This is a genomic window from Tsuneonella troitsensis, assembly GCF_001441535.1.
Classification (GTDB): Bacteria; Pseudomonadota; Alphaproteobacteria; order Sphingomonadales; family Sphingomonadaceae; genus Tsuneonella; species Tsuneonella troitsensis.
Genome location: NZ_LMAU01000003.1, coordinates 281,196 through 396,538, shown reverse-complemented (window position 1 = coordinate 396,538; position 115,343 = coordinate 281,196). Strand labels below are relative to the sequence as shown.

Here is a 115,343-nt window from a genome sequence, read left to right as displayed (position 1 = left end):
CTTGCCGCCATGCTCGCGGCGCGCGGCGAACGGCACTGGCAGGCGACGCGCTTCTATCGCGACCTTGGCCGGATGCTGTTCGACGCCGCCGAGCCGGATGCACGGTACCGCATCTTCCAGCGCTTCTACCGCCTGCCCGAAGGGCTGATCGAGCGGTTCTATTCCGCCAGGACGACCTTTGCGGACAAGGCTCGCATCCTTTGCGGCAAGCCCCCCGTATCTATACCGCGCGCCTTGCTGGCCCTGGCCGGCAAGGGCAACCGACTGTCCCCGAAAGGCACCTGATGGCGACCTCAGCTTACGCAGCGACCGACACCGCCGCCTCAACTCCACGCATAGAAGGCCGCACCGCCTGCGTCATCGGCGCAGGCTTCGGCGGGCTCGCGCTCGCCATCAGGCTCCAGTCGGCGGGCGTCCAGACGACCCTCGTCGAAGCGCGCGACAAGCCCGGCGGGCGCGGATACTACTGGGAGCGCGACGGCTTCACGTTCGACGCGGGTCCGACCGTGATCACCGATCCCGACTGCCTGAAGGAACTGTGGGCCCTGTCCGGCCATGACATCGCCGAGGACGTCGAACTGATGCCGGTCATGCCGTTCTACCGGCTCAACTGGCCCGACGGCACGAACTTCGACTATTCGAACGACGACGCCTCGCTGCGCGCTGAGATTGAGCGCGTCGCACCGGGCGACCTGGCCGGATACGAGGATTTCCTGCGCTATTCGGCCGGGGTGTTCGAAGAAGGCTACGTCAAGCTCGGCAACAAGCCGTTCCTCGACTTTGCCAGCATGATCAGGGCGGCCCCCGCGCTCGCCAAGTACCAGGCGTGGCGCAGCGTCTATTCGATGGTCTCGAGCTACGTGAAGAGCGAGAAGCTGCGCGAGGCGCTGAGCTTCCACACGCTGCTCGTCGGCGGCAACCCGATGACCACCAGCGCGATCTATGCCCTGATCCACAAGCTGGAAAAGGACGGCGGCGTCTGGTGGGCGCGCGGCGGAACCAACCGGCTGGTCGCCGCGATGGTCCGCCATTTCGAACGGCTCGGCGGCACGGTACGGATGCACGATCCGGTAGTGCAGGTGCACACGATCGGCACCTTCGCAACCGAGGTCGAGACCCAGAGCGGCTGGCGCGAGCGGTTCCACGCCGTCGCCAGCAATGCCGACATCATGCACTCGTACCGCGACCTGCTGGGCCGGACCAAGCGCGGCGCCGACCAGGCGAAAAGCCTCGGCCGCAAGCGCTTCAGCCCGTCGCTGTTCGTCGTGCACTTCGGGCTCGAGGGGACATGGCCGGGCATCCCGCACCACGCGATCCTGTTTGGGCCGCGGTACAAGGGACTGCTCGACGATATCTACGAGCATGGCGTGCTGCCGCAGGACTTCTCGATCTATCTCCACCACCCGACGGTCACCGACCCGAGCATGGCTCCGCCGGGCAAGAGCACGTTCTACGCGCTGGTACCGGTCGCCCACATGGGCAAGCTGGCGGTGGACTGGGAGCAGATCGGCCCGATGCTGGAAAAGCGCATCCTCGACGAAGTCGGCCGCCGCCTGATCCCCGACATCCACGAACGGATCGTGACCAAGTTCCACTACGCCCCGCGCGACTTCGCGATGGACCTCAACGCCCACATGGGCAGCGCGTTTTCGCTCGAGCCGATCCTGACGCAAAGCGCCTGGTTCCGCGGCCACAACCGCGACGACGTGATCCGGAACTTCTACCTCGTCGGCGCGGGCACGCACCCGGGCGCGGGCATTCCCGGCGTGGTGGGCAGCGCCAAGGCGACAGCGGGGTTGATGCTGGAGGACCTGGCGAAGTGAGTTCGAGCCTGAATCGGCTGGCCGTCTATTGCGGCTCGGCCAGCCCGAGCGACCCGCGCTATATCGAACTGGCGCGCGACGTGGGGCGCGGGTTGGCGGAGCGCGGGATCGGCGTGGTCTATGGCGGCGGACGGCTTGGGCTGATGGGTGCCGTCGCCGCGGGCGCTCTGGAGGCTGGCGGCGAAGTGATCGGGGTCATTCCCGAAGCGCTTGCGGGCAGCGAGGTCGCCAACCGCGATTGCACCGAGCTGTTCACCGTGGGCGGAATGCACGAGCGCAAGCAGCGCTTCACCGACCTCAGCGACGGGTTCGTCACGATTCCGGGCGGCGTCGGCACGATGGACGAACTTTGGGAAGCCGTTAGCTGGTCGCAGCTCGGCTATCACACCAAGCCGGTCGGGTTGCTCAACGCGTTCGGGTTCTACGATCACCTGATCGCGTTCAACCGCCACATGGCCGAGGTCGGCTTCGTCCGCCCCGCGCACCAGGGCATCATCATCGCCGACAAGACACTCCCCGAACTGCTCGACAAAATGGCCGCCTATCAGCCGCACACGCCTATCTTCCAGATGAAGGCCAGCGATTTGTGAGGGCATGATGGCACGCCCCCGTCGAATTGTTCCGCGCATGCTCGCACCCAGCCGCATCCTGCGCGCCACGCCCACGCAGGCGGGCGGCGGGCGCGAGTGGGACGACCTGGTCGACTACGCCGAACAGGCGATCGCCAAGGGATCGAAGAGCTTCGCGCTCGCGAGCAAGCTGTTCGACCGAGACACGCGCGAGAAGGTCTGGCTGCTCTACGCTTGGTGTCGCCGGTGCGACGACCTGGCCGACAACCAGGACCATGGCGGCTCGCTCGGCGATCAGGAGGGTGCGGAGAAGCGCCTCGTCGCGATCCGCCTGCTGACCGAACGCGCGCTGGAGGGCCTGCCCACCGCCGATCCGGCATTCGACGCCTTCGGTCTCGTCGCACGGCAGTGCGGCCTGACGCGCGAGATGGCCGAGGACGTTATCATGGGGTTCGAGCTCGACGCGCGCGACTGGCGTCCACGCAGCGAGGCGGACCTCGCGCGCTATTGCTATCACGTCGCCGGTGCCGTGGGCGTGATGATGGCGGTCGTCATGGGCGTGGACCGCAACGACGGCTGGATGCTCGACCGGGCGGCGGACCTAGGGTTCGCGTTCCAGCTCGCCAACATCGCGCGCGACGTGGACGAGGACGACCGCGCCGACCGCCGCTACCTGCCCATCGAGTGGATGGTCGAGGAGGATATCGAGCCGGGCATGATGATGCATCCGCATCACCGGCAGGAACTGGCCGATATCGTCGCGCGGTTAATCCGGAGGATGGAGCGGCACGAGGCATGGGCACGAATGGGCGCCGCACGGCTGCCGTTCCGCAGCCGCTGGGCGGTGCTGTCCGCCGCACGCATCTATGGCGCGATCGGCAGACGCGTCGCCGAATTGGGCAAGGATGCGTGGAACCGCCGGGTCGTGATCGGCCGCGCGGAAAAGCTGCGCCATGTCTCCGCCGCCTTCTTCGAAGCGGTCCGCAACAAGCCGGAAGAGCCCGCGGAGCCGCCGCTGTGGAGCCGGGGCGAAGTGCTGATCGACATCCGCATGAGCCAGCCGATCCCCCCGCCCCCGATGGACCCGCTGCCCGACGAGTGACGTCGCTTGCAGGCCGCTGCGGGGCACACTAACCCCGGCGCATGATCACCAAGCTCCTCATCGCCAATCGCGGCGAGATCGCCTGCCGCATCATGCGCACCGCGCGCCGGATGGGGATCGCGACGGTCGCGGTCTATTCGGATGCCGATGCCAAGGCGCTGCACGTGCGTTCCGCCGACGAGGCGGTCCATATCGGCCCCTCGCCCGCGGCGGAAAGCTACCTCGTCGGGGCGAAGATCATCGCCGCGGCGAAAGAGACCGGGGCGGACGCGATCCATCCGGGATACGGGTTTCTCTCCGAGAACGCCGACTTCGCGCGCAGCGTGATCGCGGCGGGCCTGATCTGGGTCGGTCCGAAGCCCGAAAGCATCGAGGCGATGGGCCTCAAGGACGCGGCCAAGGAGCGGATGATCGCCGCCGGGGTGCCGGTGACGCCGGGCTATCTGGGCGAAGACCAGTCGGTCGAGCGGCTCGCCGCTGAAGCCGACAAGATCGGCTTTCCCGTCCTCATCAAGGCGGTCGCGGGCGGCGGCGGCAAGGGGATGCGCAAGGTCGACGATGCCGCCGAATTCGAGGCCGCGCTGCAATCCTGCCGGCGCGAGGCGACCGCCAGCTTCGGCAACGACCAGGTCTTGCTGGAAAAGTGGATCACCTCCCCCCGCCACATCGAGGTGCAGGTGTTCGGCGACAGCCACGGCAACGTCGTCCACCTGTTCGAACGCGACTGCTCATTGCAGCGCCGCCACCAGAAAGTGATCGAGGAAGCCCCCGCCCCCGGAATGGACGAGGCGACCCGCGAGGCGATCTGCGCCGCCGCCGTCCGCGCCGCCAAGGCTGTGAATTACGAAGGCGCGGGCACGATCGAATTCATCGCCGACGCCAGCGAAGGCCTGCGCGCCGACCGCATCTTCTTCATGGAGATGAACACCCGCCTGCAGGTCGAGCACCCGGTGACCGAGGAGATTACCGGGGTCGACCTCGTCGAGTGGCAGCTGCGCGTGGCGAGCGGCGAGCCGCTGCCGAAGCGTCAGGAGGAGCTCAGCATTAACGGCTGGGCGATGGAAGCGCGACTTTATGCAGAGGACCCGGCGAAGGGTTTTTTGCCGAGCACTGGGCGGTTGGAGCACTTCATGTCGCCGCTGACGTTCGACAAGACGTTGGGTCGAATGGATGCAGGAGTTGAGGAAGGCGATTCCATCTCGCCCTTCTACGACCCGATGGTGGCGAAGGTCATAGTGCACCGAACCAGCCGAGCCGAGGCCATCGATGCGCTTGCTAATCTGCTAGGTGGCTTGGAAGTCTGGCCGGTGCGAACCAATGCAGGCTTCCTATGGAACACGCTTGGAGAAGACGACTTCAGGGAAGCGAAACTCGACACGGGTTTCATAGGCGACAGGCTCGCCAATTTGGTTCCCGACGAGATGCCGGACGAGGAAATCTGGCAGGCCGCCGCCTGCTTCGCCAGTGACTATCCTACTCCCGATGATACGCTGCCAATCGGCTTTAGGTTGAACGCCCCTCCCGCTAGGTCCATCACCCTGTCGCGCGCCGGTGAGACAAGAACGCTTGTAGGGGAACGCCTACTTCCGCACGCCACCGGATATACCGATGAGGAGCACATTCTCGTTTTCGAGCACGGACAGGTGTTTGCGTTCAATCGAACATCGCGAGGCACCGGCCACCACTCCGCCCACGACGGCGACATCATCGCCCCCATGCCGGGCAAGGTTATCGCGGTCGATGTGACAGAAGGGCAGACCGTCACCGCCGGACAGCGGCTGATGGTGCTCGAGGCGATGAAGATGGAGCACGCGCTCACCGCGCCGTTCGACGGGACGGTGACTGGGCTGTCGGTCAGCGCCGGGAGCCAGGTGCAGGTCGAGGCGCTGCTGGTGCGGGTCGAGGCTGCCCAAGAGAACGCAGCTTGATCCTCCCCCATCGGGGGAGGGGGACCAGCGAAGCTGGTGGAGGGGCACGGGCCGATGGCGTGACATTGCCCGGGCTCGCCAACCCGTGGGTGCCCCTCCACCACCCTGCGGGTGGTCCCCCTCCCCGTGCCGGGGAGGATTCATGACCTGGGCGAAGGAACTCGAGGAACTGCGCCGCCGCGAGGCGCTGGCCGAGGAAATGGGCGGCGCTGACAAGGTCGCCCGCCAGCACGGGCGCGGCAAGATGGATGCCCGTGCGCGGCTCGCGGCGCTGGTCGATCCGGGCTCCTTCCGCGAGATCGGCAAGATCGCGGGCAAGGCCTCGTACGACGAGAACGGCGACCTCACCGGTGTCCTCCCCGCCCCGTTCCTGTTCGGCAAAGCGACCATCAACGGCCGCTCGGTCGTCGCCACGGCGGACGATTTCACCATTCGCGGCGGCGCGGCGGACGCCGGGATCGGGCGCAAGATGGTGCAGGCCGAAAAGATGGCCAACGAGCTACGACTGCCCCTGGTCCGCATGATCGACGGCACCGGCGGCGGCGGCTCGGTCAAGACGCTCGAACAGATCGGCGCGACCTACATCCCGGCGGTGACGCCTTGGGGCGCGGTGGTGAAGAACCTCGAGACCGTGCCCGTCGTGGCGCTGGCTCTGGGTCCGACCGCGGGTCTGGGCGCGGCCCGGATCGTCGCCAGCCACTATTCGGTGATGGTGCGCGGGCTCAGCCAGATATTCGCCGCCGGTCCCGCTGTGGTCGACGCGATGGGCGATGCGTGGAAAGACGGCACGGCCAATCACGAGGACGCCAAGGAAGCGCTCGGCGGCAGCGCGATCCATACCCGCAACGGCGTGGTGGACGACGAGGTCGCCAGCGAGGCCGAAGCCTTTGCCCGCGCGCGGCATTTCCTGTCTTTCATGCCCGAATACGCCGGGCAGGCGGCGCGACGCATCGAGACCGGTGACCCGGCTGATCGCCGCGAGGAGGCGCTGCTCAGCCTTGTCCCGCGCGGCGAGAAAGACGTCTATTCGATGCGCCGCGCGCTCGAAATGGTCTGCGACAAGGGCACCGTTTTCGAGATCGGTCGCAACTGGGGCCGCGCGTGCATCACCGCGCTGGCCCGGCTGGACGGGTGGCCGGTGATGGTGCTCGCCAGCGACCCCAGCTTCCTGGGCGGATCGTGGGACGCAAAGACCAGCGAGAAGGTCGAACGCTGGGTAAAGCTCGCCGACCTGTTCCGCCTCCCCATCGTCCACCTGGTCGACAATCCCGGCTTCATGATCGGGCGCGAGGCGGAGGTGGCGGGCACGATCCGCTACGGCGTTCAGGCGATGAACGCGGTCTACAAGGCCACCGTGCCGCTCGCCTCGGTCGTGATGCGCCGCGCCTATGGCATCGCGGGAAGCGCGATGTCGAACGCGGACCTCTACCAGTACCGCTATTGCTGGCCCTCGGGCGACTGGGGATCGCTGCCGATCGCGGGCGGGCTGGAAGTCGCCTACAAGTCCGAGATCGAGTCGGCAGAGGACCCCGCGGCCGAGCTCGATGCGATCCGGGCCCGCCTCGCCAAGGTGACCTCGCCCTTCCGCAGCGCTGAGCGCTTCAACGTCGAGGACATCATCGACCCGCGCGACACCCGCCCGCTGCTGTGCGAGTTCGCGGAGCTGGCATGGAGGAAGCTCAGCGCGGGATGACCGTCTCGCGGCGCGAGCCGGGCGGAAGCACGCGGCGGAACAGCTTGCCCCGCTCGCTGAACAGCACGAGTGCCAGGCACAGCAGGCTGCAGCCAAGCAGCGCAAAGGCCAGCGGACGCGCGCTGTCGTCGTAAAGCTGGCCGATCGCGATACCCATCACCGCGCCCAGAGACATCCGCACGAAGCTCTGCGCGCTCGATGCCGCGCCGGCCGACTTTTCGAACGGCTGCATCGCGATCGACCCGAAGTTCGCGCCCATGAAGCCGAGGAGGCACAGGTTGCCCGCCATCAGGGGCACGAACAGTTGCAGGCTGTCTCCCTTGAACAGCGCGGCCCAGACCTGCAGCGTGGCAATGGCGATGAAGGTAACGAGCGCGGTATGGCTGACCCGGCGCGCGCCGAAGCGTTCGACGATGCGGCTGTTCGCGAAGCTCGACACCGCCAGCGTGCTCGCGGTCGCGCCGAAGATGAACGGGAAGTCGTCGCCCGCGCCGAAGTGCTCTCCGACAAGCTGCTGCGCGCTGTTGATGTATCCGAACATCGCCCCGAACACGAGGCCGCTGCCGAGCACGTAGCCCACCGCCTCGCGCGTGCGGAATGTGGCGAGCAGATTATGCGCGACGCTGGCGAAATCGAGCGGCTGCCGATCCTCCTCGGCAAGCGTTTCGGGGAGCCGCGCCCAGGTCCACGCCCAGACGATCCCCGCGAGCGCCGCCATACCGACGAAAACCCACGGCCAATCGGCGAATTCGAGGATCGCCTGCCCAAACGTCGGCGCGAGAACGGGCACGACCATGAACACGATGAAGATCGTGCTCATAAGCCGCGCCATCGCGTCGCCTTCGAAGCGGTCGCGAATCACGGCTGCGGGCACCACGCCAAGCCCCGCCACGCCCACGCCCTGGATCCCGCGCAGGATGAGCAACGCCTCGTACGTCGGCGCGACCGCGCACAGCAGCGAGACAACGACATAGAACGCGAAGCTGACGAACAGGACGCGCCGCCGCCCGTACCGGTCGGCCAGGCTGCCCGGAACCAGCGCGCCAGCACCTGCAGCGAGCAAATAGACGCCCACAACCAGCTGTCGCCGGTTGGGATCGTCGACACCGAACGACTTCGCGATTTCGTCGAGCGCGGGGAGCATGCCGTCGATCGCCAAAGCGCCGAGGCTCATCACTGCCGCCATAAGCGCGACGAATTCGAACCGGCCCACTACGCGCTGCGTGCCGTCGCTGGCGGAGATGGGTCCGGTCATCACGCGGGCCATGCCTGTTGCGGCGCAGCATGGGAAGCCCTTAGCGCCGCGGCTGGAGGAATCGCCCGCATCGGCCTAGCGTCCGCCGATGGCCGATGACGATGACGACGGAGACGAATCGCAGGGCCTGCGCAAGATCATCCACGTCGACATGGATGCCTTTTTCGCCAGTTGCGAACAGCGCGACAATCCCGAGTTGCGCGGCAAGCCGGTCGCGGTCGGCGGATCGGGCGGACGCGGAGTCGTGGCCGCAGCAAGCTATGAAGCGCGCAAGTTCGGCGTCCGCAGCGCGATGCCGGGCGTCACCGCGCGCCGGCTGTGCCCCGACCTCATCTTCGTGCGCCACCGGTTCGAGGTGTACAAGGAAGTCAGCCAGCAGATCCGCGCGATATTCCGCGACTACACCCCCCACGTGGAGCCGCTGAGCCTCGACGAGGCCTATCTCGACGTGACCGACGACCTGAAAGGGATCGGCAGCGCCACCCTCATCGCCGAGGAAATCCGCCGCCGCATCCGCGAGGAGACTCGCCTGACCGCGAGCGCGGGGGTGAGCTACAACAAGTTCCTCGCCAAGCTGGCGAGCGACCAGAACAAGCCCGACGGCATCTGCGTGATCCGGCCGGGAGAAGGGGCGGCGTTCGTGCAGGGCCTGCCGATCCGCCGGTTCCACGGGGTCGGTCCCAAGGGCGCGGAGAAGATGGCACGGCTGGGGATCGAGACCGGCGCCGATCTCGCCGCGAAGGACCTTCCGTGGCTCCGCGCGCACTTCGGCAGCATGGCGGACTACCTTTTCCGCGCCGCGCGGGGCATCGACCTCAGGCCGGTGCGCGCCAACCGCATCCGCAAGTCGGTCGGCGGCGAACGCACGTTCTCCGAAGACATCTCCAGCGGCCCCGCGCTCCGAGACACGCTGGAGACCATCATCGACATCGTCTGGGAGTCGATCGAGCGGACGCAGGCCAGGGGCCGCACGGTCACGCTGAAAATGAAGTACACCGATTTCCAGATCACCACGCGTGCGAAGTCCCTGGCCGCACCGGTGCCGGACAAGGCCACGTTCGCCGGGATCGCGCGCACCCTGCTCGACGAATCATTGCCGTTGCCCCTGCCGATCCGGCTGATGGGCCTGACCCTGTCGAATCTCGACCGGGGCGACGTCGCGCAGGAAAAGCCCCGCAACGATCCGCAGCTTTCGCTGCTCTAGCTTCGCGACGCGCGCCAGTCGTCGATCCGCTGGCGGGTCAACCTGGTCAGGGGTTCGGGAAGCGAATGCAGCGGGAAGAACCGTGCATCGACCACCTCGCGACGATCGGGCCGAGGATGATCCTGCGTGCGACCGGTCACCAGATAAGCGGTGTGCGGGGAGCCGGAGATGGTCTCTTCGATGCTATCGAACACGTGCGCGCTCTCCAGCGCGCAGCCGACTTCCTCGGCGACTTCGCGCCGCGCTGCCAGAAGCGCGTCCTCGTCGCGCCCCACGCCGCCCCCGGGCAGCGCCCAGCCACCCGGGCCGTAGCTGTGGCGTACTAGCAGCAGTCGCCCCTCCATGTCGGTCACGAAAACCGAAACACCGGCCAGCGGCGTCTTCGCGAGCGTCCGCCAGCGATGGCGCATCCGGTGCGCAAAGCGCAGCGCGGTTCGATGGAACGATCGAGGGATCAGGTAAAGCATGTGACCGGCTGGCTTGCTGCGCCCAGAAGGCGCGCGACGGGCAGGTCGTGCTCGCCGCGCACCGCCGCTTCGAACACGGCGCGCTTCGCCTCGCCACGGATCACGAACATCAGCCGGTCGGACGCCAGCAGCGCAGGCAAGGTGAGGCTGATCCGATCGAATGGCGCTTCGGGCGGCAGCGGATCGGGCGTCAGGCGGCGGATGGACGAAGGATCGTCGGTCCGGGGATCGGTGTTGGGAAACAGCGAGGCCACGTGCCCGTCTTCCCCCATGCCGAGCCAGGCGATCGCGAAGCGGGGAACGGCCTCCATTTCCGTCAGCGTGACGACTTCCGCGCCGGCGGGTTCGAGGAGTGTCCGGATACGACCGGTGTTGGACGCCGGGTGATCCTCGGGCACCACGCGATCGTCGCCGGGCCATACGGTGACCCGGCTCCAGTCGAGCTGCATGGCGGCGAGGCGTTCCAGTATCGGAAAGGGGGTCGAGCCGCCCGGCACGGTGATGGCCACCGGCCCGCCGGTCGCCGAAAGCGCCGCGCCAAGCGCATCGCCGATCCATTCGGCGATCGCGGAATCGTCCGCCCCTTCGATGATCGTGAGGTTGTCCATCCGGCGCCGGTAGCACAAAGCCCGCGGCGCGGGCATCGCGCAGCGGGCCTTGGCCGGGGAATTCGTATTCTAGCGGAGGGACTGCCGCAGGAACCAGACGCGCTCTTCGGCGGCGTCCTGCCATTCGTCCACCAGTGCGCTGGTCGCGTTGTCGCCGGCCTCGTCGGCCACTTCCTTGAGCGCCTTCAAGCCGTCGACGAGAGCGGCGTTGTCGTCTCCAAGCGCTTTTATCATCGACTTCGCATCGATGTCGGTGCGGTCGTCGTCCTTGATCGTCGAATGTTCGGCAATCGCCCCGACGGAGGTCAGGGTGCCTGCATCGAGCTTGCGCACGCGTTCGGCAATCACGTCGGTGACACCGAAAATAGCGGTCGCCTGTTCGTCGAACAGCAGGTGAAGATCGCGAAACTGCGGCCCTTTCACATGCCAGTGATAGCTCTTGGTCTTGAAATAGAGCGCGAAGTGATCGGCCAGCGTCCGGTTGAGATGCTCGATCAGCGCCTTTCTGGAATTGTCGCCCTTGTCGGCCATGTCTGCCTCCTTGGTTCGGGTCTCATCAGCTCAACGATACAACAGTGATAGAGTTTCGTGATCAATTGCGCTTGCGATAATCGCCTTACCCGATCACTCCGCGAACCGACAACGCGACCCATATCGCGGTGACCGCCAGGAAAGCGGCGATCACCAGCCGGATCGCGCGCAGGGGCCACCCGGCCAATTCCCCGCCCATCGCGATGCCGAGTGCCAGCGCGGCGATCCCGCCGATCGCGCCGCCGGCCCCGGCGATCCACGCCGAACCGCCCGCGGCGAATGCGAACACGCAGAAGCGCGCCGCATCGCCCACCTGGCGTGCGAGCAGGACCACGAACGTGGCGAACAGCGAGGCGGTCGGCTCCTTCGGCAGGCGTCCGGCACGCGGCCAGGCCAGTTCCACCGCTGCAATCAACAGCGCCATCGCCACCAGCATGTCCGCCGCGGGCCCGGGAAGAACCAGGGTCATCGCGAGGCCCGCCGCGGCCATCAGCATCGCCGACGCGGTAGAGGCCAGCGCGCTGACCGCAAGGAGCCCGCCGCCCCTGCCCAGTCGCTCGGACAGCCGCGCGACGAGCAACTGGTCGCGCCCGCCGAGCGAGACCACGAAGACAGCGGTAAGCGCCAGTAGGAACGCGGCGGCCATTCAGGCCCGCCGTGTCAGATCCACGGCCCCGTGATCGCGAGCGTCTTGGTCGGGCTGTACAGGTTCACGAACAATGTGCGCCCATCGGGCGAGAAGCACGCGCCCGCCCACTCGCTCTGCACGCGCGAGCGTCCGAGCGGATAAGCCACTCCCGAAGGCGCGATGCCGCGCAGGTAGTTGTCGACCGTTTTGCCGTACTGGTCCTCGCACACGATCAGGTCGCCCCACGGCGCGATAGTCAGGTTGTCGCCGTAGTTGAACTGGTCGGGGCTGGTCGATTCGAAGAACAGGTCGAGCTGGTCGTCCGGGCCCGAAACGTCGAGGCGGTAGATCTGGCCCAGCTTGGCGGTGCCGCCGCTGGTGCAGCAGAAATACATCTCGCCCTCGCCCATCCAGATACCCTCGCCCCGCGCGAACAGCGCCGCGCCCTTGGCCGCGCCGCGGGTGCGCAGGTCGTCCTTGGGCGATTCCACGTCGTCGAGGTCGATCCAGCTGACCTTGCGCTTGCTGTAGGGCGCGAATGCCACCCCGCCCCAGTTGCGCGTGTCGCGAACCCCGTCGGTCAGCGCGAGAGCCTGCAACCGGCCGCCTTCGGCCAGTTTGCCCTTCACGTTCGGGATGAAACGATAGAGCAGCGAGTCGTCGCGATCCTCGGTCTGGTAGACGATGCCGGTGCGCGGATCGACGCAGGCTGCTTCGTGGTTGAAGCGGCCCATCGCCTTCAGCGGAACGGGGTCGATCAGCCCCGTCGCATCCGCAGGGACTTCGAAGGTCCAGCCGTGATCCTTGTTGATACGGCCGTCGGCGGAGACCACCGCTTCCTCGCAGGTCAGCCAGCTACCCCACGGCGTTTCGCCGCCCGCGCAGTTGCGGATGGTCCCGGCGAGCGAACGATACTGCTTCTCGACCGCGAGCGTCCGGGCGTCGAGGACGATCGTGGTCGTCCCGCCGGGCAGCGGCACCAGGCTGCGCGCCACGTAGTCGTAGGCCTTACCCACCACGCCGCCGCCGTCGTGGCGGCCGGGCATGCATTCGTGATTGCGGACCAACGCGATCTTGCCGCCGGGAAGCGCGAAGCAGCCCATGCCGTCCGCCGCGTCGGGCACGGTGAACCCGTCGCTCATCGTTTCGCCCAGTTGCGACAGCACGCGGTACGAAAAGCCTTCGGGCAGGTCGAGCAGGCCGTTCGGGTCCGAAACCAGCCCGCCGTAACCGATCTTGCCGTCCCGGCTCGGGCTACCGACGCCGATCGTGGAACAGCCGCTTGCGGCGAGCGCGGCGAACGCGCTGGCGGTCGCGGACAGGAAGCTGCGGCGGTGCATCTGGACGGTCATTGCAGGCGATCCCTCTTGGCGTGTGGCCTTGCGCATTTCGATAGCCCGAGAACGCGCCGATGACAGCCCTAATCTGTGGGCGTCATTCCAGCCCCAGAGCCTCCTTGATGGCGGCCCACGAGACGAACTTGAAATTCTGGGCGCGGGGCTCGTTCCTACCGTCCTGCGCTATGAAGAGACCGCCGGGGAACTGCGGGCCGAAGTCACCGGTATCGAGGGCAATGCCGTCGGTCTCCTCGACCGCGCCGAGCGCCCCCTGCCCGATCCGGAACCGGCCGACCGGCGTCATGTCGGGCAGGCGGAAAACGGCATAGGCATTGTCACCTTGGCTCGATGCGACAAGGTATCCGCCCGCTTCGCCCTCCGGCGCGATGGCGAGGCCTTCGACGTCGGCCACCAATTGGACGTTGTCGACCCGGGCAACCAGTTCTCCGGTCGCGGACCCGGCCGCGAAGCGCCAGATGCCGGCGTTCTCTTCTCCGACGTAGAGCGTCCCGTCACGCGGGTCGACGACGCAGCCTTCGGCCTGGGTCGCCACGCGCCGCGACAGCACGGGATCGACGGCTCCGGTGCGCTCGTTGCTCCTGAGCTGCTCGATGCGCCCATCCTTCAGGACTGCGTAAAGGTCGAGATTGAAGTCGATGTAGCTGAGGCACACGCCGTACGATTCGCCGGGTCCGACCGGAAGCGTACCCATCGGCGAAAGGGTGCCCGCGTCCTTGTTCAGGCGATGCGCCTGCAGCTTGGCCTGGAGCGGATCGTTGCGGTCGCTCGCGACGACGACGACTCCGGACGGGCCTAGGTCGACCAGGTCGACGTTGTTGAGCAGGCCGCCCCCGGCAAAGCTGCGTTCGCGTCCGTCGATGCCGTAAACGTGCAGGCCGGCCTTCTTGTCGGTCCCCACGATCAGGCTTTTGGACGGGTCGTCGGGGTTGCGCCAGATGGCGATGTCGTCGGCCGCGTCGGCCGCCGCGGTTCCCACCGGCGGCGTCTCGACGAGCGCGACGACGGTAACCGCCGGTCCACCGACGATGGGCGTGGTCGCACAACCGCCCAGCAGGGCGAGGACGGCGGTCGCGGCAAGAGGCGATGCCCGGCGCATCAGAACGCGTACCGCGCGACGAGCTGGAACACGGGTCCGGCGCGCTCGCTCTCGACCTCGTACTCGTCGAAATCGCGTGCGACCTGGTCGGCGACGGTCGTGAACTTGTTGAACGTCTCGTCCTTCGTCCCGTCGAGCAGGTTGGATCCGACCGCGCGGATCGTGAACGACTTGCCGAAGCGCTTTTCGACGAACACTTCCAGGTCTGCCCCGTACGACGTCACCACTTCCTCCCCGATCACGCGGTCGAATGCCCGACCCTGCTTGCGGTAGGTCGCGCCGAACGAGGCCCCGATCCCCCGCAGGTTCTGGATCGCCCCGAAGTTGTAGACGTATTTCGACTGCCCGTTGAAGCGGCGTTGGCCGAAGGCATCCTCGATATCGCTGTCCAAGAACGAGAAGTTGCCGAAAATCCCGGTGTCGGGCAAGCCGACGAAATCGAGGCTCGTCGATAGGTCGAACTCGATGCCGTAAACCTTGCCGTCGCCCGTGTTGCGCGGCTGGAAAACGAACGTACCCGCGCCTTCGGAACCCTCGACGCCGGTATTGGCCAGTTCCACCAGGTCGCTCACGTCGCGGTAGAACAAGTTCACGCCGACAATCCCGGTCCGGCCGAGCCGCTGTTCGAAGCCCAGATCGGCGCCCCAGGCGGTCTCAGGGGCGAGCAGCGGATTGCCGAGCAGGTCGTTGTCGCCCAGCTCCGCCTCGAGCAGCGCGGGCGAAATGTAGTCGAACTGTGGCCGGCGCAGCGTGCGTGCGACCGAGGCCGTGATGCGGCCGCCGCCGCCCACGGCCAGCTTCACCGAAGCCGACGGCAGGAAGGCGTCGTAATCGACCTGCGTCAGGCCGCTGCCCGCCGCTGCCGTCAGGTCGGTAATGTCGACCGAAGTGTTCTCCCAGCGGACGCCCACTTCGAAAGACAGCGGTCCGCTCTTGCCTTCGACGAGTGCGTAGAGATCGCGGCGGTCCTCCTCGATGGTGCTGAGCCCGCCTACCGATGGTTCGAGCGGGTCGAAGGTCGCCGGGGCGAATTCGCCGGGATCGCGGGCGAACTGGTCGTACCTGGTCCGGTCCGCGGCCGTCAGGTCGAACCGACTGCGGATTTCCGCGATGTCGGTGTCCCGATCCTTGTTCTGCGCGAAGCCGCCGATGGCAAGGTTGAAGTCGGTGCCCAGCGAAAACACGTGCTCGAGGTTGGCGAACAGTTCCTCGTCGCGGATGCTGCGCGCGGTCAGATCGCCGGTGAACCGCGGGCGGGTCCGGTCGAAATCGACTTCGTATTCGAACTCGTCCTGTCGGTCGTCGAAGCGCGAGAAGCCGACCCGCAGCTTCGTTTCGCCCAGGCCCCAGCGATGATCGAGCTTAGTGCCGAGCGACCAGCTCTCCTGCTCGATCGCGTTCACGTTGGCGTTGTCGGTCAGCAGGTTGCCGGGTGGGGTGTTGCGCACGGGGCCGGTGATCGCCGTGGGATCGTCGTACTCGAACGAGCGCTCGGTTTCGGTCCGCTCGGTCCGAACGAAGTTCGCGGCGATCTCGAAGTCGGTGCTGGCCCCCTCGATGCCCCACGCGAAGTTGCCGGCATAGTCGGTCCCGTCGCGGGTATCTGTCTGGTCTTCGCGGTTGTCGAAGCTGTTGGCGGCGAAATCGGGATCGTTCTCGGGCGAATCGCCATAGCGCAGACTGGACTTGAGCTTGGGGTTGTAGCGGCCCTGCACGTTGGCCCCGAACAACACGCGCCCCCCGGCGAGCGGCGCGCCGAGATAGACGCCGCCGTTCGGCTTGATCTCGCCGTCGTCGAAGTGGATCGCACCGGCGCGGACATAGCCCCCGTCGAGGCTGTAGCCGTCGCGCAGCACGATGTTGAGCGTGCCGGCGACCGCATCGCCGGTCCGGCGGGCGGACGAGGAGCGGACGATCTCCACCTGCTTGATGAGTTCGGCCGGGACCCGGTCGAGGAAGAACGACCGGTCGGCCTGGCTGCCGGGGACCTTCTCGCCGTTGATGAGGATCTGGGTGTAGCCGGGATCGAGGCCGCGCAGGCGGGCGCCGTCGCTTTCGATCACGTCCGACAGGAACGTGACCGAGGGCACGCGCTTGAGCGCATCGCCTGCGGTCAGCGGCTCGAAGCGCTGGAAGTATTCCTCGTCGTACACCAGCACCGGTTCCGAAGCCTCGCTACGGTTGCGATAGCCGATATCGGCCTGCACCACGATTTCCTGGCTGGTCTGGATGTCGTCCGGCTCTTCGCCGGCGACGGTGCCCTCCACCTGCGCCATCGCCGGAGTGGCGAGGCCGGCGGCGAGCGCGAAGAGGCACGGTTTGATCGGGATGCGGCGATTCGTCATTGTGGGTCTCCAGTCCGTCTGGAGTAGCCGCTAGTGCGCATCGGTGACTGTGCGACGACGCTTTTGTTGCGGGATCGGGTCGCTTTCGTGTCGGTTTTATGCGCAGGTCATGGCGAGCTGTCATTGAACTCGCCCTTTTGTCCCTTTGCGCGCCGCTGCTCGTCCTGCGATAGCAACGGGTAAGAGACCCACGACAGGGCCGGTTACTTGGCGGGAGAGTGCGATGAAGTTCGAAGCGGGGATGGCAGCGGTGGTGACCGGGGGCGCATCGGGTCTGGGCAAGGCTAGCGCCGAGGCACTGGCCGATGCCGGCTTCAGGGTCGCGATTTTCGACGTCAACGAAGAGGCGGGCGAAGCCCATGCCGCGGCGATCGGCGGCGTGTTCTGCCGGGTGGACATCACCAGCGAGGAATCGGTCGTCGCCGGCTTCGACAAGGCGCGCGCCGCGCACGGGCAGGAGCGAGTGACGGTCCACTGCGCGATGACCAGCCGGCGCGGCAAGACCGTGGGCTGGGACAAGGAAACCGGCGGCTACAAGCGCCTGTCGACCGAGGACTATGCCTTCGGGGCCGAGGGCGTGCTCGTGTCCAGCTACCGCGTCGCGTCGCTGTCGGCGCTCGGCATGGCGAACGCCGATCCCCTCAATGAAGATGGCGAGCGCGGCTGCATCGTCCTGACCGCATCGGTCGCCGCACAGGACGGCCAGATCGGCCAGGTCATCTATGGCAGTTGCAAGGCAGGCGTGAACGGCCTCGTCCTGCCGATGGCGCGCGACCTCATGGACCTTGGCATCCGGGTCAACTCGATCATGCCGGGCATCTTCGCGACGCCGCTGATGCTGGGGATGAAGGACCGCAACCCGGCAATGTGGGACCAACTCAACGCCAGCGTGCCCTTCCCCAAGCGGCTCGGCGAGCCCGAGGAATTCGCGTCGCTGGTGCTCGAGATCGCGCGCAACGGCTATCTCAACGCGCACCAGTTCCGGCTCGACGGCGGCATCCGGATGCCGCCCCGGTAAAGCTCAGGCGAGCTTCGGCAGCCCTTCGCGGATCGCCGCCACCAGTTCGAGCGGATGATCGACCAGGACGTGGTGATACGCGTCCTCGATCACGGTGGTGAAGCGCAGATCGGGGATCAACGCCTGAAGGTCTTCCAGCCGGCCGGGCGGGAACAGCGCGGACTTTTCGCCGATCACGATCCCCGTCGGCACCTTCGTGACTGCGGAGAAATCCCCGCGTTCGAACTTGGCCCAGAATTGCGGGTCGAAGCGCCAAGTCCACCCGCCGGGGGCATCGTCGGTTTCAGGCACCTCGTGCAGGGCGCATCGCGCCATCCAGTCGATGATTTCGGGCAGGCCCTCGTCCTGTTCGGGCAGGAACCGGAACCGCCGCAGCGCCGATTCGATCGAGGGATAGCGCGGATTGTGCGCACGCCCCTGCGCCAGGCGCGGCGGCGGCCCGCCTTCGGCGCGCGGTGGCGCGGAATCGACGAGGATCGCCCCCGAAATGGCCTCGGGATGGTGGCTGGCGAGGCGCAGTGTGGGAAAGCCGCCGAACGAGTGCGCGACCACGACCGGCAGCATGCCCGAAGCGGCCAGCCCCGCGACCTCGATCGCCGCGATCGCTTCCCTGGCAAAGATCGGGATGTTGTAGGCCGCCCGCCAGCCCGAACGCCCCATGCCGGACCACGATATCGCCGCGCAGCGATGGGTGTCGGCGAATTGCGGCGCAATGAAGCTCCACCAGTCCGCGTGGGCGGCATTGCCGTGCAGGAAAAGCAAGCCCGGCTTCCCCCGCTCGCCCCAGGTCAGCAGCTCGATAGCCGCGCCTTCCACCTCGAAGGTGGAACGCTCGGGTTCATGGGCGATCGCTTCGGCAAACCACGCGGCGCGCGGCGGCACCTCGCCGTCGAAGCGGCCAAGCAGCGTTCCGTCGTAATTCGGGTCCAGCGATGCGACGTCGTTCAAGTCCTGCCCCGATCAGGTTGCAAAGAGCCACCATTGCGGGCGCCAATGCGCTTGGCAAGCCGACGCGATGAAAAGGGCTGGAGCGGGTAGCGGGAATCGAACCCGCGCGTTCAGCATGGGAAGCTGACAGGCTACCATTACATCATACCCGCGCATCGGATCTCCAGCGGAGACCCGCCGACGCGGCGCGGGCCTTAGCGTGGGCAAGCAGCAAGGGTCAATCGACATCGCGCCGAGACGTCGACCGGATCGGAGCATGTGTCGATCAGCGAAATTTTCGGCTTGCGAAGACCGGACCCAGTCGCAAGGTTGGAAGTTGTTCCGGCATTGCATACCGAACTGGGAGATTGCCCGTGCGTCCTATCCTGCTTTCCGTCGTCCTGACCTTGGCCCTCGCCGGGTGCCAGCAAGCCGATAGCGAAATGACGACCGCCGATACGGAAGGAACCGTCGCGCCTTCGACCGTTCCTGCCGCCGACACCGCCTCCCCCGCCCCGACCGCGGCTCCGACGGGCGATGTCGCGACCGCCATTCCCGCAGCGCTGCACGGTCGATGGGGCATGGTGCCGGCCGACTGCACGAGCACGCGCGGCGACGCCAAGGGCCTACTGACGATCGCGCCCACCACGCTCACCTTCTACGAATCGGTCGGGCGCCTGGGCACCGTGCGGTCCAGCAGCGATATGGCCATCCGGGCAGACTATGCCTTTACTGGCGAAGGCATGAACTGGACGCGTGACGTTGAACTGTCCGTGTCCGGCGACACGATGACCCGCACCGACCGCGGCGGGGACGAGCCGGGCGGGCCGTTTACCTACACCCGCTGTAGCTGAGCCAGTCGCTCATCCAGCAGGGCCATGAGGGCCGTCACGTCGGGCACCACGTCGAGTTCGGCGGCGGTGACGAGCTCCTGAAGCCGGCCGCTGCGCTCGATCAGGATCGCGGGCAGCTCGACCCGGGCATCCGGCCAGGCGGCGGCAAAGTCGTCGCGGTGGTGGAACGTCACGGCAAAGGGCAACCGTTCGATGTACGCGCGCCATTCGCCCTTCATCCGCGTCGCGCCATAGGTGATCGCGCACAGCGAGCATGGATAGGTCGAGGGCGACAGCACCTTGTGCACCGCATCGCTGACCATCGCGAACAGGCCGCCGTCGGCGTTGTAGATCATCAGCAGGCGGGGTTGTTCGGCTGTCATCCGGCTCTCGATTCGTGCGACGAGGCGAAGCGGCTACGCCCCACTTCCAACACCCCGCGCAGTTGGCTAGGGGCAAAGCCATGACAGGGCAATTCCAGCTTACCGACGACCAGCTCGCCATCCAGGACATGGCGCGCAAGTTCACCGCCGACCGGATCACGCCGTTCGCCGCGCAATGGGACGAGGATCATCACTTCCCGCGCGACGTGGTGCAGGCCGCGGGCGAGCTCGGCTTCGGGTCGATCTATGTGTCCGAGGAAAGCGGCGGGATCGCACTAGGCCGGCTCGAGGCGGCGCTGATCATGGAGGCGATGGCCTATGGCTGTCCCGCGACCAGCGCCTATATCTCGATTCACAACATGGCCGCGTGGATGATCGACCGGTTCGGCGGCGAGGACGTCAAGGCGCGGTTCCTGCCGAGCCTCGTCAGCATGGAAAAGATCGCGAGCTACGCGCTCACCGAACCCGGCAGCGGGTCGGACGCGGCGGCGCTCAAGACCACCGCCCGCCTCGATGGCGATCATTACGTCATAAACGGCACCAAGCAGTTTATCAGCGGCAGCGGGTTCAACGACATCTACGTCGTGATGGTCCGCACCGGCGACGACAAATCCAGGGGCATCACCTGCCTCGTCGTCGAAAAGGACACGCCCGGCCTCAGCCACGGCGCGCCGGAGAAGAAGCTCGGCTGGAACGCATCGCCCACCGCGCAGCTCATCTTCGAGGATTGCCGCGTTCCGGTCGCCAACCGCGTCGGCGGCGAAGGCGAAGGCTTTCGCTTCGCGATGGCCGGGCTGGACGGCGGGCGGCTCAACATCGGCGCGTGCAGCCTGGGCGGAGCGCAGCGCTGCCTCGACGAGGCGGTGAAGTACACCAAGGAGCGCCAGCAGTTCGGCCAGCCGATCGCCGACTTCCAGAACACCCAGTTCATGCTCGCCGACATGGCGACCGACCTCGAAGCGGCGCGCGCGCTGCTTTACCTCGCCGCCGCCAAGGTGACCGACAATGCGCCTGACAAGACGCGCTTTTCCGCGATGGCCAAGCGGCTGGCGACCGACAGCGGCAGCAAGATCGTCAACGACGCGCTGCAGCTGTTCGGCGGTTACGGCTATCTCAAGGACTATCCGATCGAACGCTTCTGGCGAGACCTGCGCGTCCACTCGATCCTCGAAGGAACCAACCAGGTCATGCGTATGATCGTGGGCCGGGACATGCTGCGCCAATGACGGAAGTGGTCAACATCCACACTCACGGCCGCGCGGGGCATATCTCGCTGAACCGGCCCAAGGCGCTGCACGCGCTCACCCTCGACATGTGTCACGCGATGAGCGCGGCGCTGGCTGGATGGTCGAACGACGATGCGGTCGAGGTCGTGATCCTTGACCATGCCGAAGGGCGTGGTTTCTGCGCCGGGGGAGACATCAACCTGCTGCGGCACAGCGCGCTCACCGATAACGGCGTGTCGGGGCGCAGGTTCTTTCACGACGAGTACCAGCTCAACCACTGGATGTTCGGCTATGCCAAGCCGATCGTCGCCTTCATGGACGGGGTGACGATGGGCGGCGGTGTCGGCATCTCGCAGCCCGCCCGGTTCCGCGTCGCCACCGAACATACCCGCTTCGCCATGCCCGAGACCGGCATCGGCCTGTTCCCCGACGTTGGCGGCGGATGGTACCTTTCGCGCCTGTCGGGACGGCTCGGGCAGTTCCTGGCGTTGACCGGCGCGCGGCTCGACGGGGCGGAATGCCTCTGGGCGGGCCTCGCCACGCATTACCTTCCGGCCGACAAGCTGGCCGAGGCCAAGGCGCGCATCGCCGATCACCCGGATCGTATCGCCGGCATCCTCTCGGAACTTTCGATCACCCCGCCGCTCGCCCGGATCGAGGCCAATGCCGAGCGGATCGCGCACCATTTCCGCTCCGACCGGCTGGAAGACATCCTCGCCAGCCTGGAAGGCGACGACAGCGAGTGGGCGATGAAGGAGCTGGCGACGCTCCACACCAAGAGCCCGCAGACCTGCAAGGTCGCGCTGCGCCAGCTCGCCGAAGCCGCGCAGCTAACCGATTTCGCCGACGAGATGCGGATGGAATACCGCATCGCCAGCCGCGTCCTTACCCGCCCGGACTTTGCCGAAGGCGTCCGCGCGGTGATCGTCGACAAGACGAACGATCCCAAGTGGAACCCGGCGACGCCCGAGGGCGTGAGCGAGGACCTGATCGACTCGATTTTCGCTCCCCTGCCAGCCGAAGAAGAATGGAAGCCGCTTTGACCTACGAGACCGTTACCGTCGAATTGCGGGGACCAGTCACCCTCATCACGCTCAATCGCCCGCAGGCGCTGAATGCGCTGAATTCTACGGTGCTGGACGAGCTGATTTTCGTCTTTTCCGCCTACGAAGCCGACCCCGACCAACGCTGCGCGGTCCTTACCGGCAGCGGCGACAAGGCCTTTGCTGCGGGCGCGGACATCAAGGAAATGGCCGACAAACCGGCAGCCGATTTCTACCTCGACGACTTCTTCGCCCGCTGGACCAGCCACCTCGTCAAGGCGACCCGCAAGCCTTGGATCGCGGCGGTGAACGGCTTTGCGCTGGGCGGCGGTTGCGAGCTGGCCATGATGGCCGATTTCATCATCGCGTCGGACAAGGCCAAGTTCGGCCAGCCCGAAATCAAGCTCGGCGTCGCTCCAGGAATGGGCGGAAGTCAAAGACTTACGCGTGCCGTGGGCAAGGCCAAGGCGATGGAAATGTGCCTGACCGGCCGGATGATGGACGCCGCCGAAGCGGAGGCCAGCGGCCTCGTCGCGCGGGTGGTTCCGCATGCCGAACTGCTCGACGAAGCGCTCAAGACTGCTGCAACGATCGCCGGAATGCCGCCGATGGCCGCGATCGCGAACAAGGAAATGGTCAATGCCGCGTTCGAGACCACGCTCGATCAGGGCCTGATAGTCGAACGCCGCATCTTTCAGATCCTCGCCGCCAGCGAAGACAAGGCCGAGGGCATGGCGGCGTTCATCGAAAAGCGCGACGGCAAATGGAAAGGACGATAGAATGCGGCCGTTCTACCTGTTCCTCATGGTCCTGTGGGGCGCGCTGGCGTTCTACACCGGCAAGGTGATCCTCGATCACGGCTCGAACCTTTTCCCGATTTTCTTGGGCGACATCGCGCGCTGGGAGTGGCCGGGCCAATTCAATCTCGACTTCACGATGATGCTGTTCCTCGCGGCCGCTTGGACCGCGTGGCGCAATCGCTTTTCGGTGGCTGGCCTGGGGCTGGCGCTGGTGGCCTTCGTCGGTGGGGCTGGTTTCCTGTTGCCATACCTGACCTACCTCTCATGGAAGCATGACGGTGATACGGCAGGGGTTCTGCTTGGCGCCAACGCCAAGCCAATCACAGCTTGAACGGCCACTAGAGCCCAAGGCCGAAGCTTTATTCCGCCGATACGGGCGCTTCGGATTCCTCGTCCGTCGCCTTGCTCGCTGCCCGTTTCTCGGTGAAGTGCATCACGATCAGCGCGCCTTCGAACAGAAGGATCAGCGGAACGGCCAGCATCATCTGGCTGATCACGTCGGGCGGCGTGGCGACTGCCGCGATCACGAACGCGGCGACGATCATGTAGCGCCGCGCGCCGACCAGTTGCGCGCGGCTGACGATGCCCGCCGTATTGAGCAGCAGCAACAGGACCGGCATCAGGAACGACAATCCGAACGCCAGGATGAACTGCATAACGAGGCTGAGGTAATCCTCGCTGTTGGGCAGTGCCTCGATCTCCACCCCGCCCTGCGTCCCTTCGAAGCCGAGGAACCAGTGAAACGCGGTCGGCATGACGACGTAATAGGCAAGCGCACCGCCGCCTAGAAACAGGACCGGGGTCGCCAGCAGGAACGGCAGGAACGCCTTCTTTTCCTTGGCATACAGTCCCGGCGCAACGAACGCCCATAGTTGGTTGGCGATCACCGGGAAACTGACGAAGAACGCCGCCCACATCGCGACCTTCAGCTCGACGAAGAACTGCCCGTAGAGCTTCGTGAAGATCAGCTTCGACTGCCCGGCATCGAGCAGCGGCTGGAGCAGGAAACCCAGGATCGGCTTGGCGAAATAGAGGCAGACGAAGAACGTCACCAGCAGCGCGGCGAACGCGCGGAGCAGCCGGGTCCGCAGCTCAATCAGGTGATCGAGCAGCGGCGCTTGCGTATCGTCGATGTCGGAAAGCTTGAAGGCCATCGGCGAGTGCTCAGCGCAGCGGAAGCTGGGGTTCGTCGGGCGGCGAAGTCTCGGCGTCAGGCTTCGGCGGCGCGACCTCTTCCACTCTCGCTTCGGCGTTCGACCCGGGCAAGGGCCGCATTTCGTGATCCGACAGGTCGACCTGCGGCACCTGCGCCATGATCTGCGCGTTCTGCTCGGCCCACTTCTTTTCCATTTCCTCGAGCTCGGCTTCGCGGATCATCGCTTCGACCCCGGCGCGGAAATGGTTCGAGGTGCGCCGGACCTTGCCGATCCACTTGCCCGCCGTACGCATCGCGCGGGGCAGGTCCTTCGGACCGATTACCAGCACCGCGACGAACACGATGACCAGCAGTTCCTGCCAGTCTATTCCGAACATGGATCAGCCTTTCGCGCGAACGTCAGTCGCGGTGTTCGGCGCCGAGGTGGATGTCCTTCGCCGCCTCGCCCGCGGGCTTGGCCTCGTGGTGCGGCCCTTCGAGGGTATGGACCGGCTTCGCGGCAGCCGCCTTTGCGTTGGCATCGGACTCTTCGTCGGCGATGCCCTTCTTGAAGCTTTTGATGCCCTTGCCGAATTCGCCCATGATATCGCCCACCCGGCCCTTGCCGAACAGGACGAGGACGACCAGCAGCACGATCAGCCAGTGCCAGATGGAAAACGAACCCATGGGAAATCTCCTTGGGGCTAATCTAGGGGATCGGCGGCTTCATTGCCAGCCTCGACGTCGGATTCGTCGGCCCGGTCGGGCAACATCGACAGCGCCTCGAACGCGTCGTCCACCGGATCGAGCAGGCCGGCGGCCTTCAGTTCGTCGATACCGGGCAGGTCCTTGCGCGATTCCAGGCCGAAGTGCTGCAGGAATTCAGGCGTCGTAGCATAGATCACCGGCCGCCCCGGCACCTCGCGCCGACCGGCCACCCGCACCCAGCCCGCTTCCATCAGCACGTCGAGCGTTCCGCCGGAAGTCTGTACGCCGCGGATCGCCTCGATCTCGGCGCGGCTGACCGGCTCGTGATAGGCGACGATCGCCAGCACCTCGGTCGCCGCGCGGCTCAGCCGGCGTACGGCCTCGCGCTCGCGGCGGAGAATGTGGGCCAGATCGGGGGCGGTCTGGAAGTGCCAGCGGTCGGCACGCTCGACGAGGCGTATTCCGCGATCCCCGTAGTGCTCGGCAAGCCGCCGCAATGCCTCGCGCACGTCGCCAGCCGCTGCCTCGCCGAGATGCGCCGCCAGTGCGGCGATCGACATCGGCTCCTCGGCCGCGAACAGCGTCGCTTCCACCGCCCGGTCGAGTTCGTCGGTCACGCCGTTGCCCGCCGTAGCCGTAGCGGGCCGAACGGCTCGTCCTGCGCCAGTTCTGCCTTGCCTAGGCGCGCCAGTTCGAGCGCGGCGACGAAGCTGGACGCGAGAGCGGACCTCCTGAGGCGGGGCTCGGCGTGCGGGGGTAGGAACTGGCGGATTTCCATCCAGTCGAGCGTGACGCCAAGCATGGCCGAAACCCTGTCGAGCGCCGAATCGAGCGTCATTACGGGCCGGTCGCGGACCATGTGGACCACCGGGGCGGTGCGCGCGTTGACCTGCCCATACGCCTGGACCAGCGCGTACCAGTCGCACTGCCACAGCGTCTTGCGGTCGGTCCTGAGACCTTCGGGCGCACCGCGTGCGAACACGTCGCGCCCCAGCCTGTCGCGGCCCATGAGCCGCGCCGCAGCCTCGCGCATCGCCGCCAGCCGGGCGAGCCGCAATTGCAGCCGCAGCGCGAGGTCTTCGGGGCTCGGGTCTTCCTGTTCGTCACGCGGCAGCAGCAGCGCCGACTTGAGATAGGCGAGCCATGCGGCCATCACCAAGTAATCGGCCGCAAGTTCCAGCCTGAGCGCCTCGGCCCGCTCGATGTATGCGATGTACTGATCGACCAGCGACAGGATCGAGATCGCCTTGAGATCGACCTTCTGCCGCCGCGCAAGGTCGAGCAGGAGGTCGAGCGGCCCTTCCCAGCTGTCGAGTTCCAGATAGAGCGCGTCATCGTCGATCGGAGCGGCTGCGGGACCGTTCCAGTCCCCCGCCGGCTGGTCACCCAGATCGAGTACCAGCGCCTCCGCGGTCACGCGTTGGCACCTGCGATCGCCAGCAGAGTGTCCCGCCTGGCCAGCAATTCGGCCTTGTCGCCCTGCGGTGCGATGCCGGTCGCGGCAAGCGCACGATCCAAACGCTTGACTGTCTTTTCCGACATCTTGGGCAGCCGGTTCGCGATTCCGATCATGTCGTCCATCTTCGCCCAGCAATTCAGTGCGATGTCGCAGCCAGCCTTCGCAGCGATCTCGGCGCGTTCGGGCACGCTTCCCGACAACGCTTCCATGTCGAGGTCGTCTGTCAGCAGCAGGCCGTCGAAGCCGATCTTGCCGCGAATGATATCGCGGATCACCGTTGCCGACTGAGTGGCCGGGCAATCGGGGTCCCATGCGGTGAAGACGAGGTGCCCGGTCATGCCGATCGGGGTGTCCTTCAGCGCGCGGAAGGGCGCCAGGTCGGTCTCCAGTTCCGCCTCGCTCGCGGTGACGACGGGCATTTCCTTGTGCGTGTCGCACATGGAGCGACCGTGACCCGGCATGTGCTTGATGCAGCCCGCCACGCCCGCGAGTGCCAGTCCTTCGATCGTCGCGCGTCCGAGCGCCGCAACCCGCAGCGGCTCGCTTCCGAATGCGCGGTCGCCGATCACGTCGTGCGCGCCGGGTTGGCGGACATCGAGCGGCGGATGATAGTCGACGGTGATACCCGCTTCGGCCAATTCGATGCCCATCGCCTGGGCATTGGCACGCGCCGCGACGATCGCGGAACTTGGCGCGATCTCGTAAAGCGCGTCGAAGGCGGCACCCGCCGGGAACGGGCTGAAATGCGGCGGTCGCATCCGCGCGACCCGACCACCCTCCTGATCGATGCTGACCAGCAGTTTTTCGCGTCCGTGGATCGTTCGCAAATCGTCGATCAGCGCGCGGACCTGCGCCATCGTCTCGATGTTGCGGCCGAACAGGATATAGCCCGCAGGATCGCTCTCGCGGAAGAACGCCCGCTCATCGTCGGTCAGCGTCAGTCCGGACAGGCCGAATATTGCAGGAGTCATGCCGCCTGGACTCGCAGGAAGTGAACGCGCCCGCAAGCGCACCGGCTTCCAGTCATGTGCAAAACGGTTCGGTTTGGCGCCTGGTCAGCGTACGGTCAGCGCTTCACCTGGCAGGCCACCCCGTCGCCCTTGAGCGCGGCGCATAGCCTGCTGGCCGTAGCCACGTCGCCCGCGACCGCCTGCAGGCGATAGACCGTGCCGATATCGGCCTGGCCCTGGACTACGCGATGCGAAACGCCGTTGAGCTTGTCCGTCTGGCTTTGCAGAGCGCGCCACCCGGCTTCGGCATCGGCCTTGCTCGAATAGGCGCCGACCTGCACGCCCACTCCGCTTGGCACGGCTGCGGGGGCTTCGCCGTCGGCGTCCGAAGGTGTCTGCTTGGGCGCAGCGACGGCCGGCCGGGGAGCACCTTCTGCGATCCGCCCCTCTGTATCGCGACCTTCGCCGACGGCAGGTGCCACATTGCCGGTGCCTTCGAATTGCTTGCCGCCCGGGCTCTCGGGTCGTTCCTTGTACGGTCCCGGCGGCGCTTCGATCGTGCTGCCGTCGGCGACGACGGCGGCATCGGAATCGCGGTTCCCGAACCACCAGATGCCGCCCACGAATGCGAGGAGCGCGAGCAATGCAAGCATCGCGAAGCCCAGTATGCGCCCGCTGTCGGCACCCTCGGCGTCATCGTCTTCCTCGCCCGATTCAAGCCACGGCAAGCGCTCGTCGCTATCGGCCAGGATCAGTTGCTCGTCTGCGACGTAGTCGTCGTCCTCGCGCCCGCTCATGCTTACATCTCCTCGACGGCCTCAACCCCCAATAGTGCGAGGCCGTTGCGAATTACTTGCCCGATCTGAATCGCCAGGAAAAGCCTTGCCCCGGTCAGAGCAGGGTCCTGTGTCACGATGAACCGCTTGTCTGGCGCGTCGTTGCCCAGGTTCCAGTAGGCATGGAACGCCGCAGCCAAGTCGTAGAGATAAAAAGCGATCCGGTGAGGTTCGCGCGCTGCCGCTGCCGCCTCGACAGCACGCGGAAACTGCGCGGCGAGTTTCACTAGCGCAAGCTCTTCCTGACCCAGACGATCGATCGCGGCGGGATCGGGGTAAAGCCCCTCCGCCGCCGCCTTGCGCAGCGTAGAGTGGATGCGAGCGCTGGCGTATTGGACGTAAAAGACCGGGTTGTCCTTCGACGCCTCGACCACCTTTGCGAAATCGAATTCCATCTGCGCGTCGGGCTTGCGGGTCAGCATGGTGAAGCGGACGACGTCCTTGCCCACCTCCTCGACAACGTCGGCGAGCGTCACGAACGTGCCGCTGCGCTTGCTCATCTTCACCGGCTCGCCGCCGCGCAGCAACTGGACCATCTGGACGAGCTTCACGTCGAAGGGGATTGTCCGCCCCTCGCCCTCGCCCAGCGCGGCGACGGCTGCCTTGATCCGCTTGACCGTACCCGCGTGGTCTGCACCCCAGATATCGATCAGCTCATCCGCCTCGGCGGCCTTTTGCATGTGGTAGGCAAGGTCGGCGCCGAAGTAGGTCCAGTTGCCGTCCGACTTGCGGATGGGCCGATCCTGGTCGTCGCCGAACCTTGTCGCCCGGAACAGCGGCAGTTCGACCGGCTCCCAATCCTCGGGGGTCTTGCCCTTGGGCGCTTCGAGCACGCCGTCGTAGACGAGATCGTGCGCGCGCATCCACGCCTCGGCCTCGGCCGGCTTGCCGGCGGCCTGAAGCGCGGCTTCGGAAGCGAACACGTCGTGGCGGATGCCGAGAAGCGCGAGATCGTCGCGGATCATGTCCATCATCGCGGCGACGGTTTTCGCCTTGAATTCAAGCAGCCATTCGGATTCAGGCGCGTCGGCGAACCTGTCGCCGTATTCGGACGCAAGCTTCTGTCCGACCGGGACGAGGTAATCGCCCGGGTACAACCCCTCGGGGATTGCGCCGATGTCGTGGCCCAGGGCCTCACGATATCGCAGGTGCGCCGACCGGGCGAGCGTATCGACCTGGCTGCCTGCGTCGTTGACATAGTATTCGCGCGTGACGGTGTGGCCTACGAATGCCAGCAGGTTCGCGAGCGCATCGCCCACCACGGCACCGCGACAATGGCCCATGTGCATGGGGCCGGTCGGGTTGGCCGAGACATACTCGACATTGACGCGGCGTCCCTCGCCCACTGCGGACCGTCCGTAATCGCTACCCAGCGCTGCGATGGTGTTCAATTCGGCAAGCCATTCCGAATCGGCCAGGCGCAAGTTGATGAACCCGGGGCCGGCGATCTCTGCTTCGGTGATAACCGGATCGCGCCGCAAATGGTCGACGATCTTCTCGGCGAGCGCGCGGGGGTTGGTCGCCGCCTTCTTGGCCAGAACCATTGCGGCATTGGTCGCAAGGTCTCCGTGAGCGGGATCGCGAGGAGGCTCTACGGTGACAGGCGCTTCGGTCGACGATCCGGCGGGCAGCGCGCCCTCCAGTTCGAGAGCCTTGAGCACTGCGTCGATGCGCGCCGCAAAGGCAGCGTGAAGGGTCATGGTCCGAGACATGGCGGCGCGGTTAATCCATCCGGGCCAAAGCGCAAGGGCGGCGCGCGGTCCTCTCCCTTGCCAGCGGTCCCTAGCGAGTGGCGTTGTAGGCCAGTTGCGCCTCGGTCAGCTGAAAGCCGACGAGAAGTTCGAACGTCGCGCGGGCGATGGCGGCCTTTACTCCGGGATCGGTCAGCGGATCGATCGCAGCGTCCTCGTCACCGGCACGGCGGCGGCGCGTGATCTGGTCCCGGATGTCGGCGGGAAGAGTCGCTTCGGCACGGTCGACATAGGCACCGGCCTGCGCGCGGGCATGCGCGCGTTCCTGCCCATCTGCGAAATCGAGCGTTACCTGACCGACGCGCTTGGTCACCACAGTCGAACCGCCGCGCAGCACTACCGAATAGAACGGCAAGGTAACCTGGCGAGCGCCGCGGGTATCGGTCCGGCGCGCCAGGACATCGAACGTGGCATTGGAGTAAATGCGCGGAGACCCTTCGTCGCAAGTCGAGCGCACGTTGGTGATCGACGCGGTGACGTCGATGTTCGAAGCCGAAACGTCACCCGGAACGCGGAAGGTCGTGATGTCGCCGGTGTAGTCGGGCACGCCGACCGCGGGACAGGCGGTGCGGATCGCCGTGATACCCACGCCCTGATCGACCACCAGTTCCCCATCGGACTTGCAGCCTGCGATCGCGGCCCCCATCATGAGTACTGCGGCAAGGCGAAGGCGGGTGATCATGGCAGCTAAAGTCCCGTTTGTCTGTTGCAGCGCCGCCCTAGCCGCGCGCGTGGCGAAGCGCTAGGGGGCGGGCGATGAACGCGCCATTGCAACAGCCGATGTCCGGCAAACCACCGCTGACCCTCCTGATCGCCGCCCCGCGCGGCTTTTGCGCCGGGGTCGACCGCGCGATCGAAATCGTCGAGCGCGCCATCGAACGCTATGGCGCCCCGGTCTATGTCCGGCACGAGATCGTCCACAACCGCTACGTCGTCGATTCGCTGAAGGCGCAGGGTGCAATCTTTGTCGAAGAGCTCGACGAAGTGCCCGATGGCGCACCCGTCGTGTTTTCCGCTCACGGCGTGCCAAAGTCGGTCCCGGTCGAAGCCACCCGGCGCGAGATGGTGTGGGTCGATGCGACCTGCCCCCTCGTCAGCAAGGTCCACCGTCAGGCCGAGCGTCAGATCGAGGCGGGCCGGCACATCGTATTCGTCGGGCACGAAGGGCATCCCGAAGTGATCGGCACCATGGGGCAGGTACCTGAAGGCGCCATCACGCTCGTCGAGACGGTCGAGGACGTCGACGCGCTGGTTTTCTCGGACGGGGTTCCCCTCGCGTTTCTTACCCAGACCACGCTTTCGGTCGACGACACGCGCGAAATTGTCGCGGCTTTGCAGGCAAGGTTCCCCCGCATCGTCGGCCCCAAAGCCGAGGACATCTGCTACGCGACCTCCAACCGCCAGGCGGCGGTCAAGGCAATCGCACCGGGCAGCGACCTCGTGCTGGTGATCGGCGCGCCGAATTCGTCGAATTCGCTGCGTCTGGTCGAGGTTGCCCAGCGGATGGGCACCACCGCACGGCTGATCCAGCGGGCAAGCGAGATCGATCCCGCCTGGCTGGAAGGCGTTGGCACCCTGGGCCTGACGGCCGGCGCCTCGGCTCCCGAGAGCCTGGTACGCGAGGTGGTCGAGCAGCTTGCAGAATGGCGCGAGCTGGAAGAGCACACCCTGGTATCCGCCGAAGAGAAGATGGTCTTCAAGCTGCCCCGCCAGCTCGTCGACTAGTGGCGGTTTACACCCACCTCGCCGCCGAGGACCTCGCCGCACTGATCGCGGCCTACGATGTGGGCGAACTCGTCTCGGCCAAGGGTATCGCCGAGGGCGTGTCCAACTCAAACTGGCTGATCGAGACAAGCGGAGGGGATTCTCCCGGCCGCTTTATCCTGACGATGTACGAGCGGCGGATCGACCCATCCGACCTGCCCTTTTTCCTGGGATTGCTCGACCATCTATCAGCGCATGGTTGCGCCGTGCCGCGGACGATCCACGATCGTGAGGGTGCAACCTATCGCGAGGTCGACGGCAAGGCCGTCGCGCTGATCGAATTCCTGCCCGGAGTATCGATCGACCGCCCCCGCCCGCTTCAGGCGCACGCTGTCGGCGCGGCACTGGCGGAAATGCATATCGCCAGCCAGGACTTTCCGGCCACGCGCGCGAATGCGCTCGACATCGCGCACACAGTCGGCGCACTGCGGGAATGTGGCGATTCCGCGCTGGCCAAGATCGATACCGCCTTGCCGCCAGCCCTCGAAATCGGAGAACGGTTGCGCGCCGATTGGCCTGCCGATTTACCACCGGCCATCTGCCATACGGATCTTTTCCCGGACAACGTGCTCATGCTGGGAGACCGCGTCTCAGGAATGATCGACTTCTATTTCGCCTGCAACGAGGCGATGGCGTACGATCTGGCGGTCACTCACGCGGCGTGGAGCTTCGGCCTGTCCGGGGAACGCTTCGACGCGCAGGTCGGCGCGGCGCTGGTCGAAGGCTACGAATCGCGGCGCGCACTTTCTCCACAAGAACGCGAAAGCCTGCCGATCCTTGCCCAGGGGGCTTGCCTGCGCTTCGTCGCCAGCCGCGCGGAAGACTGGATCAATACGCCACCCGGCGCACTCGTGACGCGCAAGGACCCGATGGCGTTCCTACGGCGCTTGCATTTCTATGCCGACGCGGGGCACAGACCCTTCCAATCATGAAGAAAGTAGAGATTTTCACCGACGGGGCCTGCAAGGGCAACCCCGGTCCCGGAGGCTGGGGCGCAATCCTGCGCATGGGTCGCCACGAAAAGGAGCTGTCGGGCACCGCGCCGGAAACGACCAACAACCGAATGGAGATGACCGCCGCGATCAAGGCACTCGAAGCCTTGATCGAGCCCTGCGATATCGCGCTGCATTCGGACAGCAAGTACGTTCTCGACGGCATCACCAAGTGGGTCCACGGGTGGCAGCGGAACGGTTGGAAGAACGCCAGCAAACAGCCCGTCCGCAACGCCGACTTGTGGCACGAGCTGATTGCGGCGGCGAAACCGCACAAGATCGAATGGATCTGGGTCCGCGGGCACAACGGCCACCCTGAGAACGAGCGCGCAGACGCCTTGGCGGTGGCAGCTGCCGAGTCGATCTTCAGGCGTTAGCTGTTATCTTGGATCGGCGCGGCTGGTCCGTTCTTCTTGATCGAATCGATCGCATTCTGGGCGCTGGACTTGCTCGAGTATCCCTCGGTGGAGAACATCGTCTCCGAGTTGTACTTGAACCGGACGCGATACTCGCCGGCCTTGTCCCGGTAGATTTCGAACGTGTGCGCCATCGGTGAATTCCTCTCATGAAGATGAGGTGGATAGCCTAACTTTTATCAGTCCCAAGTCCAGCCGGGTTAAAGCGCGATGGGGCGTAGAGTGCCGGATCGAGCCGTTCGGTCATCGCGTCCGGCTCGCGGCCCAGCAATAGCTGAGCGGCAAGCCGCGCGGCAGCTGGCGCCGTCTGAATACCGAACCCACCTTGCCCGGCGAACCAGAACAGCCCCTTTACTAGCGGATCGAAGCCGTAGACGGGCAGTCGATCCGGCGCGAAGCTCCTGAGCCCGGCCCACTTACGCTCGACGGCCCGCACCTGCCAGTCGACGACGCGTTCGAAACGGTCGATCGCCTCCGCGACAGCCAGTTCCTCGGGCGCAGCATCGCAGGGCGGCGACGGGACCTCGTCGTGAGGAGACAGCCACAAGCGTCCGCTTTCCGGCTTGAAGTAGAACCGCCCGGCAATGTCGAGCACCAGCGGAAGATCGACGGGCGGCGCGGGGAAAGTGCGCAACTGCGCGACCGTGCGTCGTAATGGCTGGATGCCTAGCGCCCGCGATCCTGCAAGTTCGGCGAAGCTGTCCGCCCAGGCGCCCGCGGCATTGGCTACCACCGCGACGCGCAGCGCATCGCCTCGGTCGTTCTCGAGGCGCCAGCCTTCGCCTTCACGCTCGGCTACAGTCGCGCGCCAGCGCGTCTTCAGCTCTACGCCAGCGCGTTTCGCTTGCCCGAGATAGTGCTGATGAAGCGCCGCCACGTCGATGTCGGCACAGGCCGGTTCCCACACTGCGCCGGAAAACTCACCGCGCACTCCCGGCAGGCGTTCGGCCAGAGCTGAGGGGCCAAGACGCTCGATGCTCACCCCGCTGCCTGCGAATGTTTCCATGAAGCCGTCGAGCGAGTCCTCGTCGGAAGCCTGCCCGACGTAAAGAGCGCCACGTGGCGCCAGAAAGCCGTGTTCTCGGAGCCAGGGACCCGATGCCAGCGTCAGCGGAACGACGTCGGGCCCGCCGTAGCATTCCTCCCAGAAGGCCGCCGAGCGCCCTGTCGTGTGATATCCCGGCGCATCCTCTGCCTCGAGCAGCACGACCCGGCCCGCTCCTTGCACAGCGAGTTCCGTCGCCAGGCTGGCGCCGGCAATGCCAGCGCCGACGACCGCGATGTCGAACACCTCGGTCATGCCCCGTCGAGCACCTGCGCAAGAAAAGCGTCGATCGCATCCATCGCCCGATCACGGACCGCATCCGTCTCGCGCAGGATCTCATGATGCGATTCAGGGCCGAACCGAACAAGCTCCACGTTCGGCAAACGCGCGGCCGCTGCGGCTATTGCAGGCCAGCTCACCAGCTGATCGTTCGTGGCTGCGAGGATGAGAGTAGACACCGTCATCGCTTCGAGTACGCCCGGTGCGGCGAGCGCGCGCATCGAGGCGAAGCCCCGTTCAACCCAGCCCCAACTGCCCGGTCCCATGACGAGTTCGGGTCGCTGCGAACGCCACCAGAGTTCATCTTCGTATCGATCGTCATCATGCGTCAGCATGTGCTTGCGGGAGGCAGGCGGTTCACCCGGCTTTTCGCTCCACTTCCAGGCCGGACGGCGCGGATCGCCGACCCGTGTCATCGCGCGAGCCACAGTGTGCATCAAGGCAGGGGGCATCTTTCCGCGAAAGCCGAGCATGGGCGCCACGAGAATCATCGCGTCCGGACTCACCTTGCCTTCCGTTGCGGCGCGCAGAGCCAGGTGTCCTCCCATCGAATGACCGACTATCACGTGCGGGCCCGGCGCTTCCCTCGTCCAGTCTGCCCAGAAGGCGGCAAGATCGCCCACCCAGTCGTGAAAGTCTCCGACGTGACCGGTAACTGCGTCGGCCCCAAGCCGCCCCGAACCGCCTTGACCGCGCCAATCGATCCCGGTGGCGAGCCAGCCGCGGTCCCGCCAGTCGGCGAGGGTTTCGAGGTATTTTTCGTAGAAGTCACCGCGCCCAGGGAGAAACAGTATTCCGCCGCGCGCCCCGCCCGAAAGCGGCTTAAGATCGATCCGGCGGATCCTGTGTCCGCCAGGCGCCGTCCATAGGCTTTCGATGGCGCCGGCAGGAATTGCTCGGCGCCGATCAGGGTTTCCTGCAACTTTCCTGGGGTGACTAATAACTCGGCTCCGGGTTTGGTTACCGTTTGGTAAGCACTGGTCGCTAGCACCACGGTCAAGGGGACTGTTGGGGGCTTTCCAATGCTGGGCAATTACCTGCACTACGGGCTGCTCGTGGCCCTTGCAATCGCACTGGTCGTCGCCGCTGCGACAGACTGGAGGCGGCGTCAGATCGACAATTGGCTGAATGCCGGAATTGCCCTGACCGCCCCGCTATACTGGTGGGCGAGCGGTCTCGATCTGTGGCCAGGAGTGGCCCTGCAACTGGCCGTCGGCTTCGGCGCCTTCGTTGTCTTCGCTGCTCTGTTCGCGCTCAAGTGGATGGGTGGCGGTGACGTGAAGTTGCTCACTGCGCTGGCGCTGTGGATCGAGCCGACCTGGTTCCTCAAGCTGCTGATCGTGATGGCGCTTGTCGGCGGTGTGCTGACGATCGTTATGGGGGCCTGGCACATTGCCCGGCGCCAGCGCGACCGGGTGGCGATCCCCTACGGCGTCGCCATCGCAGCCGCCGGACTATGGGTTCTGGGGACGCACTATCTGCCGGCCGCGCAAGGGGCGATCGCCGGATGATACCTGATTTTAACCGTTCGCCGCTTAACCACGGAAACCATTCCCGCCCGTGGGATCGGGCGAGTGACGCAAGGGGGCTTTGATAGCCATGGACAGGAAGAAGCTACTGCTGCTGGTGGGCGCTCTGGTGATCGCCGTCGTGACCGCCATGATGGCGCGGAGCATGTTCGCCGGGGCATCCGCCCCCGAGGCCGAGGCCGCAGCCGTGCCGCAGGGACCGAAGGTCCTCGTCGCACAGCGCGTGCTGCCGACCGGGACGATCATCACTGCCGATGCCATCGGCTTCCAGCAGTGGCCGAAGGAACTCGTCAAGGACGCCTACTTCATCGAAGGCGAATCCGACGTCTCGAAGCTGCTCGGAACCGTGGTGCGCTTTCCGGTTACCGCCGGGGAGCCCGTCACGCAGGGTTCGCTGGTGAAGCCCGGCGACCGTGGCTTCCTGGCCGCCGCACTCGGCCCCGGCATGCGCGCCGTTACCGTGCCGGTGTCGGCCAAGACCGGCGTCGGCGGCTTCGTCTTCCCGGGCGACCGGGTCGACCTAGTCCTCACCCAGACCGTCAAGGCAGAACAGGGCGATGGCCTGAAGGCGTCGGAAACCATCCTGCGTAACCTTCGCGTACTGGCGACCGACCAGTCGACCACGCACGAAACCGTGGAAGGCAAGACCGTCGTCAAGAGCTTCAAGACCGTGACGCTCGAAGTGACTCCCAAGATCGCCGAGAAGGTTGCCGTTGCGCAGACCATCGGCACGCTCAGCCTGTCGCTGCGCTCGATCGCGGACAGCCAGAGCGAGCTCGAGCGGGCCATCGCTCAGGGTGACGTCAAGATCCCCGACGGCGTGTCGCCGCAGGAGGAAGAGAAGCTGTTGCGCGAGGCGATGAACCGCCCGAGCGAAGGTGCCACGACCTACCAGACCGGCGGCGACGTCTCGCGCTTCCAGCGCCGGACCGTCGGAACCACGACCGTGGCTCCCGCGCCTGCTGCAGGCGGTCCTGGTGCACCGCCGCGGGCCTATGTCCCGGCGGCCCCGCGCTCGACCGTTACGGTCACCCGCGGCAAGTCGTCGTCGACTGTCGCCATCGGACGCGACGGCAAGATCGTGGACGCCACCGCGGCCGGAATCGATGCCGCCGGGCGGACCATCGGAGCCGCTACGCCTGCCATGCTGATGGTGCCGTGATGAGCACCGCAACGCGCACAATCCGCACAATCGGCACGAAACCGAGCCATTCGAGGGGCACGACAATGAAACGCCGCCTTACCACCACTTTGTTGCTCGCCAGTATGGCCGCCGGTCCGCTCGTCGGTCTGCCTGCCCTGCCCGCCGCCGCACAGAACGTGATCTCGCCAACCCGCGATATCAATCTGTCGATCGGTCGCGGCGAACTGATCAACATCCCGGGTAACATGGCCGATGTCTTCATCGCCAACGACAACATCGCCGACGTGCAGGTCAAGTCGGAGAGCCAGCTCTACCTGTTCGGCAAGTCCGGCGGGGTGACCACGGTCTATGCCAGCAACAAGGCTGGTGCGATCATCTGGTCGGCCAATGTCCGCGTCGGATCGAACATCGACAGCGTCGACCAGATGCTGGCGCTGGCGATGCCGGAAGCCAAGGTGAACGTCGCCACAATGGGCACCAACACCTTCCTGCTCACCGGCACGGTTGCTGCGCCCGAGGATGCTGCCGAGGCAGAGCGCCTCGTCCAGGCTTTCGTCGGCGAGGACGCGAACGTCATCACTCGCCTGAAGACCGCTACGCCGCTTCAGGTGAACCTGCAGGTCAAGTTCGCCGAGGTCAGCCGCTCGCTGGTTCGCGAAATCGGCGCCAACCTACAGACGGTCGACACGACCGGCGGTTTCAAGTTCGGCGTCACGACTGGCCGCGGACCCACTACGACTTACACTCCCGGCAGCCCTTCCGGTCTCGGTGTTGGCTTCACCTCGGCACCGGACGGCGGTAGTCTCGTCACAGGTTCGGGGAGCGGATCGACCCTCGCGGGCTTCGGCAAGCTGTTCGGACTCGACATCGCAAGCGCCTTCGATCTCGCCGAGCGGGTGGGTCTTATCAGCACGCTGTCGCAGCCCAACCTGACCGCGTTGTCTGGTGAAACGGCCGACTTCCTTGCCGGCGGCGAGTTTCCGATCCCGATCAGCCAAGGCCTCGGCTCGACTTCGATCGAATACCGCAAGTACGGCGTCAGCCTTGCCTATACGCCGACGGTGCTGGCGAATGGGCGCATCAGCCTTCGGGTTCGCCCCGAGGTTTCGGAACTCTCGAGCCAGGGGGCGGTCACGCTCAACGGCTTCCAGATTCCGGCACTCACCATTCGCCGCGCCGAAACAACGATCGAACTCGGCTCGGGCCAGAGCTTCATGATCGCCGGACTGATGAGCAATAACGCCCAGAACTCGATCGACAAGACCCCCGGTCTCGGAGACGTTCCTATCCTGGGTAACCTGTTCCGCTCGACCTCGTTCCGCAAGGGCGAGACCGAACTGGTGATCGTGGTGACGCCGTACCTGGTCAACCCGGTCAACGAGCGCGACATCAAGCTTCCGACCGACGGCTTCAGGGCCGCCGACGAAGCCGCCCGCCTGTTCGGAATGCGCGATAACGCCGGTGTGACTGGAATGCAGCGTCCGGGTCCGACCGCGGCCCAGGATCAGGTTCCGGCCGGTCCGGGCATCTCGCAAGCATTGCCCGATGCCGCGCTTCCTTCGTCCGTCAGCGGAGAGGGCAAACGCAAGAAGCGGCGCACCGCGAAAACCGACAAGGGCGCCGCCGCGCCCGGTTTCAGCCTCCAGTGAGAAGGTGAGAGTGATGACCATCAAACGCCATATTGCGGGCGCACTCGCCCTCACCCTCGGCCTCTCGGCTGCCGCGTGTACAGGTCCGGCCTGGGATAACGCCAGCCTCAACAGCGTCCGCCAGCCGGTGGTCGCGCGGACGACCTATACGCTCGACGTGGCCAGCAACTACGATGGCCTGTCGATCCCCGAGCAACAGCGGGTTGCCGGCTGGTTCGATGCGATGAGCCTGCGCTACGGTGATCGGGTCTCGATCGACGACCCAGTCGCCAGCGGCGCTACGAAGGCGGCAGTCGCCGCCATCGCGGCCCGCCACGGTATCCTTCTGGCCGACGGCGCTCCGGTTACTGAAGGTCAGGTTCAGCCCGGCACCGCCCGCGTGGTGATCACGCGTTCGACGGCCTCGGTCCCGAACTGCCCCAACTGGGACCGCAAGACGGATACGAATTACGCAAACGCCACCGCGCCGGGATACGGCTGCGCGATCAACAGCAACATGGCGGCCATGGTCGCCAACCCGGAAGATCTCCTGAAGGGCCAGGCCGGTACCGGCGAAACCGTCATCATGAGCTCGACCAAGGCGATCACGACGTATCGCGAGAAGGAACCGACCGGCTCCGGCGCACTAAAGGCCGCGGGTACGTCTGGCGGAAGCGGAGGGAACTAAGACCATGAATGCTCCCTGGAAACCAGGCCCCGGTGGCCGCGATCCTTTCGCCGCCTTCATCTGCGACGAGGCCGCGCTCGACACGTTGCGCCCGGTCGTCATCGAAATGGGCTGGCAGCCTGAAAAGTGCGCAAAGGGCGGACTGCGCAACGCAGTGCAGTCACTCTCGGTCGCCGCGAGTCCGAACATCCTGATGGTCGACCTGTCGGAAAGCGGCGATCCGCTCAACGACATCAACGCCCTGGCCGAGGTTTGCGAACCCGGCACGGTAGTGGTCGCGATCGGCCAGGTGAACGATGTGCGTCTCTATCGCGACCTCATCGCGAGCGGCATCCACGACTACCTGCTGAAGCCTTTGTCTGCCAGCCAGTTGCGCGACGCTCTGACTCAGGCCCAGGCGGTGTTCTCCGCGCCGAAATCGAACGATCCCGACGCGGTCAAGCGCCATATCTCGACCGCAGTGGTCGGGACACGCGGCGGCGTCGGCGCTTCGACGCTGGCGACTTCGCTGGCTTGGATGTTCTCGTCCGACCACAAGCTGCCGACAGCGCTGCTCGATCTCGACGTGCATTTCGGCACCGGAGCGCTTGCGCTTGATCTCGAACCAGGCCGCGGCCTGACCGACGCGATCGACAATCCGAGCCGTATCGACGGACTGTTCATCGAACGCGCGATGATCCGGGCGAACGACAACCTGGCGATCCTGTCGGCCGAGGCACCGATCAATTCTCCCCTGATGACCGACGGCAGCGCCTTCGTTCAGCTCGAGGAGGAATTCCGTCACGCTTTCGAGATGACGGTGATCGACCTCCCGCGGAACATGCTGATCAATTTCCCGCACCTGCTCGCGGACGTCAACGTCGTGATCCTTGCCACCGAGATGACGCTGGCGAGTGCACGCGACACGATCCGCATCCTGAGCTGGCTCAAGACCAATGCCGGCCATGCGCAGCCGCTGATCGTCGCCAACAAGGTCCAGCCCGGGGTCGCCGAGATCAGCAAGGCCGATTTCGAGGCGTCGATCGAACGCAAGATCGACTTCACGATACCGTACGATGTGAAGGCTGCGGCCAACGCCGCAAAGCTTGGTCAGACGTTTGCCGAAGCCAACCGTGGCACCAAGGCGAGCGGAGCGATCCGTCAGCTTGCAGATCGCGTCATCGGCACCTCCGACGAAGAATCCGCGGGTGACGAACCGGCGAAGAAGTCGCTGCTCGGCGGTTTCGATTTCAAGTCGCTGCTTGCCAAGAAGGATAAGCCGTCCGCCAAAGTGGACGCCTGAGGCACTGAACCGGTGGCGGGATAAGTCCCGCCGCCGGACAGCGACCGACACTTAGAGAGGACGGACCGGTCCAATGAGCATTCTTCAGCTACTGCTATTTGCCGGCGGGCTGCTTGCCGTGATGGCTCTTGGCTATTCGGCTCTGTCCGGTCCGTCGACCGTGAAGGAAGCCAACCGTCGTCTTCAGGCGGTGCGCTATCGGCACTCGGAAAGCACCGACACAAAGGTCGAATCGCAGCTCAAGAAGGCGATCGCCGCCCGCAAGCCGAAGACATTCAAGGTCGCGGGTTCCGGATCGCGCCTCAATGCCCTCGCCGGTCGGCTCGACCGAACCGGCAAGGGCTGGACGCTAAGCCAGTATCTCTACGCCTCGGTCGGCATAGCGGTATTCGTGATGGTCCTCCTGTTCCTCCGCACGGGAGCCCCGATGCTGAGCCTGGCAGTCGGCTTGTTCGCCGGCGCCGGCATCCCGCACATGGTGGTGAACTTCTTCATCAAGCGGCGGACCAACCAGTTCAACGCCAAGTTCCCCGACGCGATCGAGTTGCTCGTCCGCGGCCTGCGTTCGGGCCTTCCGGTCACCGAGACCCTTTCGGTCGTCGCGACCGAAGTCGAGGGGCCTGTCGGAATCGAGTTCAAGGCTATCGTCGATCGCATCCGTGTCGGCCGGACCATGGAGGATTCGCTCCAGGTAACCGCAGACCGGCTGGGGATCGCCGAATTCAGCTTCTTCTGCATCACCCTCGCGATCCAGCGCGAAACGGGCGGCAACCTCGCGGAGACGCTGTCGAACCTTGCCGACGTGTTGCGCAAGCGCAGCCAGATGAAGCTCAAGATCAAGGCGATGAGCTCGGAATCGAAGGCTTCGGCCTACATCGTGGGTTCGCTGCCGTTCATCGTGTTCTTCCTGATCTGGTGGATCAACCCGGACTATCTGGCGGGATTTTTCTCGGACGATCGCCTGATTGTCGCCGGCCTCGGCGGCATGGTGTGGATGGGGATCGGCGTGTTCATCATGGCCAAGATGGTCAGCTTCGAAATCTAACGGGACAGCACGACAGCCATGATCAGCAACGCCCCCGGACCCACGCTCCTCGGCTTCGACGTCATCGTCGTCGGCACAATGCTTGCCGCCGTCGCCGCGTTCGCAGTCATGCTCGCAGTCTACGCCGCGGTCACCGTCAAGGATCCTATGGCTAAGCGCGTCAAGGCGCTCAGTGCGCGGCGTGACGAACTCAAGGCCGGCATCGTCAAGGCCAACGCCCGTAAGCGCACGAGCCTGGTCAGGCGCTCCGACCAGACCGACCGGGTCAAGGAAACCCTAGCGAGCATGAAAGTGCTCCAGCAGAGCCAGATCGAGGCTGTTCAGCAGAAGCTGGCCTGGGCCGGCTACCGCAACAAGGAGCTGGCCGTCTACGTGATCGGCGCGCGCATGATCTTGCCGATCGTGTTCGGCGTGATCGTGTTCGTCATGCTGTACGTGCTCAATGTCATGCCTGAATGGGGCAGCATGAAGAAGATGTTCGGCCTGACTGCAGCGGTCGGGCTCGGATACAAGGCGCCCGAAATCTTCCTCAAGAACAAGGCGACCAAGCGCACCGATCTCGTTCGCAAGGGCCTTCCCGACGCGCTCGATCTGCTCGTCATCTGTGCCGAAGCTGGCTTGACAGTCGACGCGGCGTTCAACCGCGTCGCCAAGGAGCTTGGGCGTGCCTACCCCGAACTGGGCGACGAGTTCGCATTGACCGCGATCGAGCTGTCGTTCCTAACCGAGCGCAAGATGGCGTTCGACAACCTCGCGTACCGCGTCAATCTCGACAGCGTGAAGGGCGTCGTCACCACGATGGTCCAGACTGAACGCTACGGCACCCCGCTGGCGAGCGCACTTCGCGTGCTGTCGGCTGAGTTCCGCAACGAGCGCATGATGCGCGCCGAGGAAAAGGCCGCACGGCTTCCCGCGATCATGACCGTGCCGTTGATCCTGTTCATCCTCCCGGTGCTCTTCATCGTCATTCTGGGCCCGGCAGCCTGCTCGATCGCCGACGCCTTCGCCGGCGGGACGCCGGGCAACAAGAACTAGGTTTGATCGGGATCGAGATCGCCGGCTGCTGCGCGCAAACGCTCCAGCAGCCGGCGAAAGGTCTGCCGCTCTTCCGGCGAGAACGCATCGAAGAGTTGGCGCTCCATTTCGACCGCCAGCGGCATGATCCGGCCGTACATCGCGCGGCCGTCGGCTGTAAGTTCCAGGTGATGCGAGCGTCCGTCGCGTTCGTTGGCGGTGCGCGCGGCGAGGCCGCGGTCCTCCAGTTCCTTGCACGCGCGGTTGACCGCAACCTTGTCCATCAGGGTCGCAGCGGTAAGATCCCGCTGTGTCAGCGCACCGGCATCGCCCAGCACCGCCATCACTCGCCACTCGGCGATCCGCAGGCCGAACCGCGCGCGATAGACTTCGGCCACCCTGCTCGACACCGCATTCGAGGTTACCGACAGCAGGTAGGGCAGGAAATCGGCGAGGCGGGTGCTGGTCGCGGGATCGGTCATCGCCGACAAGTTTCTAGAGAAACCTCTTGGCTTGGCAAGGCGCAACGGCGACCGGACTGAATGGCAATTCCGGCTCTCACCGATAAGCGGGCTCATCCCACCACGGATAGAAATCCGGCATCTGGCCGGTCACGGTGTCGGGGTAGAGGGGCGGGCGCTTCTCCAGGAAGCTAGAAATCCCCTCTCGCGCGTCGGCGCTGCGGCTGAGGCGGTAGATCGCGCGGCTATCGATCCGATGCGCCAGCATGGGATGCTCGAGGGCCGACAGGCGCCACAACATCGCGCGGGTCATAGCGACCGAAACGGCCGATGTGTTTTCCGCAATCTCGCGTGCGAGCGCGAATGCCGCCTCGAGCAACTCGCCCTGCGGATGGAGCGAGCGGACAAGTCCCCTTGCAAGGGCCTCCTGCGCATCGACCAGGCGACCGGTCATGCACCATTCCAGCGCGGTGGGCATTCCTACGAGACGGGGAAGGAACCAGCTCGATGCCGCCTCGGGTACGATCCCGCGGCGCGCGAAGACAAAGCCGAACCGCGCGTCTTCGGCGGCCAAGCGCATGTCCATCGGCAACTGCATTGTCGCGCCGACGCCGACCGCCACGCCGTTGCAGGCGGAGATCAATGGCTTCTTCGACTGGAACAGTCGGAGCGTCAGCCGTCCGCCGCCATCGCGCACGCGTTCGTCCGAGAGGTCCTCGACCAGGTTGGGATCGGAGAAGACCTGACCCCCGCCCTCGGGCGTCAGGTCGGCCCCCGCACAGAATGCCCGCTCGCCGCTGCCGGTGAAGATCACGGCCCGCACCCGGTCGTCGCCGTCCGCTTTGTCCATCGCGTCGATGATCTCGGCCATCATCGTGTGGGTGAAGGCGTTCATCTTCTCAGGCCGGTGCAGCGTCAGCAATGCAACCGAGCCTTCAACGTCGTACCTGATCTGGGTGTAGCTCATGTCCGCAAAGTTCCCACGCGTGTCACACTGTCACAGTGTCCTGGGCGAAAAGAAAAGGCGCCCTCCGATCCGCTTCGAAAAGCGGACTGGAGGGCGCCATGGATCGTCATCGGCACGAGCCTAGCGCGGCCCGCACCCGGGAGGAAAGTCCATCAACGTGGCGCCATCCGGATCGCACCGTCGAGACGAACGTCCTCGCCGTTGAAATACCCGTTCTCGACCATGCACATGGCGAGCATCGCGTATTCCTCGGCATAGCCGAGGCGCTTGGGAAACGGCACGCTGGCGGCCAGGGCGTCCTTCACCGCCGGCGGGGCGGCGTTCATCAGCGGAGTGTTGAAGATACCCGGCAGGATCGTGTTCACCCGGATTCCCTCGCTCATGAGGTCGCGCGCGATGGGGAGCGTCATGCCGACCACCCCGCCCTTCGACGCCGAATAAGCAGCCTGGCCGATCTGACCGTCTTCGGCCGCGACCGAAGCGGTGTTGACGATCGCGCCGCGCTCGCCGTCCTCCAGCGGATCGAGCGTCAGCATCCCTGCCGCCGACTTGGCGATGCAGCGGAAGGTACCGACGAGGTTGATCTGGATGATCCAGTTGAACGCTTCCAGCGGGAAGTGCTTGATGCTACCGTCTTCCTTGGAACGGCTGGCGGTTTTGATCGCGTTGCCGGTACCGGCGCAGTTGATCAGGATCCGCTCCTGCCCGTGCGCCTCGCGCGCCTTGGCGAAGCCTGCGTCGACGCTCTCGTCGCTGGTCACGTTGACCTCGCAGAACACGCCGCCGATCTCCTCGGCAACCGCTTTGCCCTTTTCTTCCTGCAGGTCGAAGATCGCGACCTTGGCGCCCTTCGCGGCAAGAGCCCGCGCGGTTGCCGCGCCGAGGCCGGAGGCACCGCCGGTAACCACTGCGGCGATGCTGCTGTCGATCTTCATGTTCTTCGATCCTCTCGTTGATTCGGATGGGCGCCTGACGCGCGTGCGCGGCTTAAGCAGGCAAAGTTGCTTTTTACAACGCGATCACAAGCGGTCCACTGGCACCTAGGGTAGATTGGTTCCGCCATTCGTCGATGAAATCGAGCACTTCATCGAATCAGCGTGTTGTTTTCGCAACATATAGTGGGAAAAAGTCCCGCTAATTCGAGTGTGCGATTGCGGCTCTGGGGTACACAGCGAAGTGCTGACGGTTCAAATCCAGTCCGGGTACCGCGCTGTGTGCGCCCAATGCCCGACCATCGCAAAAGGGACCGCCCGTGAACACGCAAAAAGTCGTCAAATTCTTAGTTTCCTCGAGCGCGGTCTCGCTGGCCCTGATCGGGTCGTCGGTGCAAGCCAACGCTCAGGAAATCATTTCCGACCAGGACGGCACCGCGGTCGATGCCACGGGCGAGGAAGTCGCCGAAGGGTCGGCCATTGTCGTCACCGGCTCGCGCATTGCGCGCCCGGAAGCCGACTCGCCCAACCCGGTCACATCGATCGATGCCCAGACAATCCAGCAGTCAGGCCTCACCAACCTCACGGACCTGCTCGTTCAGAACCCGGCGCTTATCGCCTCGAGCACGACATCGGACGCCGGCGGGTCGACGGCATTGTTCGGCGGCGTCGGCATCAACCTTCTGAACCTGCGTAATCTCGGCACCGACCGCACGCTCGTTCTCGTTAACGGTCGTCGTCATATCGCAGGCATTTCGGGCTCGGCCGCTGTCGACATCAACACCATTCCGAACGCATTGGTCGAGCGCATCGACGTGCTCACCGGCGGCGTTTCGGCCGTCTACGGTGCCGATGGTGTATCCGGCGTGGTGAACTTCGTTCTCAAGCGCGACTTCGAAGGATTCGATGCGCGCTTCCAGTCAGGCATCTCGAGCCGCGGCGACGCGGGCAACATCTATGCCTCGGCGACAGCGGGCACCAACTTCGCGGATGATCGCGGCAACCTTGCGGTTAATTACGAATACAACCGCGAAGCGCGCGTCCCCGGATTTGCGCGTTCGACGGGCCGGGTGAACGAATTCTGCTCGCTTATCCGCAATCCGCTCGACTTTCCGGACAGCCCCACTGTCTTCGATCGCGTCGAGACCTGCAACCTTCGCTACGCGGACAGCTCCACCAACGGCGCAGTCGATGCGAACATCGACTTCGTTCCGGACTTCCAGGGCAATGGCCTGCCGTACGATCGCGGCCAGGTTCTGCCGCAATCGGGCGGGCTCGCGATCGGCGGGGACAGCACCCCGCTCGCCGGTTACCAGGGTGATCTTTCGCCGCGGACCGAGAAGCACAACGTCAACGTTCTGGGCAGCTTCGAATTCTCGCCTGCGTTTCGCTTCTTCGTCGAAGGCAAGTACGTCAAGACGAAGAACTTCTCGTTCGCCCAGCCCTCGTTCGACTTCTTTACCACGATCCAGGCGGACAATCCCTTCATTCCCGCCCCGATCCGCAACTCGATCGTCTTCGGCCCGGGTGGTCTCGACGATTTCGGCTTGCCTGCCGGTGTACTCGTCAGCCGCGACAACTTCGACCTGGGAACGCGCGGCGAATACGCCGAACGTGACACCTATCGTGGCGTGGCCGGGTTCGACGGCGAAATCAGCCCGAACGCCCGTTACGAGGTTTCGTACGTCTATGGACAGACGAAGACCGATTTCCTTGCGACCAACTACCGCATTGCGGACCGCTACTTCGCCGCCCTCGATGCCGTGGACGAGGGGCTTTACCGGACCGGTATCGCCAACGGCAACATCGTTTGCCGTTCGAACTTGGACCCCAATGCTCCGGACAACGATCCGAATGCGTTCCTGATCGGCGCAGCGACTTCGCCGCTGACCTTTACGCCCGGTGCGAACAGCGGCTGCGTTCCGCTGAATATCCTAGGTGAAGGCGTCGCCAGCCAGGCCGCTCTCGACTGGATCAACGCCGATCTTCAGAACTCGGTCAAGCTCCAGCAGCACGTCGTCAGCGGCTCGATCTCGGGTGACTTCGGCGCGCTGTTCGAACTGCCGGGTGGCCCGATCGGGTTTGCTCTCGGCGCCGAATACCGCAAGGAAAAGTCGACCTACGTCTCCGATCCGCTGCAGCGGATCGGGGCTCTGGCCGACCTCGCGCAGATCCAGGACGAGCAGGGCGAATTCGACGTCAAGGAAGGCTTTGCGGAACTCAACGTACCGCTCTTCCGCAACGCTCCGTTCGCCGACATCCTCCAGTTCGGCGCAGCAATCCGGCTTTCGGATTATTCGACCGTCGGCAAGACAACGACTTGGAAGGCCGACGGCACCTGGGGCCCGATCCCGGACATCCGTTTCCGCGCAACCTATTCGGAAGCGGTCCGCGCGCCGAATATCACCGAGCTTTTCAGCCCGCAGAACGGGACCTTCGCCTTCATCGACGATCCGTGCGATCCCACGAACATTCCTGAAGGTACGCAGTTCCGCCAGGCCAACTGCACGGCATTGCTGACCGCCCTCGGCGTGAATCCGGCGACGTTCAGCCCGACAAGCGATCCGCGGGCGACCGTCAGCCTTCCGGGTCGTTCGGGTGGCAATCCCAATCTCGAAGAGGAAACGGCCACCACCTGGACAGCCGGCGTTGTGCTGCGTCCGCGCTTCATCCCTCGCCTGACGATCACTGCCGACTGGTACGACATCAAGCTGGAGAACGCGATCAGCACCGCTGCGGCACAGGACCTGGTCGACCTTTGCGTCGATCAGCCGACGCTCGACAACCAGTTCTGTGCCAACATCGGTCGCGACAGCACGACCGGGTTCGTCAACGACTTCCTTGTCGGTCCCGCGAACGTGGCGCAGTTCCGTACGGCTGGTGCGGACTTCACGGTCAATTACACCTTCGCGCCCAGCCAGACGCTCGGGAACTTCAACCTGCGCCTTGCAGGCGGCTACCTCGACCGGCTGGAATTCATCCCGACGCCGGGTGCGGAGCTCGACAACGACCGGACCGAGGCCAACGCGCCAAAGTGGAACGGCACGCTCGACCTGACATGGCAGAAGGACAACTTCTCGGTGAATTATGGCGTGAATTACTTCAGCAAGACGCGCCGCTACACCACCGAGCAGATCGAGGCGAACCCCGACCTGGTGGATCCGAAGTTCATCTTCTTCCGCGAGAAGTGGGAGCATGACGTCCAGCTCGGCTGGACGACCGATGACGAGCGCTTCCGTTTCTACACGGGCGTGAACAACATCTTCGATCGCCTGCCGGACCTTGGCCAGCTCGGCTATCCGTCAAGCTTCCGTGGACGTTACATTTACGCCGGTGCGCGGATCAACTTCGACCGCATTCCGGGCTTCTGAATCCGGTCTTAGGACAAAAAGGAAGGGGCGCCCGTTCGGGCGCCCCTTTCTTTGACTAATCGAATATCTCAGACGGCTTCAATGATGGTGACGTTGGCGACGCCCCCGCCCTCGCACATCGTCTGCAAGCCGTATTTCCCTCCGCGCGCGTGAAGTGCGTTGAGCAAGGTCGCCATCAGCTTCGTGCCGCTTGCTCCGAGCGGATGGCCGAGTGCGATCGCGCCGCCGTTGACGTTGAGCCGTTCGGGATCGGCGCCGGTGTGCTTCAGCCACGCCATCGGCACCGGCGCGAACGCCTCGTTGACCTCATAGAGGTCGATGTCCCCGATCGAGAGGCCAGCCCGGGCGAGCGCCTTGTCGGTAGCGAACAGCGGTTCCTCGAGCATGATCACTGGGTCGCCCGCGGTGACCGTCAGCGTGTGGATGCGGGCACGCGGGATGAGGCCGAGTTCCTTCAGCGCCGTCTCCGATACGATCAGCGCCGCGCTGGCGCCGTCGCAGATCTGACTGGAACTGGCCGCGGTGATCTTGCCGCCCTCCTTGAGCAGCCTGACCCCGGCAATCCCTTCCAGCGTCGCGTCGAAACGAATGCCTTCGTCCACAGCGTGCTCGACAGGCCCGTCGGGGGTTTCGACGGTGACCGGCACGATTTCGCGCGCAAAAGCGCCGGCCTGGGTCGCCGCGATCGCTTTGCGATGACTTTCAAACGCGAACCGGTCGATCTCGTCCTTGGTCATGCCCCACTTGTCGGCGATCATCTCGGCCCCGGAAAACTGCGACCACATGACCCCGGGGAACTTCTCCTCCAGTCCCGGTGACTTGTAGTGGCCCATCCCCTCTTTCATGTGGAACGTCAGGTTGGTCCCCATCGGCACGCGGGTCATGCTCTCGACACCGGCAGCGATGACCGCATCCTGGGTACCGCTCATCACGGCCTGCGCGGCGAACTGGATCGCCTGCTGGCTCGATCCGCACTGGCGATCGATCGTCACCGCCGGACAGGACTGGGGCAGCAGCTTGGACGCGAGCACGGCCATGCGCCCGACCTGCATCGACTGCTCGCCCGCCTGGGTCACACAGCCCATCACCACGTCGTCGACCCGCGCCGGATCGATCCCCGTGCGCGCGACGAGCGCGTCGAGTGTCAGCGCCGCAAGATCGACCGGATGAACCCCGGCCAGGCGTCCGCCACGGCGCCCCCCTGCTGTGCGGACGGCATCGACGATATAGGCAGTAGGCATGGTGGACTCCGTATCGATTTGCTACCGGCCTATGAGAACTTTCGTGCAGGTCAAGCTAAACGAGACGGCAACTTGTGAGCCGGGATGAGCCGATTTAATTCCTGATGGTCGGCACGGGACTTCATGGCATGCTGCTTGAAGGGTAAGTATCCGTTGATGGGGATCGATGGGGGCATTTGTGTGGCATCAGAATTTTGAACCTTTCGACGAAGGCGCCGCGCTGCGGTGCCTTGCGTTACGTGCGTACACTCGATGAAGGCGGCTGAGCTGATAGAACGCGCAGCGTGCGCGCGGCGGGCAGGTCGCACCGACGAAGCGAGAACGCTTCTCAACGAGGTGATCGGCGCTCAGCCTAATCACCCTGTTGCGTTGAATTCTCTGGGTCTGATCGCGCTTGGTTGCGGCGACGCGTCCGAAGCCATGGGACTATTCGAGCGAGCGGCAGCGGCAGATCCGACAGCCCCATCGATCTGGCTGAATCTCGCCGAATCCCAGCGTCAGGTGGGCCTCGCAGATGCCGAACTTGCCAGCCTCGATCGCGCGCTCGCCATCGATGCATATCTGCTGCCGGCTCTTCTACGCAAAGCGCAAGCACTTGAGCGGTTGGGACGGATTGGTGAAAGCGCCCAGATCTATCGGGCGATCCTGAGCGCCAGGCCCGGCACAGACGATCTGCCCGAGGCGATCCGTGCCGCTCTAGATCACGGACGCGAGCTTGTCCGCACCGAGAGTCTTCAGCGAGCGGCGGCTATGGCGGGACCGCTCGCTGAAGTTCGGGCACTTTATGCGGACGCGGATTTCTCGCGTGCACAAGGTTATGCGGACCATCGGGCGGGCGTGCGCCAGGTCTACCAGCCGCAACCGACGGGCGGCCACTTTCCCTATCTGCCCGCGTTTGAATTTTTCGACCGCGAGTTGTTTTCATGGTTCGGCGATCTGGAAGCCGCGACCGCGGAAATCGCACGCGAACTGCTTTCGCTATGGAATGATGGCGACCAGGGCTTTGCGCCCTATGTTGCCTTCGATCCCACCCAGCCGGTCAATCAATGGGCGGAGTTGAACCATTCGCAGCGCTGGAACGCGTGGTTCTTCCACAAGGATGGCAAGCGACAGGAACGGAACTGCGCGCGCTGCCCGATTACCGCAGCGGTGCTCGACAAATTGCCCCTGCTCGACATCCCGGGCAAGGCTCCGACGAGCATGTTTTCAATACTCCACCCCCACACACGCATTCCGCCGCATACTGGAACAAGCAACGTGCGCACGACGGTCCATTTACCGTTGATCGTGCCTGAAGGCTGCGGATTCCGCGTCGGCTCGGAAACCCGCGAATGGCGGATTGGCGAGGCTTGGGCCTTCGACGATACGATTGAGCACGAGGCGTGGAACGAAAGCGACCGGCCGCGTGCGATCCTGATCATCGATGCCTGGAATCCGCTGCTGACCGAAGCCGAGCGGGCCATCGTCCGTGCTATCGGTTAGAGCCTAGTCTGCGGGTAGCACGCGGCGTACGCGAACGGCGACTTGAGTGCCGACATTTGCCAGGTACGATCCCATCGCGGCGCGACGGATGCGGATGGTCTGCCCGGCACGCGGCCTCGCGCTGAACATGCGGGTGTCGATTTGCTGCCATCGCGCGCCGTCTTCGAGCGTGAAGGTATAACGGCCCTCGGAATCCTGCCTTAAGCTGCTGATGGTCGTCTCGATCTGACTGACGTCCTCGCTTTCGCTTTTGTCATCCCCGCCTCCAAAGATGTTGAGGCTTGGCAGGGGTATGCCGAACAAGGAGCGACGGGTACGGCGCAGTTGCTCGCGATCGTAAACGACGACATCTCGCGCCGCTTCCGCCGCCTCGAAAGCGGCGACCTCCCGGTCGTAGCAGGCCAACCGCTCAGCCTGAGGTTGCACGGTGCGGCAACCCAGCATGCGGGTCAAAGTCTCCGGACGCGGCGATGGATCGTTCTCGGGTTGCTGCGCCGAGGCACTGGCGGCAACAAAAAAGCAGAAGGCGGCGAGTGCGATCGGGCGCATTTCTGGGTTCCGGGATGATGAACGGCAGCTATAACGGCGGCGCTCTAGGCTTGGCAAGCCCGCCGGATTTGCGACCGCCAACTACCCGGTTGCATACCTGTGGCCGCGGCAATCACTGCCCCGGGCTAATGTGTCAATTCTGCCACAATCGGCCAAGACTCGCTACGCGCCCGGCGAGCGGAATTGCGTTGCCGAAATGTCTGACATAAGCGTGCGACCGTCGGTCATCCGTCATCGAAAGATGCGCGGTCGGGTCATCATAGGCCTTGAAGACTGGTTGCTCGAAACAAGTTCAGACGGTTCGCCGTCTCAAATAAAGGGGCTTACATAATGAAGACCACACTGCGTCAGCGTCTGCTCACATCGACGCTGCTTTTGGGCTGCGCCGGCATTGCCGCGCCCGCCTACGCCCAAGACACCGATTCCAACCCGCCTGTCAGCGCCGAGACGCAGGACGTCGAAGCTGATGGCGCGATCGTCGTCACCGGTTCGCGCATTACGCGCCGTGACCTCACCTCGAGCAGCCCCGTCGCCGTCGTCGGCGACGAAGAGTTCACGCTCTCGGGTTCGGTCAACGTCGAACAGGTGATCAACACCCTGCCGCAGGTCGTGCCGGGCGCTACCTCGTTCTCGAACAACCCGGGCGGCGGCGTCGCCACGCTCAACCTGCGCGGCCTCGGCTCGCAGCGTAACCTGGTTCTGGTCAACGGCCGCCGTTACATCTTCTTCGATACCAGCCAGGTCGTCGACATCAACACGATCCCCGCCTTCCTGATCGGAAGCGTGGACGTGGTCACCGGCGGTGCCTCGGCCGTATACGGTTCGGACGCACTCGCGGGCGTAATCAACTTCCGCATGCGCGATGATCTCGACGGGATCATTGCCGGCGCTCAGTACAACATCACCGGAGATGGCGACGGACGTCGCTACAACGCATATGTTGCGATGGGCAGCGATTTCGCCGACAACCGCGGTAACATCTCGGTTTTCGCCGAGTATGCCAAGCGCGGCTCGATCGGCCAAGGCGACCGCGACTTCTCGCGCTTCGCGCTGTCCGATGGCGCGACTGGCCTGGTACCCGGTGGATCAGCCGGCGTGCCGCAAGGTCGTATCGTGGCAGTCGGTTCGGCCGCAGCCCCGACAGCGACGGTTGCTGCGGGCACCAATTATGTCGGTGGCGGCGCGTTCTTCTTCACGCCCGGCACCAGCCGTCCCTACTCTGGTGCGACCGATTCGTATAACTACGCGCCGGCCAACTTCCTGATGGTTCCGCAGGAACGCTGGACCCTCGGTGGCTTTGGTGAATACGAAATCGCCGACAGCGTGACGGCGTTTGCCGAAGTCAACTTCATCAACAACCGCGTCGAGAACGAGCTGGCGGCGACCCCGCTCACCCAGAACGTCGACTTCAACGTGGCGCAGCTTTGCGGTCGGCTTTCGGCTTCCGACTGTACGCAGATCACAACGATCGCGGGCCGCCAGCAGGCGGCGCAGGCCGCCAGCACCGGTGGCAACAGCGCGTTCCCGGCGTTCACCGCGGGGACGGGGCAGTTCGGTGCACTGGCGCCGGGCAATGTCCGCCTGCAGGTCAATTCGCGCTTCGTTCAGATTGCCAATCGCAACGCGAGCGACGACCGCAATGCGTTCCGCGTGCTCGCAGGGCTCAAGGGCGACATTACCGATAGTCTGACCTACGAAGCGTACTACATGTACTCGCGCACCCGGAATTCGCAGATTCAGGAAGGCAACGTCTCGCGTTCTGCCTTTACGCGCCTTGCGGCCAACGGGACCTGTAACCCCTTCGGCGAGAACCAGTACAGCGAGGCCTGCATCAGCGGCGTCTCGATCCTCGCGCAGAACACCGACATCTCGGAACTTCAGGTCGCGCAGGCGTCGATCTCGGGTCCGCTGTTCCAGTTCGGCAGCGCAAGTTCGCCGGTCGCATTCGCGGCGGGCGTGGAATGGCGCAGCATGGGCGGTCAGTTCATTCCTGACACCGCACTGCAGTCGGGCGATGTCGTCGGCTTCAACGCCGGCCAGTCTACCGAAGGCCGGTACGACGCGAAGGAAGTGTTCGGCGAAATCCTCGTTCCGCTGATCGAGGATGGCTTCATCCATCGGTTGGAACTGAACGGCGCCGGGCGCTATTCCGACTACTCGCTCGATGCGGTTGGCGGCGTATATTCCTACGCCGGCGGTGCCCGCTTCGCTCCGATCCGGGATATCGAATTCCGCGGCCAGTATCAGCGTGCGGTGCGCGCACCGAACGTAAGCGAACTGTTCGGTGGCCAGTCGATCGGCTTCCCGCCGGCGACCGACCCCTGCGCCCTTGCCTCTGCAGCGACCAATTCCGCAATCCGTGCGGTCTACGAAGCGACCGGTGTGCCTAGCGGAAGCGTCGGCCAGGCGTTCCTTCAGCCCAATACGCAGATTCAGGGTGCGTTCGGCGGCAATCCGAACCTGCAGGAAGAAGTTGCCGACACGTTCACCGCCGGTGTGGTGCTCCGTCCGAGCTTCATCCCGCGCTTGAACATCACGCTCGACTACTACGATATCGAGATCAAGAACGCGATCGCGACTGCCGGTGGCGGCGTGAACGGCATCCTCAACCTGTGCTACAACGTCATCCAAGACGCCACAGGCCCGGTCTGCAACCTGGTCTCGCGCGATACGCAGGGCATCATCTCCGGTCCTCCGTTCGTGGTCTCGGCGGGCAACGCCAACCTGGCGTCGTTGGCGACCAGCGGTTACGACTTCCAGGTCGATTACGACATGCCGCTGGGCTTCAGCGCGTGGGGTCAGGACGAATCGCGTCTCAACTTCTTCTTCCTGCTCAACTACTCGGACGAGAACGACTTCGTCCCCGTGGTCGGTGTGGACGACACGGTTGAGTGCGCAGGCCGGTTTGGCCTGAACTGCGGCAACCCCACCCCGAAGTGGAAGTGGTCGAGCCGTTTGTCGTGGCTTGACGGTCCGGTGACCACCAGCGTCCGCTGGAGGCACATCGGCGCCGTTACCGACGATGATGAAGCCACGGACTTCATCGTGGATCGTATCGAAGCGGTTGACTACTTTGACCTGACTGTCGGGTTCAATGCTGCCGACAACTTCACGCTCAACCTGGGCGTGAACAATATCTTCGACAAGCAGCCGCCGATCATCGGCAGCAACCAGGAACAGGCCAACACTTATCCGGGCGTTTACGACGTGCTCGGCCGCGACTTCTTCGTCTCGGTGCAGCTCCGCTTCTAAGCGGTTCGGAATGACGCTAAAGAATGGGCGGCGGACTTCGGTCCGCCGCCCTTTTCTTTTGTGCTGGCGGCGGCGCCAAGGTGGGCGGGCCGATCTACCAAGCCTCAGTTCATCCAGGGGTGATAAGGTCTGGCCCGGATCCATCGGGTCGCCAGCCACTTGACGCCGGCAGTGACCGGCAAGCCAGCGTGAAGGCTGGCAGGGTCTGGTCGCCCGTCGGCCGTGACATTCTGGAAGATCAACGCATCGCCAGCCGCACCCCAGACCTCGACACCGGCCTTAGGGAAGCATGTTTCCCCGCCTTCGTAGTCGTCGTTCAGATAGATCAGCACGGTCCATACCCGTTGATTGGCTTCGCCGGGCATGCTGTCGGTATGCGGTTTGTACTCCTGGCCCGGCGTGTAGCGCAGGATATGCAGCGGCTCGCCGCAGTCGACCAGGGTCGCGCTTACTTGCGCGATCCGCTCGTTGATTCGCCGGATCACGAGGTCCTCTTGCGTGGGTCCAAAGCTCATTCCCGACGATGTCCGGATCGGATGGGGCATTTGCGCGCCCGTCTGCGGATTGGTCACGAAGCTCGGCCGTAAATGCGGCTCGGCCAGGCCAGTGAGGTAAGCACATTCACCCGACGTCAGGAACGCCCGGAGTCGCTTCACGAGGGGCGCATCGCATAGCGTCTCGGCCCCATCGGCCCCGAAGTCGCAATCGGGCGCCATGCCGTCCATAAAGTTCAATTGCAGTGACGCGTAAGGGTCGACGGCCTTGATCGCCTGCAACAGTTGCGCAGCCTTTGCGGGATCGGCGACGCAACCGGTGCCATTGCCGATCAACATGGCCTTCGTTCGCACCGCCTCGACGAAACCGCGCTCCACCGCCCGGTCGAGCAGGCGGTGAGCCGCGGCCAGATCACGCGAACCGAAAAGTCCGAACAAACGCCAGTTGGCCATTGCGAAGAGCGCTTCGGCATCACCTGACGCGGCAGCCTGCTCGACCAATGCGACAGCTTCTCGCCGCCGCCCCACCGCATTGAGACGGGCCGCCTCGTCAATTACGCTCATGCCGACTTGCGCCCTTCTATAAGCCAGGCGAGCGGCGTTCCATCTGCTTCGTCGACCGTTCGCACCGGCGCCAGTTCAATCCCGCCCCGCGTGAGCGCGTCGGTCAGTTCGGCGATCCTGTCTGTGTCGCACGCAGCCGCAACCAGTGCGTCGAGTCGCGCCAGTTCGCCTTCGGCACGGGCCACCAGTTGAAGCACCGCCGCCTCGCCGTCCGCGCGGGGGACCAGCTCGAGCACCTGGGCCAGACCGGTCAGAAATTCCCACGCGGCCGGCTGGGTGGGGAACCGCGCCACTGAACTAGCAGCCGCCGCGCGGAATGTCGGGGGTGTGGGCATTGCGACGACCTTGCGGGTCTTCGCCAGATTGACCGCCTTGGTGACCCAGCCACTTTCCTTCGCGGCCCAATGGAGTGCATCGCGACGCGCCCGATTGTGGAGCAACACCTTGCTGCCGGCATGATGCAAAAGCAGGCACAACGCTCCACCGGGCCGCAGCACTCGTGCAGCCTCGCTCGCACTGCCGCCCAGCGGGCCGTATTCGATGCCGAACCGGCTCGTGACGGCTTCGAAACAGGCGTCGTCGAACGGCAAGCGATCGAGCCAAATACCGCCCCGAAGAGTCATCCCCGGCCGGGACGGCAGCTTGGGTGTGGCGTCGACGCCGGTCAGCGCCAGATCCGTGCGCATGCGACGCAAAAGATCGAGCACAATCCCGCCACCGGTCGCCAAATCGAGCACCCGCGCCTTTGCCGGTAAAGCAGCCGCCAACAACGCCCACGGCGCGTTTAGGCGATCGCGAAGGTCCGGAGAGAGATTCGCCAGCGTTGCCCCAGCACTCGCGGCAGGCTCGCCCTGCCAAAATCCGCTCCAGCCGGCCTGCGCGTCGGTCATGCCGGAATCACGTCGAATGCCACCGTGAGACGCTCACCATTTCCGAACGGGCGGGTGCCATGGAAAAGGTAGCTTGGGAAAAGTGCCAGATGGCCGACCCGAGGTTCGATCATCGCTAGCGGCTCGACATCAAGCCCAAGCTCCGCTGGCGGGCGCCCCAATTCGAGCCAGCCGGGGCGCGAACCATCGGTCGCACTCAAGTCCGGCAATGCAATGTAGCATGCGGAACTCAGCACACCTTCGGGGTGGATGTGATTGACGTGGAAACCCGAGCCCGTCAGCCGAACCGACCAGGATCCACCGATCTTGAGTGCCGTGTCCCGATACCTGAGCAGCGGATGCGCCTCTTCGGCGCCGGGAAGGCCGGTCTGGTATTCGGCGATACACGTCGAAAGTGCTTGATGCAGCCGCGCCACCGCGGGTTCGCTTCGAAGAAACAGCGCGCCGCGTGTCTGGGTGCCACCGCGCAAAGACTGGCCGATCGGATGCGCACGGGTGCGATGCAGGTCTCTCAATAAAGCACCGAGTTCGATCAGCTCCGCTTCGTCCAGGCCGAGATCGCGCACGGCGACCAGACCCTCACGTCCCGAAAGCCAAACCGAGCGCCGGTCGCCCGTCAGTCGCCAAGCGATCTCGAGTAGACCCCATGCTCCGGTCGCGCCCCTGTCACGCGCAACGGCGCCTTCCAGTATCCTGGCGGCCAGCAGCGGGTCTTTCAATCGAAGGTATGCGCGTGCCGCCACGATCGCGGTCATCGCCCCGTCATAAGTCGGGCCGATCAACGCGAGCGCAGCGGCCGGATCACCAGCCTCGGAAAGATAATGTGCGCGGAGTTCGGTAAGTCCCGGATCGTCGCCGACAGGCAGTGCGGCAAGCGCTGCCTCCCACTGCTCCGCCGCCGCCAGCATTGCCGCGAGCGCCACGGCCAACGCCCGGTTTGCGGGGTTGCGCTCCGTTTCCTTGCGCATCAGCCCTGCCCAGTCGGGATCTCCTTGTTCCGCCTTGCTCCGGGCAAGCAGAACATGGCCCGCAATCCACCCCGGACGGTCCTTCAGAGCGTTTTCCAGCAACGTGATGCCGTCGGCGCGGCCGGCCGCTTCGAGCGCTTCGACATAGCCATGCAAGACATCAAGATCGTTCGCGTCCGCCGAAAGGGCACGCCTGAAGCGGTCGGCCGCATCCTCCTCGCCGCATTCCAGCGCGATCTGGGCCCGGCCCTTCAGCGCTGTCCGCAGGCTCGGCTGCGCGTCCAGTGCCGCATCGAATGCCGACGCGGCCGCGCGATGGCGACTTAGCTTGCGAAGGACCGCGCCGCGGGCCGAATGTGCGCGACTGTCGGCAGGTTGCGCGGCGCTAAGCCGCTCGAGCAGCACCAGCGCCGCATCGTCCAGGCCCATCTCCGACAACAACAGCGCCTTGTTGAAAGCGGCGTCGCGGTAATCGGGCAATAGCGCCAATGCGCGGTCGTAATATCGCAGCGCCTTGTCCGGTTCGCCGACCTGACGCAGCAAGTTAGCGAAATTATTAGCGACCTGGGGATCATGCGGCGCAGCGGCGGATGCCGCCTCGAAGTCACGACCGGCCTCTTCCAGACGACCAGCGCGGCGAAGCGCCAGAGCCCGTAGATGCAATGCGGGCGGATCGCGGCGGCTCGCGAGCAGCGCGAAGGCGCCGTCGGCGTCGCCATTCGCCAACGCGCGTTGTGCCGCCGCAAGGCCGACATCCCCGGAGATCATCGATCTCTGAACCAGCCCGTGATCGCAAAGCGCGCCTGCGGGGCGAACGGCGGTACATAGCTCACAGCATGCGGTTGCGGCACGCGGAACAGATTGAGGGCGTTGAACCGCGGTTTGAAACCCTCGACCACGTCTCCATCGCTGTTATAGAAGTTGAGGTAGCCGCCCCATTCGGGCCGCCAGTCCACCGCGCACAAGTTGAGTACATAGGCGACGCGCCAGCCCTCGGCGACGTGGCTATCATCGTGCATCGCGAGGAAATTGCCAGGAGCATACAGCGTCGCTTGCGCATCGGCCTTGGTCAGCTGGTCCATTTGCGTGACCTCACGCACAAGGTCCATCAATGGCAAGTCGTTGATCAATTCCACTATCAGGTCGTGCGGTCCGCCTGGGGCCCATTTCTGCAGATAGGCGTGGACCATCGGGTACTGTGCGTAAAGGAACGCGTAGTCGCGCCCACGCATCGCGGATCCAAGCTTGTGCTGGATCGATGCTTGCGCCGCAGGCGACAACGCACGCAATTGAGGCTCGGGGACATTATGCGGTCCATCCGAACCCGCGTGCCATGCCAGTCCCCACGGAGTTGCGCGACTGACAATCTGGTGGAGATTGCCCGCCGACTCCTCGGTGAGGATGTCGCGAATCTGGAGCCGTCCGGTTTTGCTAAAGGCAGCCGTCAGGGCTTTGCGATCCAGCAGCGGGTTGAGATCGAACATTCGAATTTCGCCGCTCATCGAGGCTGTTGTTGCCACAATGGGGTAGTGGTTTACAAGCTCGAGACGGGGTTCGAGCGCGGGAAGCTGGGCTCGCAGTAACGTGCCAACCGTCCCCAGGGAGATCTAGACGATATTCCACGGGAAAGCGAACATCACCGAGTTGTGCGCCTAACGCACCTCGCTGCACCGCAAAACCGATTCCCCGTATTTCATCGATAAGCTTCCGCAGAACTGGTCGAACGTCTTGTTCATCCGCAAAATCCTGCCGCAGGCGCACTTTATCGACATTCGGCGACCGGCGATGGACTGCTGCTTTTCCAACTTCACGCAATCCTTCACTAGTGCCCACGCGTCGTCCTTTACGCTCGAGCATATCGGACAGTGTTACGTCGATTACGTGCGGCTGATGGGTCATTTCGACGCGGTAGCGCGCGGCTTGGTCAAGCATGTCAGCTATGAGCGCCTCATCGACGACCCGCACAGCCAGCTGGTGCCGTTGCTAGAATACCTCGGGTTGCGGTGGGATGACGCGGTATTGGAGTTCCACAAGCTCGACCGTGTCGTACAGACGCCAAGCAGTGAGCAGGTGCGGCGTCCGCTCAACAGGGACGGAATGCAGGTGTGGAAACCTTACTCGCAATGGCTGGCCCCCTTGCGAAAGACGCTCGGCTCCCTCGCTTCGACAGACTGAATGCGCTTGCTGCCCCGGCTGCGCCCTCCGTCATTTCTGACCTGGACATAAGGCGCCTCTGAACACGCATTGGGCGTGCTTGCGGCCCGATCAGCATCGTCCCTTAGCGGCATTCTATAAAAAAAGGGCTCCGACATTTCTGCCGGAGCCCCTTCATTTCGTCGAAACGGTCTGAAAATCAGAACTTAATCGAGGTGGAAGCGAAGAATTCGCGCCCGTTCAGATCGTAGCCGTTACCGATCGGCGTATTGGCGACGCCGAAGACCTGTGCGGTATCGATCCTCGGCGGATCGCGGTCGAACACGTTGGAAACGCCGACGCGGATGTCGAACCAGTCACCGTCGTAGCGCAGCGATGCCGAGCTAACGAAGTACCGCTTCGCAAAGCCAACGTCGCGGCAATACACGCCGTCGCCCGGAACGATTCCGTTCACCACGCCGGCCGTCGTCCGCGAGCCGCCACCAAGGCAGGTCTGGCTCGTGAAGCCGGTTCGCGTACCGTCCGGACCGAACCCGAAAGCATCACTGAACGGATCGATCCCGTCAGCCTGCTGCTCGGTCCGCCCAATCATCCGGGTCGACCAGGTGAAGGTGATCGGATTGAGACGCGCGGTGAAGGTCGCGCGGCCAGTCCACGAGGGGTAGCCGAACTCACCAGCGTCCTCGTCGAGCGTCGGATTTCCGTTAGAGTCGAGGAAGATCGTGTCGCGCTGGATCAAGTGGTTGGCACGCAGGTTCAGCCCGAGGCGCAGGTCCTTCGAACCGACCGGAACAGTCGTGCCAAAGTCGGCGTTGAGGTCGATACCGCGAACGATTTCCGAGTTGATATTCACGAACCCGGCGAACACGTCAGAGATAAGCAGACGCGAGGCAGGGTCGGACTCGTAATCGATGAAATCGCAGAAGCTGCTGCGCTGGTCGTCTTCCCGCGTGAAGCACTGGTTCACGATGAACTGACCCGTCGGTTCGGCGATCGCACCCTTCACCTTGATGCGGTAGTAGTTGAAGTTAAAGGCGAAATCGACCGGGCCGAGCGGCTGCTGGAACGCAAATCCCGTGGTCAAAGACGTCGACGTTTCAGGATCGAGCGCGAAGCTGCCGCCCGAGGTGATTTCCACACTCGGGACTTGCACCGTGTTCGCACCCGTACCGTCGATGCCCACTCTGGTCGGATCACGGCCTTCGCGGCGGCAGTTCTCGAGGATGAACGCCTCACGCGTGTCGAGCGAGGCATTGTAACCGCCTCCCAGCGCGCTGAATGCTGCCGTCGGGACGGCGCACGGATCGGTGATGCCGCCGAAACCGGACTGACCAGCCAGGAAGTTCTCGCGCAGGTTCGGTGCGCGGAACGACGTACCATACGCGATCTTGAGGAGCAGCGGCTCAACCGGGCGCCAGCCTAGCTTGGCCGAGTACGTTTCGTTGGTGCCATAGAACTCGTCGTTCGTGATACGGCCCGACAGGTTGAGGCGAAGATCCTCTGCCATCGTTTCACCCGACACCAGCGGAAGATCGAGTTCGCCGAAGGCTTCCTTGATCACCTTGCTGCCGATCGCGCCCTGGTCGGCGAAGAAGCCGAAGAACAGGCCCTGAGCCGCGACCTCATCCGGCAGCGACCGGAGCGAGTCCTTGCGCCATTCGACACCGACGACCGCCTTGGCATCGCCCCCGGGGAGCTTGAAAACGCTACCCTGGAGAAATGCCGAGATCAGCGTCTGCTTGTAGCGCGTGTCGAAATCGCGGGTGTCGAACAGATAGTCCCGCTCGGCCTGAGTCGCGAAATCGCCGATCACGTTTTCATAAAGGCTCGGTGCGAACAGGTTCACGGGAACGCAGCCGGCCTGAAGGTCGGGCTGAACGTTGGTCGGATCGGCATAACCAGTAGTGGCGCAAGGGCCGCCAGCGAGTTGCACCGGGGTGGCGCGGCCCGTCGGGTTCGATACCGTCGGATCGAGACCAAGTGCGAGTGCGAGGCGGTCGTTACGGATGCCCGCCCGCGAAGACGTGCCCTTCGAGTAGGAGTGCACCCCAGTCACTTCGAAGGTCCAGTCGTTGCCCGGGCCGAAGTTGATGAAGGGCAGGTCGCCCTTGATGCCGAATACGCCGCGGTACTGCTCCTGGCGGCTCACGACGAAGTTGCGGTCTCCGAAGACGCTGACCACCGGCTGCACCGTGTAGGACCGACCGAGCGGACGCGCATTCACGGTACCTGTCAGACCGTCGAAGATGTTCTGGGCAAGGCCGCAGTCCACGCCGTTCGGCTGGTTCAGGTTACACGGATTGAACGGGTTGCGATTGCCAACCACCGGGAAGAGCTGCGGCACGTTGCCGCGCGCTTCGACGTCGGCCCGGCTGTAGTTGACTTCGAAGAACGGAGTGATGTTCCAGTCGCCGCCGAACTCGTACTCGCCATAGGCCATGACGTTGTACAGGTCCTGCGGGGAAATGAACGACACGTCGAGGTCGTTTCCGTTGCGCGTGACCTGCGAGAAATCGACGTCGAGCAAACCGTCGTTGTTGCGGTCGACCGGACGGCCGAAGGCGTCGAGCGAATCGGTAAAGAAGGGAATGCCTGTGTTCCCGGCGCGGCCGGTCGAGGCATAGACGGTCGGATCGTAATAGATCGAGCTGAAGAACAGGCCCACAGCCGGCAAGCCACCGCCTGCGGGACTGGACGAGGGAATGATACGACGAACTGCTGCGTCGATCTTACAGGGGGTAGTAACCTCGCGGATTCGGCCATTGCTCAGGTTACGGGTAACCGCATCGGCGCTTATCCCATTCGTCAGGATGTTGCCGTCCTGATCGATTTCCAGGTTGGTATTACAGCCCGACAGGAAGTCGCGGTCGCCGAGCCGGACTTCGTCGCGCTTCGAATATTCCGCGCCGATACCAAACTGCCAGTTGCTACCGCGCTTACCCCACGAGCCGCTGATCTGGTAATCGTTACCACCATTGCTCTGCTCGTTCAGGTTGCCCGACGCGAAGATTTCGAACCCGTCGAGGTCCTTGCGGAGCACGATGTTGCCCACGCCCGCAACCGCGTCCGAACCGTACACCGACGATGCACCGTCGAGCAGCAGGTCGTAGCGCGCTACGAGCGAGGACGGAATGAGGTTGATCGAGGGATTGGTCGGCGCGCCTTCGACACCAGCAGGCGCCAAGCGGCGGCCGTTGACGAGAAGAAGCGTGCGGTCAGCACCGAGACCGCGCAGGTCGAGCGTCTGCGAACCGGGACCGTTATTGAGGACGAAACCCTGGAAGGTCGCGTCGATCTGCGTGCCGGCAGCCGATTCGGTCTGCTGAAGGATCGAAGCGGCATCGAACTGGCCGGTATCTTGGAGAGTTTCGGTGTCGAGAACCTGCAGCGGAGAGATGCTCGTGAATGTGCTGGTGCGCTGGATGCGCGAACCGGTGACGACGATCGCGCCCTCGGTTGCCGGCTCGCCCTCTGCGTCGACTTGAGTCGCGGTGCTGGTTTCGTCGATCGGACCGGACGCCTCGGGCGCGCCGGTTGCGTCCTGTTCCTGCGCGGCCAGAGGACCCGCAATCATTAGCGCAGCGACCGAGACCGAACCGGCAAGGCCCCTAAGAGCAGTGGACCGAAACTTCATACAAGCGACTCCCTCGTCACGTTGAACGGACGGGGACTACTCGAGTCGGATATAGAAACTGCCGCCACGCCTCTTCCGCGCACACGGCTTCCGCCCCCATCGATTGCAGCCCCCAATCTCTGGATGAACGTGGGATAACCAAAAGCTGGACGAATCCAAAAGCTCCAAGAGCGAATTTGCGCGTTTTATGTCAGGTGTTGCATCCGTGTTACAGTTTCGGTCGGATTAGCTTAGGACACCGCCATCGTCAGCGCGCCGTCGCCCTCGTCGATATGGACCTTGCTCCCGTCCGGGATTTCCCCGGCGAGGATTTTCTCTGCGAGTGGGTCCTGCAGGTAGCGTTGCACCGCGCGCTTCAACGGCCGCGCACCGTATACCGGGTCGTAGCCGACCCGGCCGAGCCAGCGGCGTGCGGCGTCGGTCAGGTCGAGTTCGATCTTGCGGTCCTTCAGCAGCTTCTGGACCCGGCCGACCTGGATATCGACGATCGGGGCCATGTGCTCCTGCGCGAGACGATGGAACAGGATGATCTCGTCGAGCCGGTTGAGGAATTCGGGCCGGAAATGGGCGCGCACGACGTCCATCACCTGCGGCTCGACGCTCTCGACGCCCTGTCCTTCCTCGATCTGGGTCAGGTACTGACTGCCAAGGTTCGAAGTCAGGATGATCAGCGTGTTCGAGAAATCGACCACCCGGCCCTGACCATCGGTCAGGCGGCCATCGTCGAGCACCTGGAGCAACACGTTGAACACGTCAGCGTGGGCCTTCTCGACCTCGTCGAAAAGCACGACCTGGTAAGGGCGCCTTCGCACCGCTTCGGTCAGCACGCCGCCTTCGTCGTACCCGACATAGCCCGGAGGCGCGCCGATGAGTCGGCTGACCGCGTGCTTCTCCATGAATTCGCTCATGTCGATGCGCACCATCGCGCTGTCGTCGTCGAATAGGAACCCGGCGAGCGCCTTGGTCAACTCGGTCTTCCCGACCCCGGTGGGGCCTAGAAACAGGAAGCTGCCGAGCGGGCGGCCGGGATCCTGCAGTCCGGCACGGGCACGGCGGACGGCCTTCGACACGGCCTGCACGGCCGCTTCTTGCCCGATGACCCGCTTGCCGATCGTCGCTTCCATGTTGAGCAGCTTCTCGCGCTCGCCTTCGAGCATCTTGTCGACCGGAACCCCGGTCCAGCGGCTGACGACGCCAGCGATGTCGTCGGCGGTCACCTCCTCACGCAGCAAGGCGTTGTCTGCGGAGCCTTCGGCGGCGGCGAGCTGCTTCTCCAGCTCGGGGATGCGCCCATATGACAGCTCGCCCGCCTTCGCGAGGTCGCCTTCGCGCTGGGCCTGCTCCAGTTCGATCCGCGCTGCGTCGAGCGCCTCCTTGATCTTGCCTTCGGCAGCGATCTTGTCGCGCTCGTTCTGCCAGCGGGTGGTCAGCTCGCTCGATTGCTGCTCGAGGTTGCCGAGTTCGTCGCGCAACGCGGCGAGGCGGTCCTTTGACGCCTGATCGGTTTCCTTGGCGAGCGCCATTTCCTCGATCTTGAGCTGGATGATCCGGCGGTCGAGGTTCTCGATTTCCTCGGGCTTGCTCTCCACTTCCATCCGGATGCGGCTCGCGGCCTCGTCCATCAGGTCGATTGCCTTGTCGGGCAGAAAGCGGTCCGAAATGTAACGATTGCTCAGCGTCGCGGCCGCCACGATCGCCCCGTCGGTAATCCGGACTCCGTGATGAAGCTCGTAGCGATCCTTGAGCCCGCGGAGGATCGAAATCGTATCCTCGACGGTCGGCTCGCCGACGAAGACTGGCTGGAAGCGGCGCTGGAGTGCGGCGTCCTTCTCGACGTACTTCTGGTACTCGTCTAGAGTGGTCGCGCCGATGCAGTGGAGTTCACCGCGCGCAAGGGCAGGCTTCAAAAGGTTGCCGGCATCCATCGACCCCTCGGAGGCCCCGGCGCCGATCAGCGTGTGCATCTCGTCGATGAACAGGATGATGTCGCCTTCGGCACCCTTCACCTCGTCGAGCACGGCCTTCAGCCGCTCCTCGAACTCGCCGCGGTATTTCGCGCCGGCGATCAGGCTGCCCATGTCGAGCGCCATGAGCTTGCGGTCCTTGAGGCTGTCGGGCACGTCGCCGTTGGCGATGCGCAGCGCGAGACCTTCGGCGATCGCGGTCTTGCCCACGCCAGGTTCGCCGATGAGGACGGGATTGTTCTTCGTCCGCCGGGCGAGGATCTGCACCGTGCGACGGATTTCCTCGTCGCGGCCGATCACGGGATCGAGCTTGCCCGACTTGGCAACCTCGGTGAGGTTGCGAGCATACTTGCTGAGGGCGTCGTAGCTCTCTTCCGCGCTCGACGAATGCGCTTGGCGCCCTCCTCGAAGATCGGTGATCGCCGTCTCCAGCGACTGCGCGGTGAGGCCCGCCGCCTTCATGGCCTGCCCGGTGGCGGTCGTCGTGGCGAGCACCAGCGCGAGCAGCATCCGCTCGACCGTGACGTAGCTGTCGCCGCTCTTCGCCGCGAGCTGCTCCGCCTGGTCGAGGATGCGAACCGCATCGTTGTCGAGGCCGGGGGTCGCCTGCGCGCCGCCGCCCGAAACCTGCGCGATCTTGCCGAGCGCGGCGTCGATCCCTTGGACCGCGACGGCCGGGTTCCCGCCCGCGCGCGTGATCAGGCCGGCCGCCATGCCCTCGCTATCCTCGAGCAGCGCCTTGGCGAGGTGCTCCGGCGTGATCCGCTGATGGTTCATGCGGATCGCGACGGTCTGCGCGCTCTGGATGAAACCCTTGGCGCGGTCGGTGAACTTCTCGAGGTTCATGGGTGTATCAGCCTCCTGTTACACCCAGAGATATTGTTGCGACCGCGCAACGCAAGGGGTGTCAGCGATTGGCGGACCAGTTCCGGACGAATTCCTCGAGCAGGCGCACGCCGTATCCGGTCGCGCCCTTCGGCACGGTAGGGGACCCGCCCGACGACCACATCGTGCCCGCCATGTCCACGTGCGCCCACGGCAATTCCTCGTCCACGAAGCTGCCGATGAACGCAGCACCCAGGCTCGCACCCGGTCCGCCGCCTTCGACGACGTTCTTCAGGTCGGCGATATCGGACTTGAGATCGTCGTAATGGTTGGCATGCAAAGGCAGACGCCAGACGGCCTCGCCGCTCGCTTCGCCCGCCGTCACCAGAGCCGTGCCGAGCGCCTCGTCGCGCGCGAAGAGGCCGGCGTACTCGTCGCCCAGCGCGCCCACGACCGCGCCGGTAAGGGTCGCGATGTCGACGATCGCCGACGGTCTGTGCCGGGCCGCAACGTATTGCACCGCATCGGCCAGCACCAGGCGGCCCTCCGCGTCGGTGTTGAGCACCTCGATCGTCTTGCCACCCATGGTGCGGACGACGTCGCCCGGACGCTGCGCGTTGCCGCCCGGCATGTTCTCGGCGAGCGCGGCGACCGCGACGACATTGACCGGTGCGCGCGACTTGGCGAGTGCCATGACGGTACCGACAACCGCGGCTGCGCCGGCCATGTCGCCCTTCATGCGCGACATGCCGCTCCCGTCCTTCAGCGACAGGCCACCGGAATCGAAGGTGATGCCTTTGCCCGCAAGCGCCACGGGCGCCCCTTCGGCACCGCGATAGTGCACCAGCACCATTCGCGGCGGACGGCGCGATCCCTGGCCCACGCCAAGGATAGCGCCCATTTTCTCGCGCTTCATCGCCGCCTCGTCGAGTACCTCGACGGTGACGCCCGGCACTCCAGCGAACGCGGCGCGCGTGCGATCGGCAAAGGTCTGCGGCCAGACCACGCCTGCCGGTTCGGTGACCAGGTCACGCGCGAAACGCGTACCTTCGGCGATACCCCGATGGCGCGCATCCCACGCGGCCTTCGCGACATCCGGCCCATCGCCCACGATGGTCACCGCCGCGCCCGGTGGGGGCGTCTTCGCGCCGGTCTTGTACCGATCGAACCGGTACTGGCCCAGGGCGTAACCGAGTGCGGCCTCTGCCATCGCTGCTCCGCTTCCAGCGCCCAGGATTGCGACGGGCGACTTCTCGGACCGCAGATCCTGTGCCGCCTTGCCCGCCGCATCGCGGATGGCCAGGGCATTGGGCGCTTCACCCGTTCCGGCAAGGAGGATGCGCGGTCGACTTCCTACACCGCGCAGCGAGAGCACTTCACCTGATTTCCCGGCAAAGCCGCCTGAGGCGATCGCGGCGATCACCGCGTCACGCTCTGCCGCAGTCAACGGCAGTCCAGCAGGAAGTTCGCTCGAACCCAGCATCACCACAAGCGCGGCATCGGCGGGAGCCTGGGCTGCAAAAGCGATCGGCCGCTCGGCGCTGTTGGCTGCGTCAGTCGCGACGACCTGCTGTCCGATCGTTTCTTGCGCGGCGAGCGGCATCGGCAAGACTGCGGCAGTGGCGAGCAGGAAAGCGAACGAAGTCAAGCGCATGGAAATCTCCTTTAGCCTCGTCCCATGGTCCCCGGGCGCAAGCGCGCGCCGCTTGACCCGGCACGACACACAACGCAAGTCTCGGCTCGACGAAAGGGGAACGGGGCCGGATGGACGCAGATCGAGGAACGTGGCGACGCTGGGTGTACCGCTCGCTTGCCGCGCTGGGCATTGTCGCACTCGCGGCCATGATCGGCCTGATGGTGTGGGAGCCGTTCGTAGCCCGGCCCGCTGCACCGATCACTGGGCGGGCGTACAAGGCAGAGATCATACGCGACGAATGGGGTGTGCCGCACATCTACGGCAAGACCGACGCAGACGTCGCCTATGGCGTTGCCCGCGCCCATGCCGAAGACGACTTCTTCACCCTTCAGGACGTGGTCGCGATGACCCGCGGACGATACGGCGCGATCAAGGGCGAGGAGGGGGCGATGTTCGACTACGTCCTGGCGCTGCTCGACGCGCGCGGCACGGCGAAGCGCGAATACGACACGCTCGCGCCGCGCACGCGCCCGGTGCTCGAAGCCTATGCCGCCGGCCTCAACGATTATGCCGCCGCGCATCCGGGCGAGGTGAAACTGGGCAACCTGTTCCCGGTCGACGGTGAGGATATCGCGACCGGCTTTGCATTGCGACAGCCGTTCTTCTTCGGCTTGAATGGGGTCGTCGGCCCGCTTGCCAATGGGGAGACTTTGCTGCCCGATCCGGGTCCTACGCTGAACGGGCCCTTGCCGGACCGCGAGGCGGCCGAGAACGCTGGCTCGAACGCTTTCGCCATCGCCCCCGAGCGATCCGGCGACGGGGTGACCCGCCTCGTCTCCAACAGCCATCAGCCGTTCTGGGGCGGGGTCGCGTGGTACGAACTCGTCGTCGAGAGCGAGGAAGGCTGGCATTTCGCCGGTGCGACTTTCCCTGGAAGCCCGTTCCCCTTCCTGGGCCACAACCGCGATCTCGGGTGGACCAACACGGTCAACCAGCCCGACATGATCGACGTCTACAAGCTGGTCCTCGACGACAAGGGCGAGAACTACCGCCTCGACGGCAAGTGGCTGCCGCTCGAACGCAGTGAGGTCCGACTGCCGGTTCGCTTCGGTCCGGTGGTGCTGCCCGTCACGCGCGAAGTTCTTCGCAGCGTTCACGGTCCGGTCGTCCGAAACGAGCAGGGTCTGTTCGCCTTCCGCTATGGCGGCATGGGCTCGCTAGCCACGCTCGACGCATACTACGACATCAACAAGGCCACCACGTACGATGAATGGCAGGCAATCCTTGCACGGCAGGCAATCCCCAGCACCAACTTCATCTACGCCGACAAGACCGGGACGATCGCATACTGGTATAACGCCGCCATACCACAGCGGCAGTCGGGCCCAGATTGGCGCGGCATCTTGCCCGGTGATCGCGGGGATCTGATCTGGAACGCACTCGTTCCGTTCGACAGCCTGCCGCACTATGTGAACCCGTCGTCGGGCTTCGTGTTCAACGCCAACAACACGCCGTTCGTTGCCGCGGGCAAGGCCAGCGACCTTTCGCCCGGCAGCGTCCCGCCGGAAATGGGGGTGGAACTGAAAATGACCAACCGCGCATACCGCGCGGCGAAATTGCTCGACGAGCCGGGGCCGATCGGTCGCGCACGGCTCGAGGCGATCAAGTACGACACCGGGTGGGAGCGACGGGGCTACGTCAAGCGCGTCCTCGACGGGATAGCCAGGCTAGACACGAGCGGCGATCCACTGCTCAGCGAAGCGAAGCGGATCATGGCCAAATGGGACTTGACCAGCGATGGCGTAGGTCGCGCGGATGCGCTGGCGTTGCTGGTCCTGCGACCGGCGATGGGAGAGGATTACAGTGGCAAGCCGCTGACGCCGGCCAAAAAGCTGCTGACCGACGCAGCGACCCATCTCGAGACGCACTTCGGTCGGCTCGACCCGCCGCTCCAGACGCTTCTGAGACTGCGCCAGGGTCCTGGCCCCCATGCAATCGACCTTCCGCTGGATGGCGGTAGCGACACCTTGCGGGCCTCGACACTGTGGGATGTCGAACCCGATGGCCGGCTAAAGGTCAAACACGGCGACAGCTTCGTCCAGTTCGTCGAGTGGGCGCCAGGCAAGGCGGTAGTAAGCCAGTCGATCCAGCCGTTCGGTTCTGCAACGACTCGAACGGGTAGCCGGCACTACTCCGACCAGGCAGCGCTATTCGTCCAGCACAAGCTCAAGCCGGTGCATTTCACTCGCGCCGATGCCCTGAAAAATGCCGTCAGTCGAAAAGTGGTGACGCACAGGCCGCGAGCCGATTAGGACATGTTCCAGAAGAAAATTCGCGATTCCGGGGACTTTATAATGAACTTTCGCTTTCCCGCCGCCGGGCTGCTGGCGCTCTCGCTGACTGCCTGCGCCACGATGCCCTCCGAGACGACCGCACCCGCCGGAATCGCGAGCGCTGATCCGGTCCCGGTATCGCAATTGGTCGAGGCCGTATCGATCCCGTTCGAGACGTTCGAGCTCGATAACGGGCTGAAGGTGATCGTGCACTCGGACCGCAAGGCGCCGGTCATCGGGGTCACGACGTACTATCGCGTCGGCTCCAAGCATGAACCGCGTGGCAAGACGGGTTTCGCCCACCTTTTCGAACACATCATGTTCACCGGCAGCGAGAACGTCGAGAATTTCGACATACCCCTCGAAGCGGCGGGATCGACGGGCACAAATGGTTCGACCAGCCCGGATCGCACCAACTATGTCGAAACGGTTCCGACCGGTGCGCTCGACCTGGCGCTGATGATGGAAAGTGACCGAATGGGTCACCTGCTCGGCGCGGTGAACCAGGACAAGCTCGACAAGCAACGGGGCGTGGTCAAGAACGAGAAGAACCAGGGCGACAGCCAGCCCTACGGCCTCGTGCGCTATCTGTTCAGCGAGGGGCTTTACCCGGTCGGTCACCCCTATCGCCACTCGACCATCGGTTCGATGGCGGACCTCGATGCCGCGTCGATCGCGGACGTACGCAAGTGGTTCATCGACAATTACGGGCCCAACAACGTCGTCCTCTCCCTGACCGGCGATATCGACGTACCTACGGCGCGGGAGAAAGTGCAGCGCTGGTTCGGCGACATTCCGCGCGGGCCCGAAGTAGCCCAGCCCGAGGCTGGCCCAGTTACCCTATCCGCCCCGGTCAGCCGCGACCATGTCGACCAAGTGCCGCTGGTGCGCGTCTATCGCCTGTGGAGCGGACCGGGCATGACCAGTGCCGACAGCGCGCCGCTGACCGTCGGGCTCGGCGTCCTCGGCGGGCTCGCGTCCTCGCGGCTCGACCGGATCCTCGTTCGCGAGGAGCAGTTGGCTGTGCGCGTATCATCCTACTACGATCAGGACGAACAGCTCGGCACTGCCACGATCTCGATGGACATTCGCCCCGGAGTGGACCGCGCCGCCGCCGAGGCACGGCTCGATGCGCTGATCGCCGAATACCTCGCCAGCGGACCGACCGAGGACGAACTGCAGCGCGCCGCGACAGTACTCGTCAGCGGCCAGATCGACGGGCTTGAGCAGGTGGGCGACTTCGGCGGCAAGGGTTCGACTCTGGCCGAGGGCGAACTCTACACCGGCGATCCCGGCTTCTACAAACGCCAGCTCGCGGCGCTTGCCGCGGTCCGCCCTGACGGCGTGCGCGACGCGATGCAGCGCTGGATGACGCGCCCCGTCTACAAGCTGGCCGTGGTGCCCGGAACGCGCACCGAGAAGGGTGCGACGTTGGGCGGCTGGGGCGACGAAGGCACCGTGCCTCCGCCCAAGCCCGACGCAAAGCTGCCCGCTCCTCCGATCACCCAAGGCCCGCCGCGCGCGATGCCCGAAGTGGGCCCGGTCAAGCCGCTGGTCTTCCCCGCGGTGGAGCGTGCCACGCTGTCGAACGGCATCCCGGTCTCGCTCGCACGGCGCAGCGCGATCCCCAAGGTGAGCATGGCGATCGAGTTCGACGCCGGCTCGGCCGCCGACGGTTCGGCTCGTGCCGGCACTCAGGCGCTGATGATGGACCTGCTCAAGGAAGCGACCACCAGCCGCACCGCGCAGCAGATCGCGGAGGAAGAAGAGCGGCTGGGCGCGAACATTTCCGCCGCCACCGGCCGCGACGTCAGCTCGGTCCAGATGACCGCGCTCACCGCCAACCTCGCCCCGTCACTGGCGCTGATGGCCGACATCGTCCGCAATCCCGCCTTTGCCGATGCCGACGTGGTCCGCGTCCGCAACCAGCGGCTGGCGTCGATCCAGCAGGCGCTGGCGACCCCGCAGTCGATCGCGGCGCGGGCGCTGGACCCGATCCTCTACGGCTCGGCCCACCCGTACGGCTCGGTCGGTGCGCTCGGCACTGCCGAGGTGGTCCAGACGCTCGACCCCGCCGCGCTGCGGACCACCCATGCTAGCTGGGTGCGGCCCGACAAGGCCGCCATCACCGTCGTCGGCGACGTGGCGATGGGCGACCTGCTCCCCCGGCTCGAGGCGGCGTTCGGCAACTGGACGAAGCCAGCGGTTCCTGCCCCGACCAAGGACCTGTCCGCGCCCACTCCGCCGCCGTCGCCGCGCATCGTGCTGATCGACCGCCCGAATTCGCCCAGCTCGATGCTGCTGCTGGGCCGCATCCTGCCGCTTACCGGCACCGCGAAGGACACCGAGGCGCTCGACCTCGCCAACGAGGTGATCGGCAGCGGCTTCCTGTCGCGGCTCAACATGGACCTGCGCGAGACCAAGGGCTGGACCTACGGCGTCGGCACCGGCCTGACTGGCGTCGTCGGCCCGCGCGCGGCGATCGCGCAGACGCTGGTCCAGGCGGACCGCACCGGCGATTCGATCAAGGCCATCTTCGAGCAGATGAAGGCCTTCCCGGCCGGTAAGGGGGTCGACGCGGTCGAGCTGCAGCGGGTGACCGAAGGCAACATCGCCAACCTGCCGACCCGGTTCCAGACCAACAGCCAGGTGCTGGGCGCCCTGCTGACCAACCGCCGCTTCGGACGCCCCGACGACTACCAGGCGCGGCTGGGCGAGATTTACCGCGGGATCGATGCGGCCGAGATCGATGCCGCCGCAGCGCAATACCTGCAACCCGACGGAATGGTCGTGATCGTGGTGGGCGACCGCAAGGTGATCGAGAGCCAGCTCACCGGCCTCGGCCTGCCGATCGAATATCGCGAACCCCAATGAGTGGAGCGTTCGAGGAATTGACAGCGGTGTAAGCAGGGCCGATTGAGGCAGCTACACCGCCGCGAACAAGGAGAGACTACGATGGGCGTTGCCGGAAGCTACGATTGCGTCACCAAGACCCCGATGGGCGACCAGAAGAGCGTGTTTACCGTCACCGACAACGGCGACGGCACCTTCAGCGGCAAGAATGCCGGCGCGATGGGTTCGATGGACATCGAGAACGGCAAGATCGACGGCAATACGCTGACGTGGACGATGAACATGACCGTGCCGATGCCGATGAAGCTGGAAGGCAGCGCCACGGTCGACGGCGACAGCCTGACCGGTTCGGTCAACGCCGGCGCATTCGGTTCGATGCCGATGTCGGGCACCCGCCAGGCCTGAGCCTTCGCGGACGGGATTACTTCAAGAAATCACCAAGAGGGGCGTCGGAGCGATCCGGCGCCCCTTTTCGTTTGGGCGGCGGACGAACGCGAACATCGCCAAGTTCACTCATGCGAGACGCGACGGCCGCACGGTGAAAATTCGCGAAGTTCACGTTCATGACGAAGAACGACGGCATCTTCGCGCGGCAAGCAGGATCGACGGTATGAAAGAGCCGTCGCAGAGGTTACCCGCCCGCCGACGAGTAGGAAAACTGTTTGCTTGAGGCGCTCTTCTGGCCCTGTGCCAGGAAAGGAGAAGGCCTCCGACGACCGCCGAGGAATTCGTTGCGCTCATAGGTTCCGTGCAGTCGCCTCCAAATCATCGCGAGCCAGCCAACCGGTAACCCACCGCCGGTTCGTTGAGGATCAGCAGGGGGTCTGCCGGGTCATCTTCCAGCTTCTGCCGCAGCGCCCGGATGGCAACCCGCAGGTAATCGATCTGATCTTGCCGTGCAGGCCCCCATATGGCGCGAAGCAGTTGTCTGTGCGTCAGCACCCGGCCGGCGTGTTTCGCCAGTTCGGCAAGGACCGCGTACTCCTTCGGTGTCAGGTGAACGCTTTCGGCGCCCTTGGTCACAGTGCGGCGGTACAGGTCGATCGCGACGTCTCCGATCACGATGGGCTCACGATCCGCTCCAGGAGCGAGGTCTAGCAGGTTGTCGATGTAACGATCCAGTTTGGTCGTCTCGGCCGCCACCGCCGAAACGGCCACCTTGTCTGCCGTGCCCGAACGGCGGAGCGAGCGGACGCCCGCACTGATCGCATTGAGGCTGGGCTTCACGTCCTGCCCGATGGTGGACAACAGCGCGTCGCGCATGCTGTCACGCTCGCGCAGGGCGACAAGGTCGCGCGCATCGCGTTCGGCCCGCGCGCGCGCCAGGGCGAGCGCGGTCTGGTCCAAGAGGTTCTCGAGCAGAACCATCTGATCGGTCGCGACGGGGGGCATACCGTCATCACGTGACAGGCCGACGGCTACGCGCACGCCCACTGGAACGCGAACGGGATGGAACTGCCAGTCGGCGATCGTCGCGGCCCGGCGCACGCCGCGACCAGCCGGCTCGCCCGCTGCAATGACATGCGCCGCGGCGGCGAGGTCGGCTGGCGACAAACTGGGCTCGCGGGGTGAGCTGGCGACGGCGTGCGGGTCCTGCTCGTCACTCACCAGAACGGCATCGCAGCGAAACAGCCGGGCAAGCTCGCGGACCGTGACGCCGAAGATGGCTTCCTCGTCCGCGCACGAGAGCAGGCGACGGGCGAAGCCCGCTATCGTTGCGTTCCTCCCCGCGTGCGCTGCGGCAATCTGCTTTTGCTCACGCAGCGATCCGGCGAGGCTGCTCGTCACCAAGGCGACGATGAACAGCACGAAGACCGTGACGATGTCCGACGGCCGACTGATCATCAGCGTCTGGAAGGGGGCGGTGAAGAAGTAGTTGTAGGCCAGCGTGGCGATCAGGGCAGCCGCGAGTGACAGCCACACTCCGCCGTATATTGCCGCCCCCAGCACAGGGAGAAGGTAGAGCAGTACCGCGGGTGCAGTCCCCCACCGCTCAGCAATGAGCAGACCTGCGATGGTCGCCGCCACGATACCCAGCAGGGCGAGGAAAAAGCCTGCCCACTTGCTCGTCAGGGACTGTCCCTCGCGAATGCCTGGAAAGTGCGTATCCATGAAATAGTGATCGGCGCGCGAAAGGCGTCAGTCGAGTACGAAATCGGCGATCCGCTCAAATCCACATGGAATCTTTATGCGGGTCTCGCCCACTTGAAGGACCTGACAACCATCCAACCCGGCGAGGAACAGATTGCCCCGCCCGCCCCGCTCGCGAAACCCGCGCCCCCGGCCCTTCCCGCCCTGATGCTGGGCGCGATAGGCGTCGTGTTCGGCGATATCGGTACGTCTCCGTTATACGCCATGAAGGAAAGTTTCATCGGCCCCCACCCGCTGGCCGTGGACCGGATGCATATCTTCGGGGTCCTGAGCCTGGTGTTCTGGTCGCTGATGCTGATCGTCACGCTCAAGTACGTCTTTGTGGCTATGCGTGCCGACAACAAGGGCGAAGGTGGATCGTTCGCGCTGCTGGCGCTGATTTCGCGCCATATTAGCGGCGTCCGGCAACAGGCGACTTTGGTTGCCCTCGGCGTACTGGCAGCGGCGCTGTTCTATGGCGATGCCATGCTCACCCCGGCAATATCCGTGCTGTCCGCGGTCGAAGGCCTGACCATCGTCGAGGAGCGGCTCGAACCGCTAGTCGTGCCGCTCGCGTCGCTGATCCTGATCGCCCTCTTCCTGATCCAGTCGCGTGGTACCGCGCGGATCGGAAAGCTTTTCGGGCCAATCGTGCTGATCTACTTCGCTGCGCTGGCCGTTCTGGGCGTGGCGAACATCGTCGCACGCCCGGAGGTCCTGGGAATCGCCAACCCGATATGGGCGATCCAGTTTTTCGCTTACGACCCCAAGCTCGCATTCCTGGCGATGGGTTCGGTGTTCCTTGCGGTGACCGGTGCCGAGACACTCTATGCGGACATGGGCCACTTCGGCCGCAAGGCGATCGGATTGAGCTGGCTGACGTTGGTCTATCCGTGCCTGATGCTCAACTACATGGGTCAGGGCGCATTGCTGCTGGGCAATCCCGCGGCGGTAGAGAACCCGTTCTACCTCATGGCACCGGAATGGGCCCGCCTTCCGCTCGTGCTGATCGCTACGGCGGCTACGATCATCGCGAGCCAGGCGGTCATATCGGGGGCATTCTCGGTCACGCACCAGGCGATACAGCTCGGCTTCATCCCCCGCCTCAAGACTCTGCACACGAGCGAGCGCGCTGTCGGGCAGATCTACATTCCTTCGGTCAACTGGGGTCTGCTCATCATGGTGCTCGTGCTGATCGCCAGCTTCGGCGAATCCACGCGGCTCGCCTCGGCCTATGGCATATCGGTCGTGGGTACGATGATCATCACCACCGCGATGCTCGCGTTCCTGGTCTTCCACGTGTGGCGGTGGAACCGCGTCGTGGCGGGCACCACGATTGCGCTTTTCGCTATCGTGGACGGCACGTTCTTCGCTTCGAACATCACCAAGGTCGCCGACGGCGGGTGGTTTCCGCTGGTGGTCGCGGGCGTGATCTTCGTCCTGCTGACGACGTGGGCCAAGGGCCGGCAACTGATGCGGGACAAGCTGGCCGCCGATACCGTGCCTCTCGATGTCTTCATCGATTCGGCGGGACCCTCTGTGCACAGGATCGGGGGTACGGCGGTATTCTTGACCGCCGCCAGCGAAGGCGTTCCGGCGGCTCTGTTGCACAACCTCAAGCACAACCAGGTTCTGCACGAGCGCATCCTGATCCTGACGGTGAAGGTGGAAGAGGTTCCATCGATCGCTCCGGAAGAGCGGTTGCAGGTGACGAGCCTGAGCCACGGCTTCCACCGCGTCACGCTGCACTACGGCTTCATGGACGACGTCGACGTGCCGCGCGATCTTGCCGCCATCGAGCAGCCATGCGGCGCCTCGCTCGACCTGATGCGGACCAGCTTTTTCCTCGGACGCCAGAAGCTGATCGCTTCGCGGGACGTCGCCGGAATGGCATTGTGGCGCGAACGCCTGTTCGCCTGGATGCTGAAAACGTCGGAATCCGCGATGGATTTCTTCAAGTTGCCGACGAACCGCGTCGTGGAACTGGGCAGTCAGCTGAGAATCTGATCCCGCGCCCGCTCACTCCCCCGGGTGATAGAAATCCCATATCATCTGCGCCACGCCGGCGCTGATGCCGGGGGTGCGCTTGAGGTCGTCGAGGGAGGCGGCGCGGACCTTGCTCGCGGTGCCGAAGGCCAGCAGCAGCGCGCGTTTGCGGCCCGGGCCGATGCCGGGGATCTCGTCGAGCGGCGAGGCGGTGATCGCGCGGCTGCGCTTGGCGCGGTGCGCGCCGATGGCGAAGCGGTGAACCTCGTCGCGCAGGGTCTGGAGGTAGAACAAGAGCGGCGAATTGGTCGGCAAGGTCTTTTCGCGCCCGTCGGGGAAGTGGAACACCTCGCGGCCTTCCCTGCCGTGGTGCGGGCCCTTGGCGATCGCTATCAGCGGCACGTCCTCGATCCCCAGTTCCTCGAGCGCGTCCTTCACGCTCGACATCTGGCCCTTGCCGCCGTCGATCAGGACGAGATCGGGCCAGACCCCGTTCTCCCCGCCCTGCTCGCGGTCGGGATCCTGTTCGAGCGCGCGGGCGAACCGCCGCGTCATCACCTCGCGCATCATCGCGAAGTCGTCGTTGGTCTGGGCGGTCTTGATGTTGAACTTGCGATACTGGCCCTTCACGAAGCCTTCCGGCCCGGCTACGACCATCGCGCCCAGCGCCTTGTCGCCCTGGATGTGGCTGTTGTCGTAGACCTCGATCCGCCGCGGCGGGGCGTCGAGCTCGAGGAATTCGGCCAGCTCGCGCAGGAGCCGGGCCTTGGTGCCGCTTTCCGCCAGGCGACGCTCCAGCGCCTCGACCGCGTTGCGCTGCGCCTGGCTCATCAGCTTGCGGCGCAGGCCGCGCTGCGGGATCGAGATGTCGACGCCGTGACCCGCCTTTTCGCACAGGGCCTCGGCGATCAGCTCCTGCTCGGGCAGGGTCCGGTCGACCAGGATCGTGCGCGGCGGGGGCACTTCCTCGTAGAACTGCAGCAGCACGTCGGCGAGCACCTGGTCGGGGTCGATCTCGGCGGTGTGGCTGGGGTAGAAGGTGCGATGGCCCCAGTTCTGCCCGCCGCGGATGAAGAACGCCTGCACGCCCATCTGCCCGCCCTTCTCCGCCAGCGCGAAGACGTCGGCATCGCCCACGCCCTGCGCGTTGATCGCCTGGCTGCCCTGGATCGCGGTTGCCGCGCGCAGCCGGTCGCGCAGCATCGCCGCGCGTTCGAAGTCGAGCGCCTCGGCCGCCTGGGCCATCTGCACCTCGATCTTCTTCTGCACCGCGCCCGACTTGCCGGACAGGAACTCCTTGGTCTCGGCGACCAGTTCGGCATAGCCGGCCTCGTCGATCCGGCCGACGCACGGGGCGCTGCAGCGCTTGATCTGGTAGAGCAGGCACGGCCGGTCGCGGCGGGCGAAAAAGCTGTCGGTGCAGGATCTTAGCAGGAACAGTTTCTGCAGCGCATTGATCGTCACGTTGACCGCGCCGGCGCTGGCGAAAGGGCCGTAGTAATTGCCCTTGGCCCGCCGCGCGCCGCGATGCTTGCTGATCCGCGGAAAGGCATGCTCGCCCCGCAGCAGGATGAACGGGAAGCTCTTGTCGTCGCGCAGCAGCACGTTGTACGGCGGGCGGAAGCGCTTGATCAGCTGCGCTTCGAGCAGCAGCGCCTCGGCCTCCGAATTGGTGACGACGATTTCCATGCCGCGCGTCTGGCTGACCATCCGCTTCAACCGGTTGGAGAGCGCCTTGACCTGCGTGTAGTTCGCCACCCGCGCTTTCAGGCTGCGCGCCTTGCCGACGTAGAGCACATCGCCGCGCGCATCGAGCATCCGGTACACGCCCGGGAGCGGCTTCAGCGTACGGACGGTCTCGCGGATCGCGGCGACCCCCGCCTCGATATCGGGCTGCGCGCCCGCGCCCTTGACCGTGTAGGTCGCCCGCTCCTCGAGAAAGCGTTCCTGGCCGCGCGGATCGTGCGGAGAGCCTGCTTCGGTGCGCGACATGACCCGGCAGATAGGGCTTCGCGCGCGCGCGTCAAATAGGCGGCGTGGCCCTTATGCGGCGAAAGGCATGGCATCGGCATGGGGCCGCGCCTCGGCGGCGAGCGGGGTCAGCGCGGCAAGAAAATGGCGGGTCGCGGCGTCCCATCCGAAGTCTCGCGCGCGCGCCGCGCAGTCCGCCCGGTGCTTGCCCAGGGCCTCGCGCACGGCGACGCCGAGGTCGGGCGACAGAGCGCCGCATTCGGGCGTCACGATCGCGCGCGGGCCGTCTTCGGGCAACGCGGCGACCGGCGTGCCGCAGGCGAGCGCCTCCACCATCACCAAGCCGAAGGTGTCGGTGCTGCTGGGAAACACGAACACGTCGGCGCTGCGGTATGCCGCGGCCAGCTCCGCCCCGCGCATCGGACCCAGGAACACCGCATCGGGAAAGCGCACGGCCAGCGATGCCCGCGCCGGTCCATCGCCGACCACGACCTTGGTCCCGGGTACGTCGAGCGCCAGGAACCGCTCGACGCTCTTCTCCACCGCGATCCGGCCGACATAGAGCATGATCGGGCCGGGCAGCCGGCGGAACGCGGGATGGAAGTCCCCCACCGGCGAAAACTGCCGCAGGTCGACCCCGCGGCTCCACGGCAACGTCGGCCCGACGCCGTGGCTCGCGAGCTCGCTGCGCAGGCCCTCGGTCGCCGCAAGGGTGGCGGTCGCCGGGGCGTGGAACCAGCGGATGAACCGCCAGAACGGTGCAGCGGGCATGTGCGTGCGGCGCGAGAGGTACTGCGGGAAATGCGTATGATACGCGGTCGTGAACGACAGGCCGTGCCGCTGCGCCCAGCTGCGCGCGGCGATGCCCAGCGGACCTTCGGTGGCGAGGTGCAGGGCATCGGGGGCGAATGCCTCGATCCGCGCGCCGACCTTCGCACGCGATGCGAGCGCGAGGCGGATTTCGGGATAAGTGGGGCACGGTACAGATCGATAATCGGCGGGCGAAACCACTCCAACCGTGTGGCCGAGCCGCTCCAGGCCTTCGCGCGTCGCCTCAAGTGTGCGCACCACGCCGTTGATCTGCGGCGTCCAGGCGTCGGTTACGATGCAGATGCGCATCACGCGGCCTCCTTCCGGGTAACGGGCACCAGCGTGGGCGCCGTGCGCGCCGCAACCTCTTCGGCCCAGCGCAGGATCTCCATCGTCCCGTCCGCGCGCTCGACCAGCGCGGTGCAGCTCTCCACCCAATCGCCGTCGTTGTAATAGGCGATGCCGTCGAAATCGCGGATCTCGGCGGTGTGGATGTGCCCGCAGACGACGCCGTCGACCCGGCGCTTGCCCGCGGCATGGGCGACCGTCTCCTCGAAGCGAGAGATGAACGCGACCGCGTCCTTGACCTTGTGCTTGGCGTGCGCGGACAGCGACCAGTACGGCAGGTCGAACCGGCGCCGGACGGCGTTGATCACGACGTTGAGGCGGAGCAGCAGATTGTAGGCCGTGTCGCCCGCGAACGCGAGCCAGCGCTGGCCCATCACGACCGCATCGAACTCGTCGCCGTGCAGCACCAACAGGCGGCGTCCATCGGCGGTCTCGTGCACGGCCGACCGCCGGATTTCCACCCCGCCGAAGTTGGAACCGGTGAACTGGCGGAACATCTCGTCGTGATTGCCGGGGATATAGACCACCCGCGTGCCCACCTTGGCCTTCTTCATGATCCGGCGCACGATCGCGTTGTGGCGCTCGGGCCAGTAGAAGCGCTTCTTCATCCGCCAGCCGTCGATGATGTCGCCGACGAGGTAGAGCGTGTCGCTGTCACAGTGGTCGAGGAAGTCGAGCAGCAGCGCACAGTTGCAACCGCGGGTGCCGAGGTGGACGTCGGAGATCCAGATGGCGCGGTAATGCCGTCGCGGCGCGCCCGACGGACCGATGCCGCGCTCGGTCTTCGACAACTGCTTGAACGCCGCCTGGGCCGGAATTTCAGTCAGCATGCGGTGGTACTCCTGCCGGTTTCACGCCGCATGAATCATCCATGTGACGGGTTGGCGGCTGGATTACGGTTCCGAGTCGGTCTGCGATCGCCTAGGCGCCTGGCGATGGAATACGATGCGATCATCCTGGGCGGCGGGGCGGCGGGCCTGATGTGCGCCGCGCGTGCCGGCGGGCGCGATCGCCGCGTGCTGGTGCTGGAGAGGGCAGAGGCGGTCGGAAAGAAGATCCTTATCTCGGGCGGGGGCCGGTGCAACTTCACCAACCTTGGCGCAGGACCGGCGAACTATCTGTCGGCCAATCCGCATTTCGCCAAGTCCGCGCTCGCCCGGTACACGCCCCGCGACTTCCTCGACCTCGTCGAAAACCACGGCATTGCCTGGCACGAAAAGACGCTGGGGCAGCTCTTCTGCGACGGGTCGGCGAAGCAGATCGTCGCCATGCTGCTGGCCGAATGCGCGGACGGCGGGGTGGAGGTGCGCTGCGACGCGGACGTAGGCGAGGTGGGCCACGCCGACGGCCGCTTTCGCGTGGGCGGCGACAGCGCTCCGTCGCTGGTGATCGCTACCGGCGGCCCGTCGATCCCCAAGATGGGCGCCACCGGCTACGCCTACGATCTGGCGCGACGATTCGGTCTGAAGGTGGTCGAACCGCGCCCCGCGCTCGTGCCGCTGACGCTGGGCGGCGAGGACGTATTGTTCCGCGACCTGTCGGGCGTGTCGGCCGAAGTCGTCGCCCATGCGGGAAAGGCCGCCTTCCGCGAGGCGGCGCTGTTCACTCATCGCGGCCTGTCGGGCCCCGCGATCCTGCAGGCCTCGAGCTATTGGCGGCCGGGCGAGGAGGTGGCGGTGAACTTCCTGCCCGATCGCGCGCCGGGCTGGCTGCTCGATGCCAAGCAAGCCGTGCCGGGCGGATCGGTTCGGGCGCTGCTGCGCGAGGCGCTGCCCGCCCGGCTGGCCGATACGCTGGCGGACCGGCTCGGGCACGAAGGCGAACTGGCGCGCCTGTCGGACAAGGCACTGCGCGATGCCGAGGCGAAGCTGGCGCGCTGGACCTTCCGGCCCAACGGCAGCGAGGGCTTCGCCAAGGCCGAGGTAACCGTGGGCGGGATCGCCACCGACGGGCTTTCGTCGAAAACGATGGAGGCGAAGGCCGTTCCCGGTCTCTACGCGATCGGCGAGGCGGTCGACGTGACCGGCTGGCTGGGCGGATACAACTTCCAGTGGGCCTGGGCGAGCGGTGTGGCCGCAGGGGACGCGATCTAGCCAGAGATTGCCAACCGCCCCTCTTGTGTTAGTCTCCCTGCCGCAGACCCACGCAACGTGGGCGCGGGGGGAGAACCGGATGCGCCAGTTGCAGGGCATGGATGCCAGCTTCGTCGCGCTCGAGACGAAGAATTCGCCGATGCACATCGGCTCGATCCTGATCTACAACCCGGAAACCGCGCCCGGCGGCTTCGTGCGGTTCAAGGACATCCTCGCCTTTTTCGAAAGCCGCATGCAGCTGTCGAAGACGATCCGCCAGCGCATGGTGCGCGTGCCCTTCGACCTCGACTATCCCTACTGGATCGAGGATCCGGACTTCGACCTGGAGTATCACGTCCGGCACGTCGCGCTGCCGCAGCCGGGCGATTGGCGGCAACTGTGCATCCAGGCGGCGCGCATCTTCGCCCGCCCACTCGACCTGACGCGACCGCCGTGGGAGTTCACCGTCGTCGAGGGGATCGACGGGATCGCGGGCGTGCCCAAGGGCTCCTACGCGATGGTGACCAAAGTCCACCACGCCGCGATCGACGGGATGAGCGGGATCGACCTGATGGAGGCGATGCACACGCTGCGCGCCGACGATGGACCGCCGGACACGCCCGATACCTGGAAGCCCGAGAAGGTGCCCAATCCCGCCGAGCTGCTCGGCAAGAGCTACTTCAACGCGGTGACCAACCCGCTCAAGCAGCTCGAAGTGGCAGCTAAAGCCGCGCCGGGGCTGGCAAAGGCGATCAAGGGCCTGGTTGCCAAGGACTTCAAGGTTTCGGGCGAGATGGTCGCGCCCAAATCCCGCTTCAACAAGGTCATTTCGCCGCACCGCGTGGTCGAGGGGCGCAGCGTCCCGCTGGCTGACATCAAGGCGATCCGCGCGCTGGCGCCGGGGGCCAAGGTCAACGACGTGTTCCTGGCGATCGTCGGCGGCGCCTTGCGCAAGTATCTCCTCGCCAAGGACGACCTGCCCAAGAAGACGCTGACCGCGATGGCGCCGATCTCCGTCCGGTCCGGCCAGGAAAAGGGCGACATGGGCAACCAGGTCGCCGCGATGGTCGCCCCGCTCGGCACGCATATCGACGATCCGGCCGAGCGGCTGCGCTTCGTCCACGCGCAGACGACCAACTCGAAGGCGATGACGGAAGCGGTTGGCGCCCGCAACATGACCGAGATGAGCAAGGTCAGCCCCGCATTGTGGATGAGCCTGGGGGCCCAGCTCTATACCCGGCTCGGCCTCGCCAATCGCGGTATGGGACCGATGTTCACCACCGTGGTTACCAACGTGCCCGGCCCGCCGGTGCCGATCTATTCGACCGGCGCCCGGCTCGAGAGCATGTACGGCCTCCTCTGCCTGACCGATGGCACGGGCCTGGGACACACGGTGCAGAGCTATTGCGACGAGGCGACGATCACCTTCACCGCCTGCCGCGAACTGATGCCCGATCCGGAATTCTACGCGCAGTGCATCGAGAACAGCTTCACCGAACTGCGCGACGCCGCCGGGGCGATTGAATCAGCCCCTAAAGCCAAACCCAAAGCCCCCGCCAGGCCGCCTAAGAAGGCCGCCAGCAAAGCGTCCGCGGGCACCAAGCCGCGCGCCGCCCGTTCTTCTCCCAAATCCGCCGGCAAGCGTCCGGCCCGCACGAAAGCATCCGCATCATGACGACAGCCACCGCAGCGCGCCAGCGAGCGCATCCGCCCAGCCGCCTGCTGGCGCTGACCGAACCGCACCGCGCGCTGGGCGAACTGGCGGCTTTCATGGCGCTACGACCCGCCCTGTCGTTCCTGCCACGCGGAGACGGGCATGGAGTGCTGGTCCTGCCCGGCTTCATGGCGGGTGACGGATCGACCGGCCCGATGCGCCGGCTCCTCGCCCAGCTCGGCTACGACGTGACCGGATGGAACCTCGGGCGCAACCTGCGGGTCGACAACGGCCGGATCGAGGCGATGGGACGCTGCGTATCGTCCCTGCACGAGCGCACCGGTGGGAAGATTTCGATCATCGGCTGGAGCCTGGGCGGCGTGTTCGCGCGCGAACTGGCCAAGCAGATGCCCGACATGGTCCGGCAGGTCATCACCCTTGGTAGCCCGATCAGCGACAACCGCCGCTTCACCAATGCACGACCGCTGTTCGAGGCGATCAACGGTCGGCGGCCCGAACCGATGAAAACCGGCCGCTTCCGCAAGCTCGCCGATGCACCGCCGGTGCCGACGACCTCGATCCTGACGAAAGGCGACGGCGTGGTTCACTGGCGCGGATCGGTCCAGCACCCCGATCGCAATCCGCTTACCGAGAATATCGAGGTCTACGCCAGCCACATCGGTCTGGGCGTCAATCCGGCGGTAATGCTCGCCATCGCCGACCGGCTGGCGCAGGCCGAAGGCGCGTGGAAGCCGTTCAGCGCGCGCGGCATCGCCTCGCTCGCATTTCCCACGGTTCGGGTGCACTGACCGCAGCTTGAAACGCATGGGGTTTGCCTGAGCGGAAGGCGATGATAACGTTCTCTCGATAAGTCACGAGAGAGGAAAATCATGCGCTGCCTTGCCTTCGCTCTCATCGCGGGTGCCGCCTCAGCCGCATGTCCAGCTTTCGCGCAGCAGCAGCCTGGCGGACCACCGCCCGGCGGCGGCGCCCCACCAACCGAGGTGCGGGTCGACAATCGCGGCATGGGGTCGATCGACGACATTCCCCAGCAGAGCCGCGATCCGCGCACGGCGGCGGAGAACGCTCTCGCCCGGCGCGGCGACGTGCGCGCCGATCTCACCGCCAATGGCCGCTCAAGGGAAGCCGCACAGGCGCTTGCCTATCGCGAGGCAATCGATCGCTATGTGGGTAAATCGAACCCGCGTCGGCTCGAAGCGCTGGGCGCAGCCGAAGCAGTCAAGGTGGGAAGCACGTTACCCGACGACGCCAAGGCGATCCGCTCCGCCCTGGATAAGGACCTCGCCGCGTGGCGCGACGCGTTCGGCTTCGACAAGGCGACGTTTCAGGATCAGCGCGACCAGTGGCTGACGGAGAAGACACCGATGACCGCATCCGACTGGGCCAGGCGGCGGGCCGAATGGTTCGCCGCTCGCGACGCCTGGATCGAAGGTCAGAAGGCCTGGGCGGCGGAACAGGCCGCCGCGAAATAGGACTTCGATGAAAAGCCGGCGCCTCCGGAGCCATCGCGGCTCCGGAGGCGTGCGCAATCAGAACAGCTTGCGCAGCTCGATCTCGAAGAACCGACCGGTCGGATCGACCAGTCCCGGCTGGTAGCGCAGCGGAACAACGCCGGAGGAATCGGTCACTCGCTGCTGTGCATCGAACACGTTGTTGACGCGCAGGCCGAGCCGGGTGCCCTTCCAGAAGCCCGGACCGTTGCTGCCAGTCAGCCATTCCTGCTGCTCGAGGTTGGCGAATACCCGCAGATCGAAGGTGGCGAGCGCGCCGAAGCGCAAGTCGCTGGAACCCGGCAGGCCGCTCCCGTTCACCGTGGTCGGGCTGGAATAGCGGCCCGAGATGCGCGCTCCGAGACCGTCCTTGAACAGGCCGCCTTCGAACTCGATCCGGTGGCGCGACACGCCGCCCTCGCCCAGCGCATCGCCCGACAGGAGATCGAGCGCCGGACCGCCGGGCGCCACCAGCGCACGGTTGTTCAGTTCGATGCTGTGATAGACCGACAGGTTCCAGCGACCCTGCCCGTCACCGCCGCCCATCATGCCGCCCGGCCCGCCGCCACCGCGTCGACCGCCTCCACCCGCAGGCGCGCCATCGGCAGGCGGTGCGCCCGCCGCCGGTCCGCCTTCACCGCGCCGACCCTGTGGTCCGCCCTCGGGAATCGCGCAGATCCGGGTCCGCAGTTCGGCAAGCCGCGCCTGGTCGATCGTCCCGTCCGGCCCCTTGAGCCGGTCGGCGATCTGGGCCGGAAGCGCGGCCACATCCACCTGTCCGTCACTGCCGCAAGCCAGCGCGGTGCGGAGCGCGGCGAACTGGGCGGGGTCGAACCTGGCAGGTCCGCCTTGCGTGCTGGGTGTGCCGTCCGCGTTGCAGAAGCGTGACCGCAATTCGGCGACGCGCGCCGGATCGATCTGGCCGTCCGGCCCCCTGAGCCGTGCGAGCATCGCTTCGGGGATACCGGTCAGGTCCGGCACCTCGCCCTGCGGCGTCGCACAGAATTTCGTGCGCATTTCGGCGAAGCGCGCCGGGTCGAAGCCGCCTTGCCTCCCGCCTTGGCCGCCGGCAGGCGGCCCGCCCGCGCCAGCCTGCGTAGTGGCCTGAGGAGCCGGTGCAGGCTGCGACTGAGCGGGCTGGGCTGCCCCCATCATGGCCCGAAATCCTCCGCGGCCACCGCCCCCGCCCTCGGACTGCGGCGACGGCTTGCCGACCCGGCCGAACAGATTGATGCCATAACGGATGCGCGAGGAGCGTCGCTCGGCAAAGGTCACCGATCGGCGGTCCACCGCCAGCAATGTGCCGTCGGCTGCGCGGGTAACGCGATCCGGGAATGCCGCTTCGATCGCCGGGGTCAGCAACGGGAAGCCTTCGGTCGTGTTCTCGGAGTTATTGCGGAAATACTCCGCGCGGATGCTGGCCCGATCGAACAGGTCGAAATCGTAGCTCGCCGATACCTTGAGGTCGCGCTGCGTCTCGGCCAGGAGATCGGGATTGCCGCCGGAGATCACGCTGGCGAGCACGGTCTGCCCGGTGGTAAAATCATAGACCGGAACGTTGACGTCCTCGATGATCGGGCCGCCCAACTGGCTGAGGCCGGGGGCGACCTCGCGCACGATCGTGCTGGCCTGGAACGACAACCGCTCGGTCGGCCTCCAGTTCAGTCCTGCATTCCAGTCGGTCAGCGTGCCGAAGTCGGACAGGTAGTCGACCCCTCCGCCGATATTGACCGACAGGTCGCCGATGGCGTCGAGAAAGCCTTCACGGGTGCTCGTTACAGGCAGGCTGAGGCTGGCTCCGCCATTGAGATTGCCGCGCGTCAGGCTGGTTTGGGTCGCGGCTCCGCGCGTGTCGGTGCTTTCGATGCGGCCCCAGTCGTATCCGGCATCCAGCGTCAGGCTGGCCTCGCCCGCCGGCAGCATGAAGGGCGACCCCGAGATCGTTGTCTTGGGGTTTGCAGACCAGGTGCGGCTCAGCGACCGGTCGGTCCCGCCCCCGCCACGCCGATCGATCCGGCTGTCGGAATCGGTTCGGCTCGCATCCAATGTGGTCGATAGCTGCCAGGCACCGATGCCCAGATTGTAGGCCGTGCCCAGCGCATAGGTATCGGTGTCGGTACGCCGGTCGATCGGATCGAGCGTGATCGGGTCGATACCGGACAGCGAATCGGTGACGGAACGGCTGACTTGTCCGTTGAGCGTCAATTGTCCGCCCGACCCCATTTCGCCCAGGCCCTGGGTCACGGTCGCGTTGGCCTCGACCGTCTGCTGGCGAGAGACGAGCGTGCGGAAGTCGGCCGGGTCGAGACCGGCAGCGGTGATCGCCGGATCGGTGTCGACCGTCTGGACGATACCGCGCTCGGCCTCGGTCAGCGCGCTGCGGCGGGTTACGCCGATGTTGGCGTTGACCCGGCGCGGGCCGCTGATGGTGAGGATGCCGGCTTCCGCTTCGCCGGCGGTGTAGCCACCGCGACTGGGCATGCCGAACTCGACTTCGACTTCGCGGCTGGCAAAGCTGGGCTTGAGGATGAAGTTGACCACGCGCGCATCGGGCGGGAAGCCGAACTGAAGCGCGACTTCCTCGGGCAGGACCTCCACCTTGCGGATAGCCTCGGGCGGGAAGCGTCCCAACTCGCGGAAGTTTGAGACACGCTGTCCGTTGACGAGGAACACGGGTCGTCCGCCGCGACCCCGACCGGAACCGGTCTGCGGAGCGAGTTGCGCGACGAGGTCGGCAATCGAAGTCGCGCCGTAAGCCGCGACTTCCTCCTCGTTCAGTTCGAGGACCGGCGGACTGTCGGTTTCCACCTGCCCGGGAATGCGGGCCGCAGTAACGACGATCTCGTCCCCGTAATCCTGGTCCTCGGCCGGTGCGGCCTCCTGCGCCTGCGCGGTCGGCGCCGCATCCTGTGCGGATGCAGCGGACGCCAGCGCAAGCGCCAGCAGCGAAACTTTCGATGAAATGCGCAAGATGGTGTAGAACCCTTTTTGGAAACTTCCCCGCCCCCGCGAGATACGCATGGGGGATAGGTGCGGATGACGGCAACCCGCAGTCGGGTAACTTTTTGTCGCGCAATCCTTTCCCACAGATGACGCGCACGCTTCCCTTTTGTGCGCACCGCGTCTAAGGGCGGCGACCAATTCGACGAACTAACATCAGGAACCGAAGAACTACATGGCCAAAGAAGAACTCCTCGAAATGCGCGGCAAGGTGGTCGAGTTGCTGCCGAACGCGATGTTCCGGGTGGAGCTTGAGAACGGTCACGAGATTCTCGGCCACACCGCCGGCAAGATGCGCAAGAACCGCATCCGCGTGCTGACCGGCGACGAAGTGCTCGTCGAACTGACGCCCTACGACCTGACGAAGGGGCGCATCACCTACCGCTTCATGCCGGGACGCGGCGGCCCGGGGCCGCAGTAACGCGGCCGGGCGCCGATGCCCGATCTCGTCCTCGCTTCCGGCAGTCCGCGCCGCCGCGAGCTTCTGTCTCGCCTCGGTGTCGAGCCGCTGCGCGTAGCGCCCGCCGACATCGACGAAACTCCGCGCAAGGCCGAACTGCCGCGCGACTATGCGGTGCGCATGGCGCGCGAAAAAACAGCGGCGGCCGCCTTCGACCAGGAGGCCTTTGTACTGGCAGGCGACACAGTGGTCGCGGCCGGACGGCGCATACTGCCCAAGGCCGAGGACGAGGCGACCGCTCGCCAGTGCCTCGAACTCCTCTCCGGTCGGCGCCACCGCGTGCTGTCGGCGATCGCGTTGCGCGCGCCGGACGGACAACTTCGCGAACGATTGAGCGAAACGCAGGTGCGCTTCAAGCGCCTCTCCGCCGAAGAGATCGACGCATATATCGCGGGCGGCGAATGGCACGGCAAGGCCGGCGGATATGCGATCCAGGGCAGCGCCGAGGGCCTGATCGCGTGGATCGGCGGAAGCCATTCCGGCGTGGTCGGATTGCCGCTCTTCGAGACCAGGGCGCTGCTCAGGGCGGCAGGGTTTCCCATTGGCTGACTGGCTTATCGAGCGGGGGATCGGCGAGGATCGCGCCCTGCTCGTTGAACGGGGTCGGGTCCTGGCCGCCAAGGTTCGCTGGCCGGGGGAGATTGAAGCCGGCACACGCCTGCAGGCCACGCTAACCCAGCGCACTTCAGGTTCCCCGCGTGGACTTGCGACGACGGCCGATGGCCACGCGATTTTCGTCGACCGCCTGCCCCGCGTGGCAAGCGAGGGCGCCCGGATCGAGGTCACCGTGACCCGCGCGGCAACGGCTGAGCGGGGCCGCTTCAAACGCGCGCAGGGTCGCTGGAGCGACGGCAGCGACGAGTCGATTGAACCCGGCGCTTTCGATGTCGCCGCGCCGGTCCGCCGCTTTCCCGCAGGCCTGTGGGAAGACGTATGGAGCGCCGCGCGGGACGGCGAAGTCGCGTTTCCCGGTGGCTCGCTGCTGTTCGCGGTGACACCGGGGATGACGGTGATCGACGTGGACGGCGACCTGTCGCCGCGCGAACTGGCAGTGGCGTCGGTCCCACCGATCGCGCTGGCATTGCGACAGATGGACTTGGGCGGATCGATCGGCATCGACTTCCCCACTCTGGCAGTGAAAGCCGAACGGAAGGCCGTCGATGCCGCACTCGAGAGGGAGCTTAGCGATTGGCCGCACGAGCGAACCGCGATGAACGGCTTCGGATTCGTCCAGCTCGTGGCGCGCAGCACCGGCCCCTCGCTGCTCAATCGCCTCACGCATCATCGTGCCGCCGCCGCCGCGCGGTTCCTGCTACGACAGGCGGAGGCGGTCGAAGGCGCGGGTGCGATCTTGCTGGCGGCGCATCCGACGGTCATTCGCGCGCTTGCACCGGAATGGGTGGCGGAGCTTGCCCGCAGGACGGGGCGCGAAATTCGTCTCGCCGGGGACGACGCGCTTGCGCTCGACGGGGGCCATGCCCAGATCGTGCCGCGATGAGCGCACCGTCCACATCCTCCAGCCGCCCCTGCCCAGTCTGCCGCAAGCCGCGCGACCATGCGCTCAGGCAGCGCAGCGACAGCGTGGTCGAAAATCCGCACGCGCCGTTCTGCTCGAAGGCGTGCAAGGACCGCGATCTCCTGCGCTGGTTCTCCGACAGCTATGCGGTGCCCGGGCCCCCGGTCGATCCTGAAGACGTGCTGCGCGAAGAGTCCGATTGACCCCTTGCCAAGCGGCCTGCGCGCCGCCATAGCGCCGCCTCGCCAACCGCGGCCCGCCCATCGAAGGGCACCGCGCAGTGCCTGCCTCGGTAGCTCAGTTGGTAGAGCATGCGACTGAAAATCGCAGTGTCGGTGGTTCGAATCCGCCCCGAGGCACCACTCCCCGCCACGTGAGTCCCGTTTGCGTTGCGCGGCGCTTTTGCCTAAGGCGCGCCGAACGCCCCGGCCGCGCGAGTCACGCGCCCGCCGGGGTCGATTGTTTCCAGCCCTATGAAAGGGAAACCGCGATGTCCCGTCGCCGCCAGGTTTACGAAGGCAAGGCCAAGATCCTTTACGAGGGTCCCGAGCCGGGCACGCTGATCCAGTACTTCAAGGACGATGCGACCGCCTTCAATGCCCAGAAGAAGGGCACGATCAACGGCAAGGGCGTGATCAACAACCGCATCAGCGAGTACGTGTTCACGCGCCTCGCCCATATCGGCATTCCCACGCACTTCATCCGCCGCCTCAACATGCGCGAACAGCTCGTCCGGCAGGTCGAGATCATCCCGATCGAGGTGATCGTCCGCAACGTCGCCGCCGGTTCGCTGACCAAGCGCCTCGGGATCGAGGAGGGCGAGCCGCTGCCGCACACGCTGATCGAGTACTGCTACAAGGACGACGCCCTAGGCGATCCGTTCGTGAGCGAGGAAGAGATCGCCTGCTTCAACTGGGCCAGCCACGAGGAAATGCAGGACATTTCCAGTATGGCGATCCGAATCAACGATTTCATGAGCGGCATGTTCGCCGCAATCGGCATCCGCCTGGTGGACTTCAAGCTGGAATTCGGTCGCATCTGGGACCAGGACTTCAGCCGCACGATCCTGGCCGACGAGATCAGCCCCGACGGCTGCCGCTTGTGGGACATGGTCACCGGCGAGAAGCTCGACAAGGATCGCTTCCGTCGCGACCTTGGCGGGGAACAGGAAGCCTATCAGGAAGTCGCGCGCCGCCTCGGCCTGCTGCAGGACGACAACGGACCGGGCGAGGTGTTCGACCTGAGCGCCCACCGCGGCCGCCTGCGCACTCCGGCCAAGCCGAAGAAGTAGCGCTTCAGGCGGCCCGGACCAGCTCCGCGGCCCCGTCGAGTACGACACCCGGACCGAAGCGGTGCAGCATCGCGGCCAGGCACCGGTCGTTTCCGCGCTCGGCCACGTTCCGCTTCCACAAGGCGGTGGCTTGCGATCCGCCCCAGGTCACCAGGGGGTCGGTCCATCCGGTGTGGCTGAAACGCGTGCCGGCCAGGCGGCCCATGAAATAGAGCCAGATGTCGTCGGCGGTGGGGCACAGGCGCCGAGCCTCGTCCATGTCCAGAACTTGCGGATGAATCCGGTCCGCTTGCAGCAGGACCCCGCCCACGCCTGTCGGGAAGTGGCAGGGTGAAGCGCCGGGCCCTTCGATGTCGTGCGTCCATGACCGGTAGCCGAGCGGCACACCGACATCATCCAGCGCGATCCGGTGGACGCGGTGGCAGGGAACCTCTCCCGGCCGCTTTGCGGCCACCAGCCGGCCCAGCCAATCGGGCGGATACCAGGTGTCGTCATCGCAGATCGCAATGTCGGCATGGGGGAATTCTCGCAGCGCGTGGACGTACTTGGTGTGGGAACCGTGATCGTCGCACGCGATGATGTGCAGGCCGAACGGTTCCAGCTCCCACACTTCACTCGGTACTGCATCGATATCGTCATGGCCGATCCACAGCAGGACTGCCTCGGGTCGAAGCTTCTGCAGCAGCAAGCTGCGCAGGGTCAGCGCGAGGAACTCGAAACGCGGCCGGTAGGACGTTAACGATACGAACAGCCCATGGCGTGCGTCGGGAAGGCCTCCCGCGCCATCGCCAAACCGCGCTTCCCACCCGGCAGACAGGGCCCGGCGAGCCTGCCACTCGCGCAAGGGTGAAGTCAGCAAACCCCGGCGCAACGGCGGCAAGGGTCCCCAATCGAGCCACATGGGCGCTCCTGTCGATGGAGGGTCTTCGTCCAGCGCGCCATTCAACCGGCCTGTTACACCCGTGAGACACGGCGAATCGCCCTGGCGTGGTTTTCAGACCACGTAGCGCAGGGTCATCCCGGTCGGTTCGACCGCGAAGGCGCGGCCCGGTTCGAAGTCCGGGATATGGTCGCCGTCGACCTGTATGGGGCTGGCGCAGCGATCGAAGCTGACCCGGCGAACCGTGCGGATCGTCGCAAGACCCAGTCGATCGAGCGGCAACCGTGCGAGTGCAGCCGCGGTAAACGCCACGATCCCCGCACGCGATGTCCTCTCGAGAACGATGAGCTCGACCGAATCCGCCGCCAGCGCGGCGCCGGGCGACAGGCGAAACGAACCCGCGAACAGCGCACCGTGGCTGACGATGACCGCTCCCGCGGTGCAGGCGAAGGGCGTGCCGTCCGCCATTTCACCCGCCAGGTCCATCTCCTGACTTGGCCATCGGCGAAGCAGCCGGAGCATTGCGACGACGTAGGCGAAACGTCCGATCCGCTTCTTGAGCGTGGACGATACATGCGCGACCGCGTGGCTGTCGGGGCCGATCGAAAGGCAGGACACGACCGGCAGTTCGCCCAGACGATGGAGCGGCGCGCGCAGCCACCGTTCATCGCCCTGCTTCCATGCCGCGGTTACCCGCTCGGCCAGCTTTTCCGGATCGCGCGGATAGCCGATTTCGCGGGCCACCAGGTTGATGGTGCCCGACGGGGCGATGCACAGCGGTATGCTGTCTGCCAGTGTGCCCAGCGCCTGTACGGCATCGCGCAATGTCCCGTCACCGCCGTGAACGCAGACCAGGTCGGGCACCATTTCAGTGGGGCGCCATTTCCGCGCCGAAGGAACCTGGCGCACCGTCCATCCCCGTCGCGCGAAAGCACGCACGAGCGCGTCCAGCCGCGATTTGCGGAAGCTCCCCGCCACCGGGTTGTAGACGAGATCGAGCTTCATGCCGGCCGCTGTTGCCCCGTTCATGTCGCGCGGGCAAGAAGGAGGGCATGAAGCCGATGATTCTCCTGCCGTTTCTGCTGGCAACAGCAGCGCCCGTCCTCGCCCAGTCCCAAGTCGATGAGCCGACGCCAGCCGGCGCACAGGCGCAGGCCTCGCCCGCCTTCGCGCCTCCGGTGTGGGGATTTGAAGGAAGCGACGTCCCGGTCGATCCCGGCTACACTTACGGCGTGCTGCCGAATGGGATGCGCTATATTCTGCGCGAGAACCATCAGCCGGCTGGCACCGTACTGGTGCGCCTGCGGATCGGATCGGGCTCGCTGGAAGAACGCGAAGAGGAACGCGGGCTCGCCCATTACCTCGAGCACATGGCCTTCAACGGGTCGAAAAAGGTGCCCGAGGGCGAGATGATCAAGCTGCTCGAACGCGAAGGGCTGGCGTTCGGTGCCGATACCAATGCCTCGACCGGTTTCGAAGTCACCTCCTACAAGCTCGACCTGCCGCGCAACGATCCGAAATTGATCGACACCGCGCTCATGCTGATGCGCGAGACCGCCAGCGAACTGACGATTTCCGAGGAAGCCGTCGAGCGCGAGCGCGGGATCATCCTGGCGGAGAAGCGCGACCGGATGAACTATTCGGTCAAGGAAACGCTCGATGAGTGGGCCTTTACGACGCCCGGCGCCCGATACCCCGAGCGCTTTCCGATCGGGGCGGACGAAACCTTGAAGGCAGCCGATGCCGCTCGGCTGCGCGGGTTCTACGAACGTGCCTACGTTCCGGCCAATGCCGTTCTGATCGTGGTCGGGGCGATCGACGTCGACGCGGTCGAACGCGATATCCGGACACGCTTCGGCGACTGGAAGTCGGCCCCCGCGCCCGCCGAGCCGGAGACCGGACCTGTCGACCTGTCGCGCAATGGCGAGACAGATATATACCTCGATCCAGCGCTATCGGAACGCGTCACGATGACCCGCCTTTCGCCCTGGGTGGACGAGAAGGATAGCGTGGCCAAGCGCCAGCGCGACCTGCTGCGCTCGATCGGATACGCCGCGGTCAATCGCCGATTCCAGACCCTTGCGCGAACTGAGGATGCACCCTTCCGCGGAGCAGGGTTCGGCACGGGCGACATCTTCGAATCGGGCCGTGCGACAAATCTGATCATCGATGCGGTCGACGGTGGATGGAAGAGGGGCCTGGAAGCCGCCACCCGCGAGTGGCGCCGCGCGATGGAGTTTGGCTTTTCCGACGCGGAAATCGCCGAACAGGTCGCGCGTTACCGGCAGTCGGCCCGCAACGCCGCGGCCGGATCGGCAACCCGCAGCAATGCCGCGCTCGTCGCGGTCGCCGAGCGAATGCTGGACGACGAGGTCGTCATCTCCACGCCCGAAGACAATCTTACCCGCTTCGAGGCATTCGCCCCTTCGATTACGCCCGCCGCCGTCCTGGCCGCTCTGCGCGAGGACGCGGCGCCGCTCGACGATCCGCTCATTCGCTTCCAGGGTCGCAAGGCGCCCGAGGGCGGAGAAGCGGAGCTTCGAACCGCCTGGAATGCCCTCGTCGCGGAAACGATAACTCCGGCGGAGCAGGTTGCTGCGACCGAATTCGGCTACACCGATTTCGGGCCGGCTGGCGCGGTCGTCAGTGATACGGTCGATCCGCGGCTCGACATCCGCGAGGTCGTGTTCGCAAATGGGGTGCGGCTCAACCTGAAGAAGACCGCGCTGCAGGCCGATCGGGTCCTTTTCCAACTCTCTCTCGATGGCGGCGACCTACTGACGACCAGAGACGATCCACTGGCGCTGGCAATGATCGGGTCTCTCCCGGCCGGCGGTCTGGGCAAGCACTCCGCCGACGAACTGGCCTCGCTTCTGGCGGGACGGACGGTCGGCTTCAACATCGGCGCACGGGGTGACCGCTTCGTCAGCGGGCGTTCCACCACGCCCGGCGATCTGGAACTGCAGCTTCAACTCATCGCGGCCTCGCTGACAGACCCCGGCTACCGGCGCGACGGGGAGACCGCGTACAAGCGCGGGATCGCGAACTTCTTCAAGCAGCGCAACGCCACGCCGGGGGGTGCCTATTCGTCGGCGATCGGTGGCATCCTGTCCGACGACGATCCCCGCTTCACCCTGCAGCCGGAAGCTGATTACCAGAAGCTTTCGTTCGCGGCCCTGCGCGACGTCATCGGAGATCGGCTTGCCAAAGGTGCGATCGAACTCGGCCTCGTCGGCGATATCGACGAGGACGCCGCCATCGCGCTGGTCGGCAAGACGCTGGGCGCACTTCCGCCGCGCGAGCCCGATTTCCAGCCGCGCGAGGACGCGCGCGTCCGCCCGTTCACCACGGACCGGTCGCTCCGCACGATCCGCCACACCGGCGAACCCGACCAGGCGACGATCCGGATCACCTGGCCCACGGTCGACGACAGCGATCCAGCGCTTGCCCTGCGCCTCGAGTTGCTCGAACGCGTGGTCCGGCTCGAACTGACCGAAGAAATCCGCGAGCGGCTAGGCAAGGCCTATTCTCCCGGATCGTCGAGCAGCCCGTCGAACGTCTGGCGCGGTTACGGCACCTTCGCACTGGCATCGTCGGTGGATGTCGGCGACGTCGAGCCGACGCGAGCCGCCATCCGCGCGGTCGTCGAAAAGCTGGCAAGAGAACCTGTGTCCGCCGACCTGATCGATCGGGCACGTCGGCCGATGTTGGAAGCGTACGACAACCGGCTCAAGACAAACGGCGGTTGGCTGCCCCTCGTGGCGGTTTCGCAAGGCGAATCGGATCGGATCGACCGCTTCCTCGCTGCCAAGGACATGCTGTCTCAGGTGACCCCGGCCGAACTGCAGGCGGTCGCGGCGCGTTTTCTTGCCCCGGCCGATGCGGTGGAGGTACTGGTGCTGCCTGCGGTGGACAGCGCAGGCTGACGCTTGTGGTCCGGGCCGGGCTTCGCCATAGGCTGCCCGCGTTCCCGCCGGCCACGAAGGAGCGCCGCCCATGAAAGTTCGCGTGCACGTCAGCCTGAAGCCGGGAGTGCTCGATCCGCAGGGTCGCGCTGTGCACCACGCGCTCGAAGGGCTGGGTTTCGACGGCGTCGAAGATGTGCGCGTCGGCCGCCTGATCGAACTCGATGTGGCAGACGGTACGAGCCAGGCGACCCTCGACGACATGTGCCGCAAGCTGCTCGCCAACATGGTGATCGAGAACTACCGGATCGAATTTCCGGCCGAAGCGCAGGGCGCCGTGTGATGGCGTTTCGGGGTGCGGTAATCACGTTTCCTGGCTCCAACTGCGACCGGGACATGGCGGTCGCGCTAGAGAAGGTTTCGGGCGAGCCGGCCTTGCGCGTGTGGCATGCCGACGCCGACCTGCCCGACCGGCTGGACATGATCGCGATACCCGGCGGCTTTTCCTACGGCGACTATCTGCGCTGCGGGGCCATCGCCAGCCGCAGCCCCGTGATGCGGGCCGTGGTGCGTGCGGCGGAGCGCGGTGTGCCGGTCCTCGGCGTGTGCAATGGTTTCCAAGTGCTGACCGAAAGCGGCCTGCTGCCCGGCGCACTGATGCGCAACGCTCAGCTCAACTTCACTTGCCGCGAAGCGCGCCTGACGGTCGAGAACGGCCAGTCGCTGTTCACCGCCGGCTTCGAGTCCGGTTCGGTGGTCAGCTTTCCCATCGCCCACCACGACGGCAACTATTTCGCAGACGCCGAGACGCTCGACCAGATCGAGGGCGACGGGCGGGTTGCGTTTCGCTATCTCGACGAGGTTAACGGCTCCCAGCGGCGAATTGCCGGGGTGCTGAACGCCGGCGGCAACGTGCTGGGCATGATGCCCCACCCCGAGCGTGCGATCGAACCGGAACTGGGCGGCACCGATGGCCGCGTATTGTTCGAAAGCGCTATCGGAGCGCTCGTCGGAGCCTGACGAGCGCCAGTTCGCTCACGCCCGCATGCGGTCGGGCACATCCGAGACGCGTCGCCGGAATAGCTTCAGCGCGTCTTCCGCCGTCATCGGGCGCCCGAAGTGATAGCCCTGGATCTTCGTGCAGCCGAGCCGCCGGACGAGTTCGGCCTCCTCGATGTTCTCGACGCCCTCGGCTGTAGTGGTCATTTCCAGCGCATCGGCCATCGCGACCACTGCGCGAATGATCGCGAGGCTTTCCTTGCTGTGCTGAGCGGCACCCTGAACGAAGCTGCGATCGACCTTGATGGTCGAGAACGACAGCTTGCGCAGGTAGCCGAGCGACGAATAGCCGGTTCCGAAATCGTCGAGCGCCACGGTGCAGCCGAGCGCCATGACCTGTTCCAGCGAACTGCGCGCGATACTGGCATCGCGCAGGAAGATCGATTCGGTCACTTCCAGCTCGAGCCGCCGCGCTTCGAGGCCACTTGCGGAAAGCGCCTGGACTACCGTCGAAGCGAAATCGGGCTCGAATAGCTGTTCGGGCGATACGTTGACCGCGACCCGCACGTTCTCCGGCCAGCGAGTCGCCTCGCGACAGGCCTGCTCCATCACCCAAGTACCGATTGGCACGATGAGGCGCGTATCTTCTGCGATCGGCACGAACTTGCCCGGGCTGACGAGTCCGTGAACCTTGCTGTTCCAGCGGACCAGCGCCTCGAAGCTGACGACTTCCCCGGTCTTGGCATTCACGACCGGTTGGTAGTTCAGCTCCAACTCGCGATTCTCGAGTGCGCGGCGAAGGGCGAATTCGAGCTGGCGGCGTTCTTCGGCGTTGGCGTGAAGCGCCGGCTCGTAGTTGCGATGCTCGCCGCCGCCGTCATCCTTGGCGCGGTAAAGCGCAAGGTCGGCATTGCGCATCAGTTCCTCCACCGACTTCCCGTCGCGGGGTCCGACCGCCGCACCGACGCTCGCGCCAACATAGAGCGTGTGATGCTCGACTTCGTAGGGCTGCGAAAGGCGAGAGATTACGCGCTTCGCCACGCTCTCGATGCAACCGCGTTCGCTCGCATCGCGGATCACGATCGCGAACTCGTCACCGCCAAGGCGGCCGCAGAACTCGTTTTCGGTGAGCACACCGCGCAGGCGCGCCGACACTTCCGCCAGCAACTTGTCGCCGACCTGATGGCCGAGCGAATCGTTGACCGCCTTGAACCGGTCGAGATCGATCATCAGGAACGCGCAGCGCGTGCGCCATTGATCGGCATAGCGCAGCGCATCGCCCAGCGCTTCGGTAAGCATCAAGCGGTTGGGTAGCCCGGTCAGGGTGTCGTAGCGCGCAAGGTAAGCGATCTTCTCGCTCGATTCGCGCTGCTCGGTCACGTCCGAGCCCACCCCGCGAATGCCGAGATAGGCGCCGTTATCGTCGAGGATCGGCGTCCCCGACAACTCCCACCAACGATGTTCCCGTCCGATCGACACCTTGACCAGAAGGTTCGAAAAGCTCTCGCGCCGCTTGAGCCGCTCGGCAAGGTCGTGAAGGCTGGACGAGAACTGACCGGTTTCCCAAGCCTCGCCGCTGACGAGTTCGAGGAACGGGCGCCCCTCGACCTCCTCCACCGATTTTCCGAGCGCGAAGGCGAACCGCGGCGACGCCGACCGGACGAGCCGGTTTGTGTCGATCTGCCACAGCCAGTCGGCCTGGTTTTCCTCGAACTCGCGCAGGAGCAGGGATACGACTTCGCTCTTTTCCGCGTTGTTCGCTTCGGCAAGGCAGGCCGCCATATGGGTGCGGGCGACACTTGTTACGCCGACGATAACGACCACGGCCAGGATGCCGACCGCAGCCGCCATGCCGAACTGCCCGAACCAGAGATAGGTTGCCAACGACGCGATGCCCGTTACGGCCCCGAAGACGACGGTGACGAGCGGTGCGACACCCAGCGCCAGGGTCGAGCCCAAGACGAGTATGGCAATCAGGAAGCCAACGACCGCGCGATCCGCATCGCCGCCGTAGAATGCGAAGCCCAGCGCGGGGATGCACCATGCGAGGGCCACGGTGCCGGTAGAGATCGCCTTGCGATTGATCTCGTCGCGGGAGATTCGCGCGCGCTCGCCGACCGTCAGGGCCCGGTCGGTTCGCAAGGTGAACTGCAGTGCTGTCGCCAGGCAGATCGCGAACACCGCGAGCAAAGCCACGGGTGCCTTGCCGATATAGGTCGTGATGGCGATTATGGCGCAGACTGCGTGGACCAGAACGCGAAGGCGCGCGGTCTCGTTGATCTGCGAAAACTGAAGAGCGCGCAGCCGATTCCAGTCACCGTTTTCCGGATCCCGCAGACCCAGCAGGGCGAGGATCGGCATGTCGGCGGGCAATTGGGAAGGCGGATTGCTGCGGTCAGTCACACCCGCGGCTTAACCGGCAAAGGTTATCCGCCAGTAAATACTTCATCTAACGCGATAAAATGCCCTTGGGCGGCAATTCCATATTAACCATGTCCGTGGGCTCGTATCGACGAGCGCATCTGTTCACTCCACCGTGACCGATTTGGCCAGATTTCGCGGTTGATCGACGTCGGTGCCTTTCGCACATGCGACGTGATAGGCCAGCAACTGCACCGGCACCGCATAGACGAGCGGCGCGATCAAGGGGTGGACGCGCGGCATCTGGATCGTGGCGAGGCACCCCTCGCCCGCCTCGGCCAGACCTTCCTCGTCGCTGATCAGGACGATCTTTCCGCCGCGGGCGCGGACCTCCTGCATGTTCGAAACGGTCTTCTCGAACAACGGTCCGGACGGGGCGAGAACGATTACCGGCACGGCTTCGTCGATCAGCGCGATGGGGCCGTGCTTCATCTCGCCGCTCGCGTAACCTTCGGCGTGGATATAGCTGATTTCCTTAAGTTTCAGCGCCCCTTCCAGGGCCAGCGGATAATCCGCTCCGCGGCCCAAGTAGAGCACGTCGCGGGCCGGCGCGATGAGATGCGCCATGCCGGCGATATCGTCGTCGTGGTCGAGCGCGGCATTGAGCGCGGCCGGCGCCTCGAGCAGATGGCGGACTACCTCCTGCTCCTCGGCCCGGTCCATGCGTCCCTTCTTGACCGCAAGGTGTGCCGACAGCGCCGCGAGCACGGCTAGCTGGCAGGTGAAGGCCTTGGTGCTGGCGACCCCGATCTCCGGCCCGGCGTGAGTCGGCAGAAGCAGGTCGGCCTCGCGCGCCATCGAACTGGTCGGCACGTTCACGACTACCGCGATCGTCTGCCCGTTCGCCTTGCAGTGCCTGAGCGCCGCTAGCGTATCGGCGGTTTCGCCGCTCTGGCTGATGAAGAGCGCGAGGCCACCTGCTTCGAGCGGCGGTTCGCGATACCGGAACTCGCTCGCTACATCGATATCGACCGGCACCCGGGCGAAAGCCTCGATCCAGTACTTGGCCACCATCCCGGCATAGTACGACGTGCCGCAGGCCACGATAGTGATGCGGCGAATGGCAGAAAGATCGAAGTCGATCTGGGGCAGCGCCACACGGTTGTCGGCTTGGTGGATGTACGACTGGAGCGTCTGGGCGACCACCGTCGGCTGCTCGAAGATCTCCTTCTGCATGTAGTGCCGGTAGTTACCCTTCTCGACCGCGGCGGCCGAGGCGCCCGACGTGGTGATCTCGCGCGTGACCGGCACGTTCTCGACATCGTAGACCTGCGCGCCGTCACGAGTGATCACGACCCAGTCGCCTTCTTCGAGATAGGATATCTGCTGGGTGAGCGGCGCCAGCGCGAGCGCGTCCGAACCGAGGTACGTTTCGCCCTCCCCGTATCCGACGACCAGCGGAGAGCCGAGCCGCGCGCCGATCAGCATGTCGGGCTGATCGCGGAATGCGATCGCCAGTGCGAAAGCGCCGCGAAGGCGAGGCAGCACCGTCTGGACTGCCTCTTGCGGCGTTGCGCCATTTTCGACTTGCTCGGAAACGAGATGCGCCACGACCTCGCTGTCGGTTTCGCTTTCGAGAGTGCGACCCTTCGCGGTAAGTTCGTCGCGCAACTGCTTGAAATTCTCGATGATGCCGTTGTGGACGAGTGCGACGTGGGGCGTCGCGTGCGGGTGCGCGTTGTTCGCGGTCGGTGCCCCGTGAGTCGCCCACCGCGTGTGCGCGATGCCGATCGTGCCGGGTGCTGGATTGCGCTCGAGTTCGCGAACGAGGTTGGCGAGCTTCCCCTCGGCACGGCGACGGACGAGCTGCCCATCGGCCATGGTACAGATGCCCGCACTATCGTATCCGCGATATTCCATGCGCTTGAGGCCGTCGACCAGGCGATCCGCGACGTCTTGTTTGCCGGCGATACCGATGATTCCGCACATGATCCGGGGTTATCCGCTTTCGTTAGAGTAGGTATGGGACGCGAATGCCCGGCAGGTTTGCCGGGAAATCCTGAACGTTCCGGGTGATAAGGATGGAGCCGTTTACCTGAGCGGTCGCCAGAATACAGGCATCCATCAAATTCATGCGCGATCGATGCCGTATACCCGCCGCTGCCGATGCGATGCGTGCGTCGATTTCGACGACCTCGAACGGGGCGATCAGTTCCCGCAGGATATCGCGCCCTTCCAGGCTCTCGCCGGCCAGGACTTCCATCCACACGATTCGACTGATGCGATGGCGCCGGTATCGCGAAAGCTCCGCGATGGCCGGTGCCTTGCCGCTTAGCCAGTCGATCAGGATATTGGTGTCGAAGAACGGGTCGGACACAGCTCAACCGTCTTCATGCGATGTGCGGTCTTCGCGCATAGCTCGTTGGTAGATCACGCCATCGGCCAGACCCGCCCGGCCAGACCAATATCCCGCGCCCCGCTTGATCCAATCGCTTCCGCTGGCGAGCGACACCCGCGCCTTATAGACCGCAACCGCGTCACGCAGAACGGCTGCGCGCGACATGCCCAGTTCCGAGGCACGTGCATCGAGCCACTTGATGTCTTCTTCAGCGAGGTCGACCAGAATTCGCGTCATGATATCGTGATATGATATCTATATATCGACGTCAATGACCGCTTTCCTGCGTGTGGCCCGCCATAGGTAGAGGCCAGACCCGATTATGATGACGCCGCCAAGAAGGGACCATGCGCACGGGCGGTCCCCGAACCACAGCCAGCCCAGTCCGATCGCAACCACGAGCTGCACGTAGGTCATCGGCGCGATCGTGGCCGCGCCGGCGCGGACCGTACCCATGTATATCAGCCAATGTGCGGTGCTCGCACTGAGGGCGACGAAGGCGCATTTCGCGATCACAAGGATGCTGGGCGCACCGATTGCCAGCCGCTCGATCCCGGACATGTGGCCGAGCCCTGCGGCCGCAACAAGCACCGGCGCGGCGACGAGCGCGAGCTTGGCCTGCATGGCCAGTGCGCTCGCGGAGCCCGCTACCGCGCGATTGGCCATGAACAGCGCGCTCATCCCAAAGGCCGAAGCCAGCGGAAGCAATGCTGCCGGACCCAGTGCGGCCAGATTGGGTCGCAACACGATCAGGACGCCCACGAACGCGGCACCGCTCGCGATCCAAGTTGCTCGGATGGCGCGCTCGCCCAGAAAGAGCGGCGCGAGCAATCCGGTGATGAGAGGACTGACGAAGACAATCGTCGTCGCTTCGGCCAGCGGCATGACGAACAGCGACGCGAAGAAGGCGACCGTCGATATTGCCACCGCCACGCCCCGCACGACCTGAAGGCCAGGCCGCGCAAAATGAAATCCGGCAGGGCCTTCCGTGGCCAGGAGGATTGCCGACAGCCCGGCAGCGCCGAGCACGTAGCGCAATGCGGCGATCGCCGTTGGCGGCCATTCGCCCGCCATCGTCTTCACGACCGCATCGCCCAGCGAAAGCAGCGCGAAACCGCACAGGGCGAACATGAGGCCGCTTCGATCGTCTTGCCGCATGTCGTCCCCGGTCCCGGGCGAATTGCCCGCATGCGGCACAGCCCAACAAACGCGGGCTTGGCAAGCCCGCGAGCGGATAAAGATGGTTAACCCTTCCTTAGGTGCGCTCGTCTAGCAAAGGCGCGACGGCCCGTTGGCACCAATCGGCGGCGGCCCGACATTAGGCGAATCTTATCCAAGAGGCGAATAGGGCATGCCGATGACCAGATGGCTTGCACGCTTCCCCGAGGTCTGGATCACAGCGTCGATCGTGGCGATCACACTGGCCTTCGCGTTAAGCCAGGGCCTGCCGTTCAGCCTCCCGTCGGGCGAGCGAGCCGCATTCGTCGGCATCCACTATCTCTATCCGCTGATCGGGTTGTGTATCTGGATCGCGGTGGCGGCGGTCGGACAGCGGGAGAAGCTCGGCTCCACGCTCTTCATCGGGCTTCCCTGCTACGCGATCGTGCTGGTTTGCCACTTTAATCTCAAGCTCTGGATCCCCCACATCAATCCTGCCCTGTGGGACGATTTCTTCTGGGCGACCGACGAAGCGATCCGTCCGCTCATCGATTTCTGCATTGCGCTCTCGCATGCGATAGCGCCGGTCATCTCGCTCGACGGCAACTTCTACATGACCGCGTTCATCCTGCTGTTCTACGCAGGCTTCTGCTACCACGCGGTGAAGACGCCCGAGCGGTTCCACACGTTGTTTCTGGCGGCGCTGATCTTGCAGGGTCTGGGCGGTCTTGCCTATCTGGCGATGCCAGCCATCGGTCCATTCCTGTACGAGCAGGGACCGTACACTCTGGCCACCGCAGCCCAGCAATCGATGTATGCCGCGTGGCAGGCCAACGTGGCCGGCGGGGCGGGATGGCTCGACACCTACGGGGGCACGCACATCACCGTCGGCCTTGCCGCTATGCCATCGCTCCATGCGGGCGGTAGCTTCCTGTTCCTGATGTTCGCATTCCGGTACGCGAAGCCGCTCGCCTACCCTGCCGCGCTCGTTTTCGCGTACATCTGCATGGCCGCGGTCGCGACGCGCTGGCATTATGCAATAGACATTCCGGTGGGCATGGCGTTGGCGCTATTCAGCTACTGGGCGGCGCACCGCCTGAGCGCGCCCGGATCCGTCGCAACGATCGACGAGCAGCCGGCCCTTGCCGCGCCGGCGCCGCGCTCGTTGTTCGCGCGGTTCGTCCGGCGGCAACCGCCAGCCATTAGGCAAATATCAAACCTTTAACCTTAACAGGTTGCATCACGCCGCCCTTTAGAGTGGCCGACCGACGACCCAAGGGATGAAACGAAGATGAGCGCATTCGGACGGAAAAACGGCCCCGGAGCGATGAATCCGGGGGCTCGCCCGTCGTTCGGTGTCGCCCGCCCGATGAAGGGCGGCCCCGGCGCTCCCGTCCAGCCGTCTGGCGGCGGGGACCAATTCCCTCCGCTTCCGGCCGGCGACGCGTTCGCCGAACCGGCTGGCGCTCCCGGTAACAAGGACGATGCCCTGACCCGTCTCGCGGATCGCGCCAACGCGGTCCACGAACAGCAACAGGTCGGCGGGTTCGAGGCATCGGTCCACAAGATCAAGGAGCAGGTTCTTCCGCGCCTTCTGGAACGCGTCGATCCCGAAGCGGCTGCCACCCTGACCAAGGACGAGCTGTCGGAAGAATTCCGTCCCATCATCCTGGAAGTGCTCGCAGAGCTCAAGGTCACGCTGAACCGGCGTGAGCAGTTCGCGCTGGAAAAGGTCCTGATCGACGAGCTGCTCGGCTTCGGTCCGCTGGAAGAGCTTCTCAACGACCCCGACATTTCCGACATCATGGTCAACGGCCCGGACCAGACCTACATCGAAAAGAAGGGCAAGCTGGTCATCGCGCCCATCCAGTTCCGCGACGAGCAGCACCTGTTCCAGATCGCCCAGCGCATCGTGAACCAGGTCGGCCGCCGCGTCGACCAGACGACGCCGCTGGCCGACGCCCGCCTCAAGGACGGCAGCCGCGTCAACGTGATCGTTCCGCCGCTGTCCTTGCGCGGCACGGCGATCTCGATTCGCAAGTTCTCCGAAAAGCCGATCACCATCGACATGTTGCGCGACTTCGGCAGCATGAGCGACAAGATGGCGACCGCGCTGAAGATCGCCGGCGCGTGCCGGATGAACGTCGTGATTTCCGGCGGTACGGGTTCGGGTAAGACGACCATGCTCAACGCCCTGTCGAAGATGATCGACCCGGGCGAGCGCGTGCTGACCATCGAGGACGCGGCCGAGCTTCGCTTGCAGCAGCCCCACTGGCTGCCACTCGAAACGCGTCCGCCGAACCTCGAAGGCCAGGGCGCAATCACTATCGGCGACCTCGTGAAGAACGCCCTGCGTATGCGTCCGGATCGCATCATCCTTGGCGAAATCCGCGGCGCGGAGTGCTTCGACCTCCTAGCCGCCATGAACACCGGTCATGACGGCTCGATGTGTACGCTCCACGCCAATAGCCCGCGCGAATGCCTGGGCCGTATGGAGAACATGATCCTGATGGGCGACATCAAAATCCCCAAGGAAGCTATCAGCCGCCAGATCGCCGAATCGGTCGACCTGATCGTGCAGGTCAAGCGCCTGCGCGACGGTTCGCGCCGGACGACCAACGTGACCGAAGTCATCGGCATGGAAGGCGACGTGATCGTGACGCAGGAACTGTTCAAGTTCGAGTATCTCGACGAAAGCGAGGACGGTAAGATCCTGGGCGAATTCCGTTCGTCGGGCCTTCGCCCCTACACCCTCGAAAAGGCCCGGCAGTTCGGCTTCGACCAAGCCTACCTCGAGGCCTGCCTCTGATTGCCACCTGCGGCGATCATCGCCCCGGAAAAGCGACAGATTAGGTAAATCCGGCTTTGCGTGCTACACACGTTCCGCTGACGTCGAAATGTGCGACGGACTTCGACTTTTGACGAGGCGCTACGGCTCCTTCCGCTCACGCGGAACCTGCCCCGGCCCAACCCAGACGACGACTTCCTTTCATCTGACGATTTGACGCACGACCGCGGGGCACGTCGCCTCGCGCACGAACAAAACGTTTCTTGAAAGGAAACATCATGAGCAAGACCGGAACCGTAAAGTTCTTCAACGCCGACAAGGGCTATGGCTTCATCCAGCCCGACGACGGTTCGGACGACAGCTTCGTCCACATCACTGCCGTCCAGGCTGCTGGCATGCAGTCGCTCGACAAGGATCAGCGTCTGAACTTCGAAGTCGAAACCGGCCGCAACGGCAAGGCGAGCGCAGTCAACCTGTCGCCTGCCGACTGATTTGAACCGTTCGCATGCGCATTCGCGCATGCGGCTTTCCATTGCCCTTCGCGCTGATGCGCGTGGCGGCAATTGCGGGCGGGCGTTTGTTCTTGCGGTCGGCGTTTCGCTGACCGGAGCACGAGCGCCCGCCACACGCATCACACCAGCGCCGGAGACCCGTCGATGAGCCAGACCTTCGAATTCTACGACGCCCGTGCCAACGAGGCCGTTGCCGAGGCCGAAAATGCCACGCTCGACAACGTCCGAGACCGCAACCTGCGTGCCGCCAAGACCTGGCGCGCACTTGCCGACCAGGCCCGCAAGGTCATGGTCGACAGGGTGAAGGCCGAAAAGATCCGCGCCGAGCGCCGCGCCGACGAGGCCGAGGCGGCCCAGGCCAAGGCACTCGCGAACGAGGCCACCGCGGCTCAATACTGACGACCCGTCTTCCGCATGCCGCCGCGACCGTGCTAGCCTCGGGCTTCGCACAGGTCGGGTCGCATCCGGCGGAAGGCTTCGATGAACGAGCGCAGCGCTGCGTCCACGCGTCCTGACGAGCGGGTGATCCACACCCGGCTCGAGGACGGCACGCGCGTTTGCATCCGTACGATCCGCCCCGACGACGAACCCCGGATGCGCGACGGGATCGCGCAGATGACCGATCGTTCGCGCTACCTGCGGTTCTTCACCGGCATTAGCGTGCCCCCGCCCCACGTGATCACGCGGCTGCTCGATGCGGATGGGCATCGCCATATCGCCTGGGGCGCGATCGCCAGCGACCTGACGGGTGAACCCGCAGTAGGCGCGGTACACGCCTATGCCGCGGACGAGGCGGGGCCAGGTCCGGGCGACGACGACTGCGCGGAGTTCTCCGTCGCGGTGATCGACGAATTTCACGGTCGCGGGCTCGGCCGACTCCTCACTGCCACGATTCTGCTGGATTCCATGCGTGCCGGGTACGAGGAATTCCAGGCATGGACTCTGGCGGAAAATGCCGGCGCGATCGCATTTATCCGCGGGCTCGGCGCGGAACTCGCCGGACGGGATTCGGAAGTCCTCGAATATCACCTGCGGATCGAACGGGCGATCGAGGTCTTACGGGGTAGTTGCGATCCGCCGGGACTTGCCGACGTGTTCGCGGCGTTCGGCGAAACCGGTTGCGGCCGTTAGGTTGTCAGGAACGCCACCAGCGCCTTGACCTTTTTCTGCCGCCATTGCGGCAGTGGTGCGACCAGCCAGTAGGCGCGGCGCCCTTCGTCCGGGCCTTCCAGCACTTCGAGCCGACCGCCCTCGATCGCTTCTTCCACGAGCAGCATCGGCAGCATAGCCTTGCCCAGCCCGGCGATGGCGCTCGACAGCGCTTGGCCGGGATTGGCGACCTGGACCATGCCCTCCGCCCCGTCGGGTAGCGGCGCACCCGGCCACGCGATCCACTGGTCCGGCGCGCCGGGCGCGGCCACGACCACGCGGCGGGCTGGCGCAAGTTCCACGCCCTCCAGATCGCCCGGCCCGTCAACCAGGCGGATAGCCACGTCGAGGTTGGTTTCGGTGAAGTCGGCGTTCTCGTCGGCGATGAGCTGGAAGCGCACGCCCGGGTTCTCGGTTATGAATGCCGCGAGCCTGTGGCTGAGCCACTGGGCATAGAATTCGCGCGGCGCGGCGATGGTGTAGCGATCGCTCGCCTGCCCCGCCTGCATCGCCTGGACCGATTCCTCGAACTTCAGGAACCCTTCGCGCAAGGGATCGAGCCCCGCGATCGCCTCGTCGGTCAATTCCAGCCCCTTGCTCGTCCGGCGGAACAGGACGGTGCCGAGGTGGTCCTCGAGCGCTCGAATCTGCTGGCCCACGGCGGCGGGGGTTACCGCCAGCTCGTCGGCCGCTCGGGTGAACGACAAGTGCCGCGCCGCGGCGTCGAACACGCGCAAGGCGTTGAGGGGAAGGTGCGTACGCTTCATCGCGCGCTCAAGTAGCGAAGCGGCGGCGCAATAGAAAGACCCGCGCGCGCAGGCCAGCGTTGGATTGACGGTATGTCCCGCCGGTGGCCAACTATCCGGGTCGGGGGAGGCAGGCGAATGACCTTGCAAGCATCGGTCGCCGAAATGTCACCGATCTGCAACAAAGCGCCCGCACATGGCCATAGTCGCGCACTATCAGGATATCGATGGACTCTCCCCATCCTCCACCCAGAGAGGCCGGCGACGATGAGCCGGACGACCAACCGCGCGCAATGCGCTATTTCAACCGCGAACTGAGCTGGCTGGCATTCAACCGCCGCGTACTGGCCGAAGCTTCGCGGCCGGAATATCCGCTGCTCGAGCGCCTGCGGTTCCTCGCGATTTCGGGTTCCAATCTCGATGAGTTTACGATGATCCGGGTGGCCGGGATCGAGGGGCAGGCGCGGCGCGGTATTGGCAGCCTCTCGATCGATGGGAAGACTCCGCCGCAGCAGCTGATCGAAATCCGTCGCGAGGTCGCTTCGCTGGAAGACGAGCAACAGCGCACGCTGCGCACGCTGGTCGACGCGCTGGCCACCAACGGCGTCCACATCGCCGACGAGACGCGCATCGCGCCGCGACTGCACAAATGGCTGAAGGACTGGTTCGAAGATCACCTGCAGCCGGTCCTCACGCCGCAGGCGATCGATCCCGCCCATCCGTTTCCATTTGTCGCCAACCTCGGCATGGGCGTGATTTTTTCGCTCGAACGAGAGAGCGACCGCGAGCGGCTGGTCGAGATGGTGCTCATCCCTGCGGGTATTCCCCGATTCGTGCGACTGCCGGGGGATGAAGGCTCGACCTGGGTCCCGGTCGAAAGCCTCATCATCCGTTTCGCGGGGGAGATATTTCCCGGCTTCCACGTGCTGGGCGACGGAGTGTTCCGCGTCCTGCGTGACAGCGACATAGAGATCGAGGAAGAAGCCGAAGACCTCGTACGCACCTTCCGCACCGCGATCCAGCGACGCCGACGCGGGCGCATCGTCCTGCTCGAACTGGACGAGGCCTGCGACCCCGAGGCCGAGGCCCTGCTGCGCGATCAATTGGGTGTGGAGGCGACGATGGTCAGCAAGGCCCAGTGGATGCTGGGCCTGCGCAATCTGGACCAGATCGTCGGCGAAGAAGATCGCCCCGACCTCAAGTTCGCGCCCTTTGCGCCGCGCTACCCGGAACGCATCCTGGAACACGACGGCGATTGCTTCGCGGCGATCCGCGAAAAGGACATCGTCATCCAGCACCCCTACGAAAGCTTCGAGGTGGTCGTCGATTTCCTGCGCCAGGCGGCCAACGATCCGCAGGTCGTGTCCATCAAGCAGACGCTTTACCGCGCGGGCAACCAGTCGCCCGTGATCGCCGCTCTCATCGAGGCGGCGGAGAACGGCAAATCGGTGACCGCAGTGGTCGAGCTGAAGGCCCGCTTCGACGAGGAGCAAAACCTCAAATGGGCGGGCCAGCTCGAGCGAGCCGGCGTGCAGGTCGTCTACGGCTTCACCGACTGGAAAACGCACGCCAAGGTTTCGATGGTCGTCCGGCGCGAGGAAGACGGCGCGCGAACCTACTGTCATTTCGGCACCGGAAACTACCACCCGGTGACGGCGAACATCTACACCGACCTGTCGTTCTTCACCGCCAGCCCTGCTCTGGGACGCGACGCGGGAAAACTGTTCAACTTCGTCACCGGCTATGTAGAGCCGCGAAAGACCGAGTGTATCGCCATTTCCCCGCTGACGCTGCGTCAGACGATCTATCGCCTGATCGACGGCGAGATCGCCAATGCCATGAACGGGAAGCCCGCGGGCGTCTGGGTCAAGCTGAACTCGATCACCGATCGCGGCGTGATCGACCATCTTTATGCCGCCAGCAAGGCCGGGGTCACAATCGAACTGATGGTTCGCGGCATCTGCTGCCTTCGGCCGGGCGTACCCGGCCTGTCCGAGAACATTCGGGTCAAATCCATCGTCGGGCGGTTCCTTGAGCACAGCCGCATCTGGGCCTTCGCGAACGGCAGCGCGCTGCCCAGCGCTAGGGCCACCGTCTTCATTTCGAGCGCCGATGCCATGAGCCGCAATCTCGATCGCCGTGTCGAGGCGTTCGTTCCGCTCAAGAACCGGACCGTACACCGCCAAGTGCTGGAACAGGTCATGCTGGCCAACCTGCTGGATACCGACCAAAGCTGGCACCTTTCGCCGGATGGCGAGTATGCGCGGGTCGTGCCCACGGGAGACAGGTTCAACGTGCACCATTATTTCATCCGCAATCCCTCGCTGTCGGGGCGCGGGGGCGCCGGCGTCGAGGCGGTGCCGAAGCTCCGCCTGCGAAGGGGCGCGGCATGAACCGCCCTGCACGGCACGCCAAACCCGCCAAGGCGGTAATCGATATCGGATCGAACACGGTGCGCCTGGTGATCTACGGCGGGCCGCCGCGGGCACCGATTATCCTGCTGAACGAAAAGGTATCCGCCCGCCTCGGTCGCGATCTCGGCCCGGACGGCGGGCAGATGCCCGACAGGGCGATCGAGCAGGCGCTGGCAGCGCTTGCGCGATTCGTCCTGGTCATAGCCGATTACGGCGTGCGCGACGTGCAGACGGTCGCCACCGCAGCGGTGCGCGAAGCCGCGAACGGACCCGCATTCCTGCGCGAAGTGGCAGCACTCGGCCTCGAACCGCGCCTGTTGACCGGCGAGGAGGAAGCCCGCGCTTCGGCCGCCGGAGTCATCGCCGCATTCCCCGGTGCACCGGGTGTCGTGGCGGATCTCGGCGGAGGCAGCCTTGAACTCGTCGCGGTCGATGGCGGAGCAAGCCACCACGGAATCAGCCTTCCCCTCGGCACGCTGCGCCTTCCGACACTACGGGAAAAAGGCGACGAAAAGTTTCGTCGCACGGTGCACAAGGCATTCGAAGGTGCAGGCTGGGCGACCGCCCATGACGGACCGCTCTATCTCGTCGGCGGCACCTGGCGCGCGTTTGCCGCTTACGCGATGCACGAGATGGATTGGCCGCTCAGCGATCCGCACGCATTCGCTTTGTCGGTCGAGGACGCGCTCAAGTTCGTCCGGAAGATCGCCCGGACCGAAGTGACTGCGCTTGCGGCGATATCGGGCATTTCTTCGTTGCGCGCAGCCGCGCTGCCGGATGCGGCGCAGATGCTGGCGATCATGCTCGCCGAACTGAAGCCAGACGGTCTGGTCTTTTCATCCTGGGGCCTGCGCGAAGGCTTGCTCTACCAGCAGCTAGGGCTGGAGGAACGCGCCAACGATCCGCTTCTGGCCGCGGTGATCGCCTTCGCGGCGCCGCGGCAAGGCGCGGTCACCGAAGCCACTCGGCTGGCGGCCTGGTGCTCGGGCGCGGCACACGGCGAGGGGCCCGAGGCCGAGCGACTGCGGCTCGCCGCGACGATCCTTGCGCTCGCGCTGGCGAGGGTCGAACCCAACCTGCGAACCCGGCAGGCCGTTGAATGGTCGCTCGACAAGCGCTGGATCGGCATCGACGCACGGGGCCGCGCGATGCTGGCGGCAGCGCTGCTCGGCGCCTGCGGGAAGACCGAGGGTCCTGCATCGCTTGCGCGCCTGGCGAGCGTCGGAGACTTGCGCGAAGCGACCGGCTGGGGACTGGCGACCCGCCTGGCTCGCCGCGCCGGGGCCGCAGCGCTGCCCGCCTCGTTGGCGAGCGCATTGCAGGTAGAAGATGACCGCCTGATCCTCGTGACCACGCGCGAGCGGGCACCGATCGCGGGGGAAAGCGTGACGAAGGACCTGACAGCGCTCGCTGCTTGGCTCGGCCTCGAAAGCGCGATCGAGGTTCGTTAGGTCAGGCTTCGGCCGGAGCGGCCAAGGGGAAGAACGGGATACGCACCTCCAGCGGACCGCCGCTCCGGTGGAAGGTGTAGAACCCCTCCATCGTGCCGTGCGGGGTCGCCAGCGGGCAGCCCGAGACGTAATCGTGGCTCTGCCCCGGCTCGAGCACGGGCTTCTCGCCGACAACGCCCTCACCGTCGATGACGCTGACCGTCCCGCGTCCGTCGGTGATGCGCCAGTGCCGGCTGACGAGCTGTACCCGTTCATGCGAGCCGTTTTCGATCCGGATGTGATAGACCCAGAACCACTTGCCGTCCTGCGGACGCGACTGTTCGGGCAGAAAGTTCACCGCCACCCGCACGGTGATGCCTTCGGTTATCGCGGCGTGCTGGAAAAGCTGCTTCATCACTCCTGAAGGTAGCAAGACGCGCCGTGCGCGCAAGGGTCAGGGTACCAGTCGTGCACTGTCGGCAAGGTTGGAATTGTCCATCGTCAACTCCCACACGATACCCGCTTCCTCGAACGTGTGCCTGACGTCACCGCCCAGTGCGCGGCGCGGGATATCCTCGATCAGCTGACTGCCGAAGCCACGACGGCTCGGTTTCATCACTCTGGGGCCGCCGCTTTCGCGCCACGTGATCCTGAGATGCGTCGCCAGGCATTCCCAAGCGATCTCGACCGTACCTTCCGCAACCGAAAGCGAGCCGTACTTGAGCGAATTGGTCGCCAGTTCGTGCAGCGCCATGCCCAGGATTTCGGCAGCTCGGGGAATCAATGCGACATCCGGCCCGGAGCGCACGACCCGATCGCCGTACTGGTCGATGAAATGCAATTGCATGCGCACCAGTTCATCGACAGGAACTTCGCGCCAATCGCGACTGACGAGAATGTCCTGGTTTACCGAAAGCCCGCTGACGCGCTCCTCGAAGCGCTTCACAAGCTCCGGGTCGCCTTCGATGCTGCTACGTGCAAGCGCCTGCACCTTGGCCAGCATGTTCTTGGACCGGTGGTTCACTTCCCGCAGGAGCGTGTTGATCTGCTCGGTCTGCTCGCGCTGCTCGGTGATGTCGGTGTTTGTACCGAACCAGCAGACGATGGAATCATCCTCGTCCCGGATCGGCTTCGCGCGGCTCAGGAACCAGCGCCATTCGCCGTCGGCGCTGCGCAGCGGGAACAGGTCCTCCCACTCCTCGCCGCTTGATATGTGCTCGCGGAATCGCACCTCAACCCGCTCGAGATGATCGGGATGATGGACCTTGCGCCAGCCCCATCCGCGCATCTCTTCAAGGTCGGTCCCGGTGTAATCGTACCATCGCTGGTTGTACCACAGGATGTCGCCGTCGGATTCTGCGATCCAAGCCAGCTGGGCAATGTTGTCGGCCAGCATGCGGAAGCGCGATTCGCTCTCGCGCAAACGACGCTCGATCGCGACCCGCTCGCTCGCGTCTCGGACGATCTTGCTCGCGCCGATGATGTCGCCTTGCGCGCTCCGGATCGGCGAAATGCTCACCGAAACGTCGAGCGTTCTGCCATCCTTGTGCAGTCGCTCGGTGAGAAACTGCTCGATCTTGTCGCCGCGCCGAATGCGGGCCAGGATCAAGTCCTCCTCGTCCTGACGGTCTGGCGGAAGCAGGCACCGGATGGACTGTCCGATCATCTCGCCGGCAGTCCAGCCGAAAAGCCGTTCGGCTGCCGGGTTCCAGCTCAGTACGATGCCTTCGAGGTTCTTGGCGACGATTCCGTCGTCGGACGATTCGAAAATGGCCGCGTAGTGTTCCTGCGCCCTCATTTTGCTTTCAGCTATCCCTATTGCCGGCCGCGATGCGTCCGGAATGCCCCACCACTGCCGGCGCCCGCACGCAAGGTGCACCGACGGTCAAGCCGAAACGCGCAAACCGAGAATGCGCTCCCGCCCCGGCACAGAAATTTCCGAGCACGGGTTCGAAGTCGCCAATGTGGGGCAGTTACAACCCGGCGGCGCTCAACGCTCGGTCCATGTCTTCCTTGAGATCCTCGATGTCCTCAAGCCCGACGTTGATCCGCAGGAGCCCCTCGGTCACGCCCATCTCGGCGCGCGCCTCGGCACCCATGTTCGCATGGGTCGTGCTGGCCGGATGGCAAAGGAGACTGCGGCAGTCGCCGATGTTGTTAGAAATGTCGATCAGTTCCAGCGCATCGAGCAGGGCGAAGGCCTGCGCGCGCCCTCCCGGCACTTCGAATGCGAAAATCGGGCCGGTGCCGTTGGGCATCTGTTGCACGGCCAGTTCATGTCGCGGGTGGCTGGGCAGGCCGGGATGCAGCATCCGCGAGATGCGCGGTTCGATGAACTTGCCCAATTCCAAAGCGGCTGCGCTCTGCGCCCGCGCTCGAAGATCGAGCGTCTCCAGACCCTTGAGCACGACCCACGCGTTGAATGGAGACAGATTCGGCCCGGTATTCCGCTGGAACGGCAGGAGCTTCTCGTCGATGAATTCACGGCTACCGCACACTGCGCCGGCAAGCACCCGTCCCTGCCCGTCCATCAGCTTGGTGGCGCTGTAGGCGATCACGTCCGCACCGAATTCGAGCGGGCGTTGGAGCGCGGGACTGGCGAACGCGTTGTCGACCACGGTAACGATCCCATGCGCCCGTGCGAGATCGCAGACATGGCGGAGGTTTACGACGTCGAGGGTAGGGTTTGCAGGCGTTTCGAAGAAGAATACCTTGGTGTTCGGCCGGCTCGCAGCGTCCCATTCGCCGTCCACCGCGCTGTCGATCACCGTGGTCTCGATCC

General features: G+C 65.3%; 100 protein-coding genes and 2 tRNA genes (2 of these 102 cut by a window edge). 51 read left to right on the top strand and 51 right to left on the bottom strand.

What is annotated here, in order from left to right:
* The 6 genes from crtY to AR323_RS08590 form a co-directional block, all read left to right on the top strand.
* Nucleotides 1–285 carry the end of a lycopene beta-cyclase CrtY gene (gene crtY, locus AR323_RS08615; RefSeq protein ID WP_057883543.1) on the top strand. It extends 897 nt beyond the left edge of the window, so only the last 285 of its 1,182 coding nucleotides appear in the window; the start codon falls outside the window, past its left edge; it ends in the stop codon at nt 283–285.
* Nucleotides 285–1,823, top strand: a complete 1,539-nt coding sequence (locus AR323_RS08610) for a phytoene desaturase (RefSeq protein WP_057883542.1) — start codon at nt 285–287, stop codon at nt 1,821–1,823. Before crtY ends, AR323_RS08610 begins: the two co-directional genes overlap by 1 nt.
* An 8-nt stretch (nt 1,824–1,831) precedes the next feature.
* Complete coding sequence (locus tag AR323_RS08605) at nt 1,832–2,413, top strand: LOG family protein (RefSeq protein ID WP_057883748.1); 582 nt, start codon at nt 1,832–1,834, stop codon at nt 2,411–2,413.
* Nucleotides 2,414–2,417: 4 nt separating this feature from the next.
* Nucleotides 2,418–3,494, top strand: a complete 1,077-nt coding sequence (locus AR323_RS08600) for a phytoene/squalene synthase family protein (RefSeq protein ID WP_057883541.1) — start codon at nt 2,418–2,420, stop codon at nt 3,492–3,494.
* A gap of 41 nt (nt 3,495–3,535) precedes the next feature.
* Nucleotides 3,536–5,422 (top strand): acetyl/propionyl/methylcrotonyl-CoA carboxylase subunit alpha, encoded by a 1,887-nt coding sequence (locus tag AR323_RS08595; RefSeq protein WP_057883540.1) that lies wholly within the window; start codon nt 3,536–3,538, stop codon nt 5,420–5,422.
* Nucleotides 5,423–5,564: 142 nt separating this feature from the next.
* Nucleotides 5,565–7,115: an acyl-CoA carboxylase subunit beta gene (locus AR323_RS08590; protein WP_057883539.1), complete on the top strand. Its 1,551-nt coding sequence runs from the start codon at nt 5,565–5,567 to the stop codon at nt 7,113–7,115.
* Here the strand turns inward: AR323_RS08590 and AR323_RS08585 are convergent.
* Nucleotides 7,102–8,370 carry a multidrug effflux MFS transporter gene (locus AR323_RS08585; RefSeq protein ID WP_057883747.1) on the bottom strand — a complete coding sequence of 423 codons (1,269 nt, stop codon included), beginning with the start codon at nt 8,368–8,370 and terminating at the stop codon, nt 7,102–7,104. The genes AR323_RS08590 and AR323_RS08585 overlap by 14 nt on opposite strands.
* 88 nt (nt 8,371–8,458) lie before the next feature.
* Between AR323_RS08585 and dinB the strand changes: the two genes are divergently transcribed.
* Complete coding sequence (gene dinB, locus AR323_RS08580) at nt 8,459–9,574, top strand: DNA polymerase IV (RefSeq protein ID WP_057883538.1); 1,116 nt, start codon at nt 8,459–8,461, stop codon at nt 9,572–9,574.
* Here dinB and AR323_RS08575 read toward each other — a convergent pair.
* From AR323_RS08575 to AR323_RS08545, 7 genes are all read right to left on the bottom strand, one after another.
* Nucleotides 9,571–9,984 (bottom strand): NUDIX domain-containing protein, encoded by a 414-nt coding sequence (locus AR323_RS08575; protein ID WP_235510506.1) that lies wholly within the window; start codon nt 9,982–9,984, stop codon nt 9,571–9,573. The two genes, dinB and AR323_RS08575, sit on opposite strands and share 4 nt — an antisense overlap.
* Before the next feature lie 44 nt (nt 9,985–10,028).
* On the bottom strand, nt 10,029–10,649 hold the full coding sequence (locus AR323_RS08570) for a 6-phosphogluconolactonase (protein ID WP_057883536.1): 621 nt from the start codon (nt 10,647–10,649) through the stop codon (nt 10,029–10,031).
* Nucleotides 10,650–10,718: 69 nt separating this feature from the next.
* A complete protein-coding gene (locus AR323_RS08565; RefSeq protein ID WP_057883535.1) occupies nt 10,719–11,180 on the bottom strand; it encodes a Dps family protein in 462 nt (153 codons plus the stop codon).
* Nucleotides 11,181–11,265: 85 nt separating this feature from the next.
* The gene (locus AR323_RS08560; protein WP_057883534.1) at nt 11,266–11,826 is read right to left on the bottom strand and encodes a hypothetical protein; all 561 of its coding nucleotides are present in this window, start codon (nt 11,824–11,826) and stop codon (nt 11,266–11,268) included.
* A 14-nt stretch (nt 11,827–11,840) separates the two neighbouring features.
* Nucleotides 11,841–13,160 (bottom strand): alkaline phosphatase PhoX, encoded by a 1,320-nt coding sequence (locus AR323_RS08555; RefSeq protein ID WP_057883533.1) that lies wholly within the window; start codon nt 13,158–13,160, stop codon nt 11,841–11,843.
* Nucleotides 13,161–13,242: 82 nt separating this feature from the next.
* The gene (locus AR323_RS08550; RefSeq protein ID WP_057883532.1) at nt 13,243–14,262 is read right to left on the bottom strand and encodes a phytase; all 1,020 of its coding nucleotides are present in this window, start codon (nt 14,260–14,262) and stop codon (nt 13,243–13,245) included.
* Nucleotides 14,262–16,607, bottom strand: coding sequence for a TonB-dependent receptor plug domain-containing protein (locus AR323_RS08545; protein ID WP_057883531.1), 2,346 nt, complete (start codon nt 16,605–16,607; stop codon nt 14,262–14,264). Before AR323_RS08545 ends, AR323_RS08550 begins: the two co-directional genes overlap by 1 nt.
* A gap of 223 nt (nt 16,608–16,830) precedes the next feature.
* On the opposite strand from AR323_RS08545, the gene AR323_RS08540 reads away from it, so the two are divergent.
* Nucleotides 16,831–17,625, top strand: a complete 795-nt coding sequence (locus tag AR323_RS08540; protein WP_057883530.1) for an SDR family oxidoreductase — start codon at nt 16,831–16,833, stop codon at nt 17,623–17,625.
* Nucleotides 17,626–17,628: 3 nt separating this feature from the next.
* On the opposite strand, the gene AR323_RS08535 is transcribed toward AR323_RS08540, so the two are convergent.
* Nucleotides 17,629–18,573, bottom strand: a complete 945-nt coding sequence (locus AR323_RS08535) for an alpha/beta fold hydrolase (RefSeq protein ID WP_200956691.1) — start codon at nt 18,571–18,573, stop codon at nt 17,629–17,631.
* 78 nt (nt 18,574–18,651) lie between these two features.
* A tRNA-Gly gene (locus tag AR323_RS08530) sits at nt 18,652–18,725 on the bottom strand.
* A gap of 201 nt (nt 18,726–18,926) precedes the next feature.
* Between AR323_RS08530 and AR323_RS08525 the strand changes: the two genes are divergently transcribed.
* Nucleotides 18,927–19,406: a hypothetical protein gene (locus AR323_RS08525; RefSeq protein ID WP_123321799.1), complete on the top strand. Its 480-nt coding sequence runs from the start codon at nt 18,927–18,929 to the stop codon at nt 19,404–19,406.
* Here AR323_RS08525 and AR323_RS08520 read toward each other — a convergent pair.
* Nucleotides 19,388–19,768 (bottom strand): hypothetical protein, encoded by a 381-nt coding sequence (locus AR323_RS08520; protein ID WP_057883529.1) that lies wholly within the window; start codon nt 19,766–19,768, stop codon nt 19,388–19,390. The two genes, AR323_RS08525 and AR323_RS08520, sit on opposite strands and share 19 nt — an antisense overlap.
* An 80-nt stretch (nt 19,769–19,848) precedes the next feature.
* On the opposite strand from AR323_RS08520, the gene AR323_RS08515 reads away from it, so the two are divergent.
* The 4 genes from AR323_RS08515 to AR323_RS08500 are packed head-to-tail and all read left to right on the top strand — an operon-like array spanning nt 19,849 to nt 23,168.
* Entirely contained in the window at nt 19,849–20,994 is a 1,146-nt protein-coding gene (locus AR323_RS08515; protein ID WP_057883528.1) for an acyl-CoA dehydrogenase family protein, read from the top strand.
* Nucleotides 20,991–22,037, top strand: coding sequence for an enoyl-CoA hydratase/isomerase family protein (locus tag AR323_RS08510; protein WP_057883527.1), 1,047 nt, complete (start codon nt 20,991–20,993; stop codon nt 22,035–22,037). Before AR323_RS08515 ends, AR323_RS08510 begins: the two co-directional genes overlap by 4 nt.
* Complete coding sequence (locus AR323_RS08505) at nt 22,034–22,816, top strand: enoyl-CoA hydratase-related protein (protein ID WP_057883745.1); 783 nt, start codon at nt 22,034–22,036, stop codon at nt 22,814–22,816. Before AR323_RS08510 ends, AR323_RS08505 begins: the two co-directional genes overlap by 4 nt.
* A gap of 1 nt (nt 22,817) precedes the next feature.
* Nucleotides 22,818–23,168, top strand: coding sequence for a hypothetical protein (locus AR323_RS08500; RefSeq protein ID WP_057883526.1), 351 nt, complete (start codon nt 22,818–22,820; stop codon nt 23,166–23,168).
* Between the two features lie 28 nt (nt 23,169–23,196).
* On the opposite strand, the gene tatC is transcribed toward AR323_RS08500, so the two are convergent.
* The 9 genes from tatC to AR323_RS08455 all read right to left on the bottom strand — a co-directional run bounded on the left by tatC (nt 23,197) and on the right by AR323_RS08455 (nt 30,358).
* Nucleotides 23,197–23,991 (bottom strand): twin-arginine translocase subunit TatC, encoded by a 795-nt coding sequence (gene tatC, locus AR323_RS08495; RefSeq protein ID WP_057883525.1) that lies wholly within the window; start codon nt 23,989–23,991, stop codon nt 23,197–23,199.
* A 10-nt stretch (nt 23,992–24,001) separates the two neighbouring features.
* Nucleotides 24,002–24,370, bottom strand: a complete 369-nt coding sequence (gene tatB / locus AR323_RS08490; RefSeq protein ID WP_057883524.1) for a Sec-independent protein translocase protein TatB — start codon at nt 24,368–24,370, stop codon at nt 24,002–24,004.
* A 22-nt stretch (nt 24,371–24,392) separates the two neighbouring features.
* Nucleotides 24,393–24,659, bottom strand: coding sequence for a twin-arginine translocase TatA/TatE family subunit (locus AR323_RS08485; protein ID WP_057883523.1), 267 nt, complete (start codon nt 24,657–24,659; stop codon nt 24,393–24,395).
* Nucleotides 24,660–24,676: 17 nt separating this feature from the next.
* A complete protein-coding gene (gene scpB, locus AR323_RS08480; RefSeq protein ID WP_235510535.1) occupies nt 24,677–25,240 on the bottom strand; it encodes an SMC-Scp complex subunit ScpB in 564 nt (187 codons plus the stop codon).
* Nucleotides 25,241–25,293: 53 nt separating this feature from the next.
* Nucleotides 25,294–26,097 carry a segregation and condensation protein A gene (locus AR323_RS08475; RefSeq protein ID WP_057883521.1) on the bottom strand — a complete coding sequence of 268 codons (804 nt, stop codon included), beginning with the start codon at nt 26,095–26,097 and terminating at the stop codon, nt 25,294–25,296.
* Nucleotides 26,094–27,110, bottom strand: a complete 1,017-nt coding sequence (nagZ, locus tag AR323_RS08470) for a beta-N-acetylhexosaminidase (RefSeq protein ID WP_057883520.1) — start codon at nt 27,108–27,110, stop codon at nt 26,094–26,096. Before nagZ ends, AR323_RS08475 begins: the two co-directional genes overlap by 4 nt.
* 95 nt (nt 27,111–27,205) lie before the next feature.
* Nucleotides 27,206–27,886: an SPOR domain-containing protein gene (locus tag AR323_RS08465; protein WP_057883519.1), complete on the bottom strand. Its 681-nt coding sequence runs from the start codon at nt 27,884–27,886 to the stop codon at nt 27,206–27,208.
* 2 nt (nt 27,887–27,888) lie between these two features.
* Entirely contained in the window at nt 27,889–29,637 is a 1,749-nt protein-coding gene (gene argS / locus AR323_RS08460; protein WP_057883518.1) for an arginine--tRNA ligase, read from the bottom strand.
* A gap of 70 nt (nt 29,638–29,707) precedes the next feature.
* Nucleotides 29,708–30,358 (bottom strand): hypothetical protein, encoded by a 651-nt coding sequence (locus AR323_RS08455; protein ID WP_057883517.1) that lies wholly within the window; start codon nt 30,356–30,358, stop codon nt 29,708–29,710.
* 74 nt (nt 30,359–30,432) lie between these two features.
* Between AR323_RS08455 and ispH the strand changes: the two genes are divergently transcribed.
* From ispH to rnhA, 3 genes are read left to right on the top strand one after another with little or no spacing between them, the layout of a single operon-like run.
* Nucleotides 30,433–31,401, top strand: a complete 969-nt coding sequence (ispH, locus tag AR323_RS08450) for a 4-hydroxy-3-methylbut-2-enyl diphosphate reductase (protein WP_057883516.1) — start codon at nt 30,433–30,435, stop codon at nt 31,399–31,401.
* Nucleotides 31,401–32,372, top strand: coding sequence for a homoserine kinase (gene thrB / locus AR323_RS08445; protein ID WP_057883515.1), 972 nt, complete (start codon nt 31,401–31,403; stop codon nt 32,370–32,372). The genes ispH and thrB overlap by 1 nt, the downstream gene beginning before the upstream one ends.
* The gene (rnhA, locus tag AR323_RS08440; protein ID WP_057883514.1) at nt 32,369–32,809 is read left to right on the top strand and encodes a ribonuclease HI; all 441 of its coding nucleotides are present in this window, start codon (nt 32,369–32,371) and stop codon (nt 32,807–32,809) included. The genes thrB and rnhA overlap by 4 nt, the downstream gene beginning before the upstream one ends.
* On the opposite strand, the gene AR323_RS14395 is transcribed toward rnhA, so the two are convergent.
* From AR323_RS14395 to AR323_RS08430, 3 genes are read right to left on the bottom strand one after another with little or no spacing between them, the layout of a single operon-like run.
* Nucleotides 32,806–32,982: a YegP family protein gene (locus AR323_RS14395; RefSeq protein WP_083495312.1), complete on the bottom strand. Its 177-nt coding sequence runs from the start codon at nt 32,980–32,982 to the stop codon at nt 32,806–32,808. The two genes, rnhA and AR323_RS14395, sit on opposite strands and share 4 nt — an antisense overlap.
* A gap of 35 nt (nt 32,983–33,017) precedes the next feature.
* Nucleotides 33,018–34,148: an NAD(P)/FAD-dependent oxidoreductase gene (locus AR323_RS08435; RefSeq protein ID WP_057883513.1), complete on the bottom strand. Its 1,131-nt coding sequence runs from the start codon at nt 34,146–34,148 to the stop codon at nt 33,018–33,020.
* A complete protein-coding gene (locus AR323_RS08430) occupies nt 34,145–35,215 on the bottom strand; it encodes an alpha/beta hydrolase (RefSeq protein ID WP_321164539.1) in 1,071 nt (356 codons plus the stop codon). Before AR323_RS08430 ends, AR323_RS08435 begins: the two co-directional genes overlap by 4 nt.
* Between AR323_RS08430 and AR323_RS08425 the strand changes: the two genes are divergently transcribed.
* The 7 genes from AR323_RS08425 (at nt 35,195) to AR323_RS08395 (ending at nt 42,523) form a co-directional block, all read left to right on the top strand.
* On the top strand, nt 35,195–35,683 hold the full coding sequence (locus AR323_RS08425; protein WP_057883512.1) for an A24 family peptidase: 489 nt from the start codon (nt 35,195–35,197) through the stop codon (nt 35,681–35,683). The genes AR323_RS08430 and AR323_RS08425 overlap by 21 nt on opposite strands.
* Before the next feature lie 88 nt (nt 35,684–35,771).
* On the top strand, nt 35,772–36,863 hold the full coding sequence (gene cpaB, locus AR323_RS08420; protein ID WP_057883511.1) for a Flp pilus assembly protein CpaB: 1,092 nt from the start codon (nt 35,772–35,774) through the stop codon (nt 36,861–36,863).
* Nucleotides 36,864–36,928: 65 nt separating this feature from the next.
* The gene (locus AR323_RS08415; protein WP_083495311.1) at nt 36,929–38,494 is read left to right on the top strand and encodes a type II and III secretion system protein family protein; all 1,566 of its coding nucleotides are present in this window, start codon (nt 36,929–36,931) and stop codon (nt 38,492–38,494) included.
* A 13-nt stretch (nt 38,495–38,507) separates the two neighbouring features.
* Nucleotides 38,508–39,161, top strand: coding sequence for a CpaD family pilus assembly protein (locus AR323_RS08410; RefSeq protein WP_057883509.1), 654 nt, complete (start codon nt 38,508–38,510; stop codon nt 39,159–39,161).
* 4 nt (nt 39,162–39,165) lie between these two features.
* Entirely contained in the window at nt 39,166–40,443 is a 1,278-nt protein-coding gene (locus AR323_RS08405) for a pilus assembly protein CpaE (protein WP_057883508.1), read from the top strand.
* A 73-nt stretch (nt 40,444–40,516) separates the two neighbouring features.
* Nucleotides 40,517–41,488: a type II secretion system F family protein gene (locus tag AR323_RS08400; protein WP_057883507.1), complete on the top strand. Its 972-nt coding sequence runs from the start codon at nt 40,517–40,519 to the stop codon at nt 41,486–41,488.
* Nucleotides 41,489–41,506: 18 nt separating this feature from the next.
* Nucleotides 41,507–42,523 carry a type II secretion system F family protein gene (locus tag AR323_RS08395; protein WP_057883506.1) on the top strand — a complete coding sequence of 339 codons (1,017 nt, stop codon included), beginning with the start codon at nt 41,507–41,509 and terminating at the stop codon, nt 42,521–42,523.
* Here the strand turns inward: AR323_RS08395 and AR323_RS08390 are convergent.
* The 3 genes from AR323_RS08390 to AR323_RS08380 form a co-directional block, all read right to left on the bottom strand.
* Nucleotides 42,520–42,984, bottom strand: coding sequence for a MarR family winged helix-turn-helix transcriptional regulator (locus AR323_RS08390; protein WP_057883505.1), 465 nt, complete (start codon nt 42,982–42,984; stop codon nt 42,520–42,522). The genes AR323_RS08395 and AR323_RS08390 overlap by 4 nt on opposite strands.
* A 76-nt stretch (nt 42,985–43,060) precedes the next feature.
* Nucleotides 43,061–43,930: a crotonase/enoyl-CoA hydratase family protein gene (locus tag AR323_RS08385; protein WP_057883504.1), complete on the bottom strand. Its 870-nt coding sequence runs from the start codon at nt 43,928–43,930 to the stop codon at nt 43,061–43,063.
* Between the two features lie 152 nt (nt 43,931–44,082).
* Nucleotides 44,083–44,865 (bottom strand): SDR family NAD(P)-dependent oxidoreductase, encoded by a 783-nt coding sequence (locus AR323_RS08380; protein WP_057883503.1) that lies wholly within the window; start codon nt 44,863–44,865, stop codon nt 44,083–44,085.
* A 317-nt stretch (nt 44,866–45,182) separates the two neighbouring features.
* On the opposite strand from AR323_RS08380, the gene AR323_RS08375 reads away from it, so the two are divergent.
* A complete protein-coding gene (locus AR323_RS08375) occupies nt 45,183–48,233 on the top strand; it encodes a TonB-dependent receptor domain-containing protein (RefSeq protein WP_057883502.1) in 3,051 nt (1,016 codons plus the stop codon).
* A gap of 68 nt (nt 48,234–48,301) precedes the next feature.
* Here the strand turns inward: AR323_RS08375 and AR323_RS08370 are convergent, their stop codons facing one another.
* Complete coding sequence (locus tag AR323_RS08370) at nt 48,302–49,474, bottom strand: acetyl-CoA C-acetyltransferase (protein WP_057883501.1); 1,173 nt, start codon at nt 49,472–49,474, stop codon at nt 48,302–48,304.
* A 252-nt stretch (nt 49,475–49,726) separates the two neighbouring features.
* Between AR323_RS08370 and AR323_RS08365 the strand changes: the two genes are divergently transcribed.
* Complete coding sequence (locus AR323_RS08365) at nt 49,727–50,956, top strand: aspartyl/asparaginyl beta-hydroxylase domain-containing protein (RefSeq protein WP_057883500.1); 1,230 nt, start codon at nt 49,727–49,729, stop codon at nt 50,954–50,956.
* Nucleotides 50,957–50,959: 3 nt separating this feature from the next.
* Here AR323_RS08365 and AR323_RS08360 read toward each other — a convergent pair whose 3' ends face one another.
* The gene (locus tag AR323_RS08360; RefSeq protein ID WP_057883499.1) at nt 50,960–51,505 is read right to left on the bottom strand and encodes a hypothetical protein; all 546 of its coding nucleotides are present in this window, start codon (nt 51,503–51,505) and stop codon (nt 50,960–50,962) included.
* A 330-nt stretch (nt 51,506–51,835) separates the two neighbouring features.
* On the opposite strand from AR323_RS08360, the gene AR323_RS08355 reads away from it, so the two are divergent.
* Nucleotides 51,836–54,757 (top strand): TonB-dependent receptor domain-containing protein, encoded by a 2,922-nt coding sequence (locus tag AR323_RS08355; RefSeq protein WP_057883498.1) that lies wholly within the window; start codon nt 51,836–51,838, stop codon nt 54,755–54,757.
* A 104-nt stretch (nt 54,758–54,861) separates the two neighbouring features.
* Here the strand turns inward: AR323_RS08355 and AR323_RS08350 are convergent, their stop codons facing one another.
* Genes AR323_RS08350 through AR323_RS08335 form a run of 4 tightly spaced genes read right to left on the bottom strand, consistent with a single transcriptional unit; the run spans nt 54,862 to nt 59,157 of the window.
* Nucleotides 54,862–55,752, bottom strand: coding sequence for a 2OG-Fe(II) oxygenase (locus tag AR323_RS08350; RefSeq protein WP_057883497.1), 891 nt, complete (start codon nt 55,750–55,752; stop codon nt 54,862–54,864).
* A 59-nt stretch (nt 55,753–55,811) separates the two neighbouring features.
* Entirely contained in the window at nt 55,812–56,705 is an 894-nt protein-coding gene (locus tag AR323_RS08345; RefSeq protein ID WP_057883496.1) for a class I SAM-dependent methyltransferase, read from the bottom strand.
* Complete coding sequence (locus AR323_RS08340; protein WP_057883495.1) at nt 56,702–58,441, bottom strand: putative 2OG-Fe(II) oxygenase; 1,740 nt, start codon at nt 58,439–58,441, stop codon at nt 56,702–56,704. Before AR323_RS08340 ends, AR323_RS08345 begins: the two co-directional genes overlap by 4 nt.
* The gene (locus AR323_RS08335) at nt 58,438–59,157 is read right to left on the bottom strand and encodes a 2OG-Fe(II) oxygenase (RefSeq protein ID WP_235510505.1); all 720 of its coding nucleotides are present in this window, start codon (nt 59,155–59,157) and stop codon (nt 58,438–58,440) included. Before AR323_RS08335 ends, AR323_RS08340 begins: the two co-directional genes overlap by 4 nt.
* Nucleotides 59,158–59,338: 181 nt before the next feature.
* Between AR323_RS08335 and AR323_RS08330 the strand changes: the two genes are divergently transcribed.
* Nucleotides 59,339–59,848, top strand: coding sequence for a sulfotransferase family protein (locus AR323_RS08330; RefSeq protein ID WP_083495309.1), 510 nt, complete (start codon nt 59,339–59,341; stop codon nt 59,846–59,848).
* A 178-nt stretch (nt 59,849–60,026) separates the two neighbouring features.
* Here the strand turns inward: AR323_RS08330 and AR323_RS08325 are convergent, their stop codons facing one another.
* From AR323_RS08325 to AR323_RS08315, 3 genes are all read right to left on the bottom strand, one after another.
* Nucleotides 60,027–63,461, bottom strand: coding sequence for a TonB-dependent receptor domain-containing protein (locus AR323_RS08325; RefSeq protein WP_057883492.1), 3,435 nt, complete (start codon nt 63,459–63,461; stop codon nt 60,027–60,029).
* Between the two features lie 230 nt (nt 63,462–63,691).
* Nucleotides 63,692–66,271 carry an ATP-dependent chaperone ClpB gene (clpB, locus tag AR323_RS08320; protein WP_057883491.1) on the bottom strand — a complete coding sequence of 860 codons (2,580 nt, stop codon included), beginning with the start codon at nt 66,269–66,271 and terminating at the stop codon, nt 63,692–63,694.
* A gap of 61 nt (nt 66,272–66,332) precedes the next feature.
* Entirely contained in the window at nt 66,333–67,904 is a 1,572-nt protein-coding gene (locus AR323_RS08315) for a leucyl aminopeptidase (protein ID WP_057883490.1), read from the bottom strand.
* Nucleotides 67,905–68,014: 110 nt separating this feature from the next.
* On the opposite strand from AR323_RS08315, the gene AR323_RS08310 reads away from it, so the two are divergent.
* The 3 genes from AR323_RS08310 to AR323_RS08300 all read left to right on the top strand — a co-directional run bounded on the left by AR323_RS08310 (nt 68,015) and on the right by AR323_RS08300 (nt 73,477).
* On the top strand, nt 68,015–70,198 hold the full coding sequence (locus tag AR323_RS08310) for an acylase (RefSeq protein ID WP_083495308.1): 2,184 nt from the start codon (nt 68,015–68,017) through the stop codon (nt 70,196–70,198).
* 42 nt (nt 70,199–70,240) lie between these two features.
* Entirely contained in the window at nt 70,241–73,093 is a 2,853-nt protein-coding gene (locus tag AR323_RS08305) for a M16 family metallopeptidase (RefSeq protein WP_057883489.1), read from the top strand.
* 81 nt (nt 73,094–73,174) lie between these two features.
* Entirely contained in the window at nt 73,175–73,477 is a 303-nt protein-coding gene (locus tag AR323_RS08300; protein ID WP_057883488.1) for a hypothetical protein, read from the top strand.
* 360 nt (nt 73,478–73,837) lie between these two features.
* Here the strand turns inward: AR323_RS08300 and AR323_RS15295 are convergent, their stop codons facing one another.
* Nucleotides 73,838–75,184: a DUF4118 domain-containing protein gene (locus tag AR323_RS15295; protein ID WP_057883487.1), complete on the bottom strand. Its 1,347-nt coding sequence runs from the start codon at nt 75,182–75,184 to the stop codon at nt 73,838–73,840.
* 186 nt (nt 75,185–75,370) lie between these two features.
* Here AR323_RS15295 and AR323_RS08290 point away from each other — a divergent pair, with 186 nt between their 5' ends.
* Nucleotides 75,371–77,209 carry a potassium transporter Kup gene (locus AR323_RS08290; RefSeq protein ID WP_083495348.1) on the top strand — a complete coding sequence of 613 codons (1,839 nt, stop codon included), beginning with the start codon at nt 75,371–75,373 and terminating at the stop codon, nt 77,207–77,209.
* Between the two features lie 12 nt (nt 77,210–77,221).
* Here AR323_RS08290 and uvrC read toward each other — a convergent pair whose 3' ends face one another.
* Genes uvrC through AR323_RS08275 form a run of 3 tightly spaced genes read right to left on the bottom strand, consistent with a single transcriptional unit; the run spans nt 77,222 to nt 81,147 of the window.
* The gene (uvrC, locus tag AR323_RS08285) at nt 77,222–79,180 is read right to left on the bottom strand and encodes an excinuclease ABC subunit UvrC (protein WP_057883486.1); all 1,959 of its coding nucleotides are present in this window, start codon (nt 79,178–79,180) and stop codon (nt 77,222–77,224) included.
* A gap of 51 nt (nt 79,181–79,231) precedes the next feature.
* A complete protein-coding gene (locus AR323_RS08280) occupies nt 79,232–80,278 on the bottom strand; it encodes a glycosyltransferase family 4 protein (RefSeq protein WP_057883485.1) in 1,047 nt (348 codons plus the stop codon).
* The gene (locus tag AR323_RS08275; RefSeq protein ID WP_083495307.1) at nt 80,278–81,147 is read right to left on the bottom strand and encodes a UDP-2,3-diacylglucosamine diphosphatase; all 870 of its coding nucleotides are present in this window, start codon (nt 81,145–81,147) and stop codon (nt 80,278–80,280) included. Before AR323_RS08275 ends, AR323_RS08280 begins: the two co-directional genes overlap by 1 nt.
* 105 nt (nt 81,148–81,252) lie before the next feature.
* Here AR323_RS08275 and AR323_RS08270 point away from each other — a divergent pair, with 105 nt between their 5' ends.
* The 4 genes from AR323_RS08270 to AR323_RS08255 all read left to right on the top strand — a co-directional run bounded on the left by AR323_RS08270 (nt 81,253) and on the right by AR323_RS08255 (nt 85,536).
* The gene (locus AR323_RS08270; RefSeq protein ID WP_057883484.1) at nt 81,253–82,410 is read left to right on the top strand and encodes a BaiN/RdsA family NAD(P)/FAD-dependent oxidoreductase; all 1,158 of its coding nucleotides are present in this window, start codon (nt 81,253–81,255) and stop codon (nt 82,408–82,410) included.
* A gap of 79 nt (nt 82,411–82,489) precedes the next feature.
* Nucleotides 82,490–84,064, top strand: coding sequence for a WS/DGAT/MGAT family O-acyltransferase (locus tag AR323_RS08265; RefSeq protein ID WP_235510504.1), 1,575 nt, complete (start codon nt 82,490–82,492; stop codon nt 84,062–84,064).
* Entirely contained in the window at nt 84,061–84,852 is a 792-nt protein-coding gene (locus AR323_RS08260; protein WP_057883482.1) for a lipase family alpha/beta hydrolase, read from the top strand. Before AR323_RS08265 ends, AR323_RS08260 begins: the two co-directional genes overlap by 4 nt.
* Nucleotides 84,853–84,933: 81 nt before the next feature.
* Nucleotides 84,934–85,536 (top strand): hypothetical protein, encoded by a 603-nt coding sequence (locus tag AR323_RS08255; RefSeq protein WP_152980318.1) that lies wholly within the window; start codon nt 84,934–84,936, stop codon nt 85,534–85,536.
* Between the two features lie 57 nt (nt 85,537–85,593).
* Here the strand turns inward: AR323_RS08255 and AR323_RS08250 are convergent, their stop codons facing one another.
* Nucleotides 85,594–88,524 (bottom strand): TonB-dependent receptor plug domain-containing protein, encoded by a 2,931-nt coding sequence (locus AR323_RS08250; protein ID WP_235510503.1) that lies wholly within the window; start codon nt 88,522–88,524, stop codon nt 85,594–85,596.
* Between the two features lie 205 nt (nt 88,525–88,729).
* Here AR323_RS08250 and infA point away from each other — a divergent pair, with 205 nt between their 5' ends.
* The 6 genes from infA (at nt 88,730) to purC (ending at nt 91,821) form a co-directional block, all read left to right on the top strand.
* Nucleotides 88,730–88,975: a translation initiation factor IF-1 gene (gene infA, locus AR323_RS08245; RefSeq protein WP_057883479.1), complete on the top strand. Its 246-nt coding sequence runs from the start codon at nt 88,730–88,732 to the stop codon at nt 88,973–88,975.
* Between the two features lie 15 nt (nt 88,976–88,990).
* Complete coding sequence (locus AR323_RS08240) at nt 88,991–89,563, top strand: Maf family protein (protein WP_057883478.1); 573 nt, start codon at nt 88,991–88,993, stop codon at nt 89,561–89,563.
* On the top strand, nt 89,556–90,512 hold the full coding sequence (locus tag AR323_RS08235; RefSeq protein ID WP_057883477.1) for a ribonuclease E/G family protein: 957 nt from the start codon (nt 89,556–89,558) through the stop codon (nt 90,510–90,512). The genes AR323_RS08240 and AR323_RS08235 overlap by 8 nt, the downstream gene beginning before the upstream one ends.
* Nucleotides 90,509–90,733 carry a DNA gyrase inhibitor YacG gene (locus AR323_RS14390; RefSeq protein WP_083495306.1) on the top strand — a complete coding sequence of 75 codons (225 nt, stop codon included), beginning with the start codon at nt 90,509–90,511 and terminating at the stop codon, nt 90,731–90,733. Before AR323_RS08235 ends, AR323_RS14390 begins: the two co-directional genes overlap by 4 nt.
* Nucleotides 90,734–90,816: 83 nt before the next feature.
* Nucleotides 90,817–90,892: transfer RNA gene (locus AR323_RS08225), tRNA-Phe, on the top strand.
* Between the two features lie 128 nt (nt 90,893–91,020).
* Entirely contained in the window at nt 91,021–91,821 is an 801-nt protein-coding gene (purC, locus tag AR323_RS08220; protein WP_057883476.1) for a phosphoribosylaminoimidazolesuccinocarboxamide synthase, read from the top strand.
* A 4-nt stretch (nt 91,822–91,825) separates the two neighbouring features.
* On the opposite strand, the gene AR323_RS08215 is transcribed toward purC, so the two are convergent.
* Both AR323_RS08215 and AR323_RS08210 read right to left on the bottom strand, forming a co-directional pair.
* Nucleotides 91,826–92,722 carry a glycosyltransferase family 2 protein gene (locus AR323_RS08215; protein ID WP_152980317.1) on the bottom strand — a complete coding sequence of 299 codons (897 nt, stop codon included), beginning with the start codon at nt 92,720–92,722 and terminating at the stop codon, nt 91,826–91,828.
* Between the two features lie 93 nt (nt 92,723–92,815).
* Nucleotides 92,816–93,730: a diacylglycerol/lipid kinase family protein gene (locus AR323_RS08210; RefSeq protein WP_235510502.1), complete on the bottom strand. Its 915-nt coding sequence runs from the start codon at nt 93,728–93,730 to the stop codon at nt 92,816–92,818.
* Between the two features lie 23 nt (nt 93,731–93,753).
* Between AR323_RS08210 and AR323_RS08205 the strand changes: the two genes are divergently transcribed.
* The 3 genes from AR323_RS08205 to purQ all read left to right on the top strand — a co-directional run bounded on the left by AR323_RS08205 (nt 93,754) and on the right by purQ (nt 97,626).
* Nucleotides 93,754–96,627 carry a M16 family metallopeptidase gene (locus AR323_RS08205; RefSeq protein ID WP_123321797.1) on the top strand — a complete coding sequence of 958 codons (2,874 nt, stop codon included), beginning with the start codon at nt 93,754–93,756 and terminating at the stop codon, nt 96,625–96,627.
* Nucleotides 96,628–96,697: 70 nt separating this feature from the next.
* Nucleotides 96,698–96,949, top strand: coding sequence for a phosphoribosylformylglycinamidine synthase subunit PurS (gene purS / locus AR323_RS08200; RefSeq protein ID WP_057883473.1), 252 nt, complete (start codon nt 96,698–96,700; stop codon nt 96,947–96,949).
* Nucleotides 96,949–97,626 carry a phosphoribosylformylglycinamidine synthase subunit PurQ gene (gene purQ, locus AR323_RS08195; protein WP_057883472.1) on the top strand — a complete coding sequence of 226 codons (678 nt, stop codon included), beginning with the start codon at nt 96,949–96,951 and terminating at the stop codon, nt 97,624–97,626. The genes purS and purQ overlap by 1 nt, the downstream gene beginning before the upstream one ends.
* A gap of 15 nt (nt 97,627–97,641) precedes the next feature.
* On the opposite strand, the gene AR323_RS08190 is transcribed toward purQ, so the two are convergent.
* The 5 genes from AR323_RS08190 to AR323_RS08170 form a co-directional block, all read right to left on the bottom strand.
* On the bottom strand, nt 97,642–99,966 hold the full coding sequence (locus AR323_RS08190) for a putative bifunctional diguanylate cyclase/phosphodiesterase (RefSeq protein ID WP_057883471.1): 2,325 nt from the start codon (nt 99,964–99,966) through the stop codon (nt 97,642–97,644).
* A gap of 165 nt (nt 99,967–100,131) precedes the next feature.
* Nucleotides 100,132–101,955 carry a glutamine--fructose-6-phosphate transaminase (isomerizing) gene (glmS, locus tag AR323_RS08185; RefSeq protein ID WP_057883470.1) on the bottom strand — a complete coding sequence of 608 codons (1,824 nt, stop codon included), beginning with the start codon at nt 101,953–101,955 and terminating at the stop codon, nt 100,132–100,134.
* 22 nt (nt 101,956–101,977) lie between these two features.
* Nucleotides 101,978–102,343 carry a type II toxin-antitoxin system VapC family toxin gene (locus AR323_RS08180; protein WP_057883469.1) on the bottom strand — a complete coding sequence of 122 codons (366 nt, stop codon included), beginning with the start codon at nt 102,341–102,343 and terminating at the stop codon, nt 101,978–101,980.
* Between the two features lie 3 nt (nt 102,344–102,346).
* Nucleotides 102,347–102,601: a CopG family transcriptional regulator gene (locus AR323_RS08175; RefSeq protein WP_057883468.1), complete on the bottom strand. Its 255-nt coding sequence runs from the start codon at nt 102,599–102,601 to the stop codon at nt 102,347–102,349.
* 18 nt (nt 102,602–102,619) lie between these two features.
* The gene (locus AR323_RS08170) at nt 102,620–103,522 is read right to left on the bottom strand and encodes a DMT family transporter (RefSeq protein ID WP_057883738.1); all 903 of its coding nucleotides are present in this window, start codon (nt 103,520–103,522) and stop codon (nt 102,620–102,622) included.
* Between the two features lie 199 nt (nt 103,523–103,721).
* Here AR323_RS08170 and AR323_RS08165 point away from each other — a divergent pair, with 199 nt between their 5' ends.
* From AR323_RS08165 to AR323_RS08145, 5 genes are all read left to right on the top strand, one after another.
* Entirely contained in the window at nt 103,722–104,747 is a 1,026-nt protein-coding gene (locus AR323_RS08165) for a phosphatase PAP2 family protein (protein ID WP_161808728.1), read from the top strand.
* Between the two features lie 66 nt (nt 104,748–104,813).
* Complete coding sequence (locus tag AR323_RS08160; RefSeq protein WP_200956690.1) at nt 104,814–106,331, top strand: CpaF family protein; 1,518 nt, start codon at nt 104,814–104,816, stop codon at nt 106,329–106,331.
* Nucleotides 106,332–106,588: 257 nt separating this feature from the next.
* Nucleotides 106,589–106,801 carry a cold-shock protein gene (locus AR323_RS08155; protein WP_057883466.1) on the top strand — a complete coding sequence of 71 codons (213 nt, stop codon included), beginning with the start codon at nt 106,589–106,591 and terminating at the stop codon, nt 106,799–106,801.
* Nucleotides 106,802–106,966: 165 nt separating this feature from the next.
* Nucleotides 106,967–107,221, top strand: coding sequence for a hypothetical protein (locus AR323_RS08150; protein WP_057883465.1), 255 nt, complete (start codon nt 106,967–106,969; stop codon nt 107,219–107,221).
* A gap of 81 nt (nt 107,222–107,302) precedes the next feature.
* Complete coding sequence (locus AR323_RS08145; RefSeq protein WP_164461515.1) at nt 107,303–107,953, top strand: GNAT family N-acetyltransferase; 651 nt, start codon at nt 107,303–107,305, stop codon at nt 107,951–107,953.
* Here the strand turns inward: AR323_RS08145 and AR323_RS08140 are convergent.
* Nucleotides 107,950–108,738 (bottom strand): LysR family transcriptional regulator, encoded by a 789-nt coding sequence (locus tag AR323_RS08140; protein ID WP_057883464.1) that lies wholly within the window; start codon nt 108,736–108,738, stop codon nt 107,950–107,952. The two genes, AR323_RS08145 and AR323_RS08140, sit on opposite strands and share 4 nt — an antisense overlap.
* 206 nt (nt 108,739–108,944) lie before the next feature.
* Between AR323_RS08140 and AR323_RS08135 the strand changes: the two genes are divergently transcribed.
* Together AR323_RS08135 and AR323_RS08130 are read left to right on the top strand one after the other, a co-directional pair.
* Entirely contained in the window at nt 108,945–111,110 is a 2,166-nt protein-coding gene (locus AR323_RS08135) for an RNA degradosome polyphosphate kinase (RefSeq protein WP_057883463.1), read from the top strand.
* Nucleotides 111,107–112,582: a Ppx/GppA family phosphatase gene (locus AR323_RS08130; RefSeq protein WP_057883462.1), complete on the top strand. Its 1,476-nt coding sequence runs from the start codon at nt 111,107–111,109 to the stop codon at nt 112,580–112,582. Before AR323_RS08135 ends, AR323_RS08130 begins: the two co-directional genes overlap by 4 nt.
* A gap of 1 nt (nt 112,583) precedes the next feature.
* Here the strand turns inward: AR323_RS08130 and apaG are convergent, their stop codons facing one another.
* The 3 genes from apaG to AR323_RS08115 form a co-directional block, all read right to left on the bottom strand.
* Complete coding sequence (gene apaG, locus AR323_RS08125) at nt 112,584–112,976, bottom strand: Co2+/Mg2+ efflux protein ApaG (protein ID WP_057883461.1); 393 nt, start codon at nt 112,974–112,976, stop codon at nt 112,584–112,586.
* Between the two features lie 39 nt (nt 112,977–113,015).
* The gene (locus AR323_RS08120; RefSeq protein WP_057883460.1) at nt 113,016–114,359 is read right to left on the bottom strand and encodes a PAS domain S-box protein; all 1,344 of its coding nucleotides are present in this window, start codon (nt 114,357–114,359) and stop codon (nt 113,016–113,018) included.
* Between the two features lie 175 nt (nt 114,360–114,534).
* A protein-coding gene (locus AR323_RS08115) for a trans-sulfuration enzyme family protein (RefSeq protein WP_057883459.1) crosses the window boundary here: on the bottom strand, nt 114,535–115,343 show its 3' portion. It continues 403 nt past the right edge of the window; only the last 809 of its 1,212 coding nucleotides appear in the window; its start codon lies off the right edge, out of view; it ends in the stop codon at nt 114,535–114,537.

Coding starts and splice junctions, on each gene's coding strand:
- AR323_RS08610 (WP_057883542.1), top strand. CDS start 285: ATGGCGACCTCAGCTTACGCAGCGACCGACACCGCCGCCTCAACTCCA.
- AR323_RS08600 (WP_057883541.1), top strand. CDS start 2,418: ATGATGGCACGCCCCCGTCGAATTGTTCCGCGCATGCTCGCACCCAGC.
- AR323_RS08595 (WP_057883540.1), top strand. CDS start 3,536: ATGATCACCAAGCTCCTCATCGCCAATCGCGGCGAGATCGCCTGCCGC.
- AR323_RS08590 (WP_057883539.1), top strand. CDS start 5,565: ATGACCTGGGCGAAGGAACTCGAGGAACTGCGCCGCCGCGAGGCGCTG.
- AR323_RS08585 (WP_057883747.1), bottom strand. CDS start 8,370: ATGACCGGACCCATCTCCGCCAGCGACGGCACGCAGCGCGTAGTGGGC.
- dinB (WP_057883538.1), top strand. CDS start 8,459: ATGGCCGATGACGATGACGACGGAGACGAATCGCAGGGCCTGCGCAAG.
- AR323_RS08575 (WP_235510506.1), bottom strand. CDS start 9,984: ATGCGCCATCGCTGGCGGACGCTCGCGAAGACGCCGCTGGCCGGTGTT.
- AR323_RS08570 (WP_057883536.1), bottom strand. CDS start 10,649: ATGGACAACCTCACGATCATCGAAGGGGCGGACGATTCCGCGATCGCC.
- AR323_RS08565 (WP_057883535.1), bottom strand. CDS start 11,180: ATGGCCGACAAGGGCGACAATTCCAGAAAGGCGCTGATCGAGCATCTC.
- AR323_RS08560 (WP_057883534.1), bottom strand. CDS start 11,826: ATGGCCGCCGCGTTCCTACTGGCGCTTACCGCTGTCTTCGTGGTCTCG.
- AR323_RS08555 (WP_057883533.1), bottom strand. CDS start 13,160: ATGACCGTCCAGATGCACCGCCGCAGCTTCCTGTCCGCGACCGCCAGC.
- AR323_RS08550 (WP_057883532.1), bottom strand. CDS start 14,262: ATGCGCCGGGCATCGCCTCTTGCCGCGACCGCCGTCCTCGCCCTGCTG.
- AR323_RS08545 (WP_057883531.1), bottom strand. CDS start 16,607: ATGACGAATCGCCGCATCCCGATCAAACCGTGCCTCTTCGCGCTCGCC.
- AR323_RS08540 (WP_057883530.1), top strand. CDS start 16,831: ATGAAGTTCGAAGCGGGGATGGCAGCGGTGGTGACCGGGGGCGCATCG.
- AR323_RS08520 (WP_057883529.1), bottom strand. CDS start 19,768: ATGACAGCCGAACAACCCCGCCTGCTGATGATCTACAACGCCGACGGC.
- AR323_RS08515 (WP_057883528.1), top strand. CDS start 19,849: ATGACAGGGCAATTCCAGCTTACCGACGACCAGCTCGCCATCCAGGAC.
- AR323_RS08510 (WP_057883527.1), top strand. CDS start 20,991: ATGACGGAAGTGGTCAACATCCACACTCACGGCCGCGCGGGGCATATC.
- AR323_RS08500 (WP_057883526.1), top strand. CDS start 22,818: ATGCGGCCGTTCTACCTGTTCCTCATGGTCCTGTGGGGCGCGCTGGCG.
- tatC (WP_057883525.1), bottom strand. CDS start 23,991: ATGGCCTTCAAGCTTTCCGACATCGACGATACGCAAGCGCCGCTGCTC.
- tatB (WP_057883524.1), bottom strand. CDS start 24,370: ATGTTCGGAATAGACTGGCAGGAACTGCTGGTCATCGTGTTCGTCGCG.
- AR323_RS08485 (WP_057883523.1), bottom strand. CDS start 24,659: ATGGGTTCGTTTTCCATCTGGCACTGGCTGATCGTGCTGCTGGTCGTC.
- scpB (WP_235510535.1), bottom strand. CDS start 25,240: ATGTCGATCGCCGCACTGGCGGCGCATCTCGGCGAGGCAGCGGCTGGC.
- nagZ (WP_057883520.1), bottom strand. CDS start 27,110: ATGACTCCTGCAATATTCGGCCTGTCCGGACTGACGCTGACCGACGAT.
- AR323_RS08465 (WP_057883519.1), bottom strand. CDS start 27,886: ATGAGCGGGCGCGAGGACGACGACTACGTCGCAGACGAGCAACTGATC.
- argS (WP_057883518.1), bottom strand. CDS start 29,637: ATGTCTCGGACCATGACCCTTCACGCTGCCTTTGCGGCGCGCATCGAC.
- AR323_RS08455 (WP_057883517.1), bottom strand. CDS start 30,358: ATGATCACCCGCCTTCGCCTTGCCGCAGTACTCATGATGGGGGCCGCG.
- ispH (WP_057883516.1), top strand. CDS start 30,433: ATGAACGCGCCATTGCAACAGCCGATGTCCGGCAAACCACCGCTGACC.
- rnhA (WP_057883514.1), top strand. CDS start 32,369: ATGAAGAAAGTAGAGATTTTCACCGACGGGGCCTGCAAGGGCAACCCC.
- AR323_RS14395 (WP_083495312.1), bottom strand. CDS start 32,982: ATGGCGCACACGTTCGAAATCTACCGGGACAAGGCCGGCGAGTATCGC.
- AR323_RS08435 (WP_057883513.1), bottom strand. CDS start 34,148: ATGACCGAGGTGTTCGACATCGCGGTCGTCGGCGCTGGCATTGCCGGC.
- AR323_RS08425 (WP_057883512.1), top strand. CDS start 35,195: ATGCTGGGCAATTACCTGCACTACGGGCTGCTCGTGGCCCTTGCAATC.
- cpaB (WP_057883511.1), top strand. CDS start 35,772: ATGGACAGGAAGAAGCTACTGCTGCTGGTGGGCGCTCTGGTGATCGCC.
- AR323_RS08415 (WP_083495311.1), top strand. CDS start 36,929: ATGAAACGCCGCCTTACCACCACTTTGTTGCTCGCCAGTATGGCCGCC.
- AR323_RS08410 (WP_057883509.1), top strand. CDS start 38,508: ATGACCATCAAACGCCATATTGCGGGCGCACTCGCCCTCACCCTCGGC.
- AR323_RS08405 (WP_057883508.1), top strand. CDS start 39,166: ATGAATGCTCCCTGGAAACCAGGCCCCGGTGGCCGCGATCCTTTCGCC.
- AR323_RS08400 (WP_057883507.1), top strand. CDS start 40,517: ATGAGCATTCTTCAGCTACTGCTATTTGCCGGCGGGCTGCTTGCCGTG.
- AR323_RS08395 (WP_057883506.1), top strand. CDS start 41,507: ATGATCAGCAACGCCCCCGGACCCACGCTCCTCGGCTTCGACGTCATC.
- AR323_RS08390 (WP_057883505.1), bottom strand. CDS start 42,984: ATGACCGATCCCGCGACCAGCACCCGCCTCGCCGATTTCCTGCCCTAC.
- AR323_RS08385 (WP_057883504.1), bottom strand. CDS start 43,930: ATGAGCTACACCCAGATCAGGTACGACGTTGAAGGCTCGGTTGCATTG.
- AR323_RS08380 (WP_057883503.1), bottom strand. CDS start 44,865: ATGAAGATCGACAGCAGCATCGCCGCAGTGGTTACCGGCGGTGCCTCC.
- AR323_RS08370 (WP_057883501.1), bottom strand. CDS start 49,474: ATGCCTACTGCCTATATCGTCGATGCCGTCCGCACAGCAGGGGGGCGC.
- AR323_RS08365 (WP_057883500.1), top strand. CDS start 49,727: ATGAAGGCGGCTGAGCTGATAGAACGCGCAGCGTGCGCGCGGCGGGCA.
- AR323_RS08360 (WP_057883499.1), bottom strand. CDS start 51,505: ATGCGCCCGATCGCACTCGCCGCCTTCTGCTTTTTTGTTGCCGCCAGT.
- AR323_RS08355 (WP_057883498.1), top strand. CDS start 51,836: ATGAAGACCACACTGCGTCAGCGTCTGCTCACATCGACGCTGCTTTTG.
- AR323_RS08345 (WP_057883496.1), bottom strand. CDS start 56,705: ATGACCGACGCGCAGGCCGGCTGGAGCGGATTTTGGCAGGGCGAGCCT.
- AR323_RS08340 (WP_057883495.1), bottom strand. CDS start 58,441: ATGATCTCCGGGGATGTCGGCCTTGCGGCGGCACAACGCGCGTTGGCG.
- AR323_RS08335 (WP_235510505.1), bottom strand. CDS start 59,157: ATGTTCGATCTCAACCCGCTGCTGGATCGCAAAGCCCTGACGGCTGCC.
- AR323_RS08325 (WP_057883492.1), bottom strand. CDS start 63,461: ATGAAGTTTCGGTCCACTGCTCTTAGGGGCCTTGCCGGTTCGGTCTCG.
- clpB (WP_057883491.1), bottom strand. CDS start 66,271: ATGAACCTCGAGAAGTTCACCGACCGCGCCAAGGGTTTCATCCAGAGC.
- AR323_RS08315 (WP_057883490.1), bottom strand. CDS start 67,904: ATGCGCTTGACTTCGTTCGCTTTCCTGCTCGCCACTGCCGCAGTCTTG.
- AR323_RS08310 (WP_083495308.1), top strand. CDS start 68,015: ATGGACGCAGATCGAGGAACGTGGCGACGCTGGGTGTACCGCTCGCTT.
- AR323_RS08305 (WP_057883489.1), top strand. CDS start 70,241: ATGAACTTTCGCTTTCCCGCCGCCGGGCTGCTGGCGCTCTCGCTGACT.
- AR323_RS08300 (WP_057883488.1), top strand. CDS start 73,175: ATGGGCGTTGCCGGAAGCTACGATTGCGTCACCAAGACCCCGATGGGC.
- AR323_RS15295 (WP_057883487.1), bottom strand. CDS start 75,184: ATGGATACGCACTTTCCAGGCATTCGCGAGGGACAGTCCCTGACGAGC.
- AR323_RS08290 (WP_083495348.1), top strand. CDS start 75,371: ATGCTGGGCGCGATAGGCGTCGTGTTCGGCGATATCGGTACGTCTCCG.
- uvrC (WP_057883486.1), bottom strand. CDS start 79,180: ATGTCGCGCACCGAAGCAGGCTCTCCGCACGATCCGCGCGGCCAGGAA.
- AR323_RS08280 (WP_057883485.1), bottom strand. CDS start 80,278: ATGCGCATCTGCATCGTAACCGACGCCTGGACGCCGCAGATCAACGGC.
- AR323_RS08275 (WP_083495307.1), bottom strand. CDS start 81,147: ATGCTGACTGAAATTCCGGCCCAGGCGGCGTTCAAGCAGTTGTCGAAG.
- AR323_RS08270 (WP_057883484.1), top strand. CDS start 81,253: ATGGAATACGATGCGATCATCCTGGGCGGCGGGGCGGCGGGCCTGATG.
- AR323_RS08265 (WP_235510504.1), top strand. CDS start 82,490: ATGCGCCAGTTGCAGGGCATGGATGCCAGCTTCGTCGCGCTCGAGACG.
- AR323_RS08260 (WP_057883482.1), top strand. CDS start 84,061: ATGACGACAGCCACCGCAGCGCGCCAGCGAGCGCATCCGCCCAGCCGC.
- AR323_RS08255 (WP_152980318.1), top strand. CDS start 84,934: ATGCGCTGCCTTGCCTTCGCTCTCATCGCGGGTGCCGCCTCAGCCGCA.
- infA (WP_057883479.1), top strand. CDS start 88,730: ATGGCCAAAGAAGAACTCCTCGAAATGCGCGGCAAGGTGGTCGAGTTG.
- AR323_RS08240 (WP_057883478.1), top strand. CDS start 88,991: ATGCCCGATCTCGTCCTCGCTTCCGGCAGTCCGCGCCGCCGCGAGCTT.
- AR323_RS14390 (WP_083495306.1), top strand. CDS start 90,509: ATGAGCGCACCGTCCACATCCTCCAGCCGCCCCTGCCCAGTCTGCCGC.
- purC (WP_057883476.1), top strand. CDS start 91,021: ATGTCCCGTCGCCGCCAGGTTTACGAAGGCAAGGCCAAGATCCTTTAC.
- AR323_RS08215 (WP_152980317.1), bottom strand. CDS start 92,722: ATGTGGCTCGATTGGGGACCCTTGCCGCCGTTGCGCCGGGGTTTGCTG.
- AR323_RS08210 (WP_235510502.1), bottom strand. CDS start 93,730: ATGAACGGGGCAACAGCGGCCGGCATGAAGCTCGATCTCGTCTACAAC.
- AR323_RS08205 (WP_123321797.1), top strand. CDS start 93,754: ATGAAGCCGATGATTCTCCTGCCGTTTCTGCTGGCAACAGCAGCGCCC.
- purS (WP_057883473.1), top strand. CDS start 96,698: ATGAAAGTTCGCGTGCACGTCAGCCTGAAGCCGGGAGTGCTCGATCCG.
- purQ (WP_057883472.1), top strand. CDS start 96,949: ATGGCGTTTCGGGGTGCGGTAATCACGTTTCCTGGCTCCAACTGCGAC.
- AR323_RS08190 (WP_057883471.1), bottom strand. CDS start 99,966: ATGCCGATCCTCGCCCTGCTGGGTCTGCGGGATCCGGAAAACGGTGAC.
- glmS (WP_057883470.1), bottom strand. CDS start 101,955: ATGTGCGGAATCATCGGTATCGCCGGCAAACAAGACGTCGCGGATCGC.
- AR323_RS08175 (WP_057883468.1), bottom strand. CDS start 102,601: ATGACGCGAATTCTGGTCGACCTCGCTGAAGAAGACATCAAGTGGCTC.
- AR323_RS08170 (WP_057883738.1), bottom strand. CDS start 103,522: ATGCGGCAAGACGATCGAAGCGGCCTCATGTTCGCCCTGTGCGGTTTC.
- AR323_RS08165 (WP_161808728.1), top strand. CDS start 103,722: ATGACCAGATGGCTTGCACGCTTCCCCGAGGTCTGGATCACAGCGTCG.
- AR323_RS08160 (WP_200956690.1), top strand. CDS start 104,814: ATGAGCGCATTCGGACGGAAAAACGGCCCCGGAGCGATGAATCCGGGG.
- AR323_RS08155 (WP_057883466.1), top strand. CDS start 106,589: ATGAGCAAGACCGGAACCGTAAAGTTCTTCAACGCCGACAAGGGCTAT.
- AR323_RS08150 (WP_057883465.1), top strand. CDS start 106,967: ATGAGCCAGACCTTCGAATTCTACGACGCCCGTGCCAACGAGGCCGTT.
- AR323_RS08145 (WP_164461515.1), top strand. CDS start 107,303: ATGAACGAGCGCAGCGCTGCGTCCACGCGTCCTGACGAGCGGGTGATC.
- AR323_RS08140 (WP_057883464.1), bottom strand. CDS start 108,738: ATGAAGCGTACGCACCTTCCCCTCAACGCCTTGCGCGTGTTCGACGCC.
- AR323_RS08135 (WP_057883463.1), top strand. CDS start 108,945: ATGGACTCTCCCCATCCTCCACCCAGAGAGGCCGGCGACGATGAGCCG.
- AR323_RS08130 (WP_057883462.1), top strand. CDS start 111,107: ATGAACCGCCCTGCACGGCACGCCAAACCCGCCAAGGCGGTAATCGAT.
- apaG (WP_057883461.1), bottom strand. CDS start 112,976: ATGAAGCAGCTTTTCCAGCACGCCGCGATAACCGAAGGCATCACCGTG.
- AR323_RS08120 (WP_057883460.1), bottom strand. CDS start 114,359: ATGAGGGCGCAGGAACACTACGCGGCCATTTTCGAATCGTCCGACGAC.